This is a genomic window from Cohaesibacter marisflavi (genome assembly GCF_900115225.1).
Taxonomy (GTDB): domain Bacteria; phylum Pseudomonadota; class Alphaproteobacteria; order Rhizobiales; family Cohaesibacteraceae; genus Cohaesibacter; species Cohaesibacter marisflavi.
The window spans coordinates 402,645-517,987 of the sequence record NZ_FOVR01000001.1 but is presented as its reverse complement, the minus strand read 5'-3'; the positions used below and the strand labels follow the sequence as shown (position 1 = coordinate 517,987).

Annotated in this window: 110 protein-coding genes (2 of these 110 cut by a window edge); 38 read left to right on the top strand and 72 right to left on the bottom strand. The window is 53.2% G+C overall.

Going from position 1 to position 115,343, the window contains the following annotated elements; all coding sequences use genetic code 11:
• On the top strand, positions 1–897 hold the 3' portion of the coding sequence (locus BM258_RS02295) for a TIR domain-containing protein (RefSeq protein ID WP_090068414.1). 306 nt of this gene lie to the left of the window's left edge; the window shows 897 of its 1,203 coding nt (coding positions 307–1,203); the start codon falls outside the window, past its left edge; it ends in the stop codon at positions 895–897.
• An 87-nt stretch (positions 898–984) separates the two neighbouring features.
• Here the strand turns inward: BM258_RS02295 and BM258_RS02290 are convergent, their stop codons facing one another.
• On the bottom strand, positions 985–1,461 hold the full coding sequence (locus BM258_RS02290; protein WP_139229185.1) for a hypothetical protein: 477 nt from the start codon (positions 1,459–1,461) through the stop codon (positions 985–987).
• Positions 1,462–1,949: 488 nt separating this feature from the next.
• Here BM258_RS02290 and BM258_RS02285 point away from each other — a divergent pair, with 488 nt between their 5' ends.
• Entirely contained in the window at positions 1,950–2,369 is a 420-nt protein-coding gene (locus BM258_RS02285) for a hypothetical protein (RefSeq protein ID WP_090068410.1), read from the top strand.
• Positions 2,370–2,547: 178 nt separating this feature from the next.
• Here BM258_RS02285 and BM258_RS02280 read toward each other — a convergent pair whose 3' ends face one another.
• The 17 genes from BM258_RS02280 to BM258_RS02200 form a co-directional block, all read right to left on the bottom strand.
• Complete coding sequence (locus BM258_RS02280) at positions 2,548–6,492, bottom strand: baseplate multidomain protein megatron (protein ID WP_175527882.1); 3,945 nt, start codon at positions 6,490–6,492, stop codon at positions 2,548–2,550.
• Between the two features lie 2 nt (positions 6,493–6,494).
• Positions 6,495–6,935 carry an NlpC/P60 family protein gene (locus BM258_RS02275; RefSeq protein WP_090068406.1) on the bottom strand — a complete coding sequence of 147 codons (441 nt, stop codon included), beginning with the start codon at positions 6,933–6,935 and terminating at the stop codon, positions 6,495–6,497.
• A complete protein-coding gene (locus tag BM258_RS02270) occupies positions 6,922–7,821 on the bottom strand; it encodes a DUF2163 domain-containing protein (RefSeq protein ID WP_090068404.1) in 900 nt (299 codons plus the stop codon). Before BM258_RS02270 ends, BM258_RS02275 begins: the two co-directional genes overlap by 14 nt.
• Entirely contained in the window at positions 7,818–8,447 is a 630-nt protein-coding gene (locus BM258_RS02265) for a DUF2460 domain-containing protein (RefSeq protein ID WP_090068401.1), read from the bottom strand. The genes BM258_RS02270 and BM258_RS02265 overlap by 4 nt, the downstream gene beginning before the upstream one ends.
• A gap of 12 nt (positions 8,448–8,459) precedes the next feature.
• Positions 8,460–10,343, bottom strand: coding sequence for a phage tail tape measure protein (locus BM258_RS02260; RefSeq protein ID WP_090068399.1), 1,884 nt, complete (start codon positions 10,341–10,343; stop codon positions 8,460–8,462).
• A gap of 159 nt (positions 10,344–10,502) precedes the next feature.
• The gene (locus BM258_RS02255; protein WP_090068397.1) at positions 10,503–10,853 is read right to left on the bottom strand and encodes a hypothetical protein; all 351 of its coding nucleotides are present in this window, start codon (positions 10,851–10,853) and stop codon (positions 10,503–10,505) included.
• Between the two features lie 9 nt (positions 10,854–10,862).
• The gene (locus tag BM258_RS02250; RefSeq protein ID WP_090068395.1) at positions 10,863–11,288 is read right to left on the bottom strand and encodes a phage tail tube protein; all 426 of its coding nucleotides are present in this window, start codon (positions 11,286–11,288) and stop codon (positions 10,863–10,865) included.
• Entirely contained in the window at positions 11,285–11,710 is a 426-nt protein-coding gene (locus BM258_RS02245; RefSeq protein ID WP_090068393.1) for a DUF3168 domain-containing protein, read from the bottom strand. Before BM258_RS02245 ends, BM258_RS02250 begins: the two co-directional genes overlap by 4 nt.
• Positions 11,711–11,713: 3 nt before the next feature.
• Positions 11,714–12,154 (bottom strand): HK97 gp10 family phage protein, encoded by a 441-nt coding sequence (locus tag BM258_RS02240; protein WP_090068390.1) that lies wholly within the window; start codon positions 12,152–12,154, stop codon positions 11,714–11,716.
• Entirely contained in the window at positions 12,154–12,486 is a 333-nt protein-coding gene (locus tag BM258_RS02235) for a phage head closure protein (protein ID WP_090068388.1), read from the bottom strand. Before BM258_RS02235 ends, BM258_RS02240 begins: the two co-directional genes overlap by 1 nt.
• Positions 12,486–13,064 carry a head-tail connector protein gene (locus BM258_RS02230; protein WP_090068386.1) on the bottom strand — a complete coding sequence of 193 codons (579 nt, stop codon included), beginning with the start codon at positions 13,062–13,064 and terminating at the stop codon, positions 12,486–12,488. Before BM258_RS02230 ends, BM258_RS02235 begins: the two co-directional genes overlap by 1 nt.
• Positions 13,061–13,399 carry a hypothetical protein gene (locus tag BM258_RS02225; RefSeq protein WP_090068384.1) on the bottom strand — a complete coding sequence of 113 codons (339 nt, stop codon included), beginning with the start codon at positions 13,397–13,399 and terminating at the stop codon, positions 13,061–13,063. Before BM258_RS02225 ends, BM258_RS02230 begins: the two co-directional genes overlap by 4 nt.
• Positions 13,400–13,463: 64 nt before the next feature.
• On the bottom strand, positions 13,464–14,669 hold the full coding sequence (locus BM258_RS02220; protein WP_090068382.1) for a phage major capsid protein: 1,206 nt from the start codon (positions 14,667–14,669) through the stop codon (positions 13,464–13,466).
• A 25-nt stretch (positions 14,670–14,694) separates the two neighbouring features.
• Complete coding sequence (locus BM258_RS02215; protein ID WP_175527880.1) at positions 14,695–15,369, bottom strand: HK97 family phage prohead protease; 675 nt, start codon at positions 15,367–15,369, stop codon at positions 14,695–14,697.
• Positions 15,359–16,558: a phage portal protein gene (locus tag BM258_RS02210; RefSeq protein ID WP_090068380.1), complete on the bottom strand. Its 1,200-nt coding sequence runs from the start codon at positions 16,556–16,558 to the stop codon at positions 15,359–15,361. The genes BM258_RS02215 and BM258_RS02210 overlap by 11 nt, the downstream gene beginning before the upstream one ends.
• A gap of 134 nt (positions 16,559–16,692) precedes the next feature.
• Positions 16,693–18,405 (bottom strand): terminase large subunit, encoded by a 1,713-nt coding sequence (locus tag BM258_RS02205; RefSeq protein ID WP_090068378.1) that lies wholly within the window; start codon positions 18,403–18,405, stop codon positions 16,693–16,695.
• The gene (locus BM258_RS02200; protein ID WP_090068376.1) at positions 18,402–18,869 is read right to left on the bottom strand and encodes a P27 family phage terminase small subunit; all 468 of its coding nucleotides are present in this window, start codon (positions 18,867–18,869) and stop codon (positions 18,402–18,404) included. Before BM258_RS02200 ends, BM258_RS02205 begins: the two co-directional genes overlap by 4 nt.
• A 201-nt stretch (positions 18,870–19,070) precedes the next feature.
• Here BM258_RS02200 and BM258_RS02195 point away from each other — a divergent pair, with 201 nt between their 5' ends.
• A complete protein-coding gene (locus BM258_RS02195) occupies positions 19,071–19,964 on the top strand; it encodes a DUF2971 domain-containing protein (RefSeq protein ID WP_090068374.1) in 894 nt (297 codons plus the stop codon).
• A gap of 38 nt (positions 19,965–20,002) precedes the next feature.
• On the opposite strand, the gene BM258_RS02190 is transcribed toward BM258_RS02195, so the two are convergent.
• From BM258_RS02190 to BM258_RS24215, 6 genes are all read right to left on the bottom strand, one after another.
• Positions 20,003–21,265, bottom strand: coding sequence for a hypothetical protein (locus BM258_RS02190; RefSeq protein WP_139229184.1), 1,263 nt, complete (start codon positions 21,263–21,265; stop codon positions 20,003–20,005).
• Between the two features lie 493 nt (positions 21,266–21,758).
• Positions 21,759–22,145: an HNH endonuclease gene (locus BM258_RS02185; RefSeq protein ID WP_090068371.1), complete on the bottom strand. Its 387-nt coding sequence runs from the start codon at positions 22,143–22,145 to the stop codon at positions 21,759–21,761.
• Positions 22,146–22,177: 32 nt separating this feature from the next.
• Complete coding sequence (locus tag BM258_RS02180) at positions 22,178–23,014, bottom strand: helix-turn-helix domain-containing protein (RefSeq protein WP_090068369.1); 837 nt, start codon at positions 23,012–23,014, stop codon at positions 22,178–22,180.
• On the bottom strand, positions 23,007–23,228 hold the full coding sequence (locus tag BM258_RS02175) for a hypothetical protein (RefSeq protein ID WP_090068367.1): 222 nt from the start codon (positions 23,226–23,228) through the stop codon (positions 23,007–23,009). The genes BM258_RS02180 and BM258_RS02175 overlap by 8 nt, the downstream gene beginning before the upstream one ends.
• The gene (locus tag BM258_RS02170; RefSeq protein WP_090068365.1) at positions 23,213–23,446 is read right to left on the bottom strand and encodes a hypothetical protein; all 234 of its coding nucleotides are present in this window, start codon (positions 23,444–23,446) and stop codon (positions 23,213–23,215) included. The genes BM258_RS02175 and BM258_RS02170 overlap by 16 nt, the downstream gene beginning before the upstream one ends.
• Positions 23,443–23,706, bottom strand: a complete 264-nt coding sequence (locus tag BM258_RS24215; RefSeq protein WP_139229183.1) for a hypothetical protein — start codon at positions 23,704–23,706, stop codon at positions 23,443–23,445. The genes BM258_RS02170 and BM258_RS24215 overlap by 4 nt, the downstream gene beginning before the upstream one ends.
• A 324-nt stretch (positions 23,707–24,030) precedes the next feature.
• On the opposite strand from BM258_RS24215, the gene BM258_RS02160 reads away from it, so the two are divergent.
• From BM258_RS02160 to BM258_RS02150, 3 genes are read left to right on the top strand one after another with little or no spacing between them, the layout of a single operon-like run.
• Complete coding sequence (locus tag BM258_RS02160; RefSeq protein WP_139229182.1) at positions 24,031–24,465, top strand: hypothetical protein; 435 nt, start codon at positions 24,031–24,033, stop codon at positions 24,463–24,465.
• Between the two features lie 4 nt (positions 24,466–24,469).
• Positions 24,470–25,096, top strand: a complete 627-nt coding sequence (locus BM258_RS02155) for a BRCT domain-containing protein (RefSeq protein WP_244544558.1) — start codon at positions 24,470–24,472, stop codon at positions 25,094–25,096.
• A 26-nt stretch (positions 25,097–25,122) separates the two neighbouring features.
• The gene (locus BM258_RS02150) at positions 25,123–25,905 is read left to right on the top strand and encodes a hypothetical protein (RefSeq protein ID WP_090068357.1); all 783 of its coding nucleotides are present in this window, start codon (positions 25,123–25,125) and stop codon (positions 25,903–25,905) included.
• Between the two features lie 2 nt (positions 25,906–25,907).
• Here the strand turns inward: BM258_RS02150 and BM258_RS02145 are convergent, their stop codons facing one another.
• Positions 25,908–26,537, bottom strand: a complete 630-nt coding sequence (locus BM258_RS02145) for a hypothetical protein (protein WP_090068355.1) — start codon at positions 26,535–26,537, stop codon at positions 25,908–25,910.
• Between the two features lie 104 nt (positions 26,538–26,641).
• Between BM258_RS02145 and BM258_RS02140 the strand changes: the two genes are divergently transcribed.
• Entirely contained in the window at positions 26,642–27,616 is a 975-nt protein-coding gene (locus tag BM258_RS02140; RefSeq protein ID WP_090068353.1) for a pentapeptide repeat-containing protein, read from the top strand.
• Here BM258_RS02140 and BM258_RS02135 read toward each other — a convergent pair.
• Genes BM258_RS02135 through BM258_RS02110 form a run of 6 tightly spaced genes read right to left on the bottom strand, consistent with a single transcriptional unit; the run spans position 27,570 to position 29,791 of the window.
• Positions 27,570–27,827, bottom strand: coding sequence for a hypothetical protein (locus BM258_RS02135; protein WP_090068351.1), 258 nt, complete (start codon positions 27,825–27,827; stop codon positions 27,570–27,572). The two genes, BM258_RS02140 and BM258_RS02135, sit on opposite strands and share 47 nt — an antisense overlap.
• Complete coding sequence (locus tag BM258_RS02130) at positions 27,817–28,062, bottom strand: hypothetical protein (RefSeq protein ID WP_090068350.1); 246 nt, start codon at positions 28,060–28,062, stop codon at positions 27,817–27,819. The genes BM258_RS02135 and BM258_RS02130 overlap by 11 nt, the downstream gene beginning before the upstream one ends.
• The gene (locus tag BM258_RS02125) at positions 28,056–28,358 is read right to left on the bottom strand and encodes a hypothetical protein (protein WP_139229181.1); all 303 of its coding nucleotides are present in this window, start codon (positions 28,356–28,358) and stop codon (positions 28,056–28,058) included. Before BM258_RS02125 ends, BM258_RS02130 begins: the two co-directional genes overlap by 7 nt.
• 14 nt (positions 28,359–28,372) lie before the next feature.
• A complete protein-coding gene (locus tag BM258_RS02120; protein ID WP_175527879.1) occupies positions 28,373–28,984 on the bottom strand; it encodes a helix-turn-helix domain-containing protein in 612 nt (203 codons plus the stop codon).
• A complete protein-coding gene (locus BM258_RS02115; protein ID WP_090068344.1) occupies positions 28,974–29,534 on the bottom strand; it encodes a hypothetical protein in 561 nt (186 codons plus the stop codon). The genes BM258_RS02120 and BM258_RS02115 overlap by 11 nt, the downstream gene beginning before the upstream one ends.
• Positions 29,531–29,791: a hypothetical protein gene (locus BM258_RS02110; protein WP_090068342.1), complete on the bottom strand. Its 261-nt coding sequence runs from the start codon at positions 29,789–29,791 to the stop codon at positions 29,531–29,533. Before BM258_RS02110 ends, BM258_RS02115 begins: the two co-directional genes overlap by 4 nt.
• Positions 29,792–29,876: 85 nt before the next feature.
• Here BM258_RS02110 and BM258_RS02105 point away from each other — a divergent pair, with 85 nt between their 5' ends.
• The 6 genes from BM258_RS02105 (at position 29,877) to BM258_RS02090 (ending at position 33,311) form a co-directional block, all read left to right on the top strand.
• Positions 29,877–30,194 (top strand): helix-turn-helix transcriptional regulator, encoded by a 318-nt coding sequence (locus BM258_RS02105; protein WP_090068340.1) that lies wholly within the window; start codon positions 29,877–29,879, stop codon positions 30,192–30,194.
• A 302-nt stretch (positions 30,195–30,496) separates the two neighbouring features.
• Entirely contained in the window at positions 30,497–30,829 is a 333-nt protein-coding gene (locus BM258_RS24210) for a hypothetical protein (protein WP_139229180.1), read from the top strand.
• Positions 30,830–31,015: 186 nt separating this feature from the next.
• Complete coding sequence (locus tag BM258_RS24395) at positions 31,016–31,174, top strand: hypothetical protein (RefSeq protein ID WP_210186622.1); 159 nt, start codon at positions 31,016–31,018, stop codon at positions 31,172–31,174.
• The gene (locus BM258_RS02100; RefSeq protein WP_090068337.1) at positions 31,171–31,428 is read left to right on the top strand and encodes a DUF2312 domain-containing protein; all 258 of its coding nucleotides are present in this window, start codon (positions 31,171–31,173) and stop codon (positions 31,426–31,428) included. The genes BM258_RS24395 and BM258_RS02100 overlap by 4 nt, the downstream gene beginning before the upstream one ends.
• 127 nt (positions 31,429–31,555) lie before the next feature.
• Positions 31,556–31,966: a thermonuclease family protein gene (locus tag BM258_RS02095; RefSeq protein ID WP_175527876.1), complete on the top strand. Its 411-nt coding sequence runs from the start codon at positions 31,556–31,558 to the stop codon at positions 31,964–31,966.
• Between the two features lie 307 nt (positions 31,967–32,273).
• Entirely contained in the window at positions 32,274–33,311 is a 1,038-nt protein-coding gene (locus BM258_RS02090; protein WP_090068335.1) for a tyrosine-type recombinase/integrase, read from the top strand.
• 266 nt (positions 33,312–33,577) lie between these two features.
• Here BM258_RS02090 and BM258_RS02085 read toward each other — a convergent pair whose 3' ends face one another.
• The 3 genes from BM258_RS02085 to BM258_RS02075 all read right to left on the bottom strand — a co-directional run bounded on the left by BM258_RS02085 (position 33,578) and on the right by BM258_RS02075 (position 36,638).
• Complete coding sequence (locus tag BM258_RS02085) at positions 33,578–34,348, bottom strand: LamB/YcsF family protein (RefSeq protein ID WP_090068333.1); 771 nt, start codon at positions 34,346–34,348, stop codon at positions 33,578–33,580.
• A 314-nt stretch (positions 34,349–34,662) separates the two neighbouring features.
• Complete coding sequence (locus BM258_RS02080) at positions 34,663–35,982, bottom strand: hydantoinase/carbamoylase family amidase (RefSeq protein WP_090068331.1); 1,320 nt, start codon at positions 35,980–35,982, stop codon at positions 34,663–34,665.
• On the bottom strand, positions 35,979–36,638 hold the full coding sequence (locus tag BM258_RS02075; RefSeq protein WP_090068329.1) for a GntR family transcriptional regulator: 660 nt from the start codon (positions 36,636–36,638) through the stop codon (positions 35,979–35,981). Before BM258_RS02075 ends, BM258_RS02080 begins: the two co-directional genes overlap by 4 nt.
• A 224-nt stretch (positions 36,639–36,862) precedes the next feature.
• On the opposite strand from BM258_RS02075, the gene BM258_RS02070 reads away from it, so the two are divergent.
• The 12 genes from BM258_RS02070 (at position 36,863) to BM258_RS02015 (ending at position 50,367) form a co-directional block, all read left to right on the top strand.
• Entirely contained in the window at positions 36,863–38,041 is a 1,179-nt protein-coding gene (locus BM258_RS02070; protein WP_175527875.1) for a M24 family metallopeptidase, read from the top strand.
• 81 nt (positions 38,042–38,122) lie between these two features.
• A complete protein-coding gene (locus tag BM258_RS02065; protein WP_090068325.1) occupies positions 38,123–39,673 on the top strand; it encodes an ABC transporter substrate-binding protein in 1,551 nt (516 codons plus the stop codon).
• Between the two features lie 12 nt (positions 39,674–39,685).
• Positions 39,686–40,636, top strand: coding sequence for an ABC transporter permease (locus BM258_RS02060; RefSeq protein ID WP_090068323.1), 951 nt, complete (start codon positions 39,686–39,688; stop codon positions 40,634–40,636).
• Positions 40,629–41,447, top strand: coding sequence for an ABC transporter permease (locus tag BM258_RS02055; protein WP_090068321.1), 819 nt, complete (start codon positions 40,629–40,631; stop codon positions 41,445–41,447). The genes BM258_RS02060 and BM258_RS02055 overlap by 8 nt, the downstream gene beginning before the upstream one ends.
• Positions 41,447–43,162 carry a dipeptide ABC transporter ATP-binding protein gene (locus BM258_RS02050; RefSeq protein WP_090068319.1) on the top strand — a complete coding sequence of 572 codons (1,716 nt, stop codon included), beginning with the start codon at positions 41,447–41,449 and terminating at the stop codon, positions 43,160–43,162. The genes BM258_RS02055 and BM258_RS02050 overlap by 1 nt, the downstream gene beginning before the upstream one ends.
• Positions 43,149–44,375, top strand: coding sequence for a M20 family metallopeptidase (locus tag BM258_RS02045; protein WP_407062692.1), 1,227 nt, complete (start codon positions 43,149–43,151; stop codon positions 44,373–44,375). The genes BM258_RS02050 and BM258_RS02045 overlap by 14 nt, the downstream gene beginning before the upstream one ends.
• Positions 44,376–44,389: 14 nt before the next feature.
• Positions 44,390–45,598, top strand: a complete 1,209-nt coding sequence (locus BM258_RS02040; RefSeq protein WP_090068317.1) for a M24 family metallopeptidase — start codon at positions 44,390–44,392, stop codon at positions 45,596–45,598.
• A gap of 74 nt (positions 45,599–45,672) precedes the next feature.
• The gene (locus BM258_RS02035) at positions 45,673–46,374 is read left to right on the top strand and encodes a type 1 glutamine amidotransferase (protein ID WP_090068315.1); all 702 of its coding nucleotides are present in this window, start codon (positions 45,673–45,675) and stop codon (positions 46,372–46,374) included.
• 117 nt (positions 46,375–46,491) lie between these two features.
• Positions 46,492–47,622 carry a M24 family metallopeptidase gene (locus BM258_RS02030; protein WP_090068313.1) on the top strand — a complete coding sequence of 377 codons (1,131 nt, stop codon included), beginning with the start codon at positions 46,492–46,494 and terminating at the stop codon, positions 47,620–47,622.
• Between the two features lie 19 nt (positions 47,623–47,641).
• On the top strand, positions 47,642–48,568 hold the full coding sequence (locus BM258_RS02025) for a dihydrodipicolinate synthase family protein (protein ID WP_090068311.1): 927 nt from the start codon (positions 47,642–47,644) through the stop codon (positions 48,566–48,568).
• Positions 48,568–49,338 (top strand): SDR family oxidoreductase, encoded by a 771-nt coding sequence (locus BM258_RS02020; RefSeq protein ID WP_090068309.1) that lies wholly within the window; start codon positions 48,568–48,570, stop codon positions 49,336–49,338. The genes BM258_RS02025 and BM258_RS02020 overlap by 1 nt, the downstream gene beginning before the upstream one ends.
• Before the next feature lie 414 nt (positions 49,339–49,752).
• Entirely contained in the window at positions 49,753–50,367 is a 615-nt protein-coding gene (locus BM258_RS02015) for a hypothetical protein (protein ID WP_090068307.1), read from the top strand.
• On the opposite strand, the gene phnN is transcribed toward BM258_RS02015, so the two are convergent.
• From phnN to phnG, 14 genes are all read right to left on the bottom strand, one after another.
• Positions 50,364–50,972, bottom strand: coding sequence for a phosphonate metabolism protein/1,5-bisphosphokinase (PRPP-forming) PhnN (gene phnN, locus BM258_RS02010; protein ID WP_090068305.1), 609 nt, complete (start codon positions 50,970–50,972; stop codon positions 50,364–50,366). The genes BM258_RS02015 and phnN overlap by 4 nt on opposite strands.
• Positions 50,973–51,016: 44 nt before the next feature.
• Positions 51,017–52,171 carry an alpha-D-ribose 1-methylphosphonate 5-triphosphate diphosphatase gene (locus BM258_RS02005; protein ID WP_090068304.1) on the bottom strand — a complete coding sequence of 385 codons (1,155 nt, stop codon included), beginning with the start codon at positions 52,169–52,171 and terminating at the stop codon, positions 51,017–51,019.
• Between the two features lie 36 nt (positions 52,172–52,207).
• Positions 52,208–52,897 (bottom strand): DUF1045 domain-containing protein, encoded by a 690-nt coding sequence (locus tag BM258_RS02000; RefSeq protein ID WP_090068302.1) that lies wholly within the window; start codon positions 52,895–52,897, stop codon positions 52,208–52,210.
• A 118-nt stretch (positions 52,898–53,015) separates the two neighbouring features.
• Positions 53,016–54,584, bottom strand: coding sequence for a phosphonate ABC transporter, permease protein PhnE (gene phnE, locus BM258_RS01995; RefSeq protein ID WP_244544557.1), 1,569 nt, complete (start codon positions 54,582–54,584; stop codon positions 53,016–53,018).
• 14 nt (positions 54,585–54,598) lie between these two features.
• Positions 54,599–55,567: a phosphonate ABC transporter, permease protein PhnE gene (phnE, locus tag BM258_RS01990; RefSeq protein ID WP_090068300.1), complete on the bottom strand. Its 969-nt coding sequence runs from the start codon at positions 55,565–55,567 to the stop codon at positions 54,599–54,601.
• A 176-nt stretch (positions 55,568–55,743) separates the two neighbouring features.
• A complete protein-coding gene (phnD, locus tag BM258_RS01985) occupies positions 55,744–56,658 on the bottom strand; it encodes a phosphonate ABC transporter substrate-binding protein (protein ID WP_090068298.1) in 915 nt (304 codons plus the stop codon).
• Positions 56,659–56,752: 94 nt separating this feature from the next.
• The gene (gene phnC, locus BM258_RS01980) at positions 56,753–57,598 is read right to left on the bottom strand and encodes a phosphonate ABC transporter ATP-binding protein (RefSeq protein ID WP_090068295.1); all 846 of its coding nucleotides are present in this window, start codon (positions 57,596–57,598) and stop codon (positions 56,753–56,755) included.
• A gap of 186 nt (positions 57,599–57,784) precedes the next feature.
• Positions 57,785–58,465 carry a DapH/DapD/GlmU-related protein gene (locus tag BM258_RS01975; RefSeq protein ID WP_090068293.1) on the bottom strand — a complete coding sequence of 227 codons (681 nt, stop codon included), beginning with the start codon at positions 58,463–58,465 and terminating at the stop codon, positions 57,785–57,787.
• Positions 58,466–58,469: 4 nt separating this feature from the next.
• Positions 58,470–59,252 carry a phosphonate C-P lyase system protein PhnL gene (gene phnL, locus BM258_RS01970; RefSeq protein WP_090068291.1) on the bottom strand — a complete coding sequence of 261 codons (783 nt, stop codon included), beginning with the start codon at positions 59,250–59,252 and terminating at the stop codon, positions 58,470–58,472.
• Positions 59,253–59,261: 9 nt separating this feature from the next.
• Positions 59,262–60,044, bottom strand: a complete 783-nt coding sequence (phnK, locus tag BM258_RS01965) for a phosphonate C-P lyase system protein PhnK (protein ID WP_090068940.1) — start codon at positions 60,042–60,044, stop codon at positions 59,262–59,264.
• A gap of 68 nt (positions 60,045–60,112) precedes the next feature.
• Positions 60,113–61,069 carry an alpha-D-ribose 1-methylphosphonate 5-phosphate C-P-lyase PhnJ gene (locus BM258_RS01960; protein WP_090068289.1) on the bottom strand — a complete coding sequence of 319 codons (957 nt, stop codon included), beginning with the start codon at positions 61,067–61,069 and terminating at the stop codon, positions 60,113–60,115.
• Positions 61,066–62,205, bottom strand: coding sequence for a carbon-phosphorus lyase complex subunit (locus tag BM258_RS01955; RefSeq protein WP_090068287.1), 1,140 nt, complete (start codon positions 62,203–62,205; stop codon positions 61,066–61,068). Before BM258_RS01955 ends, BM258_RS01960 begins: the two co-directional genes overlap by 4 nt.
• A 1-nt stretch (position 62,206) precedes the next feature.
• Positions 62,207–62,872, bottom strand: coding sequence for a phosphonate C-P lyase system protein PhnH (gene phnH / locus BM258_RS01950; RefSeq protein ID WP_244544556.1), 666 nt, complete (start codon positions 62,870–62,872; stop codon positions 62,207–62,209).
• Positions 62,872–63,399: a phosphonate C-P lyase system protein PhnG gene (phnG, locus tag BM258_RS01945; RefSeq protein WP_090068935.1), complete on the bottom strand. Its 528-nt coding sequence runs from the start codon at positions 63,397–63,399 to the stop codon at positions 62,872–62,874. Before phnG ends, phnH begins: the two co-directional genes overlap by 1 nt.
• A gap of 388 nt (positions 63,400–63,787) precedes the next feature.
• Between phnG and phnF the strand changes: the two genes are divergently transcribed.
• The 4 genes from phnF (at position 63,788) to BM258_RS01925 (ending at position 66,527) form a co-directional block, all read left to right on the top strand.
• Positions 63,788–64,546 carry a phosphonate metabolism transcriptional regulator PhnF gene (gene phnF, locus BM258_RS01940; RefSeq protein WP_090068933.1) on the top strand — a complete coding sequence of 253 codons (759 nt, stop codon included), beginning with the start codon at positions 63,788–63,790 and terminating at the stop codon, positions 64,544–64,546.
• Positions 64,547–64,808: 262 nt separating this feature from the next.
• The gene (locus BM258_RS01935) at positions 64,809–65,273 is read left to right on the top strand and encodes a YbhB/YbcL family Raf kinase inhibitor-like protein (RefSeq protein WP_090068285.1); all 465 of its coding nucleotides are present in this window, start codon (positions 64,809–64,811) and stop codon (positions 65,271–65,273) included.
• 158 nt (positions 65,274–65,431) lie between these two features.
• Positions 65,432–65,770, top strand: coding sequence for a hypothetical protein (locus tag BM258_RS01930; protein WP_090068932.1), 339 nt, complete (start codon positions 65,432–65,434; stop codon positions 65,768–65,770).
• A 133-nt stretch (positions 65,771–65,903) separates the two neighbouring features.
• Positions 65,904–66,527 carry a LuxR C-terminal-related transcriptional regulator gene (locus BM258_RS01925; RefSeq protein WP_090068282.1) on the top strand — a complete coding sequence of 208 codons (624 nt, stop codon included), beginning with the start codon at positions 65,904–65,906 and terminating at the stop codon, positions 66,525–66,527.
• 53 nt (positions 66,528–66,580) lie between these two features.
• On the opposite strand, the gene BM258_RS01920 is transcribed toward BM258_RS01925, so the two are convergent.
• The gene (locus BM258_RS01920) at positions 66,581–68,383 is read right to left on the bottom strand and encodes an ATP-binding response regulator (protein WP_244544578.1); all 1,803 of its coding nucleotides are present in this window, start codon (positions 68,381–68,383) and stop codon (positions 66,581–66,583) included.
• A gap of 284 nt (positions 68,384–68,667) precedes the next feature.
• On the opposite strand from BM258_RS01920, the gene BM258_RS01915 reads away from it, so the two are divergent.
• Together BM258_RS01915 and menA are read left to right on the top strand one after the other, a co-directional pair.
• Positions 68,668–69,303 (top strand): DUF4202 family protein, encoded by a 636-nt coding sequence (locus BM258_RS01915; protein ID WP_090068278.1) that lies wholly within the window; start codon positions 68,668–68,670, stop codon positions 69,301–69,303.
• 217 nt (positions 69,304–69,520) lie between these two features.
• A complete protein-coding gene (gene menA / locus BM258_RS01910; RefSeq protein WP_175527873.1) occupies positions 69,521–70,468 on the top strand; it encodes a 1,4-dihydroxy-2-naphthoate octaprenyltransferase in 948 nt (315 codons plus the stop codon).
• 65 nt (positions 70,469–70,533) lie between these two features.
• Here menA and BM258_RS01905 read toward each other — a convergent pair whose 3' ends face one another.
• Entirely contained in the window at positions 70,534–70,992 is a 459-nt protein-coding gene (locus BM258_RS01905) for a copper chaperone PCu(A)C (RefSeq protein WP_210186621.1), read from the bottom strand.
• 157 nt (positions 70,993–71,149) lie between these two features.
• Complete coding sequence (locus BM258_RS24915; RefSeq protein WP_280141741.1) at positions 71,150–71,272, bottom strand: hypothetical protein; 123 nt, start codon at positions 71,270–71,272, stop codon at positions 71,150–71,152.
• 3 nt (positions 71,273–71,275) lie between these two features.
• Between BM258_RS24915 and BM258_RS01900 the strand changes: the two genes are divergently transcribed.
• Entirely contained in the window at positions 71,276–72,166 is an 891-nt protein-coding gene (locus BM258_RS01900; RefSeq protein ID WP_090068272.1) for a bile acid:sodium symporter family protein, read from the top strand.
• A gap of 119 nt (positions 72,167–72,285) precedes the next feature.
• On the opposite strand, the gene BM258_RS01895 is transcribed toward BM258_RS01900, so the two are convergent.
• Positions 72,286–72,855 carry a cupin domain-containing protein gene (locus tag BM258_RS01895; protein WP_090068931.1) on the bottom strand — a complete coding sequence of 190 codons (570 nt, stop codon included), beginning with the start codon at positions 72,853–72,855 and terminating at the stop codon, positions 72,286–72,288.
• A gap of 213 nt (positions 72,856–73,068) precedes the next feature.
• Here BM258_RS01895 and BM258_RS01890 point away from each other — a divergent pair, with 213 nt between their 5' ends.
• Positions 73,069–74,397: an omega-aminotransferase AptA gene (locus BM258_RS01890; RefSeq protein ID WP_090068271.1), complete on the top strand. Its 1,329-nt coding sequence runs from the start codon at positions 73,069–73,071 to the stop codon at positions 74,395–74,397.
• Between the two features lie 130 nt (positions 74,398–74,527).
• Here BM258_RS01890 and BM258_RS01885 read toward each other — a convergent pair whose 3' ends face one another.
• The 5 genes from BM258_RS01885 to BM258_RS01865 form a co-directional block, all read right to left on the bottom strand.
• On the bottom strand, positions 74,528–75,640 hold the full coding sequence (locus BM258_RS01885) for an ABC transporter ATP-binding protein (RefSeq protein WP_090068269.1): 1,113 nt from the start codon (positions 75,638–75,640) through the stop codon (positions 74,528–74,530).
• 52 nt (positions 75,641–75,692) lie between these two features.
• Positions 75,693–77,336, bottom strand: coding sequence for a beta-galactosidase BglA (gene bglA / locus BM258_RS01880; protein ID WP_090068267.1), 1,644 nt, complete (start codon positions 77,334–77,336; stop codon positions 75,693–75,695).
• 62 nt (positions 77,337–77,398) lie between these two features.
• The gene (locus BM258_RS01875; protein ID WP_090068265.1) at positions 77,399–78,556 is read right to left on the bottom strand and encodes a carbohydrate ABC transporter permease; all 1,158 of its coding nucleotides are present in this window, start codon (positions 78,554–78,556) and stop codon (positions 77,399–77,401) included.
• Positions 78,557–78,558: 2 nt separating this feature from the next.
• Complete coding sequence (locus BM258_RS01870; RefSeq protein WP_090068263.1) at positions 78,559–79,569, bottom strand: carbohydrate ABC transporter permease; 1,011 nt, start codon at positions 79,567–79,569, stop codon at positions 78,559–78,561.
• Positions 79,570–79,972: 403 nt separating this feature from the next.
• Positions 79,973–81,328: an ABC transporter substrate-binding protein gene (locus tag BM258_RS01865; protein ID WP_090068261.1), complete on the bottom strand. Its 1,356-nt coding sequence runs from the start codon at positions 81,326–81,328 to the stop codon at positions 79,973–79,975.
• 392 nt (positions 81,329–81,720) lie between these two features.
• On the opposite strand from BM258_RS01865, the gene BM258_RS01860 reads away from it, so the two are divergent.
• Both BM258_RS01860 and BM258_RS01855 read left to right on the top strand, forming a co-directional pair.
• On the top strand, positions 81,721–82,743 hold the full coding sequence (locus BM258_RS01860; RefSeq protein WP_090068259.1) for a LacI family DNA-binding transcriptional regulator: 1,023 nt from the start codon (positions 81,721–81,723) through the stop codon (positions 82,741–82,743).
• Between the two features lie 79 nt (positions 82,744–82,822).
• Positions 82,823–84,187: a GH1 family beta-glucosidase gene (locus BM258_RS01855; protein WP_090068258.1), complete on the top strand. Its 1,365-nt coding sequence runs from the start codon at positions 82,823–82,825 to the stop codon at positions 84,185–84,187.
• A 319-nt stretch (positions 84,188–84,506) separates the two neighbouring features.
• Here the strand turns inward: BM258_RS01855 and BM258_RS01850 are convergent, their stop codons facing one another.
• From BM258_RS01850 to BM258_RS01825, 6 genes are all read right to left on the bottom strand, one after another.
• Positions 84,507–84,956 carry an Lrp/AsnC family transcriptional regulator gene (locus tag BM258_RS01850; protein WP_090068256.1) on the bottom strand — a complete coding sequence of 150 codons (450 nt, stop codon included), beginning with the start codon at positions 84,954–84,956 and terminating at the stop codon, positions 84,507–84,509.
• A gap of 521 nt (positions 84,957–85,477) precedes the next feature.
• The gene (locus BM258_RS01845; RefSeq protein WP_175527872.1) at positions 85,478–86,842 is read right to left on the bottom strand and encodes an amidase; all 1,365 of its coding nucleotides are present in this window, start codon (positions 86,840–86,842) and stop codon (positions 85,478–85,480) included.
• A 232-nt stretch (positions 86,843–87,074) separates the two neighbouring features.
• On the bottom strand, positions 87,075–89,276 hold the full coding sequence (locus tag BM258_RS01840; protein ID WP_090068252.1) for an anthranilate synthase: 2,202 nt from the start codon (positions 89,274–89,276) through the stop codon (positions 87,075–87,077).
• Positions 89,277–89,648: 372 nt separating this feature from the next.
• Positions 89,649–91,793, bottom strand: coding sequence for a methyl-accepting chemotaxis protein (locus BM258_RS01835; RefSeq protein WP_090068250.1), 2,145 nt, complete (start codon positions 91,791–91,793; stop codon positions 89,649–89,651).
• 298 nt (positions 91,794–92,091) lie between these two features.
• Complete coding sequence (locus BM258_RS01830; protein ID WP_175527871.1) at positions 92,092–94,023, bottom strand: methyl-accepting chemotaxis protein; 1,932 nt, start codon at positions 94,021–94,023, stop codon at positions 92,092–92,094.
• 479 nt (positions 94,024–94,502) lie between these two features.
• Entirely contained in the window at positions 94,503–95,195 is a 693-nt protein-coding gene (locus BM258_RS01825) for a response regulator transcription factor (protein WP_090068246.1), read from the bottom strand.
• Between the two features lie 419 nt (positions 95,196–95,614).
• On the opposite strand from BM258_RS01825, the gene BM258_RS01820 reads away from it, so the two are divergent.
• From BM258_RS01820 to BM258_RS01810, 3 genes are all read left to right on the top strand, one after another.
• Positions 95,615–97,057, top strand: coding sequence for a helix-turn-helix domain-containing protein (locus tag BM258_RS01820; protein WP_090068244.1), 1,443 nt, complete (start codon positions 95,615–95,617; stop codon positions 97,055–97,057).
• A 318-nt stretch (positions 97,058–97,375) separates the two neighbouring features.
• Positions 97,376–100,069 (top strand): aminopeptidase N, encoded by a 2,694-nt coding sequence (gene pepN, locus BM258_RS01815; protein ID WP_090068242.1) that lies wholly within the window; start codon positions 97,376–97,378, stop codon positions 100,067–100,069.
• A gap of 191 nt (positions 100,070–100,260) precedes the next feature.
• A complete protein-coding gene (locus BM258_RS01810; RefSeq protein WP_175527870.1) occupies positions 100,261–102,849 on the top strand; it encodes a PAS domain-containing sensor histidine kinase in 2,589 nt (862 codons plus the stop codon).
• 67 nt (positions 102,850–102,916) lie between these two features.
• Here the strand turns inward: BM258_RS01810 and BM258_RS01805 are convergent, their stop codons facing one another.
• The 9 genes from BM258_RS01805 to ccmI all read right to left on the bottom strand — a co-directional run.
• The gene (locus tag BM258_RS01805; RefSeq protein WP_175527869.1) at positions 102,917–105,829 is read right to left on the bottom strand and encodes a bifunctional [glutamine synthetase] adenylyltransferase/[glutamine synthetase]-adenylyl-L-tyrosine phosphorylase; all 2,913 of its coding nucleotides are present in this window, start codon (positions 105,827–105,829) and stop codon (positions 102,917–102,919) included.
• A 127-nt stretch (positions 105,830–105,956) separates the two neighbouring features.
• Positions 105,957–107,471, bottom strand: coding sequence for a sensor histidine kinase (locus tag BM258_RS01800; RefSeq protein WP_090068236.1), 1,515 nt, complete (start codon positions 107,469–107,471; stop codon positions 105,957–105,959).
• A 77-nt stretch (positions 107,472–107,548) separates the two neighbouring features.
• Complete coding sequence (locus tag BM258_RS01795) at positions 107,549–108,226, bottom strand: response regulator transcription factor (protein WP_090068234.1); 678 nt, start codon at positions 108,224–108,226, stop codon at positions 107,549–107,551.
• A gap of 221 nt (positions 108,227–108,447) precedes the next feature.
• Positions 108,448–109,962 carry a Do family serine endopeptidase gene (locus BM258_RS01790; RefSeq protein ID WP_090068231.1) on the bottom strand — a complete coding sequence of 505 codons (1,515 nt, stop codon included), beginning with the start codon at positions 109,960–109,962 and terminating at the stop codon, positions 108,448–108,450.
• Positions 109,963–110,314: 352 nt separating this feature from the next.
• Positions 110,315–111,580, bottom strand: coding sequence for an Hsp70 family protein (locus tag BM258_RS01785; RefSeq protein WP_090068228.1), 1,266 nt, complete (start codon positions 111,578–111,580; stop codon positions 110,315–110,317).
• Between the two features lie 214 nt (positions 111,581–111,794).
• Positions 111,795–112,316 (bottom strand): cytochrome c-type biogenesis protein, encoded by a 522-nt coding sequence (locus BM258_RS01780; protein ID WP_090068929.1) that lies wholly within the window; start codon positions 112,314–112,316, stop codon positions 111,795–111,797.
• Between the two features lie 37 nt (positions 112,317–112,353).
• Positions 112,354–114,339, bottom strand: coding sequence for a heme lyase CcmF/NrfE family subunit (locus BM258_RS01775; protein WP_090068226.1), 1,986 nt, complete (start codon positions 114,337–114,339; stop codon positions 112,354–112,356).
• Between the two features lie 118 nt (positions 114,340–114,457).
• A complete protein-coding gene (ccmE, locus tag BM258_RS01770; protein ID WP_090068224.1) occupies positions 114,458–114,913 on the bottom strand; it encodes a cytochrome c maturation protein CcmE in 456 nt (151 codons plus the stop codon).
• An 83-nt stretch (positions 114,914–114,996) separates the two neighbouring features.
• Positions 114,997–115,343: the end of a c-type cytochrome biogenesis protein CcmI gene (ccmI, locus tag BM258_RS01765; RefSeq protein WP_090068222.1), read on the bottom strand. Its footprint extends 853 nt past the window's final position; only the last 347 of its 1,200 coding nucleotides appear in the window; its start codon lies beyond the right edge, outside the window; the stop codon is at positions 114,997–114,999.

The window sequence follows — 115,343 nt, the reverse complement described above, 5'->3', positions numbered from 1 at the left end:
TTGCCGGTGAGAATTGAGGAATGCCAAATACCGAAAACTCGTGTTGATGGCATTTCGTTTGCTCAGTATCAGTACATAGACTGCTTTCAGGCCAACTTCTCTGAGCTAGTCACCCATATCTCGTCGCTCGAAGGGCGAGAGGTAGGAGCGATTGATCATCGTAAAGTAGACGTCTATTCGGCAGATGAGTTCCTGAGTTGCATAGGCTCAAATACAAGTATCTACGTTCGAAGGAGCTTTTCTCTTTCTGGGATTGAAGTTCCTGATAATCATCACGTGTTTGCTCGAGAGGTGTTCGACGGAGAGGAACTGGTATTTAGAGGCGTAAACAATCTAACAATTAAGGGAAGCAGTGATGCTCGTATAACCGTTGAACCCACCTATGCAACTACGATGAGTTTTGAAGATTGCCATGGTGTCACAATAGAAGGCACAGCCCTTGGTCACTGGCCGAAGGGAGGGGAGTGTAAAGGTGCTGTGTTAAACTTCAAGCATTGCTCTTCAATATGTGTCGATAATTGCAAAATCTTCGGATGTGGAACCTATGGTTTTGAAATTGAGAATAGCCAATTCGTTCGATTTCAGAACTGCGATATCTACAAGTGCTCATATGGCGTATTTAGAGCGATAGAGACATCTTCTTTGAAATTGGTAGAAGTAGAGTTTTATGACAATTTCTGCTTTGATGCGTTTATAATAAAAAAGAGTGATGTTTCTTTCGAAAGATGTGAGGTGCGAAACAATCGACCTCGTGATGATCGCTCTTCGATGTTTAGCATTTACCGATCTAATATCTCATTTTCTGAAACTAGCTTGGAAATAGGGGATTTTGGGTCAGTGGGGCTCCCTGACGATCAACAAGGGGTAGTCTTCTTACAACGGACCTCCAACGACTAAAGTAGCTTTGAGCTTTTACGGCAGCTTTCGGGAAACGCGTCGGAGCCCCCCCCCTGATCAATCGAACGGCAGGATAGGGCCGATATGCTAAAGACCAAACTCCATGGCGCTTACAAAACTATCAAACCCTTCATTTACTTCCGCTTCTTGGTAGGCTTCGTTCAGCACAAACAATGCCGCTTTCATTAGCCGGGTATCTCGGTCGTTGTCGTGTTTCTTATCCCCATGAAACAGGTTGTTGCGTGCAGTCTTGATGCTTTTAAAGAGGCTGGCCGCGTCGTTTGGTGTAATTGGTGCTCCTGACCAGGCTACACCCCCGTCAGCCGTGGTTACGAGATGATCTGGCGGCGCTTCAAAAAAGATTTGGGCTTCCGAAGCCTCTCGCATCTTTTGAAAAAACGGATCGGGAAGACGGTTTGCAAATGTTGGCCAGGCTGCGTCAGGGTAGTTTTCTCGGCGAAACCCGCCCTTCTTCAGTGCGTATTCAAACCTGCTGAAAACAGCCAAAAGATCGTAGCCAGCCTCGGACAAGCGAGGTCTATAGTACTCTTCTAGTTTCATCATTGATCTCCATACTCACACATAGCTGTGTCGAACTCTGTAACTCCGTCCTTGGGCGGTCAACGAATGTCCAATCGCGCGTTCTGCTATACAACAGGCTATAGAACGACCGAGGACTGCTTCGGACCGAATCTGTTGGCCCCGTTTGTTGATCCCAGTCGGATGCACCATTTTCAAATAACCTCTATTGGTGTATCGTCCCAGCAAGCAGGAGAGTTCCTATGTTTGTTTATGATGTTCTACTTGAAGCCGTTGGATACTCAACTGCGAGAATTCTGCTGCCCATTGTGTCATTTGGCTACATTTCTGTCGAACCAATATCGTCTGAAGAAAAGAGATATAATTGGCTTGGCTTCAAGAGCTCAAAAAACAGCCGATATTTGTGTGACGCGACTATGGCAGGATGGTTGGGACTAATCCCATGGGTTGTCCTGATTGTTGTATTATTCGCTGTTTGGTGAATATGGATTTCATTGGTTCTGGGCAGTGCAATGAATACGCAACCGATCATTCGGATCAGTGAAGAGCAGAGCGCGACGTCTCGGGGTTTCTCAGACGCGGTAACAGCGGGAATGTCGCCTGCATTCTCAGCATTTAGCAAAGCTGCTGATGCCGCCCCCTTGGATGATCAGGAACTCTTAGGGGTTCTTCATTTTCGATTGTTTTCAGCAAAACAAGCAAAGAGGCGGAGCAAGTGGTTTATTGGCCGCATATATAATCGATTTTCTGGAGAGCAATTCGATTATATTCCTCTATCCGGCCCCCATCTCAGGCAGGTCTTAAAGCTTGCAGACATCAGCCCTCCCGTTGACGTTACTTCTTCAGCCAAATGCCATCTTAGGGTCGATGTTGCTCAGGACGCATATAACGCTCTGGAGCGCATTGTCTCTGACAAGGCTGTTTCATCTTAAAGCGGTTTAATGAGAGACCAATGCTGCGTCTCGTGCGAACAGCTGCTTTTGGCAAGCTCGTCAGAGCCACCCCAGAACAGTCGAATGTCGCCTATCGGTCTCGATTACCGGTCACCTTTTATTGCGTGTGCCAGTGCTCCTTCATTTTAGCTAAAAGTTGCCAAGCCCAGACGCACAATCACCCCCACCCCACCTTCAGCGCATCCCCGCGCCCTATTGTTTGACTGATTTGATAGATTGCCACCTCATAGCCAGCCGTTGCGCTGCCTAGATCGGTCTGTCTTTGTGTGGCGCTATAGCTGGCTTCTGGCGTGCTCGTCTCGATGGTGCGCACCACATCGCCGCCGCTTATGATATCGACTTCATAGGCCTCCAGCTCTTCCCCCAGAGGCACTTGATAAAGCTCCCACCCGTCGCCATCCAGCCGCGTCCGTCTGATCCAGGTAATGGTATGATCGCCCGCCTCATCGCTTGCCCATCGGGCATGCACTGGCGCATAGGGCTTGAGCGCCCGCCCGCTAAAGGCGTGTTGCTCGGTTGTGAAGAGATCCGAGCCAACCGTTTCGCCTTCCGGTCCATAGCGCCAATAATAGCTAATGCCGATATCAGATAGGCCCATGTCTGCTTGCGCAACGCCCTGATCAAGATAGACCAGCGCCGCCCCGGCCGCGACACTTTCCAGCATAGCGTTTTCTGTGCCGAGCTGCCCGCGCAAAAGGTCCGTCAGGCGATAACGTTTTGAGCCGATCAGCTCCACAGTTTGCGCTTGGATGATTTCCCAAACGCCCGCACTTGTTTCGATGGCAAAGGCGTTGCTGCCAGAGAATAATTCCTCTTCAGAGACAGACAGCAACGAGCCACTATAAATCTCGATTTCCAGCGCATTGCCCCGGTCAAAGACATAAAGCGGCCCTTTGTCCAAGGCGTTTAGGGTTTCGCCAATGATGGCCGAATGGGTAAATTCAATATTCGTTTGCCAACTGCTTTCATTGGTCGAGCGCAACACCAGCCCCGCCCCCGGCCAACGCTTGGCAGAAAGAGCCACATAGCCCGCATTCGGGTCATTATCCGGCTGGAGCAACGGCAAATCCATAAAGCGCGCCAAAATGCGCGAAAGTCCCGCGCTGGCCCGACTGAAACGCAAGGAATAGCGCGCACCGGAAACAGACAAGCCGGCATCAATAAATCCGCTTGCCTCACATGTGCGCCCTTCCCCGTCCTTTACATCGGTCAAGCGCAATTCCCGCGCACCCTTTTGCGTGGTCACTTCCAGAACGTCGCCCGGTTCCAAGGCCAGCAGGGAAGGCATAAGCGCAAATTGTCCGGTTTCCCGCGCGGCCCAAGCATCTTGCAAAAGATACTCAGCCACGCCTTGCGCCCTGTCCTCATCCATGACAATAGCAAGCTGACTTTCAGACACATTCGTTGCGCCTGTAAAATTATTCCAAGCGGTCACTGTGCCGGAATTGTAAGCCTTGTTCGCATTGAGATAGGTAATGCGCACGCCGCGTGCGAGTTCACTTTCTTGCGCCCGTGTGAGCGTGACCAGCTCGCCACCGCTCTCGCCGTTCGTATCCTGTAAGCGCTCTTGATCAACATCCGCACAAAGGGGAATGGCCTTTCGGGAAACCGCCTTGATGATGCCGCCCGTTTCGATCAAGTCAAAGCCGAAAGCCAGTTCCAGAGGTTGCCAAGCACTGCGTAAGCTCATGGTGCTATCGATCACATAGCCATCGCAGGCCCCATAAGCCGCATCAAAATCATAGGCGGTAAAGCCGTATTCCTCGGAGATATGACGCATCAGGTCGGGCATGTAGACCATGCCCACCCGAGAAGATAGCCAATGCCCATATTGCCAGTTGTCCGCATCCGCCCAGCTTGCCCCATCCAATGGCCAGGAGGGGAATGGACGCGCGTCCCAGCTCCACACATGCACAGCGTCCATATCGATCATGGAACCGTCATAAAGGCTTGAGGCCGGATTGTTGGCATCATCGGCCCAATAGTCGAGCGTTGCCCTTAAATGGCTGTGCTGTTGCACATCATCGCGCGCGCCGCTGGAAAAATAGGGCAAGGCGCTCTCACTGGATTTGGGATCAAAAAACACATTGGGCTGATTGCTGCCCAGATCAAGCGCCGGGCATCCCAACTCGGTAAACCAGATTGGTTTACTTTCTGGCGTCCAGCCTGTTGCCGCGCTATCACGCACACCGCCCGGCCTGTTATAATGGCTATTGAGCCACCAGTTTTTTAAATCTTTCTGGCGGTAAATCCAGTCTTCCCCATGCGTCCCGTCGCTGATCGCTGTACGCTCTTGCGCCACACGCGCCGCATCGTCCGCATAGTAGAAATCATAATATTCCCCGCCCTCGATGTTGGCCTTGAGATAATCAAGGCTGTATGGCGTCACATGCCCCGCGTCCTGATCATAATCAAGATGGTCCCTGCCCCGCCGCCAATCAGACAGAGGGAAATAATTATCAATTCCAATGAAATCAATATCATCATCAGACCACAGCGGGTCCATGTTGAAAATCACATCGCCCGAGCCATCCCCCGGCCTGTGGCTGTGATATTCTGACCAGTCCGCCGCATAGCCGATTTTTACCGTTTCCCCAAGGATCGCCCGCACATCAACAGCCAAGGCTTTAAGGCCGGTTACAAAGGGATAGCTTGTGGCTTCATCGCGCACCGTGGTTAGCCCGACCATTTCCGAACCGATGCAGATTGACGCCACACCGTCCGCCGCTTTGGCCAGATTGGCCAGATGCAGAACAAAGCGCCGATAGCTCCACTCATCCGCGCCGGTATAGGCGATTGTTTCATCTGAAATGGAAAAATCAGCCACAGCCGCCGAGCCTAGAAAGGCGCTCACCTGATCGCCCGCCGTGCTGGTCTGGTCCGGGCTTCCGGTCTGCCCTGCTGCCGGGTGGCAAGTGATCCGGCCACGCCATGGGAAGGTGGCTTGCTCTTCCCCGCCCCAAGGATCGGCAAGGCCGTTGCCTTGCGGGATATCGCCCATAATGAACGGGTAAAGCATGACATCATAGCCGCGCGCTTTCAGCTCGGTAATGGCATGAATGACAGCTTTGTCTGAAGGCGTGCCCCCATAAACGGGATAATCATTGCCATCATCATCAGTCATTTGCGTGATTAAAAGCGCTGTGTCTCGCGTCAGGCCCGCAACCTGCCAGTTATAGGGCGATGTTGCCTTGGTGCTGATTTCCACTTTTGGCCGGATGCTGCAGCCACCACAGCGCAAATCATCAAAAAACCAAGCCACCACAAGGCAAACGCTTTTGATATTCGGCATCACGGTTGCAAGTTGATCAAGAGAAACGGACAAATCAGACGCGCCCTGTTTCTGATGCACATTTTCGTATTCTTGCCCGATCACCGCGCCACTTGATGACAGCTCTTGCTTGAGCATCACATCCGGCTCATAGCCAAATTCGGTTGACCCCGGAATGAGATTGACCCCACAAATGGCGCTCTCAAGCTGGCGTGTCGGTGCTGGCCGGATAATTTCAAAGGTGAATTGCGGAATGCGGCTTCCGTAGTCGGTCAGCTCCAGCCGGTCAAAGACAATATAGCAAAGCCCGCGATAGGCAGGCGCCAGCCCGTCGCCTTCCACGCTTTCAATCAGGCTGTCAGGTTCTTGGCTTTCGCTGCCATCGTAAAAGCGAAAGTCAATTTTTGACATGTCGATTTCTGTCCCATCCGCAAAGATCCGGTTGAGATAGACCCCCGGCCCTTCGCAAATGCCAACCGCAAAATTTGCGTAATATGTGTAACTGGTTGTCTTGGCTTTTGCCCCGCCGCCCTTGCCGCCCTGTTTGGTGGTGGTGGCGACCTCTTCCAAGGTGGTTGCCCAGATCACTTGTCCGCCAATGCGCGCCCGCCCGTAAGCTCTGTTGATCGCGGTGCCTTCTGTCGAGCTGGTCACCTCCAGGCTATCAAGACGCGGCCCTTGCGTGTGGGTATCCTTGCCACCGGCCAAAAGCATATTGTCGATAACGGCCCCACCAAGCGCGCCAATCGTGCCGCCGATCATTGCCCCGATTGGCCCCAACAAGGCCCCGCCAAGCACCGTGCCGACCTTTGACAAAACCAGTGTTGACATGTTCAAACCTCCAGATTGGGAAAGCGGAAAGCAGCGGCAATCATCCGCCGCCAGTGAGGGGATAAGCTCACCTCGACAACACCACATTTTTCATAGGCGTGGATAAATCGCGTTTCACCGGTCAGGATGCCGAGATGTTTGGCGCTCTTAGCCCCGCGCCAACGGATCGCAAACACATCCCCCGGCCCCATCTCATCAAGGGCGATTTCCTGCAAATAGGTTCGCCCCGCAGATAGCAAGCTTTCTGCATTGGTGGCATCGCCCCAATCTGGCGAATAGGCCGGAATATTTGCAGCCTCAAAGCCGTAAAGCCCGCGCCAAACACCCCGCACCAATCCAAGGCAATCACAGCCAACGCCCTTGACGCTGGCTTGATGGTGGTAAGGCGTGCCCAGCCAGCCCCGCGCGCATTCTATGATCTGGTCTCGTTTAATATTGGTCATAGCGATGCTCACCGGATAAATCGTCACTGTCAGGGCTTGGATAGGTGGTCACAAAGTCATTGCCCGGCATGTGCGGGCATCCGCGAAAATTCGCCCCGTTGTCAAATTTCTTGACGCAGGTCGCAAAATGCTTGTCACAGCCAGCAACAAGGGTGATCGTGTCACCCACAGCAACGCTCTTGAGGAAAGGTGACCAGACGCCAACAGAGACAATACCGCTTGTCACCACATGGCTTTGCAGCGCGTAGCTGATCCCGTCATTCTCGCCACTGGTAAAGGTCAGAGTGCCCCGGTCAAACCAATTGGCCTCATAGGCATCAGCCCCGGAAATCTGGAGCACTTGCCCGCCTGTCTGTCCGGTTACTACCACATCAACCGAATAGGCCCCGTTTGAAACATCCAGCCCGCACCGCTCATCCCCCAAGGTGGCATCACAAGCGGCCTGATAAACACGCCCTTGCTTTTGCTGTAGTACAGCTGCCAGCCCGCGCACTTCCGTACTGAAATAGGTATCCCCGCGCGTGATCTCGCCAAGATTGCCCGAGCGCATCAAAAGGCGTTGGGCAAGATCCATCCAGTTGACCCGCCAGACCTCAACCCCTGCCCCATCATAGAGCCCCGCCGCAATGTCTTCCTCAGTGATGAAATCAGCAGAAAGCGCGCCTTCAACATCCACATTATCAACCGAGAGCCCAAGGCTTGATTGCAGCTCGGTTGCTGTAAAACCGCTGTCCGCCGAATAGGTCACACCGTCAAAAACCAGATCGCAATCATGATCAGTAAAGCCATAGATTGCCCCATCGCTTCTGGTCAGTTTCCAGCACCAACAAAGCGTTGTGGCCCCGCTATCAAGATGGGCTTGCATGCCATCGGGCAAAGTCTTCATAAAATCAGCTCCAGAACGGGAATGGAAGGAACAGAGATAAGCGCGTTATTTTCCCAAGCGATGGATAGATCATCTGTGTCAAAGCGCACCGGCACATAAAATTCAAAGCCAGCCGTAACAGCCGCGTCCACCGCTGGCGGGTCCGCCAAGGTGACAAGACCGGTTGTGTGATCAACGCTGAAATCAGCCGCATCGAGCGCCACGCCATCAACAGCCACCAAAACGGAATCCTGTTTCGGTTTGCTGATTTTGCGCATGTATGGATTTGCGCTGCCGTAAGTCTTGGTAAGCTGAAAGGCAGTTGTTGCCCCGTCGCCTGTGCCTATCGCCTGATCCGTCGCGCTCGGGTTGCCCAGAATGGCGCAAGAGCGCAAATCAAACGGGTCGCAAAAGAGAAAGCCGGAAAGCCGCCCGCGCACATCCTCGAAGAAAGAAAGCACTTGTTCGGCCTCGTATATATCGCGGATGCCGGTGCCGACATCCCAAGAGCGCCGGGAATTGGCCCATTGCTGATTGCGTTCTTCCTTGCCCGATCCGCTTTGCACCACTTGCGTTTTGCGCTGTGGTCCGCCCGTTGCGCCAAGTCCGATTTTGACCGGAAAGACAATTTCCAAAAATGCCGCCATGTCTGAAAGCCCCTATTGATTGCGTCCGCCCTGTGCCACAAGGCGCGCCATGTTCGCGGCTATCTGGCCTTTGGACTGTTTGAAGCTTTGAGCGTCAGGCGTGGAAATATACCAATTGTGCGTGTCGCCTTGACTGCCCGCGCCATCATGCGCCGAGCCAAAGGGGCGATTTGGTTCAATCCGTCCGGCCACGTTTGGCGAAAACAGCTCTTGCCCTGTTTCGTTCACTTCATAGAGATGACCAGGCAACACAATCCCGCCGCCAGCGCGCCCACCGGTCACAAGGGAAGACAGATCAAGCGCAGATCCGCTTGAAGTAATGGACCCCGCAAGAGAGGTGAAAAGCCCGGTCAATGCGCCGCCAGATGTTCCCGTCAAGGCAGACATGAAAGACGCCATAGGCCCGGAGCCAAAGAGCGCTGCTTGCGCCGCCGCGTTGGCGATCTGCAAGGCAAAGGAGCGCATTGCATCCTCAGCAGAAGACGCCCCGCTTACAATGTCCAAGAGCGTATCAACGCCCGATTGCCCCAGATAGTCGAAACTCTGCGCAATCTGTTCGGTCTCAAGCTGCATGGCCCTTGAGGTGCTGATTGCCTCTTGCATCGCCACACGCTTTGCCTGAAGGCCATTAACAGCCGCCGCGATAGCCTGCCCCTCTTCACTCTGAAGGCTCACACCCGCCTTTGCCAAGGCGTTATAGAGTTCCTGCTCATCGGACGTGCGCCCGAGCTGTTGCGCCTGTTGCTCAAGGGCTAGAATGACCTTTTGCACCTTATCGGCTTGCTGATCGGCATTGCCGCCAGACCCGGAACCACCGCCAGAGCCCGGCACGTTGAACGCTGTTGACGGTATCGTTTCAACCAGATCACTTGGCGTGCTTGTCGCTGACGCTGTTTGGATGCTTGTTCGCTGTGCATTGCGCCGTTGTCTTCGGCCAGCCGCCCCGCTTGCATAATTCGTTTCATCATCAGACCCGAAAATTTCGGCAAATGTCCGCCCTTGAACCGTACCACGCCGTGCGCGTCTGGCTGCAGTCGCGCCCCGCGCTTGGCTTGATGCATCGGGCATGGCGTTCTCAAGCTCCAGAAAACGCCCGATCAGGTTGGACAGCTCGCTTGCAACCTCAACCACCGCCGATTTCAGGCCGGTTCCAATGCGGGTGGTGATGGTCTGGAATTGCCGGTCAATCTCTTTGGCCTTATCAACCAGCTCATCATTCATCACCAAGCCAAGATCGCGCGCCTCTTTGCGTGCTTTGCGCAAGCCTTCAACGCCATCCCCGAGCATTTGAACAAATTGTTCGCCGCCAGTGCCGCCAAAGATCTCGTCAGACACGCGGATTTGCGCCGCCCTATCAAGCTGTTGCAGGCGTCCGATAATGTCTTCAAAGAGCTTGTCAGGCTCTTTTAGCCGTTGTTTGAGTTCCTTGGCGTCATATCCAAGCCGCTGAAAGGCTTCTGCGCTCGATCCTGCCCCCGTTGATATGAATTCGTCAGCCCGCAATTGCATTTCTTTAAGGCCATCGGTCAAAGCATCAATGCTGACCTTGTTTTTGCCCGCTGCATAGTCCAACTCCTGAAAGGCTTCAAAGCTCACACCGGCCCGTTTTGCCTCAGAGGCAAGATCAACAATTTGACTTGTGGTTGATTTGATCGTTGCCCCAATGCCAGCCAGCCCACCGCCGACAGCAATGCCAGCCAGACCACCAACAGCAGAAACGGCCCCCTTTGCAGCCTTGCCCAAACCGCCAAGGCGCGAAGTGAATTTAAGAACGCTTTTTTCACTTCGGCCCATGCTGGACGCGGTGTTCTTCTCGATTTTCTTCAAGGCCTTGTTGAATTGGGTGGTGTTCGCCTCAATCCGCAAGACCAGTTTTTCAAGATCAGTTTCCGCCATATCGCGCCCTCAATTCTGCGAACCGTTCCTTGGACATGGTTGGTTTTTCTGGCTCGCCATACCGCTGGTTAAAACCCTCTATCGCGTCGGCATAATCGCGCAAGGTTGCTTGATTGAACTCGCTAGGGCTCCATCCAAGATAGGCAAAAGCAACCTGCTTTATGCGTCTGAAGGGGATGCGGTCGCTTCCCCTCCCGGCTTTCCCGGCTGGCTTTTTGCCTCGGGCATACCCGCCGCCAAAGCGGCCACGATTGCCGCGTCCGCCTCTTCACTGGTCGCGCCAAATAGCAACCCGTCCGCCGCGCCCTTGCTGTCTGGTCCGGCAAGGCATTTGATGCCCGCATAAGTCAAACGCGGATCATGCACCGCCGCCATGAAATGGAGCTGTTTAAGGCCTGAAATCTGAAGTTCAGCCATAAGAGCGGCCACCCTTGGCAGGGTGGCTTGAAGCGTGAAGTCTTTCCCGCCCAGAGTAACGGAAACCTCACCAGTCAATTCATTGATTTGCATGATCGCCCCTTATGCCGCCGCCGCCCAGGTCGGCACGCTTTCCCATCCGAACTCAGCAGAAATCGCCAAGTCTTCATTGGTGTTGCCGGTAAAAGTGATTTTGACATAGGCAGGCCCGGTAAAGCTGCCATAGTTCGGCACAGTCACTTTGAAATTGAGTGTTACCCCGGTGCGCGCGGCATCAAAAATGGCCGTTGTGCGGGTGTTGATTTCGGCAATACCCGAGCCGGTAAAGCTCAGATCAATATTGCCCGCCCGCTTGGTCACCTGTGCCGGTGTCGTCCGGTCCCCGTCGCATTCTGGAATAATGCGGTCGACCATTTCCGGCCCCATGGAAAAATCAGTGCTGGAAATGCCGCAAAAATCGACATAGGCATCCGCTGTCTCAGGGTCTTCAACCTGAATAAACAGCTCTTGACCAAGATGCTTTGTCATGTGCAAGCCTCATAGAGTTTGATTTCAAAACGCATGTCACAAAAATAGACCCTGTTTTCGGGTCCGTTGATATCTTCCCCTCGCCAAATGACCCGCATGCTTGCCCCATCGGACAGCGTGAAAGAGGCCTTATGCAAACTGTCGCGGATTTGCGCCGCAATGGCCATGGCTTCGGCCTTGCCCCTGTCGCGGCTATGCACCTCCAGCATTTGGAAAATCACTTCCCCAAGCCGATTGCCAACGTCGCTTTCATCACCGGCAAAGTTGCCCAGAACACAGAAAGGATAATGTTGCCCCACATGGCCCGCACGCCCCTTTGAGGGACTTTCCGGCATAAAGTCATAGATCCGCCCGTCACAGATCCCCGCAGCCTTCAGCGCGCTTACAAGCTGCTCTTGCGCCTTTGTAAAATCGAGCGCCATAGGTCACCGCCTCCCAACCGTCTTGATTGCCTTGTTTATCGTTCTGGATGTTCTGGATTTGATGCGCCGTTGCAAAATCCTGTAGGCTGGCCAGATATGAGGACTCGCAGCCGTGCCCGGATGCGTTCTGTAAACTTTCCTGTCTCGTCCGCCGCTGCTTGTCCGCGCCCCGTATCTGCCCGGCTTTGTGCCAAACTCGATAAAGCGCCAAATGAAATCAGCAAACAGCCCCCAAGCTGGCGTTTGCTTGTCTTCCTTGATCTGGTCCGCCTCGATTGATCGGGCATAGTCACCGCTTTTCTTGGGCGCATAACGCCGCGCCAGACCGGCCAACTCATCGGCGCTTTTTTCAAGGCTTGGGCTTAAGTCCTTTTCAATCGCTGGAGCTAGACTTTTGAGTTTTCCGAAAGCCTTTTCCTTGCCGATCCATTTTGTTTTCGCCATCAAACCAGCTCCCCGCGTGTGACCGTTATTTGCAATTCGCGCCCGCGCTGGTCCGGGTTGATGATGCCGCCAATCGAATAAATCTCGCCATCAATCAAAACCCGCCAATCTTCATTGATGGCTATTGTCTGGATAGAGCCGCGCACCCGCAAAAGGCCGGTCACTGTCGCCTCAAGCCGCCCGCCGCCTTCCTTCTCGTTGGCCCGATCTGGTCGAAAGCCACCCCACACGGTCAAATCATTGCCCCAGCTCTCAGCCTGCCCGCCGCTTGCGGTGTCAGTATGTAAAGGCTCTTGAAACGTCACCCGCTTGTTAAGCTTGCCCGCTTGCATCACAAAACCTTCCTGTGTGGCGCTATCAGCGCGTCCACCGCCAAGGGCAGTTGATTGGCAGCAACACCCACCAAAACCGCTTCACGATTTTCAAACCAATGCCCGACCATCAGCTTGATAGCGTGCCGAATGCCCGCAGGCACCGCCGCCGCATCCTCATATCCAGCCCGCCATGTCACCGTAATAGGCCCTGCGTCCGGGTCGGTATCTGGCCAGCTCGCGCCCACCTTGAGGCAAGCAAAAGTCTCAAGCACGCGCCGCTCAATCCGCACGCTCGAAAGATCCACCGTCTGGCTTTCCCCATCCCCGTCAAAATAGGCAATGGACGTCAGATCAAGGAACGGCCCGAGGCAAAGAGGAAAGTCGCCCCACCATTCAAATTCTTGCGCCCATTCCTGTGTCATCAGGCATTTGCCCAAGATGCCGCTGTAACCATCCAGATAACTGACAGCGGCTTGCAAAAGGCCTGTCAAATAGTCGTCTTCACTCTCACCATCAACGCGGCAATGCGTCTTGATTTCGTCCAACGTGACCGGCAATGCATCCGGTGCCGTTATCTGGTATGGCGCGAATTTCATTTTGCGGCCCCGCTTTCAGCCTTGGCGCTTTTGGCGTTCTTTGCTGCCGTTTCCGCTTCCGAGAACAACGACGCCTTTGTTTCGGGCACGCTTGCCGCCGCCTTGGTTTCCGGTGCCGCGCTGGCGGTTTCCGCCTTGTCAGGCTCAGCCACAGCTTGCGCCGGTTCATCATCCCCGCCGCTGAGTTCAACGGGTGGTTCTTCCTTCACTTCAGCCAACACACCGGCTTTGACAAGGTGGCCCACGCTCGCCTCTTCGGCTGTGCGCGTGTCGCCTTTTTCATACATTTTGTCGCCCAGATGCGGGCGCAAAACCGTGTAATCTCGCTTAACCATGATCGTATCCTTTTGATTGATTGAAGAGGGACAGCGCGCCGCCCCTCTTGGTCACCGCCTGTTGTTACGCGTCAGCAACGTTGCCAAAATCGCCATAGATGAAGGCTTCAGGCCGATAGACAGCCAGCGCCAAACGCTCTTCGCCCAGAATGGTGATAAGGTTTTTGGTGAAGTCGTCATTTTCAAAACCAACCTCAACACGCGCCTGCCAGAGGTCAAAGACCTGTGCAGCCATCTTGAAAGCACCGGTCAGGAATTTGTCTTCAGAGATGGCCTGTGTCTGGACCACCGGCAAATTCCAGAGCGTGGGCGTGATCGAGCCTTGCGGCTGACCAATGATATATTTGCCCTGCCCGTCCTTGGTCAGCTCGATGCGCGCCCAATCAATCGGGTTGAGCACATGACCGGTTGCCGGATATTCAGCCAGCACGGCTTGCAGCATCGCAAGGCGCAAGGTGTCAATATTGGTGCCAGAATCGGGCGTAAACGGCTCTGCATAACCAGTTGCTTGCGGAATGAGACCAAGCAGGTTCTGGCCGGTACCGTCACCGCTCAAAAGCTGCAATTCTTCCTTGTAGGCCAGACCGTACAACAGCCGGTTATCGATCAACGAGCGCAATTGCGGCACATCATCAAGCGATTGCTTGGATGCTTTGAACCAATGGGCAATCACCTTGGCGCTTGTGCTTTTCAAATCAAGCTGAATGTCCGAGGATGGCTTTGCAGCCCCTTCGGCCACCGGTGCTGCATTGTTGGAAAAGCCAGTTTCCTGCACATATTCAAGGCTAGGCGATGACATATCACCAGGCGAAAGCAGGTCGCGTACCGTCATGCGACGCTGTGGCAATTCCTGAATGCCAGGCACACGCTGTGGCGCAATCGCCCCGCCAACAGAACCCGCCGCGTCTGTGGTGGCCGTGGTGATCGTGGCCTTGATCTTCATATCGGCCTTGCCCTTGGTCGGGCCATCCGCAATCCATGATTTGACCTGCTCATCATCGATAAACTGCTCACCGATGCTTTTTGCACGCTCAGCAGGGTTTGAGCCGATCCGCGCCATCTTCTGCTCGAATTCTTCAAACTGGCCTTTCAGCTCGTTCATTTTAAGCAAGGCTTCGTCTGCCGTTTCCTTGGTGGTCTCGGTCAGCTTTTCGCCCTTCGCCGCTTTGCCCAAAGCCTCTTCAGCAACTTCCTTCACTTTGTCGATTGCTGTTTCAAAACCGGCTTTGACTTCCGCTGCCAGTTCTTCAGGTGTCTTTTTATCAGCCATGATATTTGCTCCTGTGGGTGCTGAATTAATGCAACAAGGCTTGCAAGAAAGCCCGGTCATCGTCCGCTTTGGCAGGATCCCCCTGCCCGATCAGGTGGAGCCGCGCGGCACGTTCCGCCTGTGAGTTTGAAAAACCCAATCCCTTGAGCCACATTTCAAACTCGCGCTCTGTCAGCTGGTCCCCAGCCTTGAGCCGTTCTGTCAAATCGTGTGATTGTTTGAGAGCCTTGACGCTGCCAATCAACGCATTCGGATTAGCCCCGATGGAAACAACGGAGATCTCGCGCAAGTCGATTTTTTCCAGCGTCCAGACGCCGGTTTCGGTATCAACGGAATATTCCTTGATGCGATAGCCGATAGAGAGCCCGTCAATGTCTCCTTCTTTCAAAAGCTCATGGACTTCGCGTGCGCACTGCACACCCATATTGAGCTTGCCGCGAACAAAAAGCCCCTTGTCGTCTTCCTGCATTTCGAGCCAACGCCCGATTGGCTGGTCCCTGTTATGCTGCCAGAACAACTTTGGCATGGTGCCACTTGCAACATGCTCTGCGATGCTGTCGGCATAAGCGCCCGGTGCAATGATATCGCCGTAATCGTCAGGTTCACCGCCGAAGGTGCTGGCATAGCCTTCAAATTCGCCCTTCTCGGAAAGGGATTTCACGTCAAGAATTGGCGCTGTAATTTTGGTATCAATTTGCATTTCCCGCCTCCGTTATCGGCACATTCTGCATTTGTATGCGCACAACGTCGCCCCCAGGAACTGGAGGCAATTTTTCCTTTTTTCGAACTTCATTTAGCTTGAACCAACCGACCCTTAGGCCGGACTCGTAGTACTCGGCGCGCGCCTTGCTATCCCCGCGCAAAAGTTCTTCAAGATCAAATTCAACGTAGAATCCTGCCGCCCTATCCGCAGGAGTTAAGAGCTGCTTGTTAATGCTCTGCTCGATGCGCTTCAAACGCCGCCGCAAAGTGAATTTGATGAAACTGAGGGTTTGTTGCTCAAGGCCAGTGCCAAATGAGGTGTTCTTTTCTGTGTGGCCGACCATATGCGGCGGCACCCCGAAAAACCGGCAAATCTCTTCAACCGAGAATTTGCGACTTTCCAGCATTTGCGCGTCTTCAGGATTGATCGTGAGCGGCTCCCATTTGGTGCCACCTTCCAGAATGAGAGGACGCCCGGAATTGACCGCGCCATAGAATTTTTTGACCAGCCGTTCTTCAACAATCTTGCGCTGCTCTTCATTGAGAAACTTCTCAAAGGTCAGGGCACCGCTCGGGCGCATACCATTTTTGAAGGTCGAGCCTGCCGATTTGTCCACGGCCCGTGCAATCCCGAAGGAATTGCGCGCAAAATGCAGCGTCGAAAAGCCACCAAGCGCATTGCCGCCAAAGCCGCGAATATGCAAAACATCGGCTTCAGATACATCAAAACTATTTCCGTCTTCAGTCCAGCGATAGCGCAAGCTGCCATCAATGTTTTTAGTAACAAGGACCTCAACATATATCGGTTCAAGCGCAACAATCCGGTTGCCTGTCTTTACCTTGCGAGCAAAGGCGTTGCCTTTCAGTTCTAGCGAAGCAGCCATAAGCTCCCAAAAATCAACCGCAGTCTGATTGAAATTCGGACTATCGTGCAGAAGGCTATAAAGAGGGTGCTTGCTTGCATCCACTCGGGTGTCGTCGTCTCGCTTGTAAACTGAGAGCGGCAAGGTGCTGATAGTGCCGGAAAGCAAATTGACACAAGCCCAAACCGCAGAGAGCGCCATGGCGGTTTCGAAGGTGACAAGTTCGCCGCTGTCTGCGCGCGCTGCATCAGACACCCAGCCATTCGGCTCACGTATCGTCAGGCTGCGAACAACGGCCGACTTGATGCGATTGATTAAGTCCACTCTGCACCTCCAATTGATGCAAATTTGATTGCGTTTGTTGGCAACAAACTTGTTGAAGCAAAGCTAACACCGCCCCCGCTTTGGTTGATATCTTCTGCCCAAAGCGTGCCGCCAAAGCCGCAAAAAGCGAGGATTTACAGGGATGCGAAATAGCTATCCATGTCCTCGTCTTCGTTCTGGTCCTCAGCCATGGCCAACCCCAGAGCCATGATCAGGGCCACCGCCCCGTCAATCTTCTTTTCGTCAGATGGTTTGCGTGGAAACACATTGTCGTTGGCGTCAGGCTTGGCGATGACGTTTGATATCATCCAGGTCAAAACCGGGTTGCCATCATGGTGCAAACGGCCATCCTTCAAGAGCGCCTCAACCCACTTCATGGGCTCGGAAAGCGTGACGACACGTTGAGGATATTCGGTAACCTCGATGTTCAGCTCGTTTTGAATTTCCAAAACCAACTGTGTTGCGCCCCAAGGGTCATAACCGATCCGCTCAAAGGGGAAGCATTCGTGATCGTCTTCAATGTCATCCTTGATCACGTTGTAATCGATGATATTGCCATCGGTCACAGTGAGCGCGCCGGTTTCTGACCATTCCAGATAATGCTTTTTCTCAGGGTCTTGGGCTGTCTCTTCAGGCAGATAAAAGCGCGGTGCAACCACATAGTAATGATGCTTGCCATTCACCAGCTTGCGCCACAGGTCAAGACGCGCGGTAATATCCAACTTGCTGGAAAGGTCGAGCGCCCCAAAGCGCGCCACCTCGTCCCCTTCTGGGATGCACAAATCCGGGTCGGCCTGCTTGTTCCAATCTTCCATATTGAAATAGGCAGTCTTGGCCGAGATCCAGACGTTGAGATGCTTTGTCTTAAATCGCGCTTGGTTGCGTGGGGTACGGATTGCCTTTTGCTGCTCAGAGCGCAAAAACTCATCCCCGACCGACACCCCGAAATTCGGGTTAGCCTTGATCAGGTTCGCCGGATCCGTCCAGTCGTCGCCCTCGTCAATCGTATAGACCAGCCCGAAAAGCTCATCATCTTCAATCACACCCTCAAGAACATTCTTGAGTTCATCAAAGGCCATGTAACACGGCCCCGCGATGTTATCGCCCGCCGTGGTAATCACTAGCATCAAGGGCTGATCGCGCGCGCCCATGCCGGTTTTAAGCGTGTCATAAAGCTTGTCGGTTGTGTGTTCGTGATATTCGTCAACGATACCGCAAGAAGGCGATGCACCATCGCCCGGATCGCCCACAAGCGGCTCAAACACCCCGCCCATTTTGGTCGTCAGCTTTTGCGCGGCCACCTCGACGCCCAAAGTGCGCCGAAACATGGGTGTGTTTTTCGCCATCAGGCGCGCCGGTTTGAAGACCTCGAAGGCCTGCTTTTGCGTGGTCGCGCCGCTATAGACCTCAGCCCCATATTCACCGTCAGCAGACAGCATATAGTTGCCAATGCCAGCCGCCAGCGCCGACTTGCCGTTTTTACGCGGCACCATGAGCCGCCCTTCGCGAAAGCGCCGCAACCCGTCCAGCTTGCGCACCCACCCGAAGAGGGACGCCACAAAAAAGCGCTGCCATGGTTCCAACACAAGCCTTTTGCGTTGTGCTGCCCACCTGCCCTTTGTGTGGGGCATGGCCTCGATAAAGATCAAAACCTTTTCAGATTTGGCAGGCTCGAACCGAAAGCCGAACAAATCCCCCGCCGCTTGCTCCAGGTCGCGCCGGTGCCGCTCGCACGCCAGCCGCACCCATCGACAAGCAGGAATCACACCGTTTAAAACATCGTCCACATATTGGAAGGCCGACGCGGTGCGTGGATACAGCTCAGCATCGATCACAAGCGCGCTCATGCGCCCATCCCTGCAAAGGGATTGTCAGCATCCGGGAATAGGTCGCCTTGCCCTTCTGCAAGCCCGCGTTCATCGGTTGGCGATAGGCCAAGCGCTGCAGTCAGGTTGCGCCATTGCCGCCAAGTCTCGTTGAGCTGCGCCACTTCCGGACGGGATTTATACTGCTTACCGTTGCGCCCGCTGACCGTGTAGGTCTCGCCCTCTTCCTGCAAGGTTGAACGCAAGGCCCGCATGCGGATCAACGCGCGGCAATATTCGGCCACCGTGTCCACATAATAGGGCTTAAGCCTGCCTTGCTGTGCCAACTGTGGCGCGATCCTATCCCAGATTTGCGCTTCATATTCGGTCAGGTCGAACGGTTTCAGCGCCGCCGCGTCCCGTTCTGCACGCTCTTCATGCGTCAACCCGTCTGTCGCCTTCATAGGGACAACATTTTCAAGATCCGGTTTTCTGCCTCTAGCCATATCAACCCCAAGCGGCCCGCCCGGTTCGGGTGCAAAGAACCGGGCAGGCCTTTCCAGTCACAAGAAAGGGCTAGCAGGAAAACCCGCCAGCCCTCACATGATGGAATTGGATTTCATTTGGTTGATAAGTTGCATTCCGCGCACTTTATAAATATAGGGTGCACCATAATTGTTTTGACTACATTCCCGACAGGCAATCCAATGCATAAGACCGAAAATAAGATTTACTACAAGTACATGTCGTTAGATGTCGCAAAAATAGTGCTTCAAAACCAAACTTTACGTTGGTCGACACCTTCCCTTTTCAACGACCCTCTCGATCTTCAATTCATCCCGCCTCTACTTGTTAACGAGAGAGAGATTACTCATAAAATTAAGACACAAATACAACGGGTATTAGATGGAGAGGTTAAAGCTGGACCACAAAGCCCACTTGGAGTTTTACTGCGCACTATTTCACCAAAGGAAGATGAACAAGTAAAAAAACAAATAATGGACGCTTTATTAAGCTCCATCCCCGAAAGCTTAGAAAGGGTTAAGAAAGTTTATCCAAGCGCAATGTCAGAAGTCAGAAAACAGCTAGAAAAATGCAAAGCTTTGTGCCTAACAATGAACCCCGCAAATACAGCAATGTGGGGAAATTATGCAGATTCTCATAAAGGAATCGTGCTCGGTTTTCGTTGCGTGGAGGGTCTGGATAGTCCGTGGCCACTCGCTAGACCAATGAGATATGTTAAGGAACTCCCCCCTCTTTTAGACGATGACTTTTTTATAAATCTTACACTTGGGTGGCCCGATAAAGGAGTGAAGCGAATAGTTGATACAATTGCTTACACGAAGACAGTTGAATGGGAACACGAACAAGAAGTTCGCTTATTTTCTGGAATGGGGAGAAACAAAATTGCTGACTACGAAGATCTCCCATTTGGGGCACAAGAGCTTTGCAATATAATATTCGGGCAGCGAACCACTGCAGATCAAAGAACCGAAATATTTGAGCAATTCAAAAATGCATATCCACAAGCCGCATTCCAATATGTATCAGCTGACCCAACATCTTACTCACTGAAATTTGCAGAATATACAAACACTTAATGGTTTTTTCTATTGAATTCCAGACTCTTAAAAATCTTTCATCCAGCCACATTAGCTGAAATGCCGCTTTTCGCTAAAATCTGCATTCGAGCATGAAAAATGCGATCTTCAAAAATAGTATTACCTAACCTCCGACTAAGTTGAAGTGCATCATCAAAATAGCCAAGTGCACTTTCCGCTAAATCTATATTTCCAGTCAGTTCGAATTCTGTGAGAGCACAAACACCCTGGCGTTCTCTTATATTCGCTCTTCCCCATGAAAATTTCCCGAGATTTTTGTCAAGTTCCGTAATAGCACGAGCAAGCACAACATTTGCATCATCTAACCGGCCTTGTCGCATCAAATAAATCGCGTATATATTTGACACCATCGCCAGTTCTTCATCAGTATAATTAACTTTATCCCTTATAAATAAAGTTCTTTTCAATTTCTCTTGATCTTCTATTTTTTTAAAACCAATATCAATATCCATTTTATTCTTATTGACGATCACTTGATGATACCGCATCTCATTAACGTCACTTGATTTAAGAATTTTATATGCTTTTAGTTGATACTGATAAATCTTTTTCTTGTCGACCCCAAGAAATTCATCAAAAAATCTCCTATACAAATGTAGACGAAGCGCGCTCAATCCACCTTTATCCCATTGTTTCCAAAATGGTTTCTCCAGCTCACCGAGCGCATCTTTGAACAATATATCGTCAGCCTGAATATGTCCAACATATGCATAATTGGAAAGTAACTCAGTGACGACATCTTCCATCACAGAATCTGGTAGCGTGATATATTTTCGTTTCAAGCTTAGCAGAACCGAAAGTATTAATTTTCTTGTGGTTAGCAAGTTTCCTTTTTTTCTCTCTAATTCTATAGTATTACTAATATAATTCAAGATAATATTATAATCACATAAATCTTTGAAAGAAACTCCAGATGAAAAAAATGTATTTTCGATTTGAGATCGACTCATATTATTGAACGACTTTTTACGAAATCTATTTTCTTTGATAGAATTGCGATTTTTTTCATAATGTTGTAAAATTATATATTCTTCTTCCTCGGTCACGCAAAGACGCTGAGTAAGTAATTTGAATTTATTTAAGGTCAATGTGGCCTTTCCGTTGACAATCTTGTTCCAATGACTTGCGTCTACTTCAGTCAGATTTTCGAGAAAATCACACTTTCCCACTCCCCTCTCTTCTGCCCTTGCCTCGATGAGCAGGTCAATTGCGCTCTGCACTGACTGTGCCATGGCCAGCCTTTTAAGATGGGCACCGGATCTAGCATTTAAATTACCCATAAAATTCAATTCCTTAAATAAAAAATTTTTCCAGATTATTTCCATATACGATCAATTTAAAACAGTTGTAATTTTATCTAATACCACTCAAATTTTCAACAGGGTTGTAAATGATGTACAATATCTCAAACTCATCTGCTTGCCATTCTTCTTCTCAGAAAATGCCAATCCAGCAATTGCAGGAGCATCTTCTAAATGCTCTATTTGTATCTGAAGACTTGGGAGACGAATTTATGTCTTATCTGATTAAAGTTGCAATTTTGGAATTAAGCAAAAGACCTTAGGTCTCTACTCCCGCCGCCTTCTTTGGCAATCTAACGGTATCTCGCGCCGCTCCAAATTATTCAGAAAATAATTTTTCATGACAATAAAATAAATAAATTCATACACTTAATGGGTTTTCTCTTTTAAATTCAAGCCCCGTAAAAATGGTTCTACCCCGCCGGTCCGCAGGGGGTGGAGTTGGGAAGATTTGACCGCCCCCCCCTCCCCATCAGAAATGGAAATTAGGCTCGGGTTTTGGTCTTGGCGATGGACTTTGCGTTTCGCCGTTTGCTTCGATGCGCTGCTTGTCTCTGTTGTGGTGCGCTTCGCATAGGCTTTGCGTGTTGGCATAGCTGAAGAACAAATCCCGGTTGCCCCGATGCGGCTCGATATGGTCAACCACAGTTGCCGCTGTCGTCTTGCCTTCTGCCAAGCACATCACGCAAAGCGGATCGCTCGCCAGCCTCCGCGCCCTAATTTTCTTCCACGCCGCCAGCTTGTACCAACCGCGCCATGGATGCCGCTTGCGCCGTTCCTTGTCGTTGGACCGTTCCCTGTCCTGCTTGGTTCGCTTTGGTGCCCATGGAGCCTTGAATGTGCCTGGTGCTGTTGGCATGGTGATTTCCCCTTTCCCTGTCTTGCCGAGCCTTACGAGCCTTCAGCCCAGCCCGGAGGCCAGAGGGTATCGAACCACCATCCGGTCAGGAAACGTCCAGTCTCAGGATCGCGATAGTTGCCGGTCGGAATGGCCCTGCCGCGATGTTTGACCCAAGCCTCCCACTGAGGCGAATACTGCACCACGAACACCCGCTGACGCTCTGGCGGCACTGGCGTTCCGGCCTTCGCCTTGGCCCTCGGGTTTTGCTTGAGCGCTCTCGGATTGAGCCCCATCTCTCGCGCTATCTTGCCAAAGCTGGCAGGCGTCAGCCCCCAACGCTTCATCGCCTTGGCCCGTTCATGCGGTTCCATCGCCATCAAGGCGCTGAAGTCAGGCGGATCTTGGGATTTAGGGTTATTAATATAATTATTTATTATATAATCATTACTTGTTAGGTGCGGATTTGCCGACTCCGGCTTACCCGTATCCGGCTCAGCCGTATCCGGCTTTTCCGGCGACGGCTTTTCAGGACGTGGCTCTGCACTCTCTTCGGTTTCGCAGTCTGGCTCGCCCTCTTCATCCGTCACCGGCTGGTCATAGACGCAGAATTCCGTCTTCTGGAAAGACTTTGTTTCAGGGTCGCGCAGCCTGCGCCGAACGATATAGCCAACGCCTTCCAGCTCTTTCAAGATACGAAGAAGCTTGTCGCGCCCGATCCCGAATTGCTTGCGAAGTTGGCCTTGCGAAACCTTCCAGTTTGCCGGGCGCGAGATAAGATAAGTCAGCAGCCCCAGCGCCTCCATACCAAGCCCAGCATCGAAGATCTCATTGCGCAACACAGTATAGTTGGCTGAAGGCGTTGAACGATGGATGAGAATGTCAGTCATGCTTATGGGCCTCCTTGCGCAAATAGACCTCAGTGCCAACCAGCCACAGCACAAAGGCGCCATAGCCAACCACACGGACAACACCAGCCACCCATGAAGGCGCGCTCAAAAGCCCTTCAGGGCATAAGAGAGCCAACGCCGGAACACCGACCAGCACCAGAGCAACAAAGCCCCACAGCAGCGCCACAGAGGCCACAATCACAGCCTTGTGCATCGCAGCTCTCCTTTCCTGAAGGTGTGAACCTCGGTAAAGAGCGCCACGGCATCGCCTCCAAACAGGCGAACCGTGCCCAAGTGCGCTGAAAAGATGCTGCCAAGGTCAACCAGCGTCGGCGCTTCAAGCAACTCTTGGCAGGCGTCCAGAAATGCCGCCTCGGTGACAATCCCGATTTTATTGGCCCGCTGCACGAGGCCCGCGTTGTAGCTCTTCATGCCGAAGCCCTCGCAGCTCTTAGCTCTCTCAAGGCTCTATGTGCTTCAGAGGCGGCTTGTTCGGTTTTGGCTTGGTGCTCGCTTAGAAGATAGAGCAAACCATGCAGCATTGGGCCTTCACGGCCATCGCAAAGTGTTTCATTGGCAACGAACAGCATCGCATCAATCAGCGTGCGTTCTGCCTCCAGCGCAAGGTCTATCTGGTCTAGATATATGGATAGGTGTGTGGGCGGATTCCGCCTGTTTGCCGCCAAAGCCATGGCAAGCCTCCTCGTATCAGATTTTACAAACCTGACCGCTGAGAGGCCAATCTCGGGCGGCCAGACGAACAGGATTGGCCTTACCGCTACGAGGAACGGCGCACTTTCGTGCTCCTGAACGCCTGACCATACGAAAACACCACGTACACATAGATGTGTCGTGGCGCAGCTCAAGCGCCTCGTACCAGAAGGGAGGCCAATCCCCGCGCGCCCTTTTGCGACGCACTCACTGGACAACATCCAGCATTCTGGAATCATGGCGCGATTATTTGGAATTGTCAAATATTGAAGTTTTGGACTCGACTCCCCCTCTGGTTGCAATGCATGATGATGACAGCAATGGGGAATGCAACGGGGGATACAATGAAAAAGCTCACTATCATTTGCGTTTGCTGCTTTTTGGCCGGATGCTCGGGCGTGAACCGAGCTATGCAATTTGACCCGAAAGTGCATCATGTTCGCGTGGGCGATACTGCTTATCGTGTTTTTGAGCATCCCAAAGAAAATGTTATCATGACCACTCCTCCTGTCGCAGGCGCTGCTGCACGCGGTTTTGCAAAAGGCTTGACCCTTGGCTTGGCAAATACAATGCCCTCGGAAAAGGTCCATGAGCAAGCTGCTAGAGACTACTTGGACCAAACAGGCCGGTCGCACTGCAAAATCACAAAAGGCTACCTTGTCGTTGAGCCGCAATATGAGTTTACTTACGATTGCACAACCGAGCCCGACGAAAAAAAACTCCGCAAAACAGAGAGTTAGGACATTGTTAGAGCAAGAAAGACCATCTGATTTTATGCTTAATTTATACAACAAAAAGCGCCTTGACGAACGGCAGGTCACTGAGTTGGTCGGCATTTCTCGCGGGCTGCTTGCTGATGGAAAGCTAGATGATGGCGAAATTGAATATCTGCATAAATGGCTTATTTCCCAAGCTGAACTTACTGAAAATCCGCTCATCAATATCCTGTATGCACGCATACGCGACACGTTGGCTGATGGTGTCGTCGATGAAGACGAAAGAAGAGATCTGCTTGACACGCTGGTTGAATTCACCGGCTCCGACTTTGAAATCGGTGAAGACGTAAAATCGACAAGCTTGCCGCTGGATCGCCCTACTCCACCCATCTTTTTTGAAGGAAGCCATTTCACATTTACGGGAACGTTCGTTTCCATGAAACGTAGAGAGTGTGAAGCCGCCGTTTTAGAGCGCGGGGCAACGGCTGGAAGCCTGACCAAGAAAACCCGTTTCCTTGTCATTGGATCATACGCAACGCAAAGCTGGATCCAGTCTTCATATGGTCGCAAAATCGAGAAGGCCTGCCAATTGAAGGCAAAGGGCGCTCCGATAGCGCTTGTATCAGAAAACGATTGGCTGCAAGCTCTTAGGTGAGTAAAGACCAAGCGAGCAAGTAATCCATGTTCAAACCTTCCCACATCTTCGCCTTCAGCCTTGGCGCTGGCCTGACTGTTTTGCTGATGCTGTTCATCGGCTATGGGCTGGATGGCAACATGGGCTTCTGCAAGCTTGAAGCAGCAGGCAGCCCCGCCGAAACGCCGGTCACCTGTGTCCGAGAATGGATCGGCGCTCTGAGCGGTTGGGTGGCGGCTGTGGGTGCTATCATCATAGGCTTTCCCACTTTGCGCTGGCTCAAAGTTCAGGCTCAGGACAGCCACGTCAAGGAGATGATTGCCAAGATTGATCAAAGCAGAATCCAGTTGCGCCAGGCGAGAACACGCATGCAGTGGCTTTTTACTTTTGCTCAGAGCAAGTCCTTGAGACCTCACATAACCAGCAAAAACGATAGATCGTTTCCCCTGCACGGCTCCCCTGCGAAGGATGAGCGTATTGTTGAAGAGTACAATTTTGCCAACGAGCTTGCTGATATCCTTCGGGATATGCAAAGCGCCTGCAATTTTGCCGCTGCGACACTGAATGGAATGGGCATCTATGATTTCAAGAATGAAATGGATGTAATGAGATACCTCGACAAATCCATATTTGAGTTCGAAAGCACATTGGTTTCGGTTCTGAAGCGCGACCCGGTTACGCCCGAACAATACCAGGCAAGAAATGAACAAGCGATTCCTGTTGACCTTGTTTGCGCCTATTCGCTGTTGGAGGAAGAATTCCTGCATGCTCTCAATAAAGAAAAGCGTCGCCTCGGAGATTGGCAACGACTTCATGTTAATCCCTCTTAACATCACGCCGCCCTCCTTGCCGTTTCATCAATCACAGGCCCCCATTGATCGGCCATAGCGTCCGCAACACCCGTGAAAAAGCGTGAACGCTCTATGCCCCTGTTTGGCCCCGGTGGCATACGATGCACGCGCGCAACGCGCCCCTCTACAATGTTAGTAGGTTCCAATTTTGGCAGGTTGCGCAACCACAGGCAGGTGCGCTTGACTTCACCATGACCGAATTGCCAAGGCTGGATAGATTGACTAAATTCTTCATAGTTTCGAATGATCCGCTTTGCATGTTTGTGCATGACCGGATTTTCAACGGCAACGCAAGGAATAGGCGCATTCCACATGTCGGAGAACAGCGACGCGCCCTCTTCCAGCTCTTGCCACATCTGTTCCAGTGTCTTGCCCTTTGGTGGCTTGCTCAGCCAGCGCACACCGCTATTGCATAGCCTCGTACAAGGTGGATGCGCCACAATAAGAGCGTCCCACCCATCGCCGACAACGTCCCTCGCATCGCCCTGAATATGTCTGTTAGACCCATCCGCAGCCGGTGCGATATCGCAAGACCAGGCATCATGACCGCGCGCAAGGAAGGCGTTGCGCACTGTCCCGAAGCGCTCACAAGCAACAATGATTTTAGCCATCACGCCACCTCACAAAAGGCTGGTGATGCACTGCGCCTCGCAGTTGCAAAAATAGCAAGATTGTCGTTTGCTGGTTCAAGACGATCAGCAAAGGCAAAAGCACGATGAATGACAGGGAAATCATTAAGTTCCTTACACCAGCCGGAATTTGGCTGAGAAGGCATTTGATCTACTTGGGCGCTTTTGTTTTGCTTTTCTCGGGCTTTGGCTTGTGGCTCATTTTCAACGATGTAGCAAGCGCAGAAGCGAGCGTTTGGAAGGAGTTTAGCGAGATCGCAAGAAATCTCGGCCTTCTGCTGCTCGGCGTCATCGGCTTGCCTCTCGCGATCTGGCGCTCTGTCGTTGCTTCCAGCCAAGCCAAAACAGCCATCAAGCAATCTCAACACACAGCCAAGCAAATTGAATTGCTGCAACAGGGACAACTTGCTGACCGTTTCACAAAGGCGGCAGCGATGCTGACCGAAAAAGACGTAGCAGGCGGGGAAGCCGGAATATTTGCTTTGCGGGAAATTGCCAGCGCAGACCCAGAAGCTTACTACCAAACCGTACAAGACGTGCTCTGCTCGTTCATTCGGAACTATAGCCGTCGCTACAAAAGTGAATATGATGCCTCCAGCAGCCTTAAAACCGCTATGAGAGTGATTTCGCAACTGCGCAACGATCTGGGAAAAGACAGAGATATAGGATGGAGACCTCCACTGGGAAGAGCACATTTCAAACGGTTTTATGAAGACAGGATCCGCCTCAACTTTTCGAATGCAGATTTGTTTAAAAGTTGCTTTGTGAATTCGAGGATTGAATGTGCAACCTTTGAGAACGCCAACTTTCTCGAATCTGATCTCAGAGGGGCTGACTTCAAAAGAACCAATTTCAGTGGTGCAACATTCGATGACGCGAGACTGGAATGCATGATCATCGATCACCAAACACTGGCTACACTTTCTCTTGATCGCACTATGTGGAAAGCCACTAATAAAGGCGACTATTTCCTGATCGAATGCATTAATCCATTTCGTAACAGTCTCTTGCATTCTACACATCCCTCACCCGATCCAGCGCCACAAAGCGCGGAAGAGTAACGCGGTTCACCCCACCTCCATTGCCGCATTGCATGCGGGTGTAGCAGAGCTGAACCCGGCCTTTATCGTCGCGCTTTACCGCTGCAGCCTCACGCTCGCGCCTGACGCGCTCTTGCACCCGCTTCGGTGCCTCAGCACGCAACGTCGGCCCCATCAGAGGAACACCGCCAGAAAGCAGCTGTGCGCTGCGATTGCCCCGATCATTGATCATCACTCACGCCCTTCATTGCAGCCTCTTGCGGCAACAGCTCGTTAAGCCGGTCCCGCACCGCGATTGCTTCATGTAAAAAGAGATTGCGCTCTCGCCAGTCGGGCGAGTTCCATGGCCCGTGCATGGTCACAACTGGCGGATTAAATCCGCGCTGCTCGATAAGATTAATTTGAATGCGCCGCGTCTCCAACCTGTCGATGGATGGCCGATATGGACGCCGCTTTGTCTTCAGCATCGCGCGCGCCCCCTGCCCTCAATCGCCCGCTGTGCAATCTGGTCAACAAAGCTTTCAACCTCGCCTAGCATCGAAAATCCGAACATTCGATAAGCACGATTTCCTAGCCCGCTTTGCACATGGCTAATGGTTGCCGTGAGGTCGTCAGCCGCAACGATGCGCGGCTCCACCAGCCGGTCAAAATACTGGATAGCCCGAGACACAGACCCAGCCTCAACAATCCACCCTGAATGAACGATGCTCTCGCTCGTTGCTTCGCAAAGACCTTTCGCTGGCGTGGTCAACTCTCGTTTCACTCGTTTGCCCTCCCTCACGCAATCAAGGCGATGCGCTTGCGAAGGCTTTCGCCCTCGTCAGCCAAGGCCCAGAGGTCAAGAACAACATTTTCAAGATTGCTGACTTCCGCTTCCAGCGCAGGGCTTGCCAGCCGCAACACGGCAACGCGGTCCACGGCATTGCGCACGCTGGCATGGTGCCGATCGAAAACCTGCCCCACCATCACAGTAGAGCACCGGCCAATCTCTACGGCCAGATGCTGCGCAATGTGACGCGCGCCGCTGATTTCAATGTGATCGCGCTTTTCTACGAAAATCTCTTCAGGCTTCAGGAAATAGCGCTCACTGACCGCCGAAGCCGCAATGATGCAATAAGCAAAATCGCGAAACCGCTTGCCCTCTGGCAACTCGGTATATTTAAGTGCAAAAGAGGCATATTCGCCCAGAGCGTAAGAGCGCCTAAAGCCAAGCTGACGTTGGCAGCGAAAGGCACATAGCTTGTAAGGGTCCGCACTGCATGCAGTTGGTTCTGGATTGCTCTTGCCTTTTTTGCGCTTGAAGACATGCGGCACCTTGTCCAGCATGTCCGGCCCGAAGCCGAGCGCATCAAAGGTGAGTTGCAAGGGTGGAAGGGGTTTAACAGCCATCACCGCCCCTTTGCTGCCCGTTTGGGCTTTGGGCGCTGGCGGCGGCAACCTTGGCCTTGAAGCTTTCCTTGAGGGATAGCGCATTGAGGTGCAGCCGCTCCGCCGCTTCGATCAGATCATAATCGAGGATTTCCGAAACCGAGATTTGCGCGTCGTCTTCCAGTGCCTTGCTCATGCCAGCCAACAGACCGGCAAAATCAGAGCTGACGCCAGCCACAGCACCGGCACCCGTTGGCACCGGATTGCAATCCGAGCGCGGCACGGCCTGAAGGCCCGCCAGTTCCAGCAAAAGCCGCAGCGCCCGCAGCGCTTCCCCATCGGAGAAGGCAATCAAATCGGCCAACATGAAGAGCGAAAGCGATTGCTGCCGCATGTCGTCTTGGCTGGAGCGCCGCCGCAAACAACGGTCAATGCTCTGCTTGCGATATCCGGTCACTTCTGCCAGCGCGTCACTGCCAACGGTTTTCACGTCCAGCTTGCTCGCTGCCAGCAGTTCACCATAGATATCGCGTCCATTGAAATTGCATAAAAGCTTGTGTTCGCCACTCATGAGCCATCCGCCGCACCAGAAACATGGAATTCAACCTCACAGCCTTGCAGACTGTGAGCATCAACAGAGCGCCAGCGGAAAAGGGAAACAGGAACGGAAACGCCCTGCTCCAACCCCATTAGGAAAAGAGGAACGAACCAGGACGCAGGAAAAGACCCCAAGACAACATTGTTGGAAACAGCAGACGCGCCAACGCCCAGCCGCTTGGCAACGGACCCAGCCCCCAAATCACCCACGATGCATTTTGCTGTGCTCATGCATTAAAAGTACAATTATTATGTACCCTGTCAAGTCAATGTAAGCGCAGTGTCCATAATTTTTGTACTATGTCATTCTTTGCTTATGAAAAACACGAATCCATCATCGCAAGAAAATGTCGGCGAAAGGCTCCTGTGGTTGATCGAGATCTATCTCGAAACGACACAGACCGAGTTTGCCAAAAGCATTGGTGAGAAGAAGGCCACGATCAACAATTGGATCAAAGGCCCTCAGCGCCTTTCCCTGCAAGGTGCCCTCAAGATCAACGCCCTATACGGTACATCTTTGGATTTTCTGTTTCTAGGAAGAGTCGACACATTGCCACAGAAGATGGCCACGGCCTGGATGTCCAGACCTCTCGAAAGCAATTCGGCCATATCTAGCGAGAACCCGGACGCCTGACAGGCATCAATCACCATCTGCAGTCTCTCCTCATTCTCACTCATAATGCGCCTTTCCGTACGCTCATTATTAGAACAAAACAAGAACTATGCAACTTAGGATTTTTAACTATCCAACAAAATTACACATGCTGATCAATTGACTGAAGCCGCAGAATCCCTTTCAATTAGCCCAGCAAAACACCAACCCAACTCCCACAAAGAAACTGTCAGCCACCAAGCGCCGCAACCGGACAGAGAATCTCGTCAATTCTATAGGAATTTCCTATAGTTATTTACCAAACGAAATGCGGAACAACGACCGTGCTCACCCTCAACACCTCTATTGCACCCCTCATATTCGCCGGTCTCATTGGGTACTTCGGCTTAAAGAGCATCAGAGACAAAGCCAAACATCAAACACAAAAACACACAGACACAACCGTTAAACCTCTCCGCTTGACCCGTTCAGCAGAAGACGCAATCATGGCCAGCAAGCGCGCAAGAGGCCCTCAAGATCTGGAACAGAAACTTCTCTTGGCCTACCGTGAAGCCAAGACATTTAAAGATCCAACCTTCGCTCGAATGATTGAAGCGGAGCTACGAGAAATCCGTTCTTCAAAGCGCTCAAACAAAGCTACCCCTCCCAAAAACTGAGTCTCCACCGTCCAATCACCCCCATTCTCTAAAAATATTGTACATATTAATTGTACTTATATGTTGACAATACATATTTTATGTATCAACCTGTCTTCATTCGCTCAAGGCCTCCTCCCTTTGAGCGAGAAGCAGCAAGAGACAAGCATTCCTCCCTCATCTCTTGCGCCAACTGGAGAAAGGCAGATGCAAGAGATCTATATTCCAATGCGGCGGCGCTCTTGCAAACCAGCTTTGAAAGCCACCTTTTTCGCCTTGCGGGAAGGCCTTTCATATTTGGGGGTGATGGCCAGCACATCTGCTTTTCTCCTTTCTCTTTTTATTCTTTCAGGAGCAATCCAATGACCAACAATGGCGGGGTCGCAGCCGATCAGCTGCGCGCATTTATCGAACGCATCGAGCGGCTCGAAGAAGAGAAGAAAGCCATTTCCGACGATATCAAGGATATCTACGCTGAAGCCAAGGGCAACGGCTACGACACCAAGGCCATGCGCCAGGTCGTCCGCTTGCGCAAACAAGACGCCAATGAGCGGCAAGAGATGGAAGCCTTACTAGACCTTTACCTCCATGCGCTAGGAATGGCAGGTACAAGCGCATAGCGCTCAACGCCGAAGCAAGAGGCCATGCCACGCGCCAGTTCGTGCATAGCAATAAGCAAGAGCCCAAAGACCGAATGAGTTTCAACACAAAGAGGCAAGCATAATGAGAAATCTGGGAATTTGGGCAGTGCTTTCTTTCGCAGTCTATGGCCTGTATGTCATGAACGAAAATCAGACAACACCAACGGACCATGGCCGGGTCTCAATGCCGATTTGCTCCAGCGGCAAACGCGTCTCTTGCGTTGTCGATGGCGACACTTTCTGGCTCAAAGGCACCAAATACCGCCTCAAGGATGTTGATACGCCTGAAACGAATGGACAATGCAGCGGTGAGCGGCGCTTGGCCGCCAACGCCACCAGAGCCCTATCCAGCTTTCTCAGCAAAGGCGAAATCAGCTTACGCACCTATGGTGAAGGCTACTATAGCCGAACACTCGTCAAGGTTTCAGTCGATGGACAGGACGCAGGCAAATATCTTCTGCAACAGCGCCTAGCCCGCCGCTGGCCAGATGGCCCAAAATTCTGGTGCAACGAGTAAGCCCAGCCCAATCAATTTCAGTCTTATTTCAACTTGTTCAAACGCCAATGACCAAGCGAATTGTCACGTCTGCATGTCTGGCTTGGTCACGCCCACCATTATCAAACGAGAATAGCACCATGCCTGATTATGTACGTGCTTCCGCCATCGCAAATAAACATGGTTTCACGAGCCGCTATTGGATAAGGCAAGCTGCTGAAGGGAAAATTCCCGGAGCGTTCCAGCCATCAGGCCCAGGCGGTCATTGGCTATTTGACAAGAAGCTTTTTGAACGCTGGTGGGAAACCCGGAAAAGGAGTGTTAATCAATGGCCAATGTCTACAAACGTGGGTCGAGCTATTGGGGAAGAGTTACCCGGTCCGGTAAAGAATACAGGCGTTCTCTCAAGACAAAAGATAGACGCACTGCTGAAAAGCGCCTGCAGGACTGGATAGGCGAATTAGAGCGGATTGCTTGGGGTGAAAAGCCCCGCAAATCCTTTGCTGATCTTGCCGAACGCTTTATCCTCGAACATCTACCCACCCTTAAACCCAAATCAGCCATTCGCTATGGCGTTTCGATCAAAAACCTAAATGCCCTAATGGGTCATATGATGGTCGACGAAATCACCCGGTCAGTGCTATCTGATTTTGAAGTCTCTAGGCGCAATGATGGCGTTACCGCTGCAACAGTACGCCGCGATCTGGCTTGCCTTTCTTCCATGCTAACAAGCGCGATGGATTGGGAATGGATTGATGTGAATCCAGTCCCAACCTTCTTACGTGCCCGCAGCCGAAGAGGCTTGAGAGAAAGCCCGCCGCGCACCCGCTATCTGTCAGCCTATGAAGAAAAGCACTTGCTGGCGCACACCACGCCTGCTGTCCAGCTAGCAATCGAATTGGCAATCGACACCGGCCTAAGGCGTGAGGAATTATTCTCGCTCACATGGAAGCAAATAGACCTGTCGGCAGGTGTCATCAAATTAGGCACGAACACCAAATCCGGCAAACCACGCGAGGTTCCGATCCTGCAACGTGCCCGCACAAATCTCGGCACACATCCTCGCCACTTTAAAAGCCCTTATGTCTTGCGCCACGATGACGGACGACGCCTGCAAAATATGCAGAAAGGCTTCAAAAGCGCTTGCCGCCGCGCAAGGATAACAGACCTGAAATGGCACGATTTACGCCGAACTGCAGGGTGTCGCTTGCTTCAGGACTATGAATTGTCCATGGAAGAGGTAAGCAAGATTTTGGGTCACAGTTCCGTTGTCGTCACAGAGCAAAGATACGCATTTCTTGACATGGAAAGGACAAGAAACAAAATCGTAGCTCGCACAAAACTCGGCACAGGCGCAACGGACTAAATCGAATAATAAAGTTATTTCAATTATATAGGATATGCGCGGTCTGAACTCTGACTCCGTCGGTCCTGGTTCGAGTCCAGGATCCCCAGCCAAAATTTCTCTTAAAATCTTAAAGCAATTTGATAGTTGTTTGATCCAAGCAATTGGATCATTGCAGCTTGCTATAATCAGCTCACCTTCTTTCTTAAGCGCTTGGTCCAATGATTGCCGCTTAGGAAACAAGGACGGCAGGCAGCGGTCTTTTTCGCGCCACCTGCCAGCTGAAATCAATTGCGGGCAAATGGGGCGATTGCGATTCCTTCCTTGATGAAGGCCTCACGCAAGTCTTTTGCTGTGGCAACAGCGCCTGGCGTATCCCCATGAACACAAATAGATCCAGCTTCTACAGGAAGCTTTGTGCCTGCTGTTGTGGGAATATATCCATCACGCACCATGGCGAGCGCCTGATCGACCGACTGGGCATGATCCTTGATCACGGCCCCCTCCTGGGAACGCGGCGTCAACATGCCATCTGCGGTGTAGGTGCGGTCTGCGTAAACTTCACACACCACCTCAAGGCCTGCTTTTTCGGCAGCCTTCATGATTTCGGAATAAGGAAGCGCCACGACCACCAGCTTGGGATTGACCGCAACCACAGCCCGTACACAAACCTCTGCCAATACAGGATCTTCTGCTGCCATATTGCCAAGTGCCCCGTGCGTCTTCATATGGCTGATAGGCCAGCCGAGCGCGCGTGCCATGCCGTCAATTGCAGCGATCTGATAGATAATTTGCGCCTCAAGATCTTCTGGCTTGTCACCCATGACGCGTCGGCGCCCGAAGCCATAGAGATCCATAAAGGAAGGATGCGCCCCGATGGAAACGCCCTGCGCTTTGGCTGCAAGAATCGTGTCGCGCATCACGACGGGATCGCCCGCATGAAACCCGCACGCCACATTGGCGGTGGAAATGATTTCCAACATCGCGGCATCATCACCGATGGTATAGGCACCGAAAGCCTCGCCCATATCACAATTCAAATCGACTGTTTTGGTCATGTTACCAACCCTTTCTGTATGAGTTTCTTGATATAGGAAAGACGCGCTTGCATCAAATTAACGACCCGCGCTCTCACTGAAGTACAGCAGACAGTTCAATCCACAATAACAAGCACAAGAAACACTTGATTTTGCATTTCAGCTAATGCATACAGATGGTATACCATCTTGACAAGATGTTGCCGCACCAAGGGCGGTTTATCCCACCTTCAGCACCCGGATCATTCATAGCGTGATGCCGGGTGCTTTTTTGTGCTGCTTCCAGAGAACTTTAGAAGGTGCGCGCGTTAGGCCTCCGGCCTTATCACCCCCCCCTATTCAGCCACCTCCAACGGGTCGCTCAGGCAAAATGCCGAGAGCAGATTGGTCGCCAGAGCGAAATCGTCCAGTTCCATATGCTCTTCAGGGTTATGGCTGCCGTGGTCGTTACGGATGAAGATCATACCAGTCGGCACGCCAGCTGCGGCAAATACAGCAGCATCGTGGCCAGCACCGCATGGCATGGTGAGCGTTGTCTGTTCAAGATCCTGCGCACAGCTTTCCAGCCCCTTTACAATGGAAGGCTGCATTTTGGCGGGCGTACTGGTCGATATCTTGCCCATATCGAGCCGAACACTCTGCTCGCGCTCAATGACAGCAATGGCCTCGTGCAGTTTCTCCTGCATTAGCTGCAGCGTCTCGGGCTCCTCGCTGCGCACGTCGAGAGAAAAATCGACTTCACCAGCAATCTTGCTGAAAGCAGCCTCATCGGGATTGGTGGAAAACTGGCTAAAGGTGACGACCAGATCATGACCTTCGTCGGCCAGCTGCATCCAGGCTTCATCAAGGCGCACAACCAGCGTGGCAACAGCGCGCACCGCATCGGCCCGACAATCGCGTGGGGTGCCGCCAGAATGACCATATTCCCCAAGGCAGCGAGCTGCTCGGTAACGGAAAGAACCGCGAATACCGGTGACAATCCCGACAGGGATCTTTCTATCCACAAGAACAGGCCCCTGCTCGATATGCGGTTCGATGAACATGCCAACTGTTTCAGCCGAAAGGAAAGCGTTTCCGGCTGCAATGGACTTTGCATCACCACCATTTCCGTCAATAGCAGACAGCAAAGATACGCCATCGGAAGAGCGCTTAAGAGCCGTAAGCTCGTCGCCATCCAACCGACCAAACGCCATGCGGCTGCCGATATAGGAAGCACCAAACCAGACACTTTCTTCGGCCCGTATGGCCATGACAGTGATATCACGCTCCGGCTTGATACCGGCCTTTACAAAACCGGATACAACAGCCAACCCCATCAAAACGCCAGCAGCGCCATCAAAGTTGCCGCCACGGGGCACTGAATCAAGATGGGAACCAATCATCAAGCCGGGGCCGCTTTTACGACCCTTGAGGGTCATATAGAGGTTACAACCGGCATCAATTTTTGTTTCAAGGCCCAGTTTGCGCGCTTCGCGCCGCACCATATCATGGGCGATCTGTTCGCCTAGCCCGAAGGACGGACGTGTAAAGCCAAAGGCATTGCTGGTGCGCTGCTCCAATTCGTCGAACAGTTTGCGAGCAAGGTCTAGATCGGCCGGCGGTGAGTTACGCCCTTCCAATTCGAGCGCGACAGCGCCCTCCGAGTGCGATGTCATTGCGGTGTAAGTCTCCGTATAATACTCGCGCGAACATGGTCGAGATGCTCACGCATCGCTTCAGCCGCCTCTTCGCTTTTGCCTTGTTCCAAAAGATCTATGAGGGCCAAATGCTCCTGACAGGTCGATGTCAAGCGCTCGGGAATGCTGCGCAGGTCAAAAATCTGGGTTTGTCGTCTCAGAGAGTGGATGATTTGCGCGAGATGTGCATTTCCGGCCATGTTAGCGATCGCTCCATGCAGACCATCATCAACGGCGCGAACGGCTTCGCGATCAGGTCGAGTTGCGCCTTTTTCTGCGCCATCAATCAGGTCATGCAAGCGCTTGCGCAGGTCTGAAATCGTCTCCGCAGTCAAATGACCCGCAGCAAGACGCGCCGCTTCCGGCTCAAGCAGCAGGCGGATCTGGAGCACTTCCATATAATCCTCGATGCGCATCTGCTTGACCTGAAGCCCACGGCTGCCATGACGCTTCAAAAGACCTTCGCTTTCAAGCATCAACAGAGCATCCCGGATGGGGGTGCGCGACATGTCCAGCGTTTCAGCCAACCGACGCTCGGTCAACATTTCCCCCGGCTCGGCTTCTCCTGAGAGAATGAGTTCCAGGATCTTTTCATAAGCCTGTTGGGCCAGCCGCTTACTGGTCTCGATCAGCATGCTTTTCTCGCTCTTCTAGTTCCACAAGTCACGTACAGATGCCGTTTATCGGCAAGGATGAGCCTATACCACTCTCCTTATACTCATCCCATCCTTACAATTCAAACAGCCGAAAATACTGCATGTATTTTATTGAGAGACAATATGAATTCATGTGGTTGACCTTTGGTATACCATACTTTAAGCTCAATGCAACGCAACGATCAAAAAAGGACGAACCACTCGTGGATAGCCTCGTTCAACCAAGCCTCCCATTCTCCAGAGAGGAGCATAAAGCCCGCCACAATCGCCTGTGTCAGAAGATTGGTGAAGCGGGTTGCGAAGCGATGTTGGTATTTGCTCAAGAGAGCATGTATTGGCTAACCGGCTTTGATACCGGCGGTTTTGTCTTTTTCCAGTGCCTTGTTGTTCCCGCAGATGGCCGCGAACCCATCCTCCTCACCCGTCGTCCGGATCTTGTGCAAGCCAGACAAACCAGCACGATTTCCGACATTCGGATCTGGTGGGATTCAGAGGAAGCCGATCCGGCGCAAGATCTCAAAGTCATCCTGGCCGAGCTTGGTCTGGAAGGCAAAAATATAGCTATCGAGCTCAATACCCACGGCCTGACAGGATGGAACCTTTGGCGTGTGCAAAACGCGCTGGAAGGCTGGTGCACGCTGCAAAATGACGACCATCTGATTCGCCGTCTCCGCCTCATCAAGTCCCCCGCAGAAATCGCCTACACGAAGAAGGCCGCCGAGATTCTCGACAACTCGCTTCTTGCTGTTATCGATGCAGCCAAACCCGGCGTTCTCGATAGTGATCTGAAAGCCGCCTATTTGACCTCCATACTCGGACAAGGCGCTGATATGCCTCCCAATGCCCCAATCTTCAATTCGGGCAATCGCGCCGTTTATGGCCGTGGCGTTTCCGATCCACGCCGGATTGAGACGCAGGATCAGGTGCTGGTCGAATATCCGGTCGCCTATCGGCATTACAATGTGAAAACCGAATGGACGATCCTGTTTGGAGACGTCTCGGATGCCCATCGCAAGATGTATGACGTAGGTATGGAAACCCTACACCGGATGACCGAAATTGCCCGCCCGGGCACAACTCTGGGCGAGATTTTCGATCTCTATGCCGATGGTCTGGACAAAGGCGGATATAAGCGCGCCCGCTATGGCGCCACCGGCTATTCGGTCGGCTGCACTTATGCGCCCACCAGCATGGATGTTCCGCCCATGATCTATTCGGGCAATCCGACACAATGCCAGCCGGGCATGACCCTCTTTTACCATGTCATGAATGGTGACAGCGACACCGGACTTGCCATGGGCGTCGGCCACACTCTGCTCATCACAGAGGGGGCCCCTGAAGTACTGACCGCATTGCCGGATGATCTGACTGTAATCACCTGACAGGCGGCCTCTTCCAAAAAGAACAGATAAGAACAATTCACCAAACAAACACGAACTAGCAATCAACCTCATGAGGGTAAAATGAGCAAATTTACGATTTCCCGCCGTGGCGTCATGCTGGGTATGGCCGCAGCCGGTCTTATTCCGATGACCGGTATCGGTCTTGCTTCTGCCGCAGAACCAAAAGCCGGCGGCATTCTCAAGGTCAGCCACTCCACGCGTATTGCAACACTGAACCCGTTGACCCTGTCCGGTCCTGCAGAATATCCATGCCTCGACATGCTTTATTCCGGCCTGACCCGCATCGGAGTTGACAACAAACCAATGGCCGATCTGGCGGAAAGCTGGGAAGGTAGTGAAGGCGCAACAGTCTTTACCTTCAAACTGCGTGAAGGTGTGACCTTCCATGATGGCTCTGCGCTGACCGCTGATGACGTTGTCGCTACTTACGAAGCCATTCTGGACCCGGATCGTCCGGCCTCGGCCCGTTCTGTCCTGACCATGATCGATAGCGTTGAAGCTGCTGATGACCTGACTGTTATTTTCAAGCTCAACTCTCCTTTCGCTGACTTGCCAACGGCTACCGCACATGCCAACGCCCGCATCGTTTCGCGCAAGGCATTGGAAGCAGATCCGGCAACGCTGGAAACCACGGTCAATGGCACCGGCCCCTTCAAGCTGGAAACCTATGACAGTGCGCAGATGGTGCGTCTGGTCAAGAATGAAAACTACTTCATTCCTGGCAAGCCTTATTTGGAAGCAGTCGAGATGCACCTCTTCCCTGACCTTGCAGCAGAAACCGCTAACTTCCTCAATGGTCAGATGGATGTCATGCTGACGGTTCAGCAGGCCGACTATGAACGCATCGCCGGTTCTGCTGGCATTGAAGCAAAACGCATCCCGTCCGGCCGTTTCGTCAACGTAGTTATGCGTCACGATGCCAAACCCTGGAGCGATGTCCGCGTTCGGAAAGCGCTGGCTATGTCTGTTGACCGACAGATGCTTGTGGACGTCATTCTGGAAGGCCTTGGCCGTCCGGCTCATGACAATATCCTGTCGCCTGAATATCAGTATGTCATCGATTCTCCGGAAGTGCCTTACGATCCGGCAGCCGCCAAAGCCCTTCTGGCTGAAGCGGGCTATCCAGACGGCCTCAAGGTCACCATGGTTGCGTCCAACCGTCCGGCCATTCGTGCGCAGGTCGCCGTTGCCATCAAGCAGATGGCTCTGCCAGCAGGCTTTGACATTGAAGTTGAAACCATGCCGCATGACACCTATCTGGCCAATGTCTGGATGAAGGGCGACTTCTATATCGGTTACTGGGGTATGCAGCCAACCGCTGACGCAGCCTTCCGCCTTCTGCTGACTTCCGATGCATCCTATGAAGATTCCGCTTGGAAGAACAAAGAGTTCGATGCTCTGGTTGATGAAGGCCGCGAAACGCTCGATCCTGCCAAGCGCGCAGAGATCTACGCTAAAGCACAGCAGATGATGCTTGACGATCAGGTTTACATCATCCCGTTCTGGGAAGATCTGCTGACCGCATCAAGCGACAAGACCGAAGACTATAATCTGGCTCCGATCAACCGATACTTCTACTTTGAAAATGTTTGGTTGGACCAAGAAGCCTGAGAATAAACTGACATGACAATCGGATATCTATTCCGCCGATTGCTGTCTATTCTCCTTGTACTGGTCATCGTCACTTTCGCGGTTTTCGCGATTACGGCGGTGCTTCCGGGCAACGCCGCCATCATGATTTTGGGCGAATATGCTACGCCTGATGCTGTGGCGGCGTTGGAGAAGCAGCTTCATCTCGACCTTCCCTGGTACATGCAGTATTCGGGTTGGGTGAGCGGCGTCATTCACGGCGACTTTGGCATGTCATTGCGTCTGTCCCTGCCAGTTTCCGACGTTGTTGGCGAAGCATTCGTCAATTCCGCCGTTCTGGCAGGCACAGCGCTTGTGCTGGTCACCATCATTGCCATTCCCCTTGGTGCTATCGCTGCAGTCAGCCGCGGCAAGCTCATGGATCTGCTTCTGGCTGTCTTCAGCTATATGGGCTCGGCCTTGCCCGAATTCGTAACAGCAACCCTGTTGCTGGTGGTTTTTGCCGCGCCCAAAACCGGGATTTTCCCCGCCGGTGGCTTCACAGCTCCGTGGGAGAGCATACCGGGCTTCTTTTCTCACGTCGTGCTGCCAGCTGTGACGTTGGGTCTGGTGCTGATGGCGCATATTTCCCGTCAGGTACGCTCGGAAATGTCCGAAGTGCTGTCGTCAGATTTTGTTCGTGCGGCGCGCCTTAAGGGTCTCACCGAAAAGCGGGTGATCTGGCGCCATGCCCTGCCAAATTCTCTGGCTCCGGCTGTTGCAGTTATCTCGCTTGATATCGGCTATCTGCTGGGCGGCATTATCGTTGTTGAAGAAATCTTCGCCTGGCCCGGATTGGGGCGTCTGTTGATCTACGCTCTGGAGAACAGGGACTTGCCCGTCATTCAGGCGGTTACGCTTCTGCTCGCCACTGTCTATGCGCTGTCCAACTTCCTGTCGGACGTGATCATCGCCATACTAGATCCGAGGGTTCGTTATGCCTAAAAGCTTTTTGGCACCCAATGCGCTCGTTGGCATCTTTCTGTTGCTGTTCACTGCAGCCATCGCCATTGCCGGTCCGTGGCTCGCGCCCTATGATCCGCAGGCTTTCGATGCCTTGAACCGACTTCAGGGCCCATCCTTTACCCATCTTCTGGGTACGGATCAGTTCGGGCGAGATCTTCTGTCGCGCATTCTGAATGGCGCCCCAACGACGGTGCTGTTCGGTGTATTCGCCACGCTGCTTGGCGTGAGCATCGGGGCTATTATCGGCGTGATCGCCGGTGTGGCTGGCGGCAAGATCGACAATGCCATCATGCGCATTCTCGACGGGCTTCTTGCTGTTCCCGAATTGCTTTTCACCCTGTTGATTGTTACGGTCCTTGGCGGCGGTATGGGGCAAGCGATGCTGGCGGTTGCCGTGGCCTTTGCGCCCGGCATGGCTCGCATTTCGCGCAGCGCAGTGCTTTCGGTCCGCACACGCGACTATGTGCGAGCAGCCGTCGCGCGCGGTGAATCCGGCATATATATCGTGGTACGCGAAGTACTGCCCAACGCGCTTGGCCCCATCATAGTGGAATCCACCATTCGCGTATCTTTTGCCATCATGATTGGCGCAACCCTCGGCTTTCTGGGTCTTGGTGCCCAGCCTCCGAGCACGGAATGGGGCCTGATGGTTGCTGAAGCACGCCAATTCATGTTCCGCAATCCATGGTGTGTGGCTATTCCCGGCATTTTCATTGCCATGTCCGCACTCGGTTTCAACCTGTTTGGCGATGCCTTGCGCGACAGCCTTGACCCCCGCAGGAGCCATTGATGTCAGCCACACATGTCAACACCCATCCACCGGTCAAGGACAAGGCAGTCCCGTTCGATGCCAAAGCGCCACGCCTTGCCATTCGTAACTACTCCCTTTCCTACGCCACCAGCAACGGACCGGTCAAAGCGCTCAACAATATCAATCTGGAGATCGCTCCGGGCGAAACCCATGGTCTTGTGGGTGAAAGCGGCTCGGGCAAATCCTCGATGGCCTGGTCCATCATGCGCTATTTGCCGGACAATGCCATTGAGAAGCATGGCGCAATTCGGTTGGCCGGGCAGGAATTGCTCGAAATGTCGCCGCGCCAGATGATCGATATTCGCGGCCAGCGCATTTCGATGGTCTTTCAGGACCCCTCCACCTCGCTCAATCCGACCATGCGCATCGGCGACCAGATCACCGAAGTGCTCATGGCCCATCGCGGTTTGACCAAGGCACAGGCGCGCGCAGAAGCCGAAGCCGCCCTTGCGCGCACCGGCATCACCCGCCCCAAGGAAATGCTCAGCCGCTATCCGCATGAAGCATCGGGTGGCGAAAAGCAGCGCGTGGTCATTGCGACCGCCTTTGCCTGTGAACCGGAACTGATCATCTTCGATGAACCAACCACGGCGCTCGATATTCTGACGGCGCGGCAAATCCTTGACCTGTTCAACCGCCTGCGCGAGGAAACCCACGTTTCGGCGCTCTATATCTCGCATGATCTGGGGCTCGTTTCTCGCATCGCCGATCAGGTCTCGGTTCTGCATCATGGCGATCTCGTCGAGCATGGACCGGTCGACGAAGTATTCAACAATCCGCAGGACAGCTACACCAGGCGCCTTATCAGTGCGGTTCCGCATCCTGATCGTTGGCTGGGCGTCAAGAAGCCGGAAACCAAAGAGCCATTGCTTTCGCTTGATGCGGTCAGCGTGCGGTATTCCCCCCTCTCCTTCAAGGAGAAGGTGCTCAAGATCAAACCAGATGAAAGCGAGATTTTCTGGGGAGCCAAGGATGTATCCCTCAGCGTTCGCCCCGGCGAGCTTTTGGGCATTGTCGGGGAAAGTGGGTCGGGCAAATCCACTATTGCCAAGGCCCTGACGGGTCTTAATGACTTCACCGGCAAGGTCAAATTCGGCGATATCGAAGTCAATGGGCGCAAGCAGATCTCCCGAGATTATCGCCGCAAAGTACAGATCGTGTTCCAGCATCCGGATGCGTCTCTCAATCCCCGCCAGACAATCGGCACCATCCTTTCACGCCCGCTGCATCTTTACGATGTGGTCCCAAGCGATCAGATCAAGGATCGGATCAGGGAGTTGCTCGAACTGGTGCGCCTGCCAACGGAGTATGCAGACCGCTATCCTCACCAGCTTTCCGGTGGAGAAAAGCAGCGGGTTGCCATCGCTCGTGCCTTTGCCGCCGAACCGGATCTGGTGATATGCGATGAGGTGACCGCAGCGCTGGACGTATCCGTACAGGCGTCGGTGACAGAGCTGCTCGTCAACCTTCAGAAAGACACGGGCACCGCCTGCATCTTCATCACCCATGATCTCAATCTGATCCGCCAGATCGCACATCGTATTGCGGTGATGCAGCATGGCAAACTGGTTGATCTGTTCGACCGTGATGATGCCGATGCTGCGGATCGCCATTCCTACACCAGAGCCCTACTCGACGCTGTTCCCGTTCAAGTGTCGCTCGGCGTAAATGAAACGGAGCATGAAAATGTCTGAAGCACTGGATCTAGCAAAGGCTCTCAACCGGTCGGAATGCCTTGATATCCTGTCTGATGTCGTCAGCCACAAGAGCTATTCAGAAACAGAAGGCGAGCGCAAGCTGGCCGAACATGTGGCTTCCATCATGGAAAAGATGGGGCTGGAAGTTGAGTTGATGCCTGTGGTGGGCAACCGTGTCAACGCCATCGGGCGTTGGCGCGGCACTGGTGGCGGCAAGAGCCTGTTGTTTAACGGGCATCTGGACACCAACCCGGTGACGGAAGGCTGGACCGTAGATCCATGGGGCGGTCTCGTTGATGACGAGTTCATCTATGGCATTGGCGTTTCCAACATGAAAGCCGGTGATATGGCCTCGCTCTGTGCCGTCAAGACATTGATCGATAGTGGCAAACGCCTCAAGGGCGATGTGATCCTCACTTATGTGATCGGGGAATTGCAAGGCGGTATTGGCACCTTGGCGGCAGTCAATTCCGGTCTGCGTGCTGACTATTTCATCAATTCAGAACCTTCCGATCTGCAAGCCATTACCATGCATGCAGCGGCCTTCACCTTTACCATCGAGCTGGAAGGCATCACACGCCATCTTTCCAAGCGAGAAGCCGGTGTCGATGCCATCATGGCCGCGTGTGCGCTCATCCCCGAACTCAACGAGATGACCTTCTCGGATGCCCCTTCAGAAGAGCATCGCTCGGTGAACCGCGTTCATGTCGGTGTTGTGCATGGTGCGCTTGGTAAAGAGCTGCATGAGTGGCGCCCGCCGCAGGTGGCCGATTATGTCCGCATCAAGGGATCTGGCCGCTATGGCCCTGGCCAGACGCGCGAGAATGCCGTCAATGACTTGCGCAAGAAGCTTGATGAGCTGGAAGCCCGTTTCCCCGGTCTCAAGGCTACGGTTACGCCGGAAACCCGCAAGGGTCAGCCAACCATGCCTGCCTTTGAAGTGGCCAAGGATGCACGCATCGTCACCGCGCTCAATGCAGCCTATAAGGCCGTACGCGGAAAAGACCAACCCACCGGAGCCATCGCCCCTCCAGCCTATTTCGGCACCGATGCCGGACATCTATGGGCCGTCGGCGGCATGGAAGGCGTCGTTTGTGGCCCGGGCGGAAAATACAACACCATGCCGGATGAACGCGTAGAGATCGATGAGTATCTCGACATGATCCGCGTCTATCTGATGACCATGGCTGATATTTGCGAGATGGAGTAAGTCAAGTGACCGAGATGTTTGTTCCGAAAGAATATGCCGCCAAAACACCAGGCGGACGGGACGTCCTGCTAAGATTTCCGCCCGAGGAATATGCAGCCCGTCTGGCGGCAACCCGTAAGCGGATGCGCGAGGAAGGGCTTGATGCCCTGTTGGTTTTTGCGCAGGAAAGCCACTATTGGCTCACCGGCTTTGACACCGCTGGCTTCGTGTTCTTTCAGGCCGGAGTGATTACCGCCGACGAAAGCTCCACCGTTATTCTCACCCGCACGCCGGACAAGCGGCAGGCTGAAGTGGCCTCTCTTTATGACGAGGTGCGCATCTGGCTCAATGCTGAAGACGCTAATCCGGCCCTGGACTTGCGGGCCATTCTTGAAGAGAAGGGCTTGAAGGGCAAGAAGGTCGGCATCGAATATGCCAGCTATGGTCTTACCGCTTTTAACGGCCGCACGGTAGACACTGCGCTGGAAGGTTTTTGCGAAACGGCTGATGGCTCATGGATCATTCGTGGGCTGCGCCTCATAAAATCTTCGGCCGAATTGGAGCATGTCCGTATTGCTGGCAAGTTGGCTGATGCGGCCGTAAGCGCCACGATTGAGCGCGTGAAACCGGGTATCCCTGATAGTGCTCTGATTGGAGCCGCTTTTGATGCGATGGTAACCCGTGGTGGCGACACTCCATCTGGCGGCCCTATGGTCAATGCTGGTGCTGCAGCCCTGTTCGGTCGCGATTCCGGTATCGCTCACTATATCGAAGAGCAGGATCAGGTTCTGGTAGAACTGGCTGCGTCCCACTGTCGCTATCATGTCTGCATCGAAAGTACGCTCACGGTTGGCCCTGTCGATCCGCGTCAAGAACGCCAGATGGGCGTCGCTCGCGATGCCATCGAAGAGATCAAGGCGAATGCCCTGCCCGGTCGCGAATTGGGAACACTTGATGACATCCACCGGCGCGTGTTGGATAAAGGCGGCTTTGCCAAGGCCCGCTATGCGGCCTGTGGCTATGCTCTTGGTTGCACCTTCAAACCGACATGGATGGACGTGCCGCCGATGATCTATTCGGGCAACCCGCTGGTGATGCAGCCGGGCATGGTGTTCTTTGTGCATATCATGATCCCTGACACGGATACTGGCCTTGTTGCCGGCATCGGACAGACTTTCGTCATTCGCGAAACGGGGGAACCCGAGGTCTTTTCCGATTTGCCGGTCGAGCTGTTCCGCCGCTGATCCCCTTCCCGCTTTCAAGCGTGGCCCTGCGGCTGAAAAGCAGGGCCCGCCCAACAACAAGGAATGCCCTTACAATGGGGAAACGTCTTCTATATCTGGGCAATGGCCGCTCCTTGCAGTCGGTTGCCAAACTTGACGAGAGGTTCGAAACCTGGGGCCTCAATGTTGATCGCTTCTGGGCCTTTGACGGCCAGTTTCCGCAATCACTGGATGGCTATGACGGGATCTTTCTTTCCGGCAGCCCCCATGGTGCCTATGAGGATATCGACTTCATCCATCGCGAACATGATTTGATCCATAAAGCGGCTGAACTGAAAATCCCGATGCTTGGTGTATGCTTCGGCCACCAGATTCTGGCATCAGCCCTTTGTGGCAAGGATCAGGTTTTCCGCCGCACCAGCTGCGAGATCGGGTACAAGGATTTGCCGGTCACCGAAGCGGCCCGCACTGACAAGATCGCCAAGGATCTGCATGAGACTGTCCATATGTTCGTCTGGCACAATGACGAAGTGCTCGGCGCCCATCCGGACATGACCATTCTGGCTTATTCGGACGATTGCGCCAACCATGTCTGGCGCTACAAGGACGAGGACATCTGGGGCATTCAGGGCCATCCGGAAGTGACCCTTGCGCAGGCGCCGATCTGGTTTGAACAGAACCGCGAGCGCATGGAGCTGGACGGGGCCGACATCGAAGAGCTGAAGGCTTCAGCTCATGAAGCCGATGAAGCCAAGACCATGCTGACCCGCTTTACCGAACTCGTTCTGAACGGCTGACCCTTCGGGCCAACTGGAAATTGTTTGCCCTGTTCTGACTGGGTACTTCATTGCCAAATTTGAGATCTGATGCCGGTGGCACATCCGCCGGGTTCGGCCCTCTCAAGGAGATTTTACATGCCTACACCTGCTTATTGGTTCGAACGCGAGGAATATCTCGCCCGTCTTGCACGCGTCCAAACTGAACTGAAAAGACGCGATCTGGACGGACTCATTGCCTTTCTGCCCGAAACCGTCACCTGGGTCACCGGCTATTTCACCCGCGCCTATGGAACGCTGCAATTTGCCATCATCCCGGCGGACGGCGAGCCAACGCTCTTTTGTCGCGATGTCGAGGAGTATTATCTCGACACCACGTGTGTCTTTGCCGACCGCGTAATGTGGACTGACAGTGACGACCGTATGAAAGTGGCCGCAGACGCGATCAGGAGCCGCATGGGCGACACCGCCAAACTGGGTATCGAGCTTTCTGCATGGCCTCTGTCTGCAGGGCGGTTTGACTATCTCAATTCTGCGTTGCCGGGCATCATCTGGCAGGACGAGAGTGCCTTGGCCCCGACCATGCGCCTCATCAAATCCCCAGCCGAGATCGCCTATCAACGCCTTGCAGCCAAGGCCGCTGAAGCGGGCATGCAGGCCGCCATCGACTCTTCCGAAGTCGGCGTTTCCGAACGCGAAATGGCCGCACAGATTTGCGCAGCCATGATCCGCGCTGGCTCCGACCTACCCGGCCCCGGTGTGATGTCCTCGGGCGAACGTGCCTTCCACCTGCATGGAGGTTATTCTGACCGAGTTCTGGAAGAAGGCGACATCGTGCAGATCGAGGTGACGCCGAACGTGCATCACTATCATGCCCGCTTCATGCGCCCGATCCGTATCGCTCCGGCAAAAGATAATGATCACGCCATCGTAGAGAAACTGATCGCCATTCAGGACGCCGCTCTTGCGGAAGTGCGTCCGGGTGTGGCAGCAACAGTGCCAGACAGCATCTATCGCGATGGCATCCTTTCTGCAGGCCTGCGCGAAACCTACACCAACAAGACCTTCTATTCGGTCGGCCTTCTGTTGCAGCCAAATGGTGGCGAACCTCTTGAGGCAGAACCAAGTTGCACATGGAAATTCGAACCGGGCCAGACCTTCCACACCTATCTTCTGGCAAGCGGCTACGGCATGTCCGAAACCATCGCCATCACGGAAACGGGCTATGAAAGACTGACCAATTTCCCCCGAAAACTCTTTGTCAAATAATGGTCAGAAAGGAAGAAACATGACGCTTCTTAGCAGTGACACCAAAGGTGTTTTCGCCATTTCGGTCACACCATTCGATGATCAGGGCGCCATCGACTTCGATAGTCTGGATCGCGCGACTGATTTTTACCTCGAAAAAGGCTCCACCGGCATCACCGTGCTCGGCATGATGGGAGAAGCTCCCAAAATGGTGCAGTCCGAGGCAGTCACCATCGCCGAGCGCGTGATCAAGCGCGCCAATGGTGCCCCCATAGTGGTCGGCGTATCCGCACCCGGTCTTGCCGCCGTTGCCGAATTGTCGAAAAAAGCTATGGATCTGGGCGCAGCGGGCGTTATGATCGCACCTCCGGGCAACCTTAAGACCAATGAGCAGATCATTGCCTATTATGGCAATGCCTGTGAGGCTGCGGGCGCCGGGGTACCGGTTGTTTTGCAGGACTTTCCGCACACCACAGGTGTGAACATCTCCACTGATACGCTCAACACCATTCTGGCGCAGAATGAACAGATAGTCATGCTCAAGCATGAAGACTGGCCGGGGCTGGAGAAGGTCACCGCTGTGCGGGAAGCTGAAAAAGGTGGACGCCGACCGATTTCCATTCTCTGCGGCAATGGCGCCCTCTTCTTGCCGGAAGCCATGGCGCGCGGCGCCAATGGTGCCATGACCGGTTTTGCCTATATCGAAATGCTCAGAGATGTGGTTGCCTATGCTGAAAAAGGCGACATAGACCGTGCACAAGACATCTATGATGCCTATCTACCTCTGGTATGCTACGAACAACAGCCGGGCCTTGGCCTCGCTGTACGCAAATATGTGTTGCAGAAACGCGGCGTCATCGCCTCCGAAGCCATGCGCAAACCGGGCAAGGGCTTGACGGCCGCAGCAAAAGCCGAAGTGGATCGTATTATCGCTCGGCAGGAAAAAAGATTGAAGGAGCTTGGCTGATGGATTTCGGTCTTACAGGAAAACGCGCGCTCGTGCTGGGCGCAAGCCGCGGCTTGGGTGCAGCCTCTGCCATTTTGCTGGCAGAAGAAGGCGCGGATGTCATTGCAGCCTCTCGCTCTGGCGCTTTGCCAAAGGGCCTGCCAGACGCGCTTAAGGATAAGGTGAGCACGGTTACGCTCGACATGACGGATGAAGCCTCTGTCGCTGCCATCATTGCACTGCTGGATAAAGACCCTGTCGACATTCTGGTCAACAACTGTGGCGGTCCGGCAGCTGGTCCTGCCAAGGGCCAGAGCACAGTCTCCTGGCAGGCAGCTTTCAACGCTATGGCAATCCCGATGTTTGCCATCACCGACAAGGCGCTGGAAGCCATGAGCGAAAAAGGCTGGGGCCGCGTTGTGACCATAGGCTCGTCAGGTATCGTCAATCCAATCCCGAACCTCGCGCTCTCCAACGGTGTCCGCGGTGCTATTGCGGGCTGGTCCAAGACCTTGGCTAGCGAAGTGGCTTCCGCAGGTATCACCGTCAACATGGTTCTGCCAGGCCGCATCGCAACTGACCGTCTGGCGGAGCTTGATGCTGGCAAAGCGAAGAAATCCGGACAGGATGTGGAAGCCGTCAAGGCAGCTTCCCGTGCAACCATTCCGGCGGGCCGTTATGGCAAACCAGAAGAGTTCGGCGCCGTGGTTACCTTTCTTTGCTCTGAGCAGGCAAGCTTTGTTACCGGCTCCATGCTTCGCGTTGATGGCGGCATGATCAAGGGCCTCTAGGCCTGTCCCCCAAATTTCTCATGAGATAAAGAGCCCTGATGCAGCCTTGCTTCAGGGCTTTTCTTTGACTGAGCGAGTGGAATAGAAAAGGGGTTGGGAGAGTCTTTCTGACAGCGCCAAGTTTGTTGTTTATTGCAACTGCCAACCAATAAGCAACGTCATTATAAGATACAGCATCAACATTAGATCATCTCTAAAATATTTCTGAATATTAAATATGAATATTAGCATTAATTGCATCACATTGTGGTCTTTAGCGAACAAAAATGGTAATTTTTGTAATAATTCAAAGTGATAAGAATTCGCAGCTGATGCTCATCCCGCTCAATGCCGCATGAAAGTCTGCATACGGGAAACGCCAGATCTAATGATCCGCCGAGCTGCAAGAATGAACCGGGCCATACGAGTGAATGAATGAATAGACTGTCGAAGGGAGACCCGGTTATCGGATCGCTTATCGGGGATGATCGCATTGAATGGCTAGCATCGCCCAACTGGGATCTTGCCGAACGCCCACAACGCCACAGGGTCTGGTTTCGCATCATGCTGGTAGTCACTTTTGTAACCAGCGTCTGTTCAATTTTGCTCATTCTCAAGCACCCATCTCTCAAAGATGGATCATCGGACCGACCGATTGCCATCGCCCTCATGGCGATTGCTTTCTGGATCACAGGGTATGCGTGGCTCCATTTGGCTCGCTGTTATTTCCGATTGAAAGCACCGCCTTTCGCAGCCAGACAGGTTCGCTATATTCTGACCGACAAGAAGCTTATTGTCCTGCCGGGAGGCTCCGACAGGCTCCTTGTTCAAAAGGACGACTACTGGCTGTCACGTGCGTCCCTCAAGCCCAACGGATTGGTGCATGATCTTGAATTGCTGTTTGAACACAAGAACAGGCGCGATACTGATCGTCCTATGGGCCCCATAATGCTGCGCGCACTAGACAATGCCGAAACAATAAAAGACGTGATCAGCCAACATTTTTCGACAGCTCCAGCCCGGCAAAACTTCATGCAAGGGCAGGATTAAACGCTCTGCTCGTTGGCCAAACGCGTGACCATTGTGACAAGTGCATCACCTGCAATGTCCAGTGGGCCAGAATTGTCCAGATGCGTGGTCTCATCACCAAAAAGCGGATCAGTGGATAGCTCTGCGGTTCGAGCCAGTCGTCTTTCAATTTCTTCAGCACTCTCCCGGCCCCGTTGCGCAAGCCGTCTGGCAAGGATATCCGGTGCAACGGTCAGATTGATTACCCTTAGCTGCGGGAATTGCTCTTTTAAGATCGGGATGGTTTTGCGAGATCCATTGGCGATGGCAACGCCTCCAGCGGCCATGTGGTCAAGTAATGAAACTGGCAGGCCATAATAGAGACCATGAGCGCCCCACGAGATAACGAAGCGCCCCTGCAATTCGGCTTTTTGAAATTCTGCTACACTCATGCTCTCGTGTTCTTCGCTTGGATCTCCGTCCTTGCGGGTGATGCAACGTCGTACAAAAAGAATACGGGGATCATCCAGAAGCTTTTCGCGCGCATAGGCCAGAAGGCTGTCCTTGCCCGATCCACTCGGGCCGACGAGCAGAACGAGAGCGCCAGCAGAATGAGAGGTCACCTCTTTGCTATCTTGGATCACCATTGCCACTCCCCCATGTCTTATTCGTCTCGCTGACCATATTTCGCTCAGGCAACTCTTGATCCCGTGCGCCAGACCTGACGGATGACAGGCGTGTTTCGCGACTTTTTCACGCGCACCATATCGCCCCGCTTGCCGACTTCAAGTGCCCCGCGATCATCGAGCCCCACAGCCTTGGCGGGCGTATCGGAGATAAGACGGACTGCCTCGGGCAGGCTCAGCTTCTTGTCCTGATCGGCCAAACGGAACACGGCCTGCACCAGTGAGAATGGGATATAGTCCGAAGACAGAATATCGAGCACCCCCAGATCAACCAGATCGCTTGCAGCGATGTTTCCCGAATGAGAGCCGCCGCGCACGATATTGGGCGCGCCCATCAATACGGCAAGCCCGGCCTGATGGGAAGCCTTGGCGGCCTCAATCGTGGTGGGGAACTCCGCCACATGCACATCATGGCGCACGGACTCTTCTACATGTGCGATGGTTGCATCATCGTGGGAGGCCAGAATAACGCCGCGCTCACGACAAATATCGGCGATTTCCGTGCGATGGCGATCAGAATTGCGCTCGGAAGCGGCCGAGCGCCGCTCGCACATCTCTCGGAAGTCCTGATCGGACATCTTCAGTTTGCCTTTGTAATAGACAGCATATTGCTCGATATCGACAAACTGGCGTTGACCGGGGGCATGATCCATAACGGAGACCAGCTTGATCAGGTCATATTTGTCAAACTGGTGAAAGGCGGTCAGGCAATCATCGGCAGAGACTTCACAGCGAAGATGGATAAAGTGGTCCGCCCTCAAGGTGTCTTCTTCCACGCCACGCTGAAAGGCATCAGCCATGGTCTTCATGTCGTCATAGGAAAGATCGGCATCATGATCGATACCAACGCGCAAGGCATCAAACACCGTGGTGATACCGGATGTTGCGATTTGCGCATCATGAGAGAGCACCGCCGCCATGGCACTCCAGCGCACTTTCGGACGTGGGGCATAATGGCCCTCGACGTGATCCGTGTGCAATTCGACGAAACCGGGCAGCAGGAAATCACCTTCCATATCTTCAGCGGTTCTGTCCAATGCGGCGCTCAGCGCTCCTTCGGCGATATCATCAATCATGCCGTCTTTGACATGCACGGACCCTTTGACGATCTCGTCGCGCATGACGATCGTGGCATTCTTCAAAAGCAATTCGTTCTTCATTTGCAAAATTCCTTTGGCAGCAAACCTGCGGCAGATCTAGCCAATCCGTATTTGTCGTCGAACCGTGAAGAAGCCGCCCTGCTCCGGTTCTTCATACAGTGCCAGCGAGAGCACTTCCCTTGGCTCTTCGATATGGGAGGCAAAATGCGCCACGAGCGCAGAATGGAATGCGGGCGCAAGGGCATCGGGCACAGGATTGGTGAGGGTCATGTGAAAGCGGAAATCATCGAATATGTAGGGGTAGCCCCATGAAAACAGATTGTCGCGCTGACTTTTTGTCAGCTTGTCGGGATTACGGCGTACAATGTCTTTTTCTTCAAGAGGCGCACGAAAGGCGTCAAAATCCTGCACAAGATTGGAAGCAAGTCTCTTGAGCGGCTCGGAAGGCTCACTGGGGCGCAGGGCAAAGAAAGCCCCCAGTTGGCCAACCTCAAATCTGGGTAAGGTGAAGGGCTTCAGTGTCTTGCAGTAGGCCTCCAACTTCGTTTCCAGCTCTTCGATGCTTTTGCCCTCGGCCAGCGCGAACGGAGCCTTGAGCGTGCCGTGGAAGCCGTAGCGTCTGGCCGATGCGGTCAGTGCGTCGAATTGTTCAAGGTCTATGCCATCCACCAGCGAAGGGCGCGCCACGCTCGCACCGGAGAACACGTCCCTGCCCAGCCAGTCGGCGGCGGCGCTGTTGAGAGGATCTTCTGCGAGGGGAACAAAAAAAATGGCGTAGCGTGGCACGGGACATCTTCCTTAGGCTGGGTATTGGATCAGAGAAGCGACTCTGAAGGTCGATTGGGGCGATTTTCCGATTGCCCAAATCGCGTGTTGTTTGCTTGCGGGTGATGAAGAGGCCGGACTAGCCCTTCGTCAGCTTGGTGCGCAGCTTGTTGGAGATGGTATCGAACACATAGACCACAATCAGAATGAGAATGACCATGTAGAACACATTCTCCCAATCCTGATTGGTGCGCATGGCTTCCCAGAGTTTGAGGCCGATGCCGCCTGCGCCGACCGCGCCGATGATCGTGGCCGAGCGGGTGTTGGATTCCCAGAAATAGAGCGACTGGGACAGGAACACCGGCAGCACCTGAGGCACAACACCATAACGCTGCACCAGAACCGGGCTGGCTCCAAGCGACTTGATCCCCTCGCGCTGCTTGTCGTCGATATTCTCGAGAGTTTCCGCGTTCAGTTTGCCCAATGTTCCGGTGTCGGTAAAGAAGATTGCCGAGATGCCAGCCAGCGGCCCCGGTCCGAAAGCACGGGTGAAGAACAAAGCCCAGATGAGCATATCAACCGAGCGCTGGAAGTCGAAAAAGCGCTTGATGACCTGATTGAGAAAGCGGTTCGGCGTGACATTTCTAGCCGCAAGAAACGACAGGGGAAAGGCAATGATGGAAGCAAAGAGCGTACCGACAAAGGCCATGACTATGGTCTGCATCAGTTTGAGCCAGACATCCCCATGCTGCCACTCGCCATTGTTGAGGATATTGTCTATAGCCAGCATGAAGTTGGATTGCTCTGGGTCGATCCGATCGCCGGACATAATAAGGCTGAACACCTCCCCCGCACTCTTCTTCCAGAAGGGCGAATTGGTATCGAAGATGAAATTTTCCCACCCCAGAAAGCGGTGATGCACCTTGACCTTATAGTCTTGCACTTCGACGCGGCCATCAAAGCCGAAACGGGCGACGACCTTTTCATTTTCATATTTCTGCTGGGCCCAGCTGGGCAATTGGCCGCGCGGATGAACAGCCTTGTCCCGCTCCACATCGATGACCAACGTCTCATCACCCTTGGTGATGGTCACCAAACCCGGTATCACAGTGACATGGGCCGGGCCGATGGAAACCTCGGCCTTGGTGGTCACTGTCTTGATCTCGGCCTTGGCCTCTTGACTTGCTCCACCGACATCAGATGGGTTCTCGGCCGTCGGGGCATCCGCAGCCATGAAGCTGAAACTTGACGCTGGCTTGGCGGGCTCGGCGGGTTTTTCCGCCGTTGGTGCATCCGGAGCCATAAAGGAGAAAGCCTGCGCAGGAGCGGCAGATTCATACTGTTCCACCTCAGGCATGATCTCCTTTGTTTCTTGGGATTCGACGATCCAGTCAGGATGCGGGTCCTTGCCTAAAGCGGAGAAACGCGGAAATTCGATGCTGAGATAGTCGTTCTCGAACTTGATATCAGGTCGGGCTTCATAAGAGATCCAGTCGGCGAGATAAGCACCGGCGATATCCCAGTTGCCATTGGAAATCACCTTGCCGATATGCAGAAAGCTGGAGCCGACAAAGGCATAGATGATCACGGCAATAAATATGATCAGACCACGGAACCGCTTGAAAAAACTCGGCTTGAAGACCGCCGGATAACGCGCGATCATCTCTTGCATATCAGGTTGCATGGGTGAGGCAGCAATCGTGTTCATGGTGAAATCTCCCGTTACGCGCTTGCGCCAAAGGCAAAGGCCTGATTGCCGACAATCTTTTTGCGCAGCCAGGCAGAGAACTGATCGATGGCGATGATCGTAACAAAGAGCAGCAGGACGATTGCCAGCGTCTTTGCTTCATGGCCACGCGAGATGGAGAGACGCAGCGCCTCGCCAATGCCGCCGCCGCCAACAGCACCAATGATGGTGGAGGCACGCACATTGATTTCCAACCGCAGCAAAGCATAGGACAGGAAGTTTGGCAGCACCTGCGGCACGATGCCGAACCAGACGCGCTCGACCCAATTGGCGCCCACGGCCTGAAGCCCCTCGTCGGCCTTCATGTCGGCATTCTCGACCACTTCGAAGAACATCTTGCCCAGCGACCCGATGGTATGGATAGCAACCGCGATCATCGCTGGCACAGCCCCGATTGTCAGCACAGCCACAAAGAAACCGGCAATTACGATTTCAGGGAAGGCACGCAGTATTTCAAGGATGCGGCGCACGACAAAGCGCAGCCATTTTTTCGTCGTCAGGTTGCTTGCTGCAAGGAAGCAGAGAATAAAGCCCAGGAAAAAGCCAATAAGCGTTGAGAAAATCGCGATATTGATCGTCTCAAGCATCTTGTAGACATATTCGGGCATGTAGAGCGAACCGATGAGATAGACCCGACCGTCCGGATAATTGAACTTCAGGCTGCCGTCAAAATAGGGCGAGGGCAAATCAAACAGGGCACGCCAGATTTCCCATCCGTCGCGCGGGATCATGTCGCCGAAAAAGTCGAAGAAATAGGGAAGTCGATCGAAAAATTTGCCCGCGTTGGTCTCATTGGCAAACCAGAGCGAACCGAACAGCGCAACAAGTAGAATGCCAACGGAAAGAAGGGTATAGCGGCGCCTCTTGCGGCTGAGTTCCTGCCAATGCCGTTCTGTTGCCGCGCAAGCAGGAGACATTTCGACGGGTGGTTTCATGTCTTTCATCTTTCTTCCATAGCGCCCTGTCCCATTGTCAGTGAACTGAACATCAGCAAGGAACTTCCCTTCATGTTCAGATCAGTGACAAGAGAATTGGCCGTGTTTGCCTTGACTGAGAGAAAAGAGAATGACCCGGCGCGACCGGGTCATCCGTGCTTCAATTCAAAGAACCAAAAGCCCGATTATGAGCCAATCTTTGCTTTACGAGCAGCGATGATGGCTTTGTAGAAATCAACATTGACTTCGGTGAAGCCCTTGTAGTTGCCGCCCTGAATGGCAGAGAAGCACTCTGGATCGGCTTCAGGCATGTTCATCATGAAGTTTTTGAATTTGGTTTTCACTTCAGGATCAAGCGTAGAGCGCACAACGACCGGGCCGTTCGGGATCAACGGAGAAATCCAGAGCTGAACCAGATCGTTCATGTCCAGAATGCCCTTGTCGACCATTTTGCGCAGGTTGCCGGAGGAATAGCCGTCTTCGAATTTGCCAACGCCTGAAGCCCAGGTGGTGCCAGCATCAAAGGTGCCTTTGACAACTTCGAGAACGAGGTTCTCATGGCCGCCGCCAAAGCCGGTGGAACCGAAGAATTCTTCTACCGGAGCGCCAACAGCTTCTGGCAGGGTAACGGAAGGAACAAGGAAACCTGAGGTGGAGTCAGGATCGGCAAAACCGAGTTTCTTGCCTTTCATGTCCTTCACATCGGTCATGCCGGAATCTTTGCGCGCCACCATCACGGAGTGATAACCGGTGGAGCCGTCCATCTGCACCGTGGTGAGGATTGGTTCAACAGCATCCGGGTTGGTCAGGTAGGTTTTGGCATAACCAGAAGCGCCCAGCTCGGCATAGTCAAGCGTGCCGCCGAGCAGGCCCTGAATGGTGCCATCATAGTCAGCAGATGGGAACAGGGATACTTTTTCAACGCCCAGAGCTTCTGGCAGTTTGTCGACCATGCACTGGAAGTTACGCAGACGGTCGGCTTCGTTTTCGCCGCCAAGGATACCAATGCGGAATTCTTTTTCAGCAGCGACGGAAGGAGCAGCAGCACCAGCAACGAGAGCAGCCACAGAAACAGCGGCCAGAACAATTTTCTTGAACATTTGACGTCTCCAGATATCAGCCGGTTTTAACCGGCTTCATTCAATGTGAGCTTTTGAGTGGATTATCGATTGGTTGTCTTCAAATCAGAGCCATTTACGCCGGCGAGGCGATCTCTGCGGAGGCCAGCGACATGGCCGGGGCCTTTTCCGTTTCAGAGGATTCCTTGATTGAGGTCGAGGTGATGGCTTCGGAGATCTCGTTTTCCGCTGTCGAGCCGTAAATCATTTTCACCGCATCACTGGTCAAATCCGATGCAGGGCCATCAAAAACAACCTTGCCATGGAACATGCCGATGACACGCTCGCAATAGGTCCGTGCCGTATCCAGCGTGTGCAGGTTGGTAACGACCGTGATGCCGTCGCGCTCATTGATATCCTTGAGGCTGTCCATAACGATTTTTGCGTTGAGCGGATCAAGAGAGGCAATCGGTTCATCAGCCAGAATGACTTTGGGGCTCTGCATCAGGGCGCGGGCGATGGCCACGCGCTGCTGCTGACCACCCGACAAGGTCCCTGCCCGCTGCAGCGCTGTTTGTTCGATGCCGAGGCGTTCGAGCGCCATGAGGGCTTGTGCCCGTTCTTCGGCAGAAAATATATTGAGGAGATTGAGGATCGTGTTGCGATGATTGAGGCGCCCGAGCAGCACATTGGTCAACACATCAAGACGCGGCACAAGGTTGAACTGCTGAAAGATCATGGCGCAATCGCGTTGCCAGTCACGCAGCTCTCGCCCTTTAATGGCAGAGACCTGCTTGTCGCCGAAACTGATGGAACCGTCAGAGGGATCAATGAGGCGGTTGATCATCCGCAGCAAGGTGGATTTGCCTGCGCCGGATCGCCCGATCACCCCAACCATCTGACCTTGAGGAATAGAGACGGTGACCGCATCCACAGCTGTGTTGGCGCCAAATCGGCGTGTCACATTCGTCAATTCCAGCATTTGGTATCTCCTTCGCGGCTTGAACTGAACAAGCCAAAAATCTTGGTTCGGGTTTCAATCTCTAACCCGCGAAGGATTACGCATCTTATGTGACATGTGCTTGTCTCGACCATTTCAGTTCCATGACAAGCTGTGTTTTACAAAGAAAATTGTAACCTTATTACAAAGTCAATATTCCCTTCTATATCATTGAAATTGTGTGTCTTTATACTTCTCAAGAAAGGCTTCCGCTTCCAGATTCCGAAAATCGTCTAGCGCGGCACGCAGGGCTTTATGAGGCCAATCCCACCAGGCCAACGCCTTGAGTCCCTCTGCTATTTCAGGGGAGAAACGCGAGCGAATTGGATTAGCAGGTACGCCACCGACGATCATATAATCGGGCACATCATGGCTAACCACGGCCCCAGCTCCGATGATGGCGCCATCACCAATAGTCACCCCTGGCAGAATGGTGGCGCCATGGCCGATCCAGACATCATGGCCGATGACGACGCGATGATCGCGCCGCCAGTTGATGAAGGTCTCTTCCTGCTCGCAATCATCGAAATAGGCATTTGCTCGATACGTAAAATGATGCAGGGTTGCCCGCCAATATGGATGGTTGGGCGCGTTGATACGGACAGACTGGGCGATGTTAGCGAATTTGCCGATGGTGGCACACCAGATATTGCCGTCCCGCTCAATATAGGAGTAATCCCCCATGGTGCTTTCTATGATCATCGTTCTGTCGCCCACTTCCGTGTAGCGGCCCAGCTCGGAGTCGGTCACGGTTGCTGTGGGATGAATGGTTGGCTTAACGCCCAACTTGTGTGGTCGTTTGGTGACCTCAGTACCTTCGGGCGCATTGTTATTCTGCTCGTTACTCATGTCTCTAGCCTGCTCTTTGCGTTGCATTGCGTTCACCAGTCAGCTTGGCACTTTGCGCAAAATGGGCAACATCGATAATGGCATCCGCGATCTCTTCGCGCACATCCTCATCATGAAAGATGCCAAGAAGCGCCACGTCCTGCTTCTTCTTCTCCCTGATGAGGTCAATGACAACCGCCCGATTGGCGGCATCAAGGGACGCTGTTGGTTCGTCAAGCAGCAGGACGGGATGATTGGTTAGAAAGCCTCGGGCAATATTGACCCTTTGCTGTTCTCCGCCAGAGAAAGTTGCGGGCGGCAACTGCCAGAGCTTTTCTGGCAGATTAAGCCGCGCCAGCATGGAGCCTGCCTTATCACGTGCGCTTGTTACCTCTTCGCCCTGCTCGACCAGGGCTTCTGCGGCGACATCAAGCGCGGGAACGCGCGGCATAGTCCGCAGGAACTGACTTACATAGCCCACCGTTTCGCGCCGCACGGCGAGCACTGTGCGCGGATCTGCCGTTGCGATGTCCACCATTGTCTCGCGATAGGCCACCATGATCTGTCCGCAGTTGGCGCTGTAATTACCGTAGATCATCTTCAGGATGGAGCTTTTGCCAACGCCGGACGGACCGCCCAACACCGCGCATTCCCCTGCGCGCAGGGCAAAATTGACACCCGCAACGACCGGAATGGACACAGAGCCACGCAAATGCATCGTGAAGTTCTTGGCGACATCCGTCAGAATAACCGGTGTCGTCTTGACTATCGATGACAGTGTATTGGAGGACGAAAGTGTGTTTTCCATCTGACGCTCCTAAACCTGAAGAATGGATGAGATGAGAAGCTGGGTATAGGGCGCTTGCGGATCATCAAGCACGCGATCCGTCAGGCCGGTTTCGATGATGCGGCCCTCTTTCATAACCACCATGCGATGGGAAAGCAGGCGCGCCACCGCCAGATCATGCGTGACAACGATGGCGGCGAGCCCCAATTCGGCAACGAGGCTGCGTAGCAGGTCGAGCAAACGGGCCTGCACCGAGACATCAAGACCGCCGGTTGGCTCATCCATGAAGACAAGGCGCGGACCGGTTACCAGATTGCGCGCGATCTGCAATCGCTGACGCATGCCGCCCGAGAAGGCACGGGGCTGGTCATCGATGCGGTCCTTGGCGATCTCCACCTGCTCAAGCCAGTCGGACGCCGTCTGCCGGATATCACCATAATGCTGCTCGCCAATCGCCATAAGACGCTCGCCAACATTGGCTCCGGCTGAAACCGTCATACGCAGGCCATCGGCCGGGTTTTGATGTACAAAGCCCCAATCTGTGCGCATCAGGAAGCGTTTCTCGGCTTCACTCAGGCGGAAAACTTCGCGCATTGTGTCATCGCGCATACGATAGTTGACCATGCCGGAGGTCGGGGTCATGCGCGTGGAGATGCAATCCAGAAGCGTTGTCTTGCCTGAGCCGGATTCCCCGACAATGGCAAGCACCTCACCGGGCCACAAATCGAAGCTCACATCTTCGCAGCCGATACGACGACCGTAATATTTGCTTACAGAGCGCACCTGGAGCAGCGGCTTTTCACTGAGGTCCATGGGGCGCGGCGCAACAAGAGATGTCTTGGGCAGATGATCACCGGCATGAGTCATATCCATATGTCTGGTCATGCGTCCGCTCCTTCCTGACTGATTTGTGCGGAGAGGCTCTCTTCACTTTCATAAATATCCGGAGACAGGGCTCCGCGATGGCCTTTGGCGCGGCGGTCTTCGCAATAGTCGCTGTCAGAGCAGACAAACATGCGCCCGCCCTGATCATCGAGAATGACTTCATCAAGAAACACGCCCGTTCCACCACATAGAGCGCAAGGCTCTTCGAAGGTCTGCACCTCAAAGGGGTAGTCCTCAAAATCGAGGCTTACCACATCGGTATAGGGCGGAATGGCGTAGATGCGCATTTCGCGGCCCGCCCCATAAAGCTGGAGAGCTTCGCTCTGATTCATTTTCGGATTGTCAAATTTCGGGGTTGGCGACGGGTCCATGATGTAACGCCCCTTCACCTTCACCGGATAGGCATAGTTGGTTGCGATATGGCCCTTCTGGGCGATATCCTCATAGAGCTTCACATGCATGAGGCCATAGTCTTCGACCGCATGCATCTTGCGGGTTTCGGTTTCGCGCGGCTCCAGAAAACGCAAGGGTTCGGGGATCGGCACCTGAAAGACAATCACCTGCCCTTCATGCAATTGCTCTTCGGGGATGCGGTGACGGGTCTGGATGACGGACGCCTCACCGGTGTGGGTGGTCGTCTTGACCTTTGCCATTTTGGCAAAGAAGGCCCTGATAGACACCGCATTGGTGGTATCGTCAGCCCCCTGATCGATGACCTTGAGGGTATCGTCCGGTCCGATGATGGAGGCGGTTACCTGCACGCCGCCGGTACCCCACCCATAGGGCATGGGCATTTCGCGGCTGGCAAAGGGCACTTGATAGCCGGGAATGGCAATGCCCTTGAGGATCGCACGGCGGATCATGCGTTTGGTCTGCTCATCGAGATAGGCGAAGTTATAGTCGGCAATGGCGCCCGATTGCGCCTCGCTTGAGCTGAAAGGTGCGGATGTCATTGTGCCGCCTCCTGCGTATCATCCGCCTCTGCTGTTTGCGGACTTGACTCATAGAATTCCGATTGCATCTGGCGCACAAGCTTCAGCTCGGCCTGAAAATCCACATAGTGCGGCAGTTTGAGATGCTCAACAAAGCCGGTTGCCTGCACATTGTCTGCGTGGGAAATGACAAATTCCTCGTCCTGCGCGGGCGCGAGAATGTCCTCTTCCAGCTCCTTGGCCCGCAAGGCTCGGTCACACAGCGCCATGGACATGGACTTGCGCTCTGATTGGCCGAACACCAGCCCGTAGCCTCGGGTGAATTGCGGCGGCACGGTTTTGGAGCCCTTGAACTGGTTGACCATCTGGCACTCGCTCACCTGAATGCGGCCAACGGACACGGCAAAGCCCAACTCCGGAACCTCCACTTCCACATCAACCTCGCCAATCCGGATTTCTCCGGCGAACGGGTGACTGCGCCCAAAGCCGCGCTGGGTGGAATAGCCAAGCGAGAGAAGGAAGCCTTCATCACCACGGGAGAGCGCCTGCAGGCGCAGATCTCGGCTCATGGGGAATTGCATCGGCTTGCGCGTCAAGTCACCCGGCTCGTCCCAATCGCAGCCGCTCTCCGGTTCCTCACTGTCGGCTTCCATCAAACCTTCCCCCGCAATCAGATCCGATACGCGCGGCATAGGCTCATCAGTCTGATCATCTGAAGGATTGACCGCTTCTGGTGCGGGTACCTCTTCATCCGTCGCCAGCGACGGATCAAGCAAGCGGTGGGTATAATCAAAGGTCGGCCCGAGGATCTGCCCGCCGGGCAAATCCTTGAAGGTTGCCGAGATGCGCCGATGGATCTGCATCGCGCTGGTATCCACCAGCTTGGAATATCCCATGCGCGGAAGCGTTGTGCGATAGGCGCGCAACAGGAAGATCGCTTCGATCATGTCTCCACGAGCCTGCTTGATGGCAAGGGCCGCTAATTCCCTGTCATAAAGAGCGCCTTCGCTCATGACCCGATCCACAGCAAGAGCCATTTGTTCGGAGATCTGCTCCAGCGAGATGGCAGGCAGCGCTCTGTCTCCCCGGCGGCGATCTGCCAGCAGCTCGTGCGCGGCCTTGATGGCGGCTTCCCCGCCCTTTACAGCAACATACATATCAGTGCTCCTGCTTGTCAGAGGCGTTGGGATTTGCAAGGGCAATGCGCGTTGTGCGCGGCAAACAGGCAATTGCGTCGGGAGAGACGAAAATGATGTCGACACCGCGAGGAAAGAGCGCGTGATTGTCTTGCCACTGGGACACAAACAAAGAGGAAAGCACCGAGACCGTCAGGCTATTCTGATCCTTGATGCCGGGACCGGAAAGACACCATTGCGGCTTGTCGCTTAATGCTTCTACCTCGATGATCAATGTGGCGGAGCGATCCGGATAATCCTGTGACCCTTTGGCGAAGCCATCGAGCGCGGGCATCTCCTTGCCACCTTTCAACACAGCGAAAGACGCCTCTGAAGGCTCGGCGGCAAATGGCGCGCCGATATGGAAGGTCAACCAATTTACAAGGGCGCTGTTGTCTGCGAGAGCCTCTTCCAGCCATACCGATGTATCCGCATCGGCCAATGTCGCCAGAACCGCTGCCGTCAATGGATAGATGGACGCTGGAGGCTGCGCGTCGGTTTTTAGCGGATGAATTGTACCGGGGCGAGCCATGGCATCCATGATAGAGCGAAAAAGGCGTTGGGTTTGAAAAACGGGGTCTCCTAACCCGCCGATCATCGCATCCAGATTCGCCCCTGTGGCTGGATTGTTAGACATCATTTCAGCCATCAGTCGTCTCCTCTGACCATTGTGAAGAAATTGACGCGGGTGGCCTGCGTTTGTGCCGCCCTGCCCTTATCTTTGTCCGTTGCCAGTTTTTTGAGGGGAGCAAGTATGGACATTTCGATCCGCACTTCCATCTCGGGATCGCTTGCCATCGCGTCGATCACAGCGGCCAGCTTTGCCTTGCCATGATCGCGTCCGAGCATGAGCGCATGGCCGATGGCACCATTTTCCATACGCACTGTGGCGCGCGTCATGGTGGCTTCACCAAAGTTGAAGGGTGCCCCGCCTCCTCCGATGCGTCCGCGCAAGGCTACCAATCCGGTTTCTGGCCCGCGCAGCAGTTCGCAGCCGGGGTCAAGCTCTAGCGTCTTCCAGAGCCGGATCAGTTCCGCCATTTGGGCATGAGCCAGAACAGACATGCGCTCTTGCCGTGCTTTTTGCTGTGGCGAGAGGGCTTCCCGTGCCTTTTCATTGCTTTGGGCCTTTTCAGCATAGGCTGCCTCGGCCTGTGATGATTGGGTGTGTTGCATGATGGTCATTCCAGTTTGGGGTCAAATCCGGTTTGAGCTGGTTGCTGCAAAAAGCCTTCTTTCAGGGAAAAGAGCTGGGCCGCATCTCGTCCATGACGAGAAAGCCTTTGGTCTTTGCGCCATATTCCCATGAATCTTGGCTCACGCTTGCAAATTTGTATATTCATATAGACAAGTAAACTTATGCATGAGATACAGCCAGATAATGACGCCCCTATGACATCCGCATGACTTTTAAATTTTCCAAATGGCAGAGGCGCAAAGAGCCGCCAAAGCGGCAGCGGGAAACAAAGATATGGGCAGCTGGGCGCATAAAGATAGCCGTTATGATGCGAATCAGGCCACGATGGCAGTTCCCCTGTCCCATCGCCCAGAGGAGCACGGCGTTATGGCTTCGGACATCATCAGAAGTGGCATAGGACGTCGCACAGGCATTGCCTTGTGGCGACAAATTGCCGACGCAATCCGGGCAGGTATTACTTCGGGGCTGGGAGACAAGCATGGAAAACTGCCGCCAGAAATGGAGCTGGCCGAGCTATTCGGGGTCAACCGCCACACGGTGCGCTCTGCCATCTCAGCCCTTGTCAGCGAAGGCATTCTGCGCGCAGAACAGGGACGTGGCACTTTTATCATTCAGCCAGACCGTCTGACCTATCCCATTTCCAAGCGCACCCGCTTTTCGGCCAGTCTGGCTGAACAAGGCCAGAGGGGCGAATCCCGCATGATGTCGCACGATGTGATGCCTGCGCCGGAAGAGGTTGCGCAGGCCCTGCAGCTGGATGTCGGAGCGCCGGTGCTTCAGGTCCGGTCTGTCGGTGTTGGCGATGATACTCCGGTCAGCCGTGCGACAGCATGGTTCGAGCATGCGCGCTTTCCCGATATGGCGGACAATCTGCTGCGCTTTAATTCTGTCACCAGAGCATTTGCCGCCTGCGGGCTGGATGATTATGTGCGCATATCAACGCGCATCGAGGCCTATCACGCGACGCTGGATGATGTGGAGATCTTGCGCCTGTCACCAGGCTCGATAGTATTGGTGACCTTTGCGATCAATGCCGATCTCGAAGGACGACCGGTGCAATATTCCAAGACCCGCTTTGCTGCAGATCGTGTGAGTTTGCAGGTCGAGCATGCCCCTCTTTCATGATGCCTTGTGAAACGTCTTTTCTGTCCACAAGGGGAGAAAGTTGAGAAGCCACAGCCTTGCCCAAATACTCCTCGCCTTGTGCGGCCTTCTTGTAATCTCGTGAAATTTGCCTAGTCTGGAAACAGACCTCATGCCCTCACTTCAGGGCAAGGTCGGAAAATGGTGCCGACAGAATGCCGGTACAGGCTATTGATTTCATTTTAGTCTTTGCGCGTGCTCTTACGTTTGGTCAGAGCACAGAAGTTCTTCAGGAGGATAATCCATGCAGCTTATCAGTCCCGACTTTAAAAATGGCGATCCGCTACCCCAAAAGAGCGTTTCACAAGGCCTAGGTGGAGAAGACCTTTCCCCTACCCTTCAGTGGAGCGGCGTTCCGGCAGAGGCCAAAAGCCTTGCCCTGACCTGCTATGATCCGGACGCCCCAACCGGATCGGGTTTCTGGCACATGATCATCACCAACATTCCTGTTTCCGAGTCTGGTGAGATTTCCAGCGCCACCCTGCCGGCCAGTGCCAAAAGCGCACTCAATGACGCAGGAACAGAGAATTTCACGGGCGCTTATCCGCCGCCGGATGATCCTGCCCATCGCTATATCTTTACGCTTCATGCCCTGAGTCTGGATGAAATCGAACCGGACGGCATGACCGGAGCCTATGTGCGTTTCAATATCATGCGCAATCAGCTTGCATCCGCCAGCATCACTGGCCTCTTTAAAAACAACGGCTGACAAGCAAGCCATTGGCGTTTACGCCTCAGCTGTGGTTTGTTAAAGACATCAATTCTGGTCGGGCCGATGCGTCCGACCATTCGCCTCAGGGCACCGAAAGCGGCCGCGGCCAACAGATTGCTGCTCCGTTCTTGTTTTTTGTGAAAGGTTTCGTCCTCATGAAGCGCGTCAATCCGCTTAAACTCAATAAACTGCAATTGAAGACCCTTGTCCTGACCCAGATTCTGGCGCGCTCTCAGCCGGATGAGGCATGGAACACCGATGGCACGATTACCATTCTCCGCCTGCCGCATGCCCATGGTGACCATCTGCATGTTGGCGAGTATGTCGTAAACAGCGCCGATGCAACGGGCTTCAACAACCGGGCCGTTTGGACAGCGCTTGCGCGTAAAGGGCTTGTCAACGACAAGGACGTGCCGCCAATCGTCCTTACCCGTGAAGGGCTCGATTATGACACTGGCCTTGATCACCATTTCCTCGCGAAATCAGACCACTAATGACCGGTCGCCGGGCTTGTACAGATGTAGCTCTGGACAGTTCGGCACCTTCATTGGACACTTATCCTCATAGACCACTCTTTTTGGCCCCGGCTCTTCATTCAACCCTTTTGATTATCGGGGAGGATTCCTTATGCGGATCATTCTGGCAGACGACCATCCTTTATACAGAACCGGCATGAAGCAATTGTTGTCCGGTCTGTTTCCGGAGGCAAGCATTGACGAGGCAGGCGACGCCAGTGATCTCAATGCGCAGATTTCTGCCGCACCCGATCCGGATCTGATCATCTCTGACCTGCTGTTTCCCGGCTTTGACTATATGCGCGACCTGAAACGGCTCAGGCAGACCTTTTCCCTTTGCCCGATCATTGCGGTTTCGATGATGAATGACCCCGCCGAGGTTGATCATATCATGGCGCTTGGCGTGAATGGATACGTCTCGAAATCCGTTTCTTCCGATCAAATGCTCCAAGCGGTGGAAAGCGTCATGAAGGGCAATATCGAGGTTCGCCTGAGCGATGAGGGGCTTTCGCCTGACGTCAACGGCCTGATCAAACCTGCACTGGATGAGTTGACACCACGCCAGATCGAGATTCTCAAGCTGCTGCGCCACGGCCTTTCGAATAAGGAAATCGCTCGCGAGCTGGATCTATCGCCCTTCACGGTCCGCAGTCATGTTTCAGCCCTGATGAAAAATCTGGGCGTCTCGAACCGGGCCGCGGCGTCGGCCATTGCGGCGAGCTATGGACTGAATTGATAGCCTGTTCATCATGTCCCTCGATGCATTGGCATCATACCATGATGGATATGTTACGAGATGACTTGCGCGTCGCTATCACTGGAAAACAAGCCGAGCATGGCGGATCGCAGCTGAACCGGCTGAACCGGTTTATGGATGAGAAGCAGTTTTTCCCGGCTGACGCGCTGATGCACCTCGTCAGAAAGATCTCCCGATATAACAAGCGCTTTCAGGTCTTTGCCATAACGCATCCGAGCCTTCTTAATGATGTCAAGACCGGTATATCGGGCTGGGAATGAAAAGTCCGAGATGATGAGGTCAATTGGCCCTTCGATGTCATCCAGAGCTTCCAGACTTTCAGCAGTTGCCAACTGGCACCCCCACGCTTGCAACAAACTAGCCGTTGCCTGCCGCGTTCCTTCATCATCATCCACCACAAGGATCCTCTTGTAACCGAAGACTGCCCCAATGCGATCTGACGCCCCTTTGGATGGCTTTCTTTTCTGTGACAGGGGTGCGCTTTTAAAGCCCCTAAGCGTGATCTTGGTGCCCGACGGGCTTGTATCAAGATCAAGCGCGATATTCTGGAGGTCGGCAAGCCGCCGGACGATCGCCAATCCCAGCCCGAGCCCCTTCTCGACCTGATCGGACGTGTCCATGTTGGGCATGATCCGTTGACGCCTTTTTTTAATCTGCGTAAATTCTTCGAAAATGACAGCTTGATGCTCTGCCGGAATGCCCGGACCGTCATCGCAGACAGATATGCTCAGATCCTCTCCCGCCTGCTCGACAAGAATGCGCGCAAAGCCTCCGCCGGAATGACGAATGGCGTTGGACAGCAGATTTTGCACCATGCGCCGCACCAATATACCGTCAGCCAGAATTCCGACCTTGGGGCATTCGAGCATCAAGGTGACGTGGGCAATCTCAGCCAATGGCTCGTAGTCATCAAGCACATGGTTGAGCATATCTTCGAGATCAAAAAGCGAAGGACGCACCTGCACCTTGCCACTGTCAAGCAAACTGACATCCAGCACCGAGTTGAAAAGCTTGGACAGTGTCTGCAAAGAGGAGCGGATACGGCCAAGCGTCTCTCGGCTTTTTTCATCCATTGTCTTGAGGGGCAATGTCTCGATATGCAGACCGATGGCATGCAATGGTTGGCGCAAATCATGGCTAGCGGCAGCCAGGAGGCGTGTCTTTTCACGGTTGGCGTGACGTGCTGCCTCGGCCGCTTCCCGATAGCGCTGAGCTAGGTCGAGATTCTCGTTGCTGATTTGAATATATTGCGACACGGATTCCAGCGTGTCATGGCCAAAGCGCAGCATCATGGAGAGGAAAACGAGCACAAGCCCGCCGAGGAGAATGAATTCGTCTCCTAGCAGAATGAGCCGCAAGGACAATAGCCCCAGATAAGGCACAGCATACAGGGCGAAGGATCGCGGAAAAACGCCCAGTGAACGAACGGCCGCAGCCGTCGCTCCGGCTGCAATGGACATCTGGATCGCAAAGTGCGCAACATTATCAGGATTGAGGCTGACAAAGGTCATCACGCCCCAACTGGCCCCCACAACAAGGCTGAGATAATCCATCAGGCCTATCCAGAGATAAGGCGTGCGTTTGCTAGGCCTAATCCGCATATAAGTACGCCGCCAGACCTCCATCAGCAGTGGGTAGAAGATGATTTCCAAAATACCCCAAAGGATCAGAAACCATGTAGGTACAGAAGCATTGCTGCTGGCAATAAAAATGAGGACTGCAGCACTTGCTATATGCCCAAGATAGATGGAATCCGGTGTTTTCAGGAAAACATTGACATGTTCATGCACGCTGTTCTCGGGAAGCGGTTTCCTGAAGGCATCGAGAAGATACATAGTGCTCACACGTCTTGCGCTCGTCGTCGCTACTGCGGCGGCTGGCCGCTTTCTGCGAATGGTCCCAATCATCTCATATTGTCACTAGTTATGCATATATTTCAATAGTTTAAATCAGTTATTAGATAAGTACTAATTCGTATTTCGAAGAAAGTTTGCGTCTTTTTGACTTTATAGATAGGCTGAAGTTGTAAATTGCAACGCCCTTTGATTTTTCCAAGGGCAATCTCGACATCAAACCTTTGCCGTTCCATTCCCTTTCCTTTCACGCAACGAGTCCCCCCATGACACCGCTTGAAAAGACACCGCTTGAAGATATTTTTGAAATTATTGATCAGACCAACGCGCAAGATCCCCGCATGACGGCTCCGCAAGGAACTGCCGCTGTGCCTACCGAATTACTGCGCGGTTTCAGACTAAGTCTCGTGTGCGAAGAGTTCGCCCCTACGGCTGATGATCTGGTCAAGATTGCAGCTCGGGCCCAAACGCTGGAAAGCTGGCAGTTTGAAGAAGCGGACGGAACGCCTCCACAAGAAAATGTAGCCGTCATAGAAGGCCGCAAACGCGAACACAGCGCCAAGAGAATTTCTCAAATTATGGCCGCCAATGGGTATGATGAAGCAGATTGTGCGATCGTCCGAGACCTTGTGCTTGGCAAGAGCGAAGATGAAACTGGCCGGGCGCAATTGCTGGAAGATCTCAACGGGCTGGTATTCATTCAATTCCATGCCGTTGATCTCCTCAAACTCTATCCCGCTGAGCAATTGGCGCCAATTCTGACCGATTGCTTGTCAGGTATGAGTGACGAGGCGCTTTATCATGCCATCGACCAAATGAATGATCCAGTGTTGATCAAGACGCTACAATCCATTCGTCAGGACATCAGTGTTGAGAAAAAGTCCATTGTTTATCTGGATTGACCGCGCAGCCAGGCAAGCTTTCAAGGCTTGGGTAGGCATTTACGCCCGAATACGAGTACAGGTTGCCGTTTTGTAACCTTTATTCACTTTTTGGCGCAAAGCTTGCGATTCCTAAGACGAATTTCGATTCAGGAATTTTATTTAGACCAAAAGTAGTGTAGCAACGCCTGAAGAAGGTTTCGTCTACACTTGATCAATGCGCCCTGAGAGGTTCCTTTTGGCTCGTACAGATATGAATATGGCTGAGCGGTTTCAGAATAATGTCAGTTGGTCATCGGTGTGGCTGATGGCGATGCGACCCAAAACGCTTATTCTATCCCTCAGCCCCGTTTTGCTGGCTGGCCTTATTGTATTTGGCGCGCAGCTCTCTGCAGACTGGATTGTCTTTCCCATCATCATTCTGTCGTCTGTCAGCATTCAGATTGCAACCAACCTGTGGAATGACGCAGCCGACGCCTCATCGGGCCTTGATCAGGCAAGCGAACGGCTCGGTCCGCCCCGCGTGACTTCTCTAGGGCTGCTCAAACCCTGGCAGGTGCGCTTGGCGGCCTTTCTGTTTCTGTTGCTCGCAGCGCTTTGTGGCCTCTATCTGGTCTATGTGGGCGGCTGGCCCATTCTGCTTATCGGCATTGTGGGCATCATTTGCGCCTTTGGCTATTCCTCCGGCCCCTACCCGATCTCCGGTTCTCCATTCGGGGAAGTCTTTGTCATCTGCTTTTTTGGCATCATGTCGGTTATGGGCAGCGCCTATCTGCTCACAGGAACATGGACTGTCGAGAGCTTCTGGGCCGGTTTCTATATCGGATTGCCTGCTGCTGCGGTTCTTGTGGTCAACAATTTTCGAGATCGCATCGGCGATGCGGAAGGCGGGCGCCACACGCTGGTTATTCAGATCGGACCGCACGCCGCAAGGCGCCTCTATGCCATCCTGATGCTATTTTCCTGTGTTGGGCTGGTGCACGTCAATAGCATGATCCACCTGGGCACACTGAGCCTTGTCAGTCTGATTATCGCCGGGTTGCTGATGATCTATGCTCTGGCGATGCCCATTCGCCGGTTCTTTCTGGCAGAAACGGCTCCGTTGCAGAATCAGTGTCTGCTGGGAACATCCATGTTCCAGTTGCAGTGGCTGTTCGCCTTTCTTCTCATCATGCTGCTAAGCTAAGCGGACGCCATTGGAGCTGCAGCAACAATGGTGTCGCTGCAGCCCTTTATCCGTTCAAGGCAAATTTACATCTGTGGTGCGGACTTTGCGCCGACGCCAGCAACAGGCACTTCAATTGTAACCTTGCCAGCCTTCTCGAATGTCAACTCCAGCGGGAATGTCTCGCCCTTCTTCAGCGGGGCCTTCAGCTTCATGAACATCACATGATAGCTGCCCGGCTTAAGCGCCACTTCTCCATGAGCTGGCACGTCGATTGCTTCCACCTGACGCATGCGCATCACATCGCCATCCTTGATATGCGTGTGCAGTTCGGTCATTTTTCCAACATCTGCGCTGGCTGCAATGAGGCGATCAGCATCCCCTTCGTTGGTGATCTGCATGAAACCACCGCCCGCATTTGCCATTCCGGCAGACGCACGTGCAAAGGGAGCGGAAACCGTAATATCTCCCACTTTCCATTCAGCAGCCTCTGCAGCCAAACATGACAGGCCCATGGCCATTGCGCCAATAATCAGTTTTTTCACGATGTCTCCCACTTTTACCTAGGTGTAACTCTCTTACGCATCCTTAGTGGCTGATTTTTCCATTAAGTCAGTTCCTACGGAAATGCGAATTTTATCTCTCTCACCTACTTTATTAATGCGCTCTTGTTCATTAAACTATGCAACTAAGTGAGACACCTTAGGTCATTGTGAGTATTTCCAAGGTCGCACGGGCAAACCAGTCGCCTCTATCAACCAGCATATCCCGATAGCGCAGCGCCCAACGATCCATCTCTTCTGGCCAATAAAAAGAAAAGGTCATCCTGTGAATACACCCCTTATTCCCATCGGTCTGGCTCTCATCATGATGACAGTCGGTCTTTCGGTTCGCCTGTCTGACTTCAAGGCGTTGCCACGCCAATGGAATGCTGTCGGTGCAGGTCTGCTTGCTCAGCTAGTTTTTCTGCCGTTGATCGCCCTGTGCGTTGCTCTGGTTACGCGCCTTGATACCGTTTATGCCATCGGCCTCATCATTCTGGCGTCGGCACCGGGTGGAATTTCTTCCAACTTGCTCACGGTTTTGGCTCGCGGCAAAACAGCGTTGTCCATTTCACTGACGATCCTTACCAATCTGGTTGCTTTCATCACCATCCCGACGGTGCTTTCCATTGCCTTCATCGTCTTTAGCGGCTCGGGCGTGGATGGCCCGAGCAGCAGCGAGCTTTATGCCCTGCCATTCGGCGAAACCGCTCTGAAAGTTCTGGCTATTTCTGCTTTGCCCCTGGCAATCGGCATGGCGATTTGCCGCTTTCTGCCAAACTTTGCCAGCCGCATTGAAAAACCTGCCAAATTTGTCGCATCGGCAATCTTTGCAGCCATTGTTGTCAACTCCTTCTATAGCGAGTGGAACAGCATCATGGCCCACTGGAGCACGGTTGGGCCTGCGGTCATTCTGCTCAATCTGGCAGCGATTGGCTCCGCTCTGCTGTTCAGCCGCCTGTTCAAACTGAGCGCTAAGCAGGCCCTGACGATTGCCATCGAATGTGGTTTGCAGAATGTGGCCTTGGCTCTGGTGATCGCGCAATTCATGGGCAATGGACGCTTCATGGTCCCCTCGTCCATTTATGCGCTGGTCATGAATGTATCCGTGCTCATCCTCATTGCTGTCGGCAACAAGCTTTCCGATAGCAAGAGCGAAGCACACAGCGAGCAATGAGGGGACACTCGTAAGAGCCCCTATGATAGAAACAATTCCGGCGGGTGAGTTAGCGCAGGCGTTAACCTCCCGCCGTTTTTGCATCCTCAATCCGCAAGCTTAGCGAGATTAAAACCCTTTCAGAAGGTCGGCGGTGAACAGGCGCTTATACAGACACAGGGTTCTGCTCCCGTGTTGCGGAAACGATGAGGCAGAGCGCTTTCGAAATACCACGCATCACCGGGTCGCAAGATCTGGCGTTCGTCACCCACCGTTACCTCAAGGCTTCCTGAAAGTACGATACCGCATTCCTCGCCCTTGTGGCTAAGAGCGACACGGCCAGTGTCCGCCCCAGGCATGAGGCGTTCATGGAGCATCTGAATGCTCTTCTCTGGCCTGTCTGCGCCGACAAGTCGAAAAGACAACTTACCGCGCCCGATCTCCTTCAAATCACTCGACTTATAGAAATATCGCCCTTCTGCGCTGAGCTCGAACGAGAAAAAACGGGCTAGATCCATATCCACGCCATCCAGTATCCGCTTGAGCGCGCCGACGGAAGGGTTGGACTGCCCACTTTCGATTTGTGATATGGTGGCATTGGCAACGCCTGTTTTCTTGGCCAGCGCTCTTTGGGAGAGGCCGTAAGCCAATCGGACCTGACGCAAGCGCTCGCCGATATCAGCGCCGACATCCTCTTCGGTTTCGCCCATTTGCGGCAAATCGGTATGAGGCAAATGGGGCTCAACCATTTTATTCCTCTTCTGGCGCTAAGCACACCCGTTCAGCTGTTCAATATTCCAAACACTTTACTATCGGCGTACGTATTTTCAATAAGTTATGGATACAAAAATAAAGACTTGTTCATTTTGCACTGGCACAGCACACTTGCCCGATAACAAAATCACTTTCCCAATGAGGTCCAGATGAACAACCAAAGCAAAATGCCAAATGATTTATCCAGTTTCTGGATGCCTTTCACGCACAATCGCGGCTTCAAGGAAGATCCGCGCATGGTGGTTTCTGCCGACGGCATGTTCTACAAGAGTGCAGACGGACGCGATATTCTGGACGGCACCGCCGGGCTATGGTGTGTGAATGCGGGCCATAATGCGCCGCGGATTGTCAAAGCAGTGCAGCAGCAAGTCGCCGAGATGGACTATGCGCCGAACTTCCAGTTTGGTCATCCCAAAGCCTTTGAATTCGCCTCTCGCGTGGCCGATCTATTCCCTGAAGGTATGGATCATGTGTTCTTTACCAACTCTGGCTCGGAATCAGTTGATACAGCCCTCAAGATCGCCCTGCACTATCATCGTGCCCGAGGCGACGCAGCACGCACCCGTCTGATCGGTCGTGAGCGCGGCTATCACGGCACTGGCTTTGGTGGCATCTCTGTTGGTGGCATCTCAAAGAACCGCATGCATTTCGGCTCCCTGCTGACGGGCGTTGACCATCTGCCTCATACCCATGACATTGCCAAGAATGCCTTCTCGCGCGGCTGCCCGGAACATGGCGGCATCGAGAAAGCCAATGCGCTGCTTGACATCATCGCCCTGCATGATCCCTCAACCATCGCCGCCGTCATCGTCGAGCCTATGGCTGGTTCTACGGGCGTATTGATGCCGCCCAAGGGCTATCTGCAGCGTCTGCGCGAGATCTGCACCCAATATGGTATCCTGTTGATCTTTGATGAGGTCATCACCGGCTATGGCCGTCTGGGCAAGGCGAGCGCTTCGGAATATTTCGGTGTCACCCCGGATATCATCACCACCGCAAAGGGCCTGACCAACGCCGTCATCCCTGCTGGGGCCGTAATCGTCTCTAACGAGATCTATCAGTCCGCCATGGACCATGCCGATGCGGCCATCGAGCTGTTCCACGGCTATACCTATTCGGGTCATCCGATGGCTGCTGCTGCAGGCCTTGCGACACTTGATACCTATGCCGAAGAAGGCTTATTCGAGAATGCCGCCGCTCTCTCTTCCTACTGGGAAGATGCGGTGCATAGCCTTAAGGGCGGACGCAATGTCATCGACTTGCGCAACCTCGGGCTTGTGGCCGGTATTGAGCTTGCACCACGCGCAGGCGCACCGGGTTCTCGTGGCATGGAAGCCATGATCAAAGCCTGGGAGAAAGGTGCCATGATCCGTGTCACCGGCGACATCATCGCGCTCTCACCACCGCTCATCGTCGAGAAGAGCCATATTGATCAGCTCTTCAGTGTTGTGGCAGAGGTCATCGCGGAAATCGAATAAGCCACAGCAGAAACCCAAGGCCAGCAAACTCTTCTGCTGGCCTTTTTATTATCCAACGCTGATACAGCAAAGGCCTCCATGCGATTGCATGAAGGCCTTTGCATTACTCTTCTCAATCGAAGACCGAAGTCTATTCCTTGCCAATCCAACGGAAGGAAATTTCCTCTTCATTGAAGAGATGGCGTTTTTCGTCGTCTGCGGTCAGGGTTACCATTTCGCCCCGCTTGAAGTCATGGGTGCCCGGAATCTTGGCAATCAGGGCTTCTTCCCCTTCATGCGGTGGTTCCAGATAGAGCAAGGTCACTTCACCGAGTTTTTCAACGATGCGCACTTCGCATTTGTAAAGTGGCTCATCGCCATCTTCACAGAGACGCAGATCTTCAGGACGAACGCCGAATTTGGCTGGCTTGCCTTTTTGATCTGGTGTGCTGGGCACGTTCACCGTAAAGCTATGCCCGCCCTCTTCGAAGGCGACACGGGTTTTCTCGCCGGTTTCCATGACCTTACAGTCATAGACATTCATGGCCGGAGAGCCGATGAAGCGCGCCACGAAAACATTCTTCGGGTTTTCATAGAGCTCCATGGGCGCCCCACACTGCTCAATGATACCGCGCGTGGAAAGCACGACAATGCGATCCGCCAACGTCATGGCTTCCACCTGGTCGTGGGTCACATAAATCATCGTGGTGTCCGGCATGCTCTCGTTGAGCTGAGCGATCTCGATGCGGGTTGCGACACGCAAGGCAGCATCGAGGTTGGACAGAGGTTCATCGAACAGGAAGACCTTGGGATCACGCACAATGGCGCGACCAATAGCAACACGCTGGCGCTGGCCACCAGAAAGCGCCTTGGGCAGACGCTCCAGAAACGGGGTCAACTGCAGAATGTCTGCTGCCTTGGAGACCCGCTCATGGATCTCTTCCTTGGAAGCTTTGGCGATCTTCATGCCGAAGGCCATATTGTCATAAACCGTCATATGCGGATAGAGCGCATATGTCTGGAACACCATGGCAATGCCGCGCTTGGACGGTGGCACTTCGTTCATGCGCTGTCCGTCAATCTGCAAATCGCCGCCGGTGATGCTCTCCAGCCCCGCTATCATGCGTAGAAGGGTGGATTTACCACAGCCAGAAGGCCCAACGAAGACGATGAACTCGCCTTGCTCGATTTCCAGATTGATATTCTTGAGGACCTTGGTGACGCCATAGGCCTTTTCGATATCTGTAAGCTTCAGGCTTGCCATCCTGCCCTCCCGAGAAACAAGTTACTTGCTCTTACATGCAAACTTTTCATCATCACTTCATTACCCCGAAATAAGCACCATAAGCGGGCAGATGCAGGGAGTTATCCATCATGAAGCTTTCAAAGCCGGCGACTTCAAGTGCCTCGACATTTTCGAAATCAAACGGCACTTCGCGCTCTTCAGCAACAAGGTTGAAGACACAAAGGAGACGTTCTTCTTCACTTTCGCGAATAAAGATCAGCACATCCCCCTCTTCGTCATTCGTCACGAAATGAATGGCCCCTTTTGACAAGGCAGGATGGAGTTTCCTGAAGGCCAGCATGTCGCGATAATGATTGAGTAGCGATGTTTCGTTCTGTTCTTCAATATCGACGGTCGTGGCAGCATGATCTTCTGGGATCGGCAACCATGGTTTGGATTCAGAGAAACCAGCGTTGGTATGCTCATACTCCCAGACCATCGGCGTGCGACATCCATCGCGGCCCTTGAAGTCCGGCCAGAATTCGATGCCGTAAGGGTCCTGCAATTCCTCATATGGCACATCAGCTTCCTGCAGCCCGAGTTCTTCGCCCTGATAGAGGCAAACAGACCCTCGCAACGAGAGCAGAAGCGCAATGCGCTGACGGTTGACGGTATCTTGCAAGTCGGGCTTCACCGGCCAACGGGTGCAATAGCGCACGACATCATGGTTGGAGAAAGCCCAGCAGGCCCAAGCATCTGGAGCTTCGGATTGCAGCGACGTGAATGCCTTGTAGACATTCTGCGGTGTTGGTGCATCAGGTCCGAGAAAGTCGAAGGCGTAGCACATATGCATCTTGTCGCCACCGGACGTATAATCAGCCAGAATTTCCAGACCGCGCTCGTCATCCCCCACTTCACCCACGGCCGCAGCTGCCGGATATTCGTCCAGCAAGGCCCGGAACCGCTTCAAGAATTCCAGATTCTCCGGTTGGCTCTTGTCATAGAGGTGAGACTGATAAGTATAGGGGTTGACGCTTGGCGCTGTATTATAGTTCTGCAATTCCGGAGGCAGAGCCGGGTTGTCCCTCAGCGTCTGACTATGGAAATAGAAGTTGATCGTATCCAGGCGGAAACCGTCAACACCGCGATCCAGCCAGAAGCGGGTAACATCAAGCAAAGCATCCTGAACGTCCGGATTGTGGAAGTTCAAATCTGGCTGCGACTTGAGGAAGTTATGCAGATAATATTGTTTGCGGCGACTATCCCATTGCCATGAAGACCCACCGAAGATGGAGAGCCAGTTGTTGGGTACGGTTCCATCGGGCTTGGCATCCGCCCAGACATACCAGTCTGATTTGTGGTTGGTCTGGTCGCGCCGACTTTCCACAAACCACGGATGCTGGTCAGAGGTATGGGACAGCACAAGGTCGATCATGACCTTGAGCCCCAGATAGTGAGCCGCAGAAATCAGTTTGTCGAAATCGGCCAGATTCCCGAACATTGGGTCAACATCGCAATAGTCCGAGACATCGTAGCCGAAGTCGAGCATTGGCGATGTGAAGAATGGAGAGATCCAGATTGCGTCCACGCCCAGAGAGGCGATGTAAGGCAAGCGGCTGGTAATCCCGTTCAGATCACCCACACCGTCTCCATTGGTATCCTGATAGGACCGGGGATAGATCTGATAGATCACACCACCACGCCACCAGTCCTTGTCAATTTCTTTTCCAATCATAGAATTTCCAGTTCAATTGCTTGTATGTCACTGTTTGGGAAAGTCGGCTTTATGGTTCCGACTTAACCGCCCTTGACCGAACCGGCCAGCAGACCACGCACCAGATAGCGCTGCAACGTAAAGAAGACGCCGAGTGGAACGATGATCGTTATGAAAGCGGATGCCGTGAGAATTTCCCAGTTGCCGCCGCGGGAGCCCAGCATTTCGCGCAGGCGTCCAGTCAGCACCAACTGATCCTCCGTGTTGCCAAGGAACACCATGGCCACGAGCAAATCGTTCCAGACCCACAAGAACTGGAAGATCGCAAAGGAGGCGAGCGCCGGGAAGGACAGAGGCAGAATGATCTTGACAAAAATGTCAAAATGGCTGGCTCCGTCGACACGGGCTGACTCGATGATTTCTCTTGGCAATTCCGAGATATAGTTGCGCAACAGATAGACCGCTAAGGGCAAGCCGAAGCCTGTATGCGCTAGCCATATGCCCAGATATGTCTTTGCGGGAACGCCGAAGAATGATCCTACACCGTTATAGAGCCGCAACAATGGTATGAGCGACATCTGGAGAGGGACGACAAGTAAGCCGACAACCACCGCGATCAACACCGCTCGACCGGGAAAATGCATCCATGCCAAAGCATAAGAAGCAAAAGCGGCGATCAGGATCGGGATGACCGTAGAAGGAATGGTCACCGTCAAGGAGTTGACAAAGGATTGGCCAATCCCCTCGGCTGTCAGAACCTCTCGATAGTTATCGAGTGTAAAAATGGGAGGAGTCTCGATGGTGTAGAAAATGCGCTTACCACGTTTTCCGGTCCATTCCTCCGGCTGAGTGATGGTATAGCTGCCATCACTTTCAACGGTCATCTTGCGATCCCGTCGCATGTCAGCCGTTTCACCGACCTTGAACGCAGCAGGCTCCTGAGCACGCCAGCCAAAGGCCTTGATCGTGCCCGAGTTTCCATCCTGCTCAAGGACATTGCCTTGCAGAACATAAAGGCCATCCTTGAACACCTGATCTTCAGGGTCAACGGACCGTCCTATCACATTCTGTTCGGAAGAAAATAGCGCTGTCCACCAGCCAGAAACCGCCAATTGGTCCTTGTCCCTGATAGAGGAAACGAAAAGGCCGATTGTCGGTAAGGTCCATAGAAGAACCAGCATGAGGACGGACAGATGAACTACCCACATCAAGGGCGATTTTGTTTTGGATCCTGAGATCATTTCTAGTGCCCTTTGGAATCTCTAGTAGCTGAACGAATGTTCCAGATCATGATCGGAACGACGAGCAACATGATGATGACTGCGATTGTGGCACCGCGACCGAAATCGCCGCCACCGCGGAACATCCAGTCATACATATAGTTGGCGAGCACCTGCGTATCCCATTGCCCGTTTGTCATCGCGAACACGATATCGAAGACCTTGAGCACGGTGATTGTGATGGTCGTCCAGACAACGGCGATTGTTTTCCAGATCTGAGGGACCATGATCAGGAAAAAGATCTGCACGCCATTGGCGCCATCAATCGTTGCTGCTTCGATCGTTTCTTCTGGGATGCCGCGCAGGGCCGCAGACAGGATGACCATGGCAAAGCCGGTCTGAATCCAGACTAGAATGATCATCAGGAAGAAGTTGTTCCAGAAGGGAATTGTGATCCACGCCTGAGGATCGCCCCCCAAGGCCTCAACAATGGCGTTGAGAATACCAATCTGGGCGGAGCCTTCACCGCGATATTCGTAGACGAATTTCCAGATGATAGACGCGCCGATGAAGGAAATGGCCATTGGCATGAAGATCAGTGACTTGGCGATATTGCCCCACCAGATCCGGTCGGTCAGCGCCGCGATCACAAGGCCGAAGAAAGTCGACATGGCCGGCACAAAAATAAGCCAGAGCATGTTGTTGAACATGGACTGACGGAACCCGTCGTCAAACCACAGCCACACATAATTGTCCAAACCGACAAACTGGGTGCTGTCGCTATTGTAAAAGGACAGTCGCACAGAATCGAGGGCGGGATAGACAAGATAAAGGCCCAATGTCAGCAGTGCCGGACCAAGAAACAGCCATGGACGGACTGCATGTGCAATCTGCAGATTCTTGATGCCCTTTTCGGCAGACGCCGCATTTGCTGGAAAGACACGATCCAGGAGCCAGTTCGAGCCATAAAAATACGCCACGCACGCAAGGACCCCGACGATAACGGTCCCCAGTGCCGATGCTAATTGCTCCATTTAGTCACGCTCCACCTTAATATTGCCCGGAAATTGATAGAAGGTACGTACGGATCGTTGCGCCCGTCTGCGTGGAGGCTACCATTCCCCGGTTCTTTGGTTTGAGTTTCACGACCCTTGCCGATATTTGCTTGGAAACGTCAACAAGACGGCTAGAACAGCCACTCTTCGGGACAACGTCTTGAAACCGCAAAAGGTTCCGAAACGCGATTGCCACATGAAGCGAGGCCCCAGACATTCTCCTTAAGGCCTGACTTAGCCTGATCGAAGCATTTTAGAATTCGATTTAAGTCACGATCGACCTTTCACAGCACTCGGCAAATGAAACAGGAACGATCGCCTATAGTTTACCGGCCCCCGAAAAACGGGAACCGGCGTGTTGATGGAAGATGTCTCTGCACACTTATTTCAGAGCATCCCAGGATTTCTGGATTTCTCCGGCAACCTCTTTGGCGTCTTTACCACCGGTGTAATCGACCATACCGGTCCAGAAGGAACCAGCGCCGATTTTACCTGGCATCAGATCAGATGCATCAAAGCGGAAGGTCGTTGCGTTGAGCAAAATCTCACCCTGTTTGTGCATGGAGTCGTTGGCATAGGCATCGAGATTAACACCTTTAAATGCGGTCAACAGACCGGACTGAGCCATCCAGATTTCGTGCGCGATTGGCGTTTTCAGGAAATCGATGAACGCTTCAGCTGCTTTGGAGTCCTTGGTGATGGCGAACATCGTGCCAGCACCGAGCACCGGTGTCCCCAGATCCTTGTCAGAATAGGCCGGGAAGTAGAAGAAGTCGGCATCGACACCCAACTGCGTCCCTTCAGGGAAGAAGGAAGGAATGAAGGAAGCCTGTTTATGCATGTAGCATTTCGGCGGGGAAGCAAAGAGACCTTTCGGGCTATCGCGGAAGTCGGTCGTAGCAACGGCCCCTGCTCCACCATCAACGAAATCATCATTGCGAGCGAACCAGCCAAATTCTTCAATGGCATTGACGACAGCAGGATCATCAAACGGAATGTCGTTGGAGACCCATTTGTCGTAGGTGGTCGGGCTAGCGGTGCGCAGCATCAGGTCTTCCACCCAGTCGGTTGCAGGCCAACCGGTCGCAGCGCCAGAACCAAGACCGATGCACCACGGAGTGCCACCATCTTCCACGATTTGTTCTGTCAGCGCCTTGAGGTCTTCCATGGTCTCCGGCACTTCGTAGCCAGCATCATCGAAGTTTTCAGGGATATACCAGACCAGTGATTTCACGTCGGCCTTGTATGGGAAAGCAAAGAATTTGGATTCGCCGTCTTTATCTTGGTAGCTACCCAGATCAACCCAGGATTCACCAGCTGCGTAATTCTCAGCAAGCCAGTCGCGCGTTTCATCACCAAGCGGAGTCAGATAGCCTTTGCTTGCGAGATCAGCGGCCAGACCGGGCTGCGGAAAAACTGCAACGTTTGGTGCAGAGCCAGCGCCCGTGTCAATCACGATCTGCTGCTCGAAAGAGTCTGAGCCAGCATACTGCACTTTAACGCCAGTTGCTTCTTCAAAATAAGCAACGACGCTCATGAAAAGGTCTTTGTCGACACCGAGCCACGGACCGGAAATGGTCATGGATTCGCCGCTCAGGTCTACATTCTTTTTGAATTCCTCATAAGAAGCCCAGTTGAACTTCGCGTCTTCCCCTGGCTTGAATTTCAGCTCTGCGGCCTGAAGGCTCCCAACAGAGAGAGCGGCAAGGGCTGCACCGAGCATAAGTTTTTTCAACATTTGCGAACCTCCCAAGAATGCCGACTTCGCACACGACACCCTATCGTTATTAAACAAAAGTTGCGCTTTATCCAAAGCGCTTTGAATGAGCTGAGCATGCTTTGGTTGCATACAAGAGTCAAGGATGAATTTAATGCAAACCGGTAAAATCCGGCGGTTTTTCTACACTTTCAAGCGTGCTCTTTGGGCATGTGATTGTAAAAAATGCCGCAATGTTTGACAACAGGATTGCGGTTTCAACCGGTTTGTGCCTAAGATGCTGTCAAATTTTCAAAGGGCTTTGGCTTGCGGAGGACCAGCCTCGGCCTATCGTAGCACAGGCTGGGCAAGCGCATAAAGTTGAATAAGCTCATACTATCGACTGTAGGTAGCTTGAGTTCGAGGTGACGACTGTGAATCTTAAGGAACTTTCCAACAAACTAAACCTGTCTCAAACCACGGTCAGTCGGGCCCTTAACGGGTATCCCGAGGTTGGAGAGAAAACGCGTGCGCGCGTCATCGAAGCGGCTCGTAAATATAATTATCATCCCTCCTACTCGGCCAAGCGCCTTGCCATGGGCAAGTCCCATGCAGTCGCACATGTCGTGCCCCAAAGCCCGCAGCATTCCATGATCAACCCGCATTTCTCCGACTTTATCGCCGGCGCGGGATCAACCTACGCCAAGTTTGGCTTTGAAATGCTGATTTCTGTTGTGCCTTATGATGAGCAGGAAAAATGCTATCGCGAGCTGGCACGCTCCAAGCGCGTGGATGGCGTTATCGTCCACGGCCCATATAAAGAAGACCCGCGCATCGGGCTATTGCAAAGTCTCCAATTACCCTTCGTGGTGCATGGCCGCACCGAAGAAAGCAATATCGACTATTCCTGGCTCGATGTGAACAACCGTAGCAGCTTCAAACGCGCGACCAACTTCCTGCTCGATCTCGGCCATGAGCGGATTGCTCTGCTCAATGGTATTGAAGAGATGGATTTTGCCTATCGCAGACGGCTTGGCTATGAAGCCGCTCTCACCCAGCGTGGCATTGAGGTGGACTCTGGCCTCATTTTCTCTTCCGACATGATCGAGCCTTATGGATACGACGTCACCAAGTCTCTGCTCCAAAGGGAAAATGCTCCTACAGGTCTCGTCACCTCTTCAGTTCTGACTGCGCTCGGCGTTGTGCGTGCGGCTCAGGAATGCGGCCTGCAGATTGGCAAGGATCTCTCCGTCGTCACTTTTGACGATGAGCTGTCCTTCCTGCAATATCCCGGTGTGCCTCTATTCACGTCGGTACGGTCTTCCATCATGAATGCCGGACGACGATTGGCCGAGATTCTTCTCGACCAGATTGACAATCCGGACAAGCCACCGGTGCAGGAACTCTGGGAAACGGATCTGGTGGTAGGTCAATCCACCGGCCCGCGCCGCGTCTGACAGAAGTGCACCTAACAACCACACCGCTTTTACCTGATGAGCCCGCTCCCCGGCTCAAGCAACCTTATGGGATTTCTTCATGCCAGCATTACCAAGACAGCCGCATTTTACTGTCAAACGGTCTGACTTTCCCGAAGACTTCACCTTCGGCACCTCCACCTCGGCCTATCAGATTGAAGGCAGCGCCTTTGGTAGCTGCGGCCCCTGCCATTGGGACAGCTTCGCCGCAGCTCCGGGCAATGTTGTCCGCTATGAAAATGGCTCAAAGGCGTGCGACCATTATCACCGCTGGGACGGTGATCTGGACCTGATGCAGCAACTGGGCGTTTCAGCCTACCGCTTCTCCACCTCTTGGGCCCGCATTCTCCCGGAAGGCCGTGGGCAGGTGAATGAGGAAGGGCTCGATTTTTATGACAAGCTGGTGGACGGCATGCTTGAACGCGGTCTTCAGCCAAACTTGACGCTGTATCACTGGGAGCTACCTAATGCGCTTTCCGACATTGGCGGCTGGCGTAACAGGGATGTAACCGACCTATTTGCCGACTATGCCGAAATCGTGGTCAAACGCCTCGGCGACCGGCTCTCCAGCGTGGTTACCTTCAATGAGCCCTGGTGCGTCACTTGGTATAGCCACTTTCATGGTGCCCATGCTCCCGGACTACGCGACATACGTGCAGTCAGCCGGGCAGCCCATCTTGTACCCGTTGCCCATGGCAAGGCCCTCGCCGCTTTACGTGCTCTGGGGCAGAAGGATCTGGGCATCGTTCTCAACTTTGAGCATGTCAGCCCGTTTGACGAAAGCCACGCCTCCAAAACGGCGGCCAAACTGACCGAAGGCATATATAATCGCTGGTTCCTTGGAGGCCTGTTCAAGGGAGCCTATCCCGACGATGTGCTGGCCTATCTCGAACCGCACCTGCCAGAAGGCTGGCAGCAGGATATGGAATCCATCAAGGCACCGCTCGATTGGCTCGGCATCAACTATTATACGCGTAATCTCGTCTCTGCCGGAGAGACTGAAGACGACGCCGGCCTGCCAGAGATGATTGGCAACAAGGGCCCTCTTCCGCGCACAGAGATGGACTGGGAAGTCTATCCGGAAGGTCTCGGCTATCTTCTCAATTGGATCAAGGACACCTATACGGGCGATCTGCCTCTGGCCATTACGGAAAATGGCATGGCCAACAATGATAAGCTGGTGAATGGATCTGTTGACGACCAGGAGCGCATCGCCTTTCTGGATGCCCATTTCAAGCAGGCACTCAGTGCAATTGAAAATGGTGTGCCGCTCAAGGCTTACTTCGTATGGTCCTTGATGGACAATTTTGAATGGGCATTGGGATATGACAAGCGCTTCGGACTCGTTCATGTCGATTTCGACAGCTACAAGCGTACCCCGAAAGCCTCCTATCATGCGCTGCAAGCGATGCTTGACAAGTCCTGAGCCGCCAAGTCAGGCGGATAACCAATTTTAGACTGACAATAAAAAAAGAGGCAGCCACTAGAGGCTGCCTCAAACCTTGCGCAGAGCGCAATGCAATTGCGCATTGGGGGATGCGCGACTGCGAGAATGGTCGTCGTTGCGGGGGACAACGACGACCAAATGCAGATCAAAAGACCCGCAGTGGCCCGAAGGCCCACGTACAGAGAATGTTGCTTTTATAGCCGCGACACTTCGTGTGGGGGACTGGTCGCTATCATTCTCTGTCCGCTCGATTTGCCACATTCCAGGGTACTATTGCCGCATCAAAAAAACGCAACCCCTAGAAGGGCAAACTCAACGTCTCTTTCAGTGTCTCCAATGAAATCAGCGTCTCGGTTCTTTTCACGCCCGGCAACCGTTTCAACTGGGTCGCCATGAATGCATTCAGCTCCTGATTTGTGCGTTCGCGCACCTTAAGCAGATAGGAATGCGTTCCTGTCACGTGATGAACCTCGAGCACCTTATCGATTGCGGTCACTTCAGAAACAAACTCTTCTTCACTACATCCGTAGTCCAAATCCACATATATGAAAGCAGTGACGCCAAAGCCAACCGTCGATGGTTCAACAATGGCCTCTATCGACCTGACTGCGCCGGAATCGATAAGCTTGCGAACCCGATCATTGGTCGCGGAGACCGACAACCCGATCACTTTCGCAAGATCAGCGCTTGCCCTTCGGCCATCCTTCTGAAGGAGCGCCAACAGCCTTCTATCGGTTTCGTCCATCATGGGGATGCTCACATAGTGAATTTAAAACTATCGGTATAGAATTTACCTATTTGGATCAATAGATACAGAGTGACCTTTAAGACTTTTGGATATGTACACTTTTAGACAAATCACTACCAAACAAGGAATATACGCAAAAGTAACAATGAAATTTCGCAGAAGACTCTGATTCTACGCGAAAAAAACGCAAAATACGGTCCGATGAGTAAAATATTTCAATCGCTGCAGACCTACATATCTGTGGATATTGGAAAACGTTTACACCACAAGGTAGATCTCAAAATTAATTTTGTACATCCCTGTATATTTCAATGAATCTTACGGCAAAAAACCATCGACGAACGAATTTATCCTGATTTTACTGTGCGCTATCCTACCAGACGGGGAAACATGCAGGAAAACGCCAATCTCAGAGCAAAAATTTATTTGTATAAAAACGAACTTTTATTCGCGCTTTTTATACGAATTTCTTCATATTTCAAATTAATGCATTTTACCTTGGCGTGTAGCCAATCGATGAATCAGGAAGAAACCGAATTGACGCAGAGATCAATGGACTCAGCGATATCCAAAACCATGGCATCAGCACCTTTTTCGCCCACAATCATGAGCCCGACAGGGGCTGCATCGGCATCGCCAACGGGAATGGTTGCCGCTGGCCGGCCAAGAACATTCACCAGCGCGGTATTCCGCAATACTTTGACATTGGCCTCGGCGTAAAGGGCATCGGACTCCTCAAGCGGGGCAAGTTCAGGTGGCACCATTGCCACCGTTGGCATGAGAATGACATCGTAATTGCGCGTCTCCAGATGTGCCTTCTCAATCATCTCCTTTTGCAGAGTCAGCATTTCGATATAGTCTGACGCAGAAATGTTCGCACCGTTTTCTATACGGATCCTTACGCGAGGATCCATTTGGTCACCTTTAGCGGCGATGAGATCACGATGGAGATGATAGGCTTCCGGACCGGCCAGACTACCCAATCGGGCAATCTCGTGAAAATTCTCGAGGGCGTCTATTTTTATCCGCTCCAGCCGTGCTCCGCCTTTTGAAAGCGCTTCTAGTGCCCGCACAAAGGCACCAGCAACTTCCATGTCCAGCCCGTCCAGAGCGATGGTCTCCAGAATACCGAACCGCAACCCGACCATCGAGCGCAAGTTTGGCTCCGGGACAGGGGCCCCGGCCATGACATGGTCAATGATGCGGCAGCAATTCATGGATCGAGCGAGCGGTCCTACCGTGTCGAGCGAAGAAGACAGGGGAAAGACTCCTGTCATCGGCTGCCTGCCGGTGGTTGGCTTGAAGCCATACAGACGGTTGAAAGCGGATGGTATGCGCACAGAGCCACCGGTATCACTGCCGATGGCCGCGACCGCCATATTGTTCGCAACAGATAGCGCAGCGCCCGACGAGGAGCCCCCGGGCACGCGCCCCACTTCTTTGTCCCATACATTGAGCGGAGTGCCAAAATGCGGATTGAGACCCAGACCTGAATAGGCAAACTCGGTCATATTGGTATGACCCAGAAAGATGGCACCAGCAGCTCTCAAACGTTCAATGACAATCGCATCACGCCGGGCTGGTTCTGCCATTTCCGCAAGCACTGCCGACCCCGCGGTTGTTGGTGCACCTTCTACATCGAAGAGATCCTTGACAGAAATCGGAATGCCCGCCAGAGGCCCTTGTGGCACGCCCATCTTGCGCATGGCATCGCACGCTGCGGCCTGCGTGATAGCGGTATTCTTAAAGGTGCGAACGAAGATCGCGTGCCCCTCTCCTGCATCATTCTCGATTTCGGCGAGAGCTTCGCTGACCAATTCCACAGAAGAGGTTTTCCCGCTCATCAGAGCGTTTCGGGTCGCTGCGATTGTTCCTATTACAGCCATGATCTCGCTCCGATTTGCGCAAAGGTTTTGGGGCATTGGAGCCCTATGTGATGCTGCCATCAAAATATTTAGTAGGGAAACAGTATAACAAGATTTTCGAAAACTGCAGCAGTTACAAATTTCTGTCTCATCTCTTGTCTGGGGTGCTGGCGAGAGTGCTGACGTAGAGTTTTGGGATAGGATATATCAAAGGGGTGAGAGACCTCCCACCCCTTGCCAGACCATTCAAGATCTATTTCTTTTTGGCCTTAACGCTTGCGATGACATTTTCAATGATTGTCATCCCGGCCTTTCCGCCAAGAGTCATGATGGATTCTGGATGGAACTGCACTGCGCTGATCGGCTCGGACGTATGTTCAATTGCCATGATCACACCATCCTCTGTATCGGCCGTAATTTCGAAGTCTTTCGGCAGTGTTACAGGATCGGCAAAGAGTGAATGATAACGTCCAACCACCACTTGTTTTGGCAACCCCTTGAAGAGGCGCCCCTTCTGCAGGCGAATGCGAGAGGGTTTGCCATGCATAGGCACGCCCAACTGTCTCAGAGAGCCACCAAAGGCTTCTGCGAGCGCCTGCAGCCCCAAACAAACGCCAAAGATGGCAATGCCACGCTCGCGCGCCTTGGCAATGGTTGCCTTGGTGTTGAAATGCTCAGGCGAGCCCGGCCCCGGAGACATGACCATGAGATCAGGGTTGACCCTGTCGAAGATTTCATCAGCAACGGGCGTCCGCACGGTGAGCACTTCTGCGCCGGTCTGGCGGAAATAGTTCGCAAGGGTATGAACAAAGCTGTCCTGATGGTCGACCAGAAGGATCTTGAGCCCCTCGCCCGGCTTTTTGACCTCTGCACTTTCCGCCAGAATTTCCGGATTGGCCGCTTCGCGCACTGCTGCACGCAGGGCGGAGGCTTTCAATTCAGTTTCGGCTTCTTCTGCTTCCGGGTCGGAATCAAACAGCAGTGTTGCCCCTGCCCGCACTTCAGCAATGCCATTCTTGATGCGAATGGTCCGCAGAGTCAGACCGGTGTTCATATTGCCATCAAAGCCGATAGCGCCAATCGCGCCGCCATACCAGGCACGCGGAGATTTCTCGTGTTTCTCGATGAATTCCATAGCCCACAGCTTGGGAGCACCGGTAACGGTTACGGCCCATGCATGGGACAAAAAGGCGTCCATTGCGTCGAGCCCTTCCCTCAGGCGTCCTTCGATATGGTCCACCGTGTGAATCAGACGCGAATATAGCTCAATCTGGCGACGGCCTTTGACGCGGACAGAACCGGGAATGCAAACGCGGCTCTTGTCGTTGCGGTCTACGTCGGAGCACATGGTCAGCTCGCTCTCGTCCTTCTTGGAGTTGAGTAGCTTGAGGATCTGCGCGCTATCTTCAATCGGATCGGCACCACGCTTGATGGTGCCGGAAATCGGGCAGGTTTCGACAAGGTCGCCATTGCTGACCTTGACAAACATTTCCGGGCTGGCGCCGATCAGATATTCCTGCTGGCCCAGGTTGATGAAGAAGCCATAAGGAGACGGGTTGACCTGTTGCAGACGCTTGGAGATGGCTGATGGCTTGCTTTTTACCGTCTCGTAGAAAGTCTGGCCGGGCACACACTCAAACAGATCACCGCGTTTGAAATAGTCGACAGCCTGACGCACGATGCCGGCATATTCACCCTTTTTGTGGTCACCCGCTGGGGGCGTCACATCCGATGGCTTGAAGGGCTCGACATTGGGCACGCGCTCCATGCCCTCGGTTGTGTTGCCTTCATAGGCGAAGTCATAGCGATAGCGGGTGGTTTCCTGCGCATAGAGGTCGTTGACGATGATTTCGTCTGGCAGATAGAGCACCATGTCGCGTTGATCATCAGGGCGCTCAAGCTGAAGCTCGATTGCATCAAACTGGAAGGCAAGGTCATAGCCGAAGGCTCCATAAAGCCCCAATGTGCTGTCCTGCCCGGATTTGAACAGGCCGACGATCTCACGCACAACAGAAAAGACGCTCGGCACGCGGCTTCGTTCTTCTTCAGTGAAAGACCCTTCGGGTTCCTTCACTTCGAGACGAATGCTCGTGTCATCGGCTTCATAGCTCTTGAGAATGAAGAGGTCCTTGAGTTGCTTGTGAATGGCAGGAATAAGCACCACACCACGATCATTCAGCGCCTCGATGGCCATGGTCCGGCCACGCGCAGTAACAACAAGCGGTGGATTGACAAAACCAAGCTCCCAACGGGTGTAGCGTCCGGGATATTCATAGTTTGATGAAAGCACCGCGCCGCGCTGACTGTCCAGTTGTTCAAGGCAGGCGCTCATGGCCGTTGCAAAATCATCCTGGCCAGCCTGGCGGACAATCTCTATGCCGCCTTCGGTTATATAATCTTCGTCGGGTATGAAATCGATATCGGCATTGCCAGGGTATAAAGTCTCTTTGCTCATCTTGTTCCTCACTGTCAGGGCTCTTGCGTGTCGCCAAAACCTCGACCTGTTGGTTGCTCATTCCGCCTTCTTTCGGGCGGGTCCTGTGCAAAGCTAATCGGATACACAAAAGCCGCCGGAAAACCGACGGCTTGTTCCCAATTTTGATACACATAGTTCAGGGGTCAGCCGCCGTTATCGCGTCTGCCACCACCAACCAGAATTTTGTGCAGCAAATATCAACATAGTTCCGGTTTAGCTCATTTCTCCAGCCACGACAAGAGGGGAATGGAGCAACACCCTGTATGCCCAAAGAAAAGCGTACCCTCAGCCACAAAACAAAACAGGGCCCCATAAGGGCCCTGCTGATTGTCTTGATTTGGAGGCATGCACTCAAGCGCTTGCAACATTCTTCAGGAAGCTATCAACTTCGTTGCGAAGCTGGTCGGTGCGTTGAGCGACGTCGGAGGAACTCTTCTCAACTTCATCGACCGATTGCGTAGTCTGTGTAATGGAAACTGACAGGTCAGACATATTACCAGCCACCTGCTGGGTTCCGCTTGCAGCCTGAGCCACGTTGCGGCTGATCTCATAGGTAGCGCTGCCCTGCTCGTCGACAGCCAAGGAGATGGTCGATGTATATTCGTTGACCTTCTCCATGGTGTCGGCGATGCCCTGAATGGCAGACACAGCCTGATCGGTTGCGGCCTGAATGCCCTGGATCTGGGAAGAGATTTCCTCGGTTGCCTTGGACGTCTGGTTCGCCAGTTCCTTGACCTCGGCAGCAACAACGGCAAAGCCCTTGCCATGTTCACCGGCTCGTGCGGCCTCGATGGTAGCGTTCAGAGCCAACAGATTGGTCTGTTCGGCAATCGCCTGAATGAGGGAGACAACATCTCCGATCTTCTGGGCTGAATGGGAAAGACCGGAAACCGTCTCGGTGGTCTCACGAGTGGCGGCTGTTGCCTGATGAACCACTTGAGAGGTTTCATCCACCTGACGTTTAATTTCCTCGATCGAAGCAGATAGCTCTTCAGCAGCAGAGGCAACGGTCTGAACATTGCCGGAAGCTATTTCGGATGCAGACGCCGAGCTGTTGGCCTTGTCAGCGGTCTGATCTGCCACATCAGACAAGATCTTTGCAGCCCGCTGCATGTTTTCCATGTTGCCAGAGACGGTATTCAGCAGATCTGAGGAAGAGCTTCTGAAGCCATCGATCATCGTTTCAATCGCTTTTTGACGATTTTCACGAGCGATCTGTTCCTGATGAGACTGTTCCTGCAACTGTCGTCTTTCAAGAGCGTTGCTGCGCAACACTTCGACAGACCGGGTCAATTCGCCGATTTCATCCTTACGCTCTGCGCTTGGCAATTCAACATCCAGATTCTGATTGGCGATTTCCATCACACCCTGATTAAGCTGCTGAAGCGGTGCCAGAGAGCGGCGGATAAACCAGACAACGAGACCGGCCATCAACAACAGGCTGACAATACCAAGAACAAGCAAACTGTTCGTCAGATTGTTGGCAGGTTCCATGAGCTCATCATAAGACTGGTGGGTATAAACAGCCCAATGCTTGCCGAACACATCAACCGGCACAGAGATGGCCAGGGTCTTTTTGCCATTCACATCCACATCACCGGTTGCCACTGCACCCGCGAGGGTTTTGGCGACCAACGCGCTCTGAGTGCCGGAAAGCTGACCGGTAGAGTGTTGAGCAAAGTCAACTTGCTCCATATCGGAGGAAACGAGTTCCACCCCACCCGATTCACCCAAGCCACTTCTGTCGCTCAGAATGGTTGAGAACCGGCTGGTGTCAATTTCCAGAGCCACAGCACCAAGGGTAAGCCCCCATTTCGATGCCGGCCCGACCAGATAGCCAGAGATCTCACCATTATTCAGAATGAAGCCAGTGAAATTGAAACCTTTGATGACCTTCTTGGGATCTTCCATCGCAGACTTCAGGATCGGATTAATAGCCTCGGCGAGCTTGGGCTGGAAAGCACCTTTTGCCTTGATGTTTTTGCCATACTCATCCGTCTTCAGGTAAGAATAATACATGTCTCCGAACTTGTCGAAGATCATCATGTCCTTGAAGATGTCGCCCTCAAGCAACTGCCCGACACTTTCCTGATACTTGGAATGCGCGGTGAGGTAACGATTGAAGTTTTCCTCACTTGGAATGTATTTGTACCGTTCCTTGGCGGAGTTGGGATTGTCTTCGATGAAGATCTTGCGCATTTCGGCAGACGCAGTGTCGCCTAGCGTTTTCCAACCACTCTGCATTTCGGTCGCAGCATTTTGTGTGGTGGTATGCGTCAACAGGGAAGCCATCTTCTCCTGTATCTGCTGGAAATAGACTTCCACTGTGCTGGTTTTCCCTCGCGCAGCGTTCAGAAGTGCATTTTCCGTAAGTTTCTTGGAGGTTTCCCCTCCCATCCAAGAAGCGACAAAGACGAACAAGGCAACGAGGATCGTTACCGAAACAACCATGATTGCGGGAATTTTGGTTGCGAGACGCTTGGGCAGTATCTGCATGTTATCCCTTAAACCTCCGAAATATCTGTCTGAGAGTTTTGGGCATCAAACTTATTTATTGGTAAACTCTAGGAAATTTAGACAATCTTTGCGGGAAAACTTTTGTACACACTCTAAAATAAAACAAAATTTCATTAGGCTGGTAAATTTCGCAGTTTTTGCTCATTCATAACCCATTCCCTTGGGCAAACGATAAACCCCAAAGAAACAAAAAAGAAAAACGGGGCTCGTTTTGGCCCCGTTTTGTGCATTCTTAGTTTTACCCAACCGTAAGTTTATTCGGTCTCAAGCGAGATTTTTATGCTTCAGCAACACTTTTCAGGAAGCGGTCCACTTCGCTTCTGAGTTGATCAGTCTGATCAGCCACTGACTGGGCACTCACCTCGACTTGTCCGACAGACTGAGTCGTCTCCGAAATGGAGAGAGACAAGTCAGACATATTGCCAGCGACCTGCTGGGTACCACTCGCAGCCTGTGCAACATTCTCACTGATTTCGTAGGTCGCGCTGCCCTGCTCTTCCACGGCCTGGGAGATACTCGCCGTATACTGGTTCACCTGTTCCATCGTTTCGGCGATGCCCTGAATAGCCTGCACCGCCTCCTGCGTGGATGCCTGAATATCCTGTATCTGGCTACCGATCTCCTCGGTTGCCTTGGACGTCTGGTTTGCGAGTTCCTTAACCTCGGCTGCGACCACTGCGAATCCACGTCCGTGCTCACCGGCACGTGCCGCTTCGATGGTTGCATTGAGGGCCAGGAGATTTGTCTGTTCGGCAATCGCCTGAATCAGAGAGACCACATCGCCGATCTTCTGGGCAGCATGAGACAGGCCGGAAACTGTTTCCGTGGTATGGCGGGTGGCATCTGTTGCCTTATTGACGACACCGGAGGTCTCGGTTACCTGACGCTTAATCTCTTCAATGGAAGCAGAAAGCTCTTCGGCGGCAGAGGCGACCGTCTGCACATTGCTCGACGCCACCTCGGAAGCCGACGCAGAGCTATTTGCCTTGACCGCCGTCTGGTCGGCGATTTCAGCGAGTACCTCGGCGGTTTGATGCATGCTGTCCATATTGGCGGACACTTCATTGAGCATTTGCGAAGACGACGCTCTGAAGGCATTGATCAGATCTTCAATGGCCCGCTGGCGCTTGGCACGGGCATCTTGTTCCACCTCGCTTTGCTGTTGCAACTGACGCCGCTCAAGTGCGCTATCACGCAGAATCTCAACAGAATGGGTCAGTTCGCTGATCTCATCACCATGATTGACGTTGGGCAGATCCACTTCATAATTGCCTTTGGCGATTTCCATAACGCCCCCATTGAGCTTCTGAAGAGGAGCCATGGACGAACGGACAAAGAGCAACCCAGCGCCGCCCATAAGAAGCAGCAGCACCAAACCGGCCATAAGCATCGTATTGGCTTGCTCGCGCGATGGCGCCAACAGCTCTTCATAGCTCTGTTTGGCGATCACGACCCACTTGGTGCCAAGCACAGTCATCGGCACCGCAATCGCACGATCCTCTTCGCCATCCAACACCACATCCCCAGAAGAGACCGAACCGTTGAGCGCCTGTGAAGCGACGCTGGAAAGCGACTGTGGCAACTCCGAAACCGTATTCTGGCTAAGACTGATAGCCTGAAGATCAGAGGAAACGAGTGCGATATCGCCCGTGCGACCAAGTCCGGATGGATCGGACATAATATTGGCCAGCGTACCCGTATTGACCTCAAATGCGACCGCCCCGAGAATCTTGCCCCATTTGAGCACCGGAGCAACCATATAGGCGGTCACACGTCCGTCAGCTTCGATAAACCCGGTAAAGCTATCACCGCCATAGGTGGCTTTCGGATCGTCATTGGCAAGTTTGATGATCGGAGCAATCTGCTTTTCCAGAATAGCGGGCATGACACCGGCTTCGCTCACGTTCCGACCAAACTCTTTGCCCTTACGGTAACTGTAATAAACATTCCCCTCCTTGTTCACGAGGATCATGTCACGAAACAGATCTCCGGCTAGCAGCGCGCTGACCCGCTCCTGATGCTTGCCATGAATTTTATTGTAGTAGATCGAGCCATCTACCCCGGCGGCAAGCTTATAGCGCTCGTCAGCACTGTTGGGATTGTTGTCGATGAAGATCTGACGCAATGTCTTGGAAGCGTTTTCCTTAAGAACACTCCAGCCGCCGTTCAGTTCAGTTGCAGCATCAGCAGTCGTTGTGTGCGAAGCCATGTCTTTTAGCTTGTTTTCCAGCTGAGACATATAGACTGTGACAGTACTAGCGCGCCCCTTTGCAGCATTCATAAGAGCCGTTTCGGTCAATCTTACAGATGTGGATTCCCCCTTCCACATCGCAAGCACAACTAAAACAGCAACCGTCATCGTTATTGAAGAAAATAAGATTATAGGTATTTTTAACGATAGTCGTTTTGGAAGAAGTTTCATAATGATCCCCACTGTTTATCTGTTTTGATCATAATTTGACTTTTCCACGTTTCTGAATCGTAAATTTAACCTCGCAAAGCCCGTCAGACCCATCAATAATACTGAATGAAGTTTGGGCAATTGTTCATTTTTGTATCAAATACGTTCAAAATACCAGATTCAAAAAAAACGGGGCGTACTAAGTACACCCCGTTTTTGGAAACAAACTTATATATTCAGATATCTACATCGACTCAACCAAGAAAAGGCGCTCTTTACTTGCGTCTTTACATCATGCGATTGGCAATCGCGACGGCTTGCGTTCGACGATAGCAGTTGAGTTTTTTGAGGATCAAAGAAATATGATGTTTGACGGTCGCCTCTGTCAGCCCCAATTCATAGGCGATCTGCTTGTTAAGCAGGCCATCACGCAGATAACGCAGAATGGTCATCTGTTTGGGCGTCAGATTGGCTAGCTTGGAATAGAGACCGGAACGTTCGAGCACTTCTTCGCTTTCCGCCACGATATATTCATCCGAAATCCCGGACTTGATACGCTTGGAAATGGAACGAAGCTCTGAAACCGAGGCCGTCTTGTAGATGACCCAGTCAGCGCCGTTGCCCAGAGCATAATGGGCCAGACCATCATCTGTGTGGTCGCAAATCAGAACGAGGCGCGCGTGCTTGTAAGCTTTGCGAACATCATTCAAAGCGGCAGAGCCGCGGCTGCTTGTGGCGTCCAGATTGAGCACCAGCAAGGTGTCTTCTCTATCCGGAGCTGCACTGAGAAGCTGTTCAAGCCCCGCACAATCCAGCACCGGAGTATATTCACGTTTGATACCCAGCATGTTCAGCAGGCATTCTGTAAAGATAGGATGCGGTTCGGCTAAGACGACAGTGCGGTATGTGACAGAGCCCTGTTCGGCTGAATGTCCCAATCCGCGACGCACCTCGCCTCCAATATCGTCGAGCAGCAGCATAATCTCTCCCCCTTGTGTCGGTCCTTGAGAATTGAATCGCTTTGCCGACACTGGCCCTATTGCCAATGAATACAGAGGAAATCTACCTTGGGGCTTGGTCGAGATGGTTTGGCCTCCCTGCCGAAACACATCTTGCCCCGCGAATGAGTAATATTGCCCAATTTTGACAACTTCACTCCGAAAAAGACGCCTTAGTCACCGGAATTCTTTTTCGCCACCCTTTTACTCCAGACCAAAAGGGATTGATTTTATTGAGATTTTCCTCCGACTCCTAGCCGAAAGGCCAGTGACTGGATGGCATTTGAATGGAGATACGCAAGTTTGTCAATGAAAGGCTTGATTCTATTGAGTAAATTTGCGAATGTTTTTGCAAACATTTTTTTGCAAATTGCAAATCTTGCAAACACAGAGAGAGCGTCATGGCTGAAAAACTATTCGTTGGTCCAAAAGTGCGAACCTTGCGCGAAAGCCATGGCCTGACACAGGCAACATTTGCCGAACGCATCGGCATTTCAACATCTTATCTGAACCAGATCGAGAATAACCAGAGGCCTTTAACCGCTCCTGTACTGCTCTCGCTCAGCCACAATTTCAATCTTTCCCTCAACGACTTCGCCTCAGCGGACACAAATCGCGTACTCGCAGACCTCAAGGAGGCCCTGGCAGAGCCTTTGTTCCGCGACACCAATCCTGGTCTGCAGGAATTGAAGATGGCGACATCAAACTCTCCCTGGCTCACACAGGCCTTTTTGACGCTGCATCAAGCCCATAGACGCGCCAACGAACGCCTTATGGTAATGGATGATGCGCTCACTGCACAGTCATACGAAGGGGCTGATCGGGCGATTTTGCCCTATGAAGAAGTAAGAGACTATTTTCACTATCACGACAACTATATCGATGAACTCGATCTGGCAGCAGAAGACCTAGCACGCAGGCATGGCCTGCTTGAGGGCAACCGGTTAAGTCAGTTTCAGGCCTATCTGGAAGATCGCCATGCTGTGCGCGTGCGCCTGACTGAAAACCCCGCAAATGACCAGACTCTGCGCCGTTTTGACGAAGAAAACCGTATTCTCAATCTCAATGGATCACTGGATTCCGCGTCCCTCTCCTTCCTGCTGGCGCATCAGATCGCAATCATGGAATATAGGGATCTGATCGACGCTCGCGTCAGCAAGGCCAACCTGCGCAGCGATGCTGCAGAAGCGATCGCTCGCCTCGGGCTGGCCAACTATTTTGCGGGCGCACTCTGCCTACCCTATCAGAGGTTCCTTGAGGTTGCGCGCGAGACGCGGCATGACATAGACCGCATGCGCCACCATTTTGGCGCTTCGCAAGAACAAATATGCCATAGGCTTTCTTCCATGCAGCGGCCCGGAGCACGGGGGGTTCCCTTCTATTTTCTGCGCGTGGACAGGGCGGGCAATGTTACCAAACGCCACTCGGCAACACGTTTCCAGTTTGCCCGTTTTGGCGGCGCTTGTCCGCTTTGGAATGTGCATGAAGCGTTCGAGGCTCCAGGGCGTTTTCTGGTGCAAGTGGCTGAAATGCCTGACGGAATCCGCTATCTATGTGTTGCAACCAGCATCACCAAGCTTGGCTCTGGCTATCATGCCCCCGTGCGCAGATATGCGATTGGGCTTGGTTGTGAGCTCTCTTATGCAGATGAAGTCATCTATTCCGATGGGCTCAATCTCAAGAGTGATGCCGGCATCACTGAAATCGGTGTTTCCTGCCGCATTTGCGAGCGCCAAAAGTGCCATCAGCGCGCCGCGCCGCCAGTTGATCGACGCTTGATCGTCAATCCGCATTTCCGCCAATTTGTGCCGTTTGAACTGGCCAACAGCCATAGCGATGAATAAAGGCAATTACGCAGGTTTCATGGAGAGTTGCGCATTTTCCCTGAATGTATCGTTACAAATTTGTCAATGATTGCACAACATTATGCACTTGCATCATGGCTGCATTGCACGAAAGTTTAATCCACAGTAATCTTGTAAAGTTTGCAAAAGTGCCCTTCCCAAAGCTGCATGCCACCCTATCTACACCCTAAGGATACATTTGTTGTATCGCATCGGTTGCAGGCAAAACTGCACCATGTATCTAACTTGCTTTTGCAACAGGGTCGCAGATAGGCTGAATGGCACTAGCAATTTTCTTCTCGATTAAGAAGTTTTGATATGTCCCAAGATAATAGCGTCGTACGACTTGAAGACTACATCCCTACGCCCTACTCGATTGATCACGTTTCCCTGACGGTTCGGCTGGACCCGCTTGAAACGTTTGTGACATCGACCTTGTCGATTGCCCCAAGAGAAGGAGGCTCCGAGGAAGCGGCGCTCACACTGGATGGTGATGATCTCGTTTTTGTTTCGGCGCGCCTGAATGGTGACGTGCTTGAGGATAGTGCCTACAGCGCCTCTGACGAGCAGTTCATTCTGAAAAATCCGCCGCAAGAGGCTTTCACTCTGGAGCTGGTGACAAAGCTCGCTCCGCAAAAAAACACCCAGCTTATGGGGCTGTATCGCTCCAATGGCGCCTATTGCACCCAATGCGAAGCCGAAGGCTTCCGCCGCATCACCTATTTCTATGATCGTCCAGACGTGCTGAGCGTATATGACGTACGGATAGAAGCCCCTGTCGAGGTAAAATATCTGTTGGCGAACGGTAACCTTGTCGATAGCGGCACCATGTCTACCCCAGAAGGTTACCCAGAAGATCAGCTCTGGCATTATGCCTGTTGGCAGGACCCCTTCCCCAAGCCCTCCTACCTGTTTGCGCTTGTAGCAGGCGATCTGGCGCGTGTGGAAGATCGTTTTGTCACCCGATCCGGCCGCGACATCACGCTGCATATATATGTAGAGCATGGCAAGGAAGATCGGGTTGATCACGCCATGGACTCGCTCAAGCGCTCCATGAAGTGGGACGAAGATGTGTTTGATCGCGAATATGATCTCGACATTTTCATGATCGTTGCCGTATCCGACTTCAACATGGGGGCCATGGAGAATAAGGGGCTCAATGTCTTCAATGACAAATACGTGCTGGCAAAACCCGAAACCGCCACAGACACCGACTATGCGCTAATCGAAGGCGTAATCGCGCATGAATATTTCCATAACTGGACGGGCAACCGGATCACATGTCGCGACTGGTTCCAGCTGTGCCTAAAGGAAGGTCTAACTGTTTTCCGCGATCAGGAATTCTCGTCCGACATGCGCTCTCGTCCTGTGAAACGCATTTCGGATGTGCAGCAACTGCGCGCACGTCAGTTCCCCGAGGATAGCGGTCCCCTCGCCCATCAGGTGCGGCCTGAGGTCTATTCCGAGATCAACAACTTCTATACCTCGACTGTCTATGAAAAAGGCGCAGAGGTTTGCCGGATGCTGGAAACTTTGCTCGGCAAGGAAGGCTTCAAGGCTGGGCTCGATCTCTATTTTGATCGTTTCGATGGCCAAGCCGTCACGATTGAAGATTTCATCGCCTCCTTCGAAGAAGCCTGCTCGGTCGATCTCTCACAGTTTGCCCTCTGGTATCGTCAGGCGGGCACGCCGGATCTCGTTGCCACTTATTCCTATGATGCTGCGCGCGAGCAGTTATCTCTTTCCATTGAGCAGTCCTGTCCGCCAACTCCCGGCCAGCCGACCAAGAAGGTCATGCATATTCCGGTCCGTTTCGGGCTCGTTGGGCGTGATGGCAGTCCCGTTGGCTTTACATCGGTGATCGATGCGAACTCAGGTCAGGAAATCGGAAAATCCGATTGTACCGTTTTGGAGATCCGTGAACGCCAGCATAAATTTATTCTGACCGGCGTTAGCAAGGATGCAATCCCGTCGCTCTTGCGGGGCTTTTCCGCTCCGGTGCATCTGCGGACAAACCTAACCCATGATGACTATCTTTGCCTGATGGGACACGACACGGACCCGTTCAATCGCTGGGAAGCAGCGCAGTTCATTCTGATGGACCATCTGGTGCAACAGACACGCGCCTTGCAGGCTGGAGCAAATACGTCATCTCATGCGCTGGATGACAGCATTCTGGAGGCGCTTAAGGCCTGTCTCATGGATGACAGTCTCGAACATGCTTTCCGTGCGCAACTGCTCCAGCTTCCCATCGAATCCGACGTTGGTCGCGAAATCGGCCATGATGTGGATCCTGACGCCATTCATCGAGCACGGGAAAGTCTGCGTCATGCCCTTTCGACTGCCTTGGGGGATAGTCTCATTGATCTTTACAAGGCGCTGGACGACAAGGACACCAGCTTCCGGTCCGACGCTTCTTCTGCGGGACGACGCGCCTTGCGAAACGGACTGCTTGATCTGGCTCTGGCTCGCAAGGAAGAGGCTATATCCGATCTGGCAGTGGCGCATTATCACAACGCGACCAATATGACGGATCGGTTTGCTGCACTCGCCAGCCTGACACGCAATGAAATGCCAGCCGCCAATGCACTGCTGGATGCTTTCCACGCTGAATTCACAAATGATGCACTGGTTATCGACAAGTGGTTATCTTTGCAGGCCTCCGCACCACAAGAGGAAACATTGCAACGGGTCAAGGATCTGCTTTCCCATCCATCCTTCTCGATGAACAACCCGAACCGGGTACGCTCGCTCATCGGGGCCTTTGCCATGAACAATCAGGTACAGTTCAATCGCAAGGATGGAGAAGGGTTTAAGCTGGTTGCTGATATCATCATCGAACTGGACAAATCCAACCCACAAACGGCCGCTCGACTGGCCAACAACTTCCGTTCATGGAAGGCGCTGGAGCCTGACCGACAGGGACAGGCCAAGAAAGAGCTTCTGAGAATCGCAAATACCGAGAGCCTATCGAAAGATGTTGCTGATATCGCAAATCGGTGCTTGCAATGATCAAAACGCCCTGAGTCTTTAACAGAATCAGGCATTTCCCAAAGTGCAATTAGGTTTGTTAACCTCTTGTTAACCAAAAAATTCGCACGGGACTCTAGACAAACACTCCGAGGTCGATTCAAATGAGTTCGACTTCGGAGATGCGGCAAACCTCCGAGAAATTGACAAAAACAGATTCAAGGAGGTCGGGTATGACGCAGGCGGGCATAGCCAGCGCGCCCAAGGAGGCAAGATTCAGATTATTCGGAGCAACACCGAATGGTCACGAGCCTCATGTATCCGGCCCGGCCCGCCTTTTGGCTGATCCTTCCTATTTCCAGCGAGTCCGCGAAGAGCCTTGGCTGCGTCGTATTATCCCGGCTGTCATTCTCGTTTTCATCACTATTGTTGGCGTCATGCGCACCGATGATCTGCTTGGTGAACGTGAAGAGATCCAAGCCACTTCCAGTCAGCAATTGCAGCTGATAGCAGCTTTGGTAACCGAGCGCGTAGCGCGACAGCTTGACATGTTCGCCCAAAACCTCAGCGCGGCTTCTGCTTCATCGGCAACCGGACCTCAGTCAAGCAGCGCCCCTTCTGTTGCTTCAACAGCGTCTGAAACGGAAAAACCAACCGAAGCAGAAGTCGAGTATGCCGGCGAAGGGTTTAGCTCAACGGCGAACACAGCGAGCCGCCCGAGCAAGGAGATGCTCCAGAGCTGGCTTGAAGAAGCCATGCCCACCACGGAGATTTCCGCCAACTATCAGATTTATCAAACGGATGCGACTGGCATGATCGTCGCGTCCATTCCGACGCTCACAAATGATATGCGCAAGACGCAAATCGATCTTCTGGGGCGTGCTCAGGTCTTTTCAACCATTGGTGCGAGCGCCGGTGTGTTTGATGTCACCACAAGTGACAAAAAGGATGCTTTGGCGACGGTTCATCATCTGGGCGGTGGTCGTGGTGCGATCACCGTTTTGGTGCCGACCGATGAGCTGTTCAATGGATGGCGCGCCGATGTTACGCGTAATGCCATCATCTTTGTCATGATGAGTGCGATCATCCTTCTGGTTGTCTACGCCTTTTTCAGTCAAGGAGCCCGCGCCAGAGAAGCGGACAGCATCTTCGAAGCCACTGTGCAGCGGATGGATGCGGCCTTGCGCCACTCCCGCTCCGGCCTCTGGGACTGGGATCTTGGCAATGGCCACATCTATTGGTCTCCTTCCATGTTTGATCTGCTTGGCATGGAGCGGTCCGACGAGCTTCTCAGCTTTGCAACCATCAACGAGCGCATGCATCCTGAGGATGGCAATCTGCATCAGCATGTGCAGGATTTGCTTTCCTCGGAACAATCTATGATGGATCGCCGGTTCAGAATGCGCCATGAAGATGGCCGTTGGATCTGGATTCAGATCCGCGCAGAGCTTACCGTCTCTCCCAAAGATCGGCTGCATCTGATGGGCGTTGTCATGGATGTTTCCCAGCAAATCGAGCAAGCCGAGAATGACAAGCTGGCCGACATTCGCCTCAGAGATGCCGTGGACACCATTTCAGAAGCCTTTGTTCTTTGGGACAAGGACAGCAAGCTCGTGCTCTGCAACAAACCTTACCGGACACTTCACAATCTGCCAGAGAATGAAGAAATTATCGGGCGCAGCTATAATGAGATCATGGATAGCGGGCAGCCGCATGTTATCGACATTGAAGATGACAATGACATTGATGAAAGCCAAATCCTGCTTGATCGGGTAAGTACGTCACCGAAGGCCGCGCGCAGCTACAAGGTTCAACTTGCCGATGGCCGCTGGCTGCAGATCAGCGAGAGACGCACTCGTGATGGCGGCTTTGTGTCGGTGGGAACGGATATTTCCAATCTCAAACTGCAAGAGCAGCGCCTGCTGGAAAGCGAGCAGCAGCTCATTGCATCGGTATCCGACCTTAGAAAATCTCGACAGACTCTGGAAATGCAGGCTCAGCAATTGGTGGTCCTTACCGAACAATATGCCAAGGAAAAAGAGAATGCCGAGATTGCCAATCGCGCCAAATCTCAGTTCCTTGCCAATATTTCCCACGAATTGCGCACCCCGCTCAACGCCATCATCGGCTTTTCCGAGGTCATGAAGCAGGAGATCTTTGGCGAGCACTCAACGCACAAATACAAGGACTATTCCAAGGACATCCATTCAAGCGGCTCCTACCTTCTAGGCCTCATTGACGACATTCTGAACATGTCCCGTCTAGAAGATGGAGAAGTGGATCTCAAGCCCTCGGATCTTGATCTTGCTTCCCTCGTCAGGGAAACTTACGAGAGCAGCATTGACGAGAAGGCTAAGAACCGTCAGCTGACGTTGAAGGATGAACTGCCTGACACGCTTCAGGCCTATGCAGACCTCAATCTGATTGAACAGGTTCTGCTCAACCTGCTCGACAATGCGGTTAAATTCTCCAAGGAAGGTGGCCAGATAGCGCTAAGGGGGGAAACCAAGGATGGCTACAGTTATCTGACCATTTCAGACACAGGCGTTGGCATACCGCAGGACGCGATTGATCGCATGGGCAGCCCGTTTGAACAGGTGCAAAACCAGTTTACCAAGAGCCACAAGGGCTCCGGTCTGGGCTTGTCCATCTCGCGCACAATTATCTGCCTTTCCGGCGGGACGATGAAGATCCGCTCCCGAATTGGTCAGGGTACACGCATAACCATTTGTCTGCCGAGCAAAGTGCGTGGCGTTACGCCTGATATGGCAACGCTGAGCCAGACCAAACACCCTCAGCAATTGAGCGCAACCACCCATTAGAGCGCAACAGCAATCGGATGTGACGCGACCAACCATCGAGGCCGCATCAGACAGGTTGCTGTCTTGTCTAGTCCCTGCCTTCTTCCACTGGGCCAACCAGTCGAACAAAGCAGGCTCTTGTATCGATCTGGAATTCCGAAAGCGTCTCTTCGAGGCTTCTCATATCGATCTCTTGCGAGGCTCGCACAACCACATCTTTCAGCGCTGCGGCAGCCTTGTTGGGATCGAAACTCTCGGACAGGCACACGCGCAGAATTTGAGTCACATCGTGGTAAAGCCGAATGGCTGGCAACAGGATATCGGCGTCGGCATTGTTAACCAGACCTCTATCCACGCAAAGGCGCAGGCTTTGGGCTGTGCTGGTGTGCAAGATCTCAGGATGCTTATGGGCATGCATAAGCTGAAGACCTTGGGCAATGAATTCCACATCCACCAAACCGCCGGGAATCTGCTTGATATTCCAGATGTCGGACGTGCGCTTCTCCCGCTCGATCCGCGCACGCATCTGGGCGATATCCCGTTTGATGCTTTGTTCTTCTCTCTGGCGTGAAAGGATGGAGACAATCTCCTTTCGCACCTTTTTGCAAAAGCCATCATCGCCCGCAATGATCCGGGCCCGTGTGAGTGCCATATGCTCCCATGTCCAGGCATCGGAGGTGTGATAACTCCTGAAGGATTTGAAAGAGGTTGCAAGAGGACCGGAATTGCCGGAAGGCCTCAGACGGAAATCCACCTCGTAGAGATCCCCTTCTGCGGTTGGCGCCGAGAGCGCCGTGATAAGGCGTTGGGTGAGCCGTGCATAATATTGACTTGCTGCGAGAGGCTTTTTGCCATCGGAAAATTTGGCATCCTCATCAAAATCATAGATCAGCATGAGATCGAGGTCTGATGATGCGGTCATCTCGCGTCCACCCAGCTTGCCCATAGCGATCACGGCAACCTGCCCGCCCGGCATCTTGCCGTGGCGTTCTTCAAGTTCCTTTTGGGAATGTTCTAGCATATGCCGAATGATGACTCCGGCCAGCATAGCATACGCGGCCCCGGCCTGAGAGGCCGAGATGATGCCCATGAGAATACGTACGCCGATGAGGAACAATTGCTCCTGTCCGAAAATCCGGGCGGAATCAAGTGCATCCTCAAAGCAGGTCGCTTCAGACAGCGCCTTTTGCAGCTGAGCATCCAGATAGTCTCGCTCCAGAATATCGCCCAGAAAAGCCGGATCAAGGAGTGCATCGATCACCCGCGGCCGGCGTCCCATGGTGCGGGCGAGACGCGGCGCGGCGCCGAGAATAATGATCAGGGTTTCAAACAGCTGCGGATTGTTGCGCAGCAGGGAGAAGACCTGCACTCCTGATGGCAACGCCTTGAGAAAGGCATGGAACGACAGGAAGGATGTATCCGGATTGTCCGTCTTGCCAAGAGCGGCCAATAGATCGGGCGTAAACTCGGTCAAGCGTTCCCGCGCCTTGGCTGAGCGCATGGCCGGATAGCGCCCGAAATGCCAACTGCGAACAGTATTGATGACCTCCTTGGGATTCTGAAAGCCCATTTCGGTCAGCGTTTCAATTGTGCTGGGGTCGTAGTCCTCGCCGGTGAAGACAAGGTTACCTCCCCCTTCAGCGCCCAAAGCTTGCTCTTCCTTGAAGAGATTGGAATAATGCCCCTGCACGCATTCCAACGTGTCGCGCAGATCATGTTTGAAGGCATCGACAGAAGCATAGCCCATCATACGGCCGATTTGTGCAACGCCATCATCGCTTTGGGGCATCATGTGGGTCTGCTCGTCGCGTTGCATCTGAATGCGATGCTCAACTTTGCGCAGGAATTCGTAGCATTGGCTCAACTCATCCCGCGCGCGCTCTGAGATCCACGTCAGACCGACAAGCTCGGACAGCATAGGAATGGTCTCCCGACCTCGCAAATCCGGATTACGCCCCCCAGCGATGAGCTGCTGGGTTTGGACGAAAAACTCGATCTCGCGAATGCCGCCCCGTCCCAGCTTCACATTATGACCATTGATCGCGACTGAGCCATGGCCCTTGTGGGCGTGGATCTGGCGCTTGATGGAATGCACGTCGGCGAGCGCTGCATAATCGAAATATTTGCGCCAGATAAAGGGGGTAATTTCATGCAGGAATGCATCTCCGGCAGCAATGTCACCTGCACATGGGCGCGCCTTGATCAAGGCAGCTCGTTCCCAGTTCTGGCCCATGCTCTCATAATATTGCAGCGCCGCCAGGATCGCCACAGCAGGAGGCGTTGAGCCCGGATCGGGACGCAGGCGCAGATCGGTTCGGAACACATAGCCATCCGCCGTTCTCTCCTGCATGATCTTGACTAGTTGTCGGGTGAAGCGCACATAGGTGCGGTTCATTTCGTAAGGATCATCGCAACAGCCACTTGTGGAGTCATAAAGGATGATCAGATCGATATCGGATGAATAGTTGAGCTCGCCAGCGCCATGTTTGCCCATGGCAAGCGCAACGAAGCCGCATTCCAGCTCAGGGTCATCTGGATGGGGCAATGTGACCTTGCCGCGACGGTGATAATCGCGCAGCACAAAGCGTAACGCGCCGCGTAGCGTTGCGTCTGCGATTTTCGTCAAGGCATTGGTGACCTGCTTTACGCTCCACAATCCTGCCAGATCGGCCAACGCAATGGTCAGAGCGGCATCCTGCTTGATAAGACGCAGATGACGCATCACAGATGCTTCACTTTCCTGTATTTCATCAATGGCGCTTGCAGCCAAGGCATCAATGCGCTCACCGGCGGACTGACCGAGAATGTCAGAAAGCCTTTTGGGCTTTTGCACCATCAGATCGCGCAAAAATGAAGATGTGCTGCAAATACCAGCCAGCAGGCCTTTCAGCGGCTCCTGCTCAAGGGCAGCATAGAGAGTTGAGACTTCGCCTTCAGCTTCAGGATCACTTTTTTGCAGCTTCTGGCAACTTTCCAGCAACATGGACAGTTGCTCATCCAAGTCCCCCTCTTGCGGAAGAGCTTTTGCCTCCAGCCAAAAAGCGTTAACGCCTTTCCTGTTTTGTGCGGCACTCATTGTCTCTCCCCTTCTCTCAGCGGCAAGGCTGATCTATTCGCGTGCGTGTCGGTCAATCGCTTTCTTGTGCCACTTTATCCGCAACGGCTCTCTCGTCCGGCGGAAAATGGATGGAGAAAACGAGACCTGGTTCATTGTCACCAAGCTCTATATGTGCCTCATGCAGGCTTGCAACGGCATTAACAAGACTGAGCCCTAACCCCGAGCCCGGTTGGCTACGACTTTTATCGAGCCTTACGAAACGCTGCAAGACACGCGCCCGATCCTCCTTGGCAATCCCCTGCCCATTGTCAGCAATTGTCAAAATAATCGGGCGTGGGTCGTTCGCATCGCCATTTTCGGGCTTTTCTCCCTTGCGTTTAACCGAGATATGGATCCGAGCGACATCGGGAAGTGTCCCGCTGCCATCTTTAGCGCTCTTTTCGCGTTGTTCGGCAACATGGCGTACGGCATATTTCAAGGCATTGTCGATAAGATTGGCCACAGCTTGGCTAACCAGCTCACGATTGCCACGGATGAGACACTCTGCCTCGGCTTCCCATGTCAAAACCGCTCCCTCATCCTCGGCGACAGGTTCATAGAGTTCTGACATATCGGAGGCGATTGCCCCGATATCCAACGCACATTTTTCTATCTGGGTAGATTTGGCTTCCACACGGGCAATACGCAGAAGAGCATCGAAGGTGCGGATCAGGGTATCGGATTCCTCAAGCGTCTGTTCCAGTGCTTCGCGATAGCTCTCGCTATCGCCACTCTCTGAAGCCAGCGTCACCTCTACCCTGTTGCGCAGCCGCGTTAGCGGGGTCTTCAAGTCATGGGCGATATTATCGGAGACTTCCTTGAGACCCTTCATCAGCATTTCGATGCGCGAAAGCATAGTGTTGAGATTTTCCGAAAGGCGATCGAACTCATCGCCGGCCTGCGTCACCGGCAGGCGTTCATCCAGCTGTCCACGCATGATATTACCGGAGGCTTCTGCAATGGCATCAATGCGCTTGAGCACCTTGCGCGAAACGAACATCCAAGACAGCAGCGCCAAGACGATCATCAGAATGGCAGAAACGATGAAGGCCTGCTCCACCACCTTGCGGAAGATCTCACGCTCACCGACATCGCGCCCGACAAGCAGCCTATACCCGCCGAACATCTCGTAAACACTGACAACGGCGTTATATTCCTTGCGCTCAGGTTCGCCCAAACGCTGATAGGGCACGGATTGTTCCAGCGCTCCACGCTCATCCAGAACCCACTTTGGCAATGCTGCAACATTGCCCGCCACATAATGCCCACGACTATCGGTCACCAGATAGAGGCTGGCACCTGGGCGTCTGGATCGTTCTTCGATGACCTTGACCAATCCGGGCATGCCACCGGAGCGATATTGCTCAACCAGCCCCCGCACCTCGGCCTCAATGGTCGAGTTGAGCTGGCGCGTCATCAAAAGTTGGGTATTGAGGGAAATATAGACGATCAGGAAAATCGCGAAGATAGAGAAAATGATCAAATAGATCGCGCTCAGCTTGAAAGCTGTTGTGCGCATTGTCTTGTTGATCGATCCAAGCGACATTCACGCTCCTGAAGGATGGGGCTCATCCGGCCTAGCGGGAGAACCAAGCCCAGCCGAAGAGATAGATAAAAGGAAAATCAATCAGGCTCGCGCAGGCTGTATCCAGAACCGCGCACGGTCTGCAACAGTGCTGGGTCAAACCCCTTGTCGATCTTTGCGCGCAAACGGGAAATGTGCACGTCAATGACATTTGTCTGCGGGTCGAAATGATAATCCCAGACATTTTCAAGCAACATAGTGCGGGTGACCACCTGACCGGCATTCTTCATAAGATACTCAAGCAGCCGAAATTCGCGCGGCTGCAAAAGGATGCTTTCCCCTGCCCGTTTGACGGTATGAGACAGGCGATCAAGTTCCAGATCAGCGACGCGGTAGGTCGTTTCCACCTCACCGGGGTTGCGTCTTCGGGCCATGACTTCAATCCGCGCCAACAACTCGGTAAAGGCATAGGGCTTGGTGAGATAGTCATCCCCGCCAGCCCTCAGGCCCGTTACGCGGTCGTCCACTTCACCAAGAGCCGAGAGGATCAAGACAGGGGTTTCATCCCCCTCCGCGCGTCTTTGTTCAATGATGGAGAGCCCGTCGCGCTTGGGCAGCATGCGATCTATGATCATCACGTCATAGCCGCTTTTGGCAGCCATATCATAGCCCTGATCGCCATCGGCGGCATGCTCACAATGATGCCCAGCCTCTTTGAGGCCCTTGGCAAGATAGGCGGCTGCCTCAATATCGTCTTCAATGATCAGGATACGCATAATCTGCCTCGTTGCTTCTGGCTAGTCCACCTTGCTCGCAGCTTCGTAACAGAGCTCCAAACCTGTGCTATTGACTGGTCTAGAGGATTATAGCGGTCTTTGCCATTCAGCAAAGGTCGTTTGAGAGGAAAAGTCTGCCAAATCACAGGCTTGCAAAGCGGAAGGTAAGAAGGGAGCTAGTATGCCCCCCTCCTTGTCGTTCATATTTGTTTGTCTTGGCCCTATTTCTTAAGAGGCAGCCCGACAAAACGGATGCCAGCATCGGTCTTGATACGCATCAGGATGGTTTTGCGGCCATTGTCTTTAGCAGCCTCGACCCCATTCTTCACGTCATCAATGCTTTTGACCTGCTTACCGCCCACGGACTGGATGACATCACCGCGGGAAAGCCCCTTGTCAGCAGCAGGCCCATCGGGATCAACGCTCGTAATCACCAGCCCTTCATCGCCTGGCTGCAAGTTCATGCCAAACTCATCAAGCTCTGCCGGTGCGGCAGGCTGCTGAGGCGATGCCCCGCCAGCGCTGGACGCAGTTTCTTCAGGATAGGTTCCAAGATGAACCGTCAGCTTGATTTCCTTGTCTTCGCGCCAGATAGTCAATTCGACATCGGATTCCGGATCGGCACGACCAATATGGCGGGCCAGTTCGCGGGTGTTTTTGACCTCGTCACCATCGACAGCAAGGATCACATCGCCAACCTTGACACCAGCCTTGAACGCAGGTGCAGTCTCATCGGTGCTGGTGACCATGGCGCCGGAAGCATCTGCTAGGCCGAGGCTATCGGCAATATCTTCGGTCACATTCTGGATATGAACACCGAGCCAGCCGCGTTTGACTTTACCACCATGCTGCAGATCATTGATCACGTCTTTCGCAACGCCAGCAGGAATAGCAAAGGCGATACCAACGTTGCCGCCAGACGGAGAGTAGATGGCGGTGTTGATGCCGATCACCTCACCATTGAGGTTAAAGGTCGGGCCACCGGAGTTCCCCTTGTTCACCGCAGCGTCGATTTGAATGAAGCTCTCATAGTTCTTGGCACTGATATCACGACCATCTGCTGAGATGATACCGGCTGTGACCGTTCCACCAAGACCGAACGGGTTGCCGACAGCCAGAACCCATGAACCGACAGCTGGCAGATTGTCGGCGAACTTCACATATTTGAACTTGCGATCCGGATCCTTGACCTTCAGCAGAGCAAGGTCGGACTTCTCATCGGAGCCAACGAGATCAGCATCAAGTTTGGTGCCATCATCCATGACGAGAACAAATTCTACGCCCTTGTCGACGACATGGTGGTTGGTCACAACATAACCGTCTTCGGAGATGAAGAAGCCGGATCCCTGTGCCTGAGCATAGTGCGGAACAGCACGTTTCTTATCCTCATTCCCCTGCTCATCTTCATCGCCAAAACGACGGAAGAAACGGTTGAAGGGGTGATCCTTTGGCAGGTCTTTAAATTCCGGGAAACCAGGAATTGAGAAATTCTGAATATTTTGCGGTTCAATTTCGGTCTTCACCTGCACAGACACCACAGCAGGTTTAACCGCTTTCACCACATTGGAAAAATCGACAGGCTGCGCAGGTGCTGTCACCTGAACCGGTTCTGCATTGGCTGCAGGCTGGCCGGTTATCAGGGTTGGAACAGTGGCTCCAGCGACAACGCCCAGACACAGGGCGGATGCCAACAAGGTGGACTTTACTGACACATTTTTGAACTTGGATTTGGTCATCAAGGGTCTCCGCTCATTTCTGCTCTGGCGCCCATCATGGCAGGGGTCAGAGTATCCTAGTGAATTGTTTCATTCTTTTCAAAGTCACAAAGCGCTGGCTGTTCTGAACAAGAGCCGCGCTCATTGCGCTTGATTGCGATACCTCGATTTATATGGGGCAAAATTGGCCAGATGCGAGCCATTTGAATTAAAGATGCGTAATGTTGAAGAAGTGTATTTTCACAAACAAAATCATACACTTATAATATTTCATGCAAATGACTATCAAAAATCCGTTACCCCGCCGACGAAGTGCAGACACATTTGGGCACTCTTTCGCCACATTTCTTATGCGAATACGCAGATCAATGCCCTAGGAAAATCGTCTCTGCGCCTCCAGCGCCAGACCGATTCCAACTGATCCAAAGGCATCCCCTTCAATGATTTGGGCGTTCGGGACCATAGCTGTAAGGCTTTGCCTTATATAGGGAACTTTGGTAGAGCCGCCCGTTAGAAAGACAGCAGAAATCTGCTCTCCATCAAGAGAGGCCAGTTTGAGCGCCTCTGAAATTGTGCGTTTGATACGCTCAGTTCCATCGTCCAGACTATCAATCAGATCTGCTCGGGAAATGGACGCTACGAGATCACGCTCAATAAAGGTCAGAGGCAATTCTGTCTCTTCTTGATCCGAGAGGGTCACTTTGCTGCTTTCGACAGAAAGAGCCAGCCTGTGACCTTCACGCAATTCAAGCAGTTGGAGCAACCGATCAAGCAAATGAGGCTCCTTTGCCTCCTTGCGCAAATAGCGCAACTCGCTATGCGTCTTGTGATCGTAGAGGAAGTTGATTTTCTGCCATGTCGCCAAGTCATGATAATAGCCGACCGGCATGAGACGGCCTTCCTTGAGCATAGGGCTCTGATAGCCCAGCAATGGCATAACGCGGGAGAGTGAAAGCCAGCGGTCGAAATCCGTTCCACCAATATGGACACCGGTATTGGCCAAAATCTGATTTCTGGAGTTGTCTGACTGTTTATCGAGATCGCCCGGCAAGACCTTCAAAATCGTAAAGTCGGAGGTACCACCACCAATATCGATGATAAGCGCGATTTCCTCTCGCTCGGCAACCTGCTGAAAGTCTCGCGCGGCGGCTACCGGTTCATATTCGAACTCGACGTCGGTAAAACCGATATCCTGCGCAATGGCGCGCATGGTCTGCTCGGCTTCCTTGTCTGCATCAGGGTTGTTATCAACGAAAAAAACCGGGCGCCCCATGACAACGTGCGTGAGATTATCATCAAGAAGCACTTCTGCCTTGGCTTTCATATGGCTAAGAAAAAGTCCAAGGACAGCGGTAAAGGGTTTGCGCTCCCTCCCCACCATGGTGAATTCCTGCATGGTGGGTGTACCAAGGATTGATTTAAGCGCCCGCATCATGCGCCCTTCTCCGCCTTCCAGATAGGTCTGGATGGCATCGCGCCCGAAATGGACGCCATGCTCTTCAAAGTCAAAGAAAAGAGCAGAAGGAATAGTGACATTGTCGCCTTCTACAGGAACAAGTTCAACCTTTTCTTGTCGAAAGAGACCCAATGTCGAGTTTGATGTTCCAAAATCCAGCCCACAGAAAATCGGTTTCGCCATCGTCTCATCCTTCTTCGCGTCATCGCTCAAACAAACAGGCACCCGAGATTATTCGTCCGGGCGCCTGAGCAGGCGGGAGTAGCATGAAGTGGATGGATTTAAAAGGAGATTTTACGGCTATCGACCGGTTCAATGCTGGAAAGGAGGATTGGCGATGAGAACTGCATGAACGAATGGTGGGCTGGCGACCATCGCGTCTGAATATTGAGACGCATCAAGCCTTCTCATCGTCAGAAAGGATCGCGTTCAGCCGTTCCTGTTCTGCCTCACTCAGATGGTTTTTGCCTTCAACCTCTGCTTTTTGCGCGATCATCCGGTTGCGTCGGTAAAAGAGGAAGATTGCCATCACACCCAAGATGAGCACCAAAGGGCCGAACGCCCAAAGCAACAAGTTCTTGGAAGAGAATGTCGGTTTGAGCAGAACGAACTCGCCGTAACGATCAACCAGAAAGCTTTTGACCCGCTGGTCCGTATCTCCCTTTGAAAGGCGCTCGCGCACGAGAATGCGCAAATCACGAGCCAAGGGAGCATCGGAATCATCGATTGACTGATTTTGGCACACCAGACATCGCAGCCCTTCTGAAATATCGCGAGCGCGCGCTTCCAGTTTGGGGTCTTCCAACATTTCGTCTGGTTTAACAGCGAACGCCGGCCCTGTCGCCAACTGAAACGAAAGAGCCAACAGAAGCGCAGCAAACAACCGATAAACCACTCGGGGCTGGAGAGAAAATGTCATCATTCCGAATCCTCTATTCTTCATATAACACCCAAGCTCAAGCTGTGCCTGCGGCCTGCTTTGCACGCCCTTTCCGGGCAGGCGCTCCAATACGCAAACGCCTATCGGAGATAGAGAAGCACCCACCGATGAACATGACAACACATCCAAGCCAAATGAAGGTAACCCACGGCTTGTAGTAGATCCGCACACCTATGCCGTTATTCTCCTGAGCATCACCCAAAGAGAGATAAAGCTGGGTTACACCGCCGATTGTGTGGATCGCCGTTTCTGTGGTTGGCATATTGCGCGAGGTGTAAACCCTCTTGGCCGGATGCAACTCCGCAACTTGCTGACCATCCTTGGTGACTTGGAAGGAACCGATCAGATCGACATAATTGAATTCAGCATGCTCCCTGAAGCCATCAAGTTGGAAGGTATAACCGGAGATAGAGGTTTGGTCACCCGGCTTCATGACCAAAATGTCTTCGGTTTGATAAGCGCTTGCCACAATAAGCCCAAGTAGGGTCATGCCGAGGCCAAAGTGCCCCAATGCTGCGCCGAAGACGGTGCGAGGCAACCCGATCAGGCGAGAGAAGGACTTGCCGAGAGGAAGCTTGAAAAGGCCGATTCGGAGCTGCATTTCTGCCAACGCACCAACCATAACCCAAACAGCCAGACCGATGCCCAGCGGCGCGAGTGCGCTACCACCATTGATGAGAGCATAACAAAGGACCGTAACAAAGATCGCCGCCCCCAATGCAATGAAAAGCCTTTGCATCGCGGCGAATAGATCCCCTCTTTTCCAGGCCAGAAGAGGGCCAACGGGCACCGCAATCAATAAAGGCACCATCATTGGGCCGAATGTGGCGTTGAAGAAAGGAGCTCCAACCGAAATCTTCGCCCCAGTCGTTGCCTCCAGCGCCAACGGATAGAGTGTCCCGACAAGAACAGCCGCCGTCGCTGCAGAAAGAAACAGGTTGTTAAGCACCAGCGACCCTTCTCTGGAAATGGGAGAGAAGACGCCCCCCTGCTTGAGCATAGGAGCGCGCCATGCAAACAGGGACAACCCACCACCGATGAAAGCAACGAGCAAGATCAGGATAAAGACGCCACGGGACGGATCGGTCGCGAATGCATGCACAGAAGTCAGGACGCCCGACCGCACCAAGAATGTACCCAATAGCGACAGCGAGAAGGTCAGGATGGAGAGAAGAATGGTCCAGACCTTCAATGCCCCACGCTTTTCCATCACGATAGCCGAATGAAGCAGCGCGGTGCCGCTCAGCCATGGCATGAACGAAGCATTCTCCACTGGATCCCAGAACCAGTATCCGCCCCAGCCCAGCTCATAATAGGCCCAGTAGGACCCCATGGCGATGCCGAGCGTAAGCAGGCCCCAAGCAACAAGCACCCAAGGGCGCACCCAACGAGCCCAAGCAGCATCGATCCTGCCTTCTAAAAGAGCTGCAATGGAAAACGAAAAGGCAATCGAGAAGCCAACATACCCCAAATAGAGCAGCGGCGGATGAATAGCCAGACCAATATCTTGCAGGATCGGGTTAAGGTCCCGCCCTTCGATTGGCGCATTGGCGATGCGATGGAACGGGTTTGAGGTAAGCAAAACGAAAAGCAAAAATGCAGCCGTAATCCAGCCCTGCACGGCTAGCGTATTTGCCTTGAGCTTTGGCGGCAGGTTTAGCCCGAAAGCACCAACCAGAGCACTGAAGATTACCAGAATGAATACCCAGAGCAGCATGGAGCCTTCGTGGTTGCCCCAAACCGAAGTAAATTTATAGAGCAAGGGCATTGTCGAATGGCTGTTTTCCCAGACATTCTGAACCGAGAAATCTGACGTAACATAGGCATGGGTCAAGGCAGCAAATGCCAAGCCGACAAACAGGAACTGCATTATAGCAATGGGACTGGCAATGGCCATCAGGCGGCTATCATTGGTCTGCGCGCCCCAGATTGGAACAACCGACTGTATCAGCGCCAGGGCGAGAGCAAGCACAAGCATGAAATGACCCAGCTCGATGATCATGAGGATTTCCCCTTCTGTCGGCGCGTCCCCGCGCCATGCAATTCTATTTGCCTTACCGAGCTTGAGCCAACCATTGCGATCTTGTCAGCAGGCTCGGTTTCCATTTTCGTTGCAAGGTTCAGTTTATCTCGACCTTGCCGTAACTGTCTTGCCAATGCCCCTGCTCTTTCAGAGCATCGGCCACTTCGCGCGGCATGTAATTTTCATCATGTTTGGCCAAAACCGTATCGGCGGCAAATGATCCATCAGAATTCATCATCCCTTCTGTGACGACCCCCTGACCCTCACGGAACAGATCGGGCAGAATGCCTGCATAAGCCACTTTTATTTCTGAACCGCCATCTGTCACAACGAAAGATACATGCGCCTTATCTGTCCGCTCAACGGACTCTTCCTTGACCAATCCGCCAAGTCGGATGCGCTGTCCGGGGGCGACGCCTTTTTCCGCAATTTCTGACGGACTCATGAAAAAGGTAATCTGATTTTGCAAAGCGAACAAAATCAAACCGACAGCAGCAAAGAGCACAGCTCCGGCGGCCCCGATCAACATCATCCTTTTTTGCTTTCTCGACATAAACAGATCCTCTTAATCATTCTTATCCGGCAGCTACCGATTGGTAGCGCATCAATGTTTTGCTATTGGAACTTTAAACTGACCTACTGATCGATTGAGACGCCCAAAGACCGCGCAGCAGCTTTGACCTTCTCAAGCCCATCAACATCGGACTGAAGTGCATCGAGCGCGCGGGTCACGGTTTTGGCCGCCATATCAGGACGATTCAGCACGAGCTCGGCTCTTATAAGGCGCACCCACTCATCTGCTGTCCCCCCCTCGGAATTCAGACGGTCAGCAAGATTGGAAACCATGCCCTCAATCATCTGCTGCCGGTCTTCCGCGGTCAACTCGGCTGCATTATCGACATCTTCTTTTGATGGGCCTGCCAATGGCGGTGGAGCTTGCTCCCCTTCGGTTGTCGAACCGGAAGCATCGCGCTTTTTCAGGG

Excerpts from the sequence above, each read along its gene's own strand:
- BM258_RS02290 (WP_139229185.1), bottom strand. The coding sequence starts at position 1,461 with ATGATGAAACTAGAAGAGTACTATAGACCTCGCTTGTCCGAGGCTGGC.
- BM258_RS02285 (WP_090068410.1), top strand. The coding sequence starts at position 1,950 with ATGAATACGCAACCGATCATTCGGATCAGTGAAGAGCAGAGCGCGACG.
- BM258_RS02280 (WP_175527882.1), bottom strand. The coding sequence starts at position 6,492 with ATGTCAACACTGGTTTTGTCAAAGGTCGGCACGGTGCTTGGCGGGGCC.
- BM258_RS02275 (WP_090068406.1), bottom strand. The coding sequence starts at position 6,935 with ATGACCAATATTAAACGAGACCAGATCATAGAATGCGCGCGGGGCTGG.
- BM258_RS02270 (WP_090068404.1), bottom strand. The coding sequence starts at position 7,821 with ATGAAGACTTTGCCCGATGGCATGCAAGCCCATCTTGATAGCGGGGCC.
- BM258_RS02265 (WP_090068401.1), bottom strand. The coding sequence starts at position 8,447 with ATGGCGGCATTTTTGGAAATTGTCTTTCCGGTCAAAATCGGACTTGGC.
- BM258_RS02260 (WP_090068399.1), bottom strand. The coding sequence starts at position 10,343 with ATGGCGGAAACTGATCTTGAAAAACTGGTCTTGCGGATTGAGGCGAAC.
- BM258_RS02255 (WP_090068397.1), bottom strand. The coding sequence starts at position 10,853 with ATGCAAATCAATGAATTGACTGGTGAGGTTTCCGTTACTCTGGGCGGG.
- BM258_RS02250 (WP_090068395.1), bottom strand. The coding sequence starts at position 11,288 with ATGACAAAGCATCTTGGTCAAGAGCTGTTTATTCAGGTTGAAGACCCT.
- BM258_RS02245 (WP_090068393.1), bottom strand. The coding sequence starts at position 11,710 with ATGGCGCTCGATTTTACAAAGGCGCAAGAGCAGCTTGTAAGCGCGCTG.
- BM258_RS02240 (WP_090068390.1), bottom strand. The coding sequence starts at position 12,154 with ATGGCGAAAACAAAATGGATCGGCAAGGAAAAGGCTTTCGGAAAACTC.
- BM258_RS02235 (WP_090068388.1), bottom strand. The coding sequence starts at position 12,486 with ATGCAAGCGGGCAAGCTTAACAAGCGGGTGACGTTTCAAGAGCCTTTA.
- BM258_RS02230 (WP_090068386.1), bottom strand. The coding sequence starts at position 13,064 with ATGAAATTCGCGCCATACCAGATAACGGCACCGGATGCATTGCCGGTC.
- BM258_RS02225 (WP_090068384.1), bottom strand. The coding sequence starts at position 13,399 with ATGGTTAAGCGAGATTACACGGTTTTGCGCCCGCATCTGGGCGACAAA.
- BM258_RS02220 (WP_090068382.1), bottom strand. The coding sequence starts at position 14,669 with ATGGCTGATAAAAAGACACCTGAAGAACTGGCAGCGGAAGTCAAAGCC.
- BM258_RS02215 (WP_175527880.1), bottom strand. The coding sequence starts at position 15,369 with ATGCAAATTGATACCAAAATTACAGCGCCAATTCTTGACGTGAAATCC.
- BM258_RS02205 (WP_090068378.1), bottom strand. The coding sequence starts at position 18,405 with ATGAGCGCGCTTGTGATCGATGCTGAGCTGTATCCACGCACCGCGTCG.
- BM258_RS02200 (WP_090068376.1), bottom strand. The coding sequence starts at position 18,869 with ATGGCTAGAGGCAGAAAACCGGATCTTGAAAATGTTGTCCCTATGAAG.
- BM258_RS02195 (WP_090068374.1), top strand. The coding sequence starts at position 19,071 with ATGCATAAGACCGAAAATAAGATTTACTACAAGTACATGTCGTTAGAT.
- BM258_RS02190 (WP_139229184.1), bottom strand. The coding sequence starts at position 21,265 with ATGGGTAATTTAAATGCTAGATCCGGTGCCCATCTTAAAAGGCTGGCC.
- BM258_RS02185 (WP_090068371.1), bottom strand. The coding sequence starts at position 22,145 with ATGCCAACAGCACCAGGCACATTCAAGGCTCCATGGGCACCAAAGCGA.
- BM258_RS02180 (WP_090068369.1), bottom strand. The coding sequence starts at position 23,014 with ATGACTGACATTCTCATCCATCGTTCAACGCCTTCAGCCAACTATACT.
- BM258_RS02175 (WP_090068367.1), bottom strand. The coding sequence starts at position 23,228 with ATGCACAAGGCTGTGATTGTGGCCTCTGTGGCGCTGCTGTGGGGCTTT.
- BM258_RS02170 (WP_090068365.1), bottom strand. The coding sequence starts at position 23,446 with ATGAAGAGCTACAACGCGGGCCTCGTGCAGCGGGCCAATAAAATCGGG.
- BM258_RS24215 (WP_139229183.1), bottom strand. The coding sequence starts at position 23,706 with ATGGCTTTGGCGGCAAACAGGCGGAATCCGCCCACACACCTATCCATA.
- BM258_RS02160 (WP_139229182.1), top strand. The coding sequence starts at position 24,031 with ATGATGATGACAGCAATGGGGAATGCAACGGGGGATACAATGAAAAAG.
- BM258_RS02150 (WP_090068357.1), top strand. The coding sequence starts at position 25,123 with ATGTTCAAACCTTCCCACATCTTCGCCTTCAGCCTTGGCGCTGGCCTG.
- BM258_RS02145 (WP_090068355.1), bottom strand. The coding sequence starts at position 26,537 with ATGGCTAAAATCATTGTTGCTTGTGAGCGCTTCGGGACAGTGCGCAAC.
- BM258_RS02140 (WP_090068353.1), top strand. The coding sequence starts at position 26,642 with ATGAATGACAGGGAAATCATTAAGTTCCTTACACCAGCCGGAATTTGG.
- BM258_RS02135 (WP_090068351.1), bottom strand. The coding sequence starts at position 27,827 with ATGATCAATGATCGGGGCAATCGCAGCGCACAGCTGCTTTCTGGCGGT.
- BM258_RS02130 (WP_090068350.1), bottom strand. The coding sequence starts at position 28,062 with ATGCTGAAGACAAAGCGGCGTCCATATCGGCCATCCATCGACAGGTTG.
- BM258_RS02120 (WP_175527879.1), bottom strand. The coding sequence starts at position 28,984 with ATGGCTGTTAAACCCCTTCCACCCTTGCAACTCACCTTTGATGCGCTC.
- BM258_RS02115 (WP_090068344.1), bottom strand. The coding sequence starts at position 29,534 with ATGAGTGGCGAACACAAGCTTTTATGCAATTTCAATGGACGCGATATC.
- BM258_RS02110 (WP_090068342.1), bottom strand. The coding sequence starts at position 29,791 with ATGAGCACAGCAAAATGCATCGTGGGTGATTTGGGGGCTGGGTCCGTT.
- BM258_RS02105 (WP_090068340.1), top strand. The coding sequence starts at position 29,877 with ATGAAAAACACGAATCCATCATCGCAAGAAAATGTCGGCGAAAGGCTC.
- BM258_RS24395 (WP_210186622.1), top strand. The coding sequence starts at position 31,016 with ATGCAAGAGATCTATATTCCAATGCGGCGGCGCTCTTGCAAACCAGCT.
- BM258_RS02100 (WP_090068337.1), top strand. The coding sequence starts at position 31,171 with ATGACCAACAATGGCGGGGTCGCAGCCGATCAGCTGCGCGCATTTATC.
- BM258_RS02090 (WP_090068335.1), top strand. The coding sequence starts at position 32,274 with ATGGCCAATGTCTACAAACGTGGGTCGAGCTATTGGGGAAGAGTTACC.
- BM258_RS02085 (WP_090068333.1), bottom strand. The coding sequence starts at position 34,348 with ATGACCAAAACAGTCGATTTGAATTGTGATATGGGCGAGGCTTTCGGT.
- BM258_RS02080 (WP_090068331.1), bottom strand. The coding sequence starts at position 35,982 with ATGACATCGCACTCGGAGGGCGCTGTCGCGCTCGAATTGGAAGGGCGT.
- BM258_RS02075 (WP_090068329.1), bottom strand. The coding sequence starts at position 36,638 with ATGCTGATCGAGACCAGTAAGCGGCTGGCCCAACAGGCTTATGAAAAG.
- BM258_RS02065 (WP_090068325.1), top strand. The coding sequence starts at position 38,123 with ATGAGCAAATTTACGATTTCCCGCCGTGGCGTCATGCTGGGTATGGCC.
- BM258_RS02060 (WP_090068323.1), top strand. The coding sequence starts at position 39,686 with ATGACAATCGGATATCTATTCCGCCGATTGCTGTCTATTCTCCTTGTA.
- BM258_RS02055 (WP_090068321.1), top strand. The coding sequence starts at position 40,629 with ATGCCTAAAAGCTTTTTGGCACCCAATGCGCTCGTTGGCATCTTTCTG.
- BM258_RS02050 (WP_090068319.1), top strand. The coding sequence starts at position 41,447 with ATGTCAGCCACACATGTCAACACCCATCCACCGGTCAAGGACAAGGCA.
- BM258_RS02045 (WP_407062692.1), top strand. The coding sequence starts at position 43,149 with ATGAAAATGTCTGAAGCACTGGATCTAGCAAAGGCTCTCAACCGGTCG.
- BM258_RS02040 (WP_090068317.1), top strand. The coding sequence starts at position 44,390 with ATGTTTGTTCCGAAAGAATATGCCGCCAAAACACCAGGCGGACGGGAC.
- BM258_RS02035 (WP_090068315.1), top strand. The coding sequence starts at position 45,673 with ATGGGGAAACGTCTTCTATATCTGGGCAATGGCCGCTCCTTGCAGTCG.
- BM258_RS02030 (WP_090068313.1), top strand. The coding sequence starts at position 46,492 with ATGCCTACACCTGCTTATTGGTTCGAACGCGAGGAATATCTCGCCCGT.
- BM258_RS02025 (WP_090068311.1), top strand. The coding sequence starts at position 47,642 with ATGACGCTTCTTAGCAGTGACACCAAAGGTGTTTTCGCCATTTCGGTC.
- BM258_RS02020 (WP_090068309.1), top strand. The coding sequence starts at position 48,568 with ATGGATTTCGGTCTTACAGGAAAACGCGCGCTCGTGCTGGGCGCAAGC.
- BM258_RS02015 (WP_090068307.1), top strand. The coding sequence starts at position 49,753 with ATGAATAGACTGTCGAAGGGAGACCCGGTTATCGGATCGCTTATCGGG.
- phnN (WP_090068305.1), bottom strand. The coding sequence starts at position 50,972 with ATGGTGATCCAAGATAGCAAAGAGGTGACCTCTCATTCTGCTGGCGCT.
- BM258_RS02005 (WP_090068304.1), bottom strand. The coding sequence starts at position 52,171 with ATGAAGAACGAATTGCTTTTGAAGAATGCCACGATCGTCATGCGCGAC.
- phnE (WP_244544557.1), bottom strand. The coding sequence starts at position 54,584 with ATGAACACGATTGCTGCCTCACCCATGCAACCTGATATGCAAGAGATG.
- phnE (WP_090068300.1), bottom strand. The coding sequence starts at position 55,567 with ATGAAAGACATGAAACCACCCGTCGAAATGTCTCCTGCTTGCGCGGCA.
- phnD (WP_090068298.1), bottom strand. The coding sequence starts at position 56,658 with ATGTTCAAGAAAATTGTTCTGGCCGCTGTTTCTGTGGCTGCTCTCGTT.
- phnC (WP_090068295.1), bottom strand. The coding sequence starts at position 57,598 with ATGCTGGAATTGACGAATGTGACACGCCGATTTGGCGCCAACACAGCT.
- BM258_RS01975 (WP_090068293.1), bottom strand. The coding sequence starts at position 58,465 with ATGAGTAACGAGCAGAATAACAATGCGCCCGAAGGTACTGAGGTCACC.
- phnL (WP_090068291.1), bottom strand. The coding sequence starts at position 59,252 with ATGGAAAACACACTTTCGTCCTCCAATACACTGTCATCGATAGTCAAG.
- phnK (WP_090068940.1), bottom strand. The coding sequence starts at position 60,044 with ATGGACCTCAGTGAAAAGCCGCTGCTCCAGGTGCGCTCTGTAAGCAAA.
- BM258_RS01960 (WP_090068289.1), bottom strand. The coding sequence starts at position 61,069 with ATGACATCCGCACCTTTCAGCTCAAGCGAGGCGCAATCGGGCGCCATT.
- BM258_RS01955 (WP_090068287.1), bottom strand. The coding sequence starts at position 62,205 with ATGTATGTTGCTGTAAAGGGCGGGGAAGCCGCCATCAAGGCCGCGCAC.
- phnH (WP_244544556.1), bottom strand. The coding sequence starts at position 62,872 with ATGGCTGAAATGATGTCTAACAATCCAGCCACAGGGGCGAATCTGGAT.
- phnG (WP_090068935.1), bottom strand. The coding sequence starts at position 63,399 with ATGCAACACACCCAATCATCACAGGCCGAGGCAGCCTATGCTGAAAAG.
- phnF (WP_090068933.1), top strand. The coding sequence starts at position 63,788 with ATGGCTTCGGACATCATCAGAAGTGGCATAGGACGTCGCACAGGCATT.
- BM258_RS01935 (WP_090068285.1), top strand. The coding sequence starts at position 64,809 with ATGCAGCTTATCAGTCCCGACTTTAAAAATGGCGATCCGCTACCCCAA.
- BM258_RS01930 (WP_090068932.1), top strand. The coding sequence starts at position 65,432 with ATGAAGCGCGTCAATCCGCTTAAACTCAATAAACTGCAATTGAAGACC.
- BM258_RS01925 (WP_090068282.1), top strand. The coding sequence starts at position 65,904 with ATGCGGATCATTCTGGCAGACGACCATCCTTTATACAGAACCGGCATG.
- BM258_RS01920 (WP_244544578.1), bottom strand. The coding sequence starts at position 68,383 with ATGTATCTTCTCGATGCCTTCAGGAAACCGCTTCCCGAGAACAGCGTG.
- BM258_RS01915 (WP_090068278.1), top strand. The coding sequence starts at position 68,668 with ATGACACCGCTTGAAAAGACACCGCTTGAAGATATTTTTGAAATTATT.
- BM258_RS24915 (WP_280141741.1), bottom strand. The coding sequence starts at position 71,272 with ATGACCTTTTCTTTTTATTGGCCAGAAGAGATGGATCGTTGGGCGCTG.
- BM258_RS01895 (WP_090068931.1), bottom strand. The coding sequence starts at position 72,855 with ATGGGCGAAACCGAAGAGGATGTCGGCGCTGATATCGGCGAGCGCTTG.
- BM258_RS01890 (WP_090068271.1), top strand. The coding sequence starts at position 73,069 with ATGAACAACCAAAGCAAAATGCCAAATGATTTATCCAGTTTCTGGATG.
- BM258_RS01885 (WP_090068269.1), bottom strand. The coding sequence starts at position 75,640 with ATGGCAAGCCTGAAGCTTACAGATATCGAAAAGGCCTATGGCGTCACC.
- bglA (WP_090068267.1), bottom strand. The coding sequence starts at position 77,336 with ATGATTGGAAAAGAAATTGACAAGGACTGGTGGCGTGGTGGTGTGATC.
- BM258_RS01875 (WP_090068265.1), bottom strand. The coding sequence starts at position 78,556 with ATGATCTCAGGATCCAAAACAAAATCGCCCTTGATGTGGGTAGTTCAT.
- BM258_RS01870 (WP_090068263.1), bottom strand. The coding sequence starts at position 79,569 with ATGGAGCAATTAGCATCGGCACTGGGGACCGTTATCGTCGGGGTCCTT.
- BM258_RS01865 (WP_090068261.1), bottom strand. The coding sequence starts at position 81,328 with ATGTTGAAAAAACTTATGCTCGGTGCAGCCCTTGCCGCTCTCTCTGTT.
- BM258_RS01855 (WP_090068258.1), top strand. The coding sequence starts at position 82,823 with ATGCCAGCATTACCAAGACAGCCGCATTTTACTGTCAAACGGTCTGAC.
- BM258_RS01850 (WP_090068256.1), bottom strand. The coding sequence starts at position 84,956 with ATGATGGACGAAACCGATAGAAGGCTGTTGGCGCTCCTTCAGAAGGAT.
- BM258_RS01845 (WP_175527872.1), bottom strand. The coding sequence starts at position 86,842 with ATGGCTGTAATAGGAACAATCGCAGCGACCCGAAACGCTCTGATGAGC.
- BM258_RS01840 (WP_090068252.1), bottom strand. The coding sequence starts at position 89,276 with ATGAGCAAAGAGACTTTATACCCTGGCAATGCCGATATCGATTTCATA.
- BM258_RS01835 (WP_090068250.1), bottom strand. The coding sequence starts at position 91,793 with ATGCAGATACTGCCCAAGCGTCTCGCAACCAAAATTCCCGCAATCATG.
- BM258_RS01830 (WP_175527871.1), bottom strand. The coding sequence starts at position 94,023 with ATGGCTTCGCACACAACGACTGCTGATGCTGCAACTGAACTGAACGGC.
- BM258_RS01825 (WP_090068246.1), bottom strand. The coding sequence starts at position 95,195 with ATGCTGCTGCTCGACGATATTGGAGGCGAGGTGCGTCGCGGATTGGGA.
- BM258_RS01820 (WP_090068244.1), top strand. The coding sequence starts at position 95,615 with ATGGCTGAAAAACTATTCGTTGGTCCAAAAGTGCGAACCTTGCGCGAA.
- pepN (WP_090068242.1), top strand. The coding sequence starts at position 97,376 with ATGTCCCAAGATAATAGCGTCGTACGACTTGAAGACTACATCCCTACG.
- BM258_RS01810 (WP_175527870.1), top strand. The coding sequence starts at position 100,261 with ATGACGCAGGCGGGCATAGCCAGCGCGCCCAAGGAGGCAAGATTCAGA.
- BM258_RS01800 (WP_090068236.1), bottom strand. The coding sequence starts at position 107,471 with ATGTCGCTTGGATCGATCAACAAGACAATGCGCACAACAGCTTTCAAG.
- BM258_RS01795 (WP_090068234.1), bottom strand. The coding sequence starts at position 108,226 with ATGCGTATCCTGATCATTGAAGACGATATTGAGGCAGCCGCCTATCTT.
- BM258_RS01790 (WP_090068231.1), bottom strand. The coding sequence starts at position 109,962 with ATGACCAAATCCAAGTTCAAAAATGTGTCAGTAAAGTCCACCTTGTTG.
- BM258_RS01785 (WP_090068228.1), bottom strand. The coding sequence starts at position 111,580 with ATGGCGAAACCGATTTTCTGTGGGCTGGATTTTGGAACATCAAACTCG.
- BM258_RS01780 (WP_090068929.1), bottom strand. The coding sequence starts at position 112,316 with ATGACATTTTCTCTCCAGCCCCGAGTGGTTTATCGGTTGTTTGCTGCG.
- BM258_RS01775 (WP_090068226.1), bottom strand. The coding sequence starts at position 114,339 with ATGATCATCGAGCTGGGTCATTTCATGCTTGTGCTTGCTCTCGCCCTG.
- ccmE (WP_090068224.1), bottom strand. The coding sequence starts at position 114,913 with ATGTCGAGAAAGCAAAAAAGGATGATGTTGATCGGGGCCGCCGGAGCT.